The 113,076-nt window shown below is 61.9% G+C and carries 105 protein-coding genes, 2 tRNA genes and 1 other RNA gene (2 of these 108 cut by a window edge); 52 read left to right on the forward strand and 56 right to left on the reverse strand.

All coding sequences use genetic code 11. The features are described 5' to 3' along the window. From GGQ68_RS09565 to glmM, 4 genes are all read left to right on the forward strand, one after another. Window positions 1–61: the end of a cell wall hydrolase gene (locus tag GGQ68_RS09565; protein WP_183965381.1), read on the forward strand. It extends 578 nt beyond the left edge of the window; the window shows 61 of its 639 coding nt (coding positions 579–639); the start codon falls outside the window, past its left edge; its stop codon occupies window positions 59–61. Window positions 62–160: 99 nt separating this feature from the next. Then, a complete protein-coding gene (locus GGQ68_RS09570) occupies window positions 161–1,099 on the forward strand; it encodes a dihydroneopterin aldolase (protein ID WP_183965383.1) in 939 nt (312 codons plus the stop codon). 43 nt (window positions 1,100–1,142) lie between these two features. Beyond that, on the forward strand, window positions 1,143–2,153 hold the full coding sequence (folP, locus tag GGQ68_RS09575) for a dihydropteroate synthase (protein ID WP_183965385.1): 1,011 nt from the start codon (window positions 1,143–1,145) through the stop codon (window positions 2,151–2,153). Continuing rightward, window positions 2,153–3,508 carry a phosphoglucosamine mutase gene (glmM, locus tag GGQ68_RS09580; protein ID WP_183965387.1) on the forward strand — a complete coding sequence of 452 codons (1,356 nt, stop codon included), beginning with the start codon at window positions 2,153–2,155 and terminating at the stop codon, window positions 3,506–3,508. Before folP ends, glmM begins: the two co-directional genes overlap by 1 nt. 4 nt (window positions 3,509–3,512) lie before the next feature. Here the strand turns inward: glmM and GGQ68_RS09585 are convergent, their stop codons facing one another. Together GGQ68_RS09585 and proS are read right to left on the reverse strand one after the other, a co-directional pair. Then, on the reverse strand, window positions 3,513–4,028 hold the full coding sequence (locus tag GGQ68_RS09585; protein WP_183965389.1) for a DUF2937 family protein: 516 nt from the start codon (window positions 4,026–4,028) through the stop codon (window positions 3,513–3,515). Window positions 4,029–4,170: 142 nt separating this feature from the next. Beyond that, window positions 4,171–5,520: a proline--tRNA ligase gene (gene proS / locus GGQ68_RS09590; protein ID WP_183965391.1), complete on the reverse strand. Its 1,350-nt coding sequence runs from the start codon at window positions 5,518–5,520 to the stop codon at window positions 4,171–4,173. Window positions 5,521–5,710: 190 nt separating this feature from the next. On the opposite strand from proS, the gene GGQ68_RS09595 reads away from it, so the two are divergent. The 9 genes from GGQ68_RS09595 (at window position 5,711) to GGQ68_RS09635 (ending at window position 19,399) form a co-directional block, all read left to right on the forward strand. Next, complete coding sequence (locus GGQ68_RS09595) at window positions 5,711–7,504, forward strand: pentapeptide repeat-containing protein (protein WP_183965393.1); 1,794 nt, start codon at window positions 5,711–5,713, stop codon at window positions 7,502–7,504. A gap of 106 nt (window positions 7,505–7,610) precedes the next feature. Continuing rightward, window positions 7,611–8,687 (forward strand): AI-2E family transporter, encoded by a 1,077-nt coding sequence (locus tag GGQ68_RS09600; RefSeq protein WP_183965395.1) that lies wholly within the window; start codon window positions 7,611–7,613, stop codon window positions 8,685–8,687. Next, on the forward strand, window positions 8,684–9,379 hold the full coding sequence (locus GGQ68_RS09605) for an HdaA/DnaA family protein (RefSeq protein ID WP_183965397.1): 696 nt from the start codon (window positions 8,684–8,686) through the stop codon (window positions 9,377–9,379). The genes GGQ68_RS09600 and GGQ68_RS09605 overlap by 4 nt, the downstream gene beginning before the upstream one ends. Before the next feature lie 100 nt (window positions 9,380–9,479). Next, window positions 9,480–11,699, forward strand: a complete 2,220-nt coding sequence (locus GGQ68_RS09610) for an RNA degradosome polyphosphate kinase (RefSeq protein WP_183965399.1) — start codon at window positions 9,480–9,482, stop codon at window positions 11,697–11,699. A 296-nt stretch (window positions 11,700–11,995) separates the two neighbouring features. Continuing rightward, entirely contained in the window at window positions 11,996–13,237 is a 1,242-nt protein-coding gene (locus tag GGQ68_RS09615; protein WP_183965401.1) for a flagellin, read from the forward strand. Between the two features lie 235 nt (window positions 13,238–13,472). Continuing rightward, window positions 13,473–14,726, forward strand: coding sequence for a flagellin (locus tag GGQ68_RS09620; RefSeq protein ID WP_183965403.1), 1,254 nt, complete (start codon window positions 13,473–13,475; stop codon window positions 14,724–14,726). A gap of 234 nt (window positions 14,727–14,960) precedes the next feature. Continuing rightward, window positions 14,961–16,202 carry a flagellin gene (locus GGQ68_RS09625; protein WP_183965405.1) on the forward strand — a complete coding sequence of 414 codons (1,242 nt, stop codon included), beginning with the start codon at window positions 14,961–14,963 and terminating at the stop codon, window positions 16,200–16,202. A gap of 259 nt (window positions 16,203–16,461) precedes the next feature. Further along, window positions 16,462–17,763 carry a flagellin gene (locus tag GGQ68_RS09630; RefSeq protein ID WP_183965407.1) on the forward strand — a complete coding sequence of 434 codons (1,302 nt, stop codon included), beginning with the start codon at window positions 16,462–16,464 and terminating at the stop codon, window positions 17,761–17,763. A 97-nt stretch (window positions 17,764–17,860) separates the two neighbouring features. Further along, window positions 17,861–19,399 carry a Ppx/GppA family phosphatase gene (locus tag GGQ68_RS09635; RefSeq protein WP_183965409.1) on the forward strand — a complete coding sequence of 513 codons (1,539 nt, stop codon included), beginning with the start codon at window positions 17,861–17,863 and terminating at the stop codon, window positions 19,397–19,399. Between the two features lie 21 nt (window positions 19,400–19,420). On the opposite strand, the gene GGQ68_RS09640 is transcribed toward GGQ68_RS09635, so the two are convergent. The 6 genes from GGQ68_RS09640 to GGQ68_RS09660 form a co-directional block, all read right to left on the reverse strand. Beyond that, a complete protein-coding gene (locus GGQ68_RS09640; RefSeq protein WP_183965411.1) occupies window positions 19,421–19,780 on the reverse strand; it encodes a hypothetical protein in 360 nt (119 codons plus the stop codon). 158 nt (window positions 19,781–19,938) lie between these two features. Next, the gene (locus tag GGQ68_RS09645) at window positions 19,939–20,622 is read right to left on the reverse strand and encodes a molecular chaperone DjiA (protein WP_183965413.1); all 684 of its coding nucleotides are present in this window, start codon (window positions 20,620–20,622) and stop codon (window positions 19,939–19,941) included. Window positions 20,623–21,070: 448 nt separating this feature from the next. After that, window positions 21,071–21,688 carry a VOC family protein gene (locus tag GGQ68_RS09650; RefSeq protein WP_183965415.1) on the reverse strand — a complete coding sequence of 206 codons (618 nt, stop codon included), beginning with the start codon at window positions 21,686–21,688 and terminating at the stop codon, window positions 21,071–21,073. Window positions 21,689–21,944: 256 nt separating this feature from the next. Then, entirely contained in the window at window positions 21,945–22,073 is a 129-nt protein-coding gene (locus GGQ68_RS24580) for a hypothetical protein (protein WP_281374704.1), read from the reverse strand. Between the two features lie 448 nt (window positions 22,074–22,521). Next, window positions 22,522–24,651 carry a methylmalonyl-CoA mutase gene (gene scpA / locus GGQ68_RS09655; RefSeq protein WP_183965417.1) on the reverse strand — a complete coding sequence of 710 codons (2,130 nt, stop codon included), beginning with the start codon at window positions 24,649–24,651 and terminating at the stop codon, window positions 22,522–22,524. Then, complete coding sequence (locus tag GGQ68_RS09660; protein WP_183965419.1) at window positions 24,614–25,549, reverse strand: hypothetical protein; 936 nt, start codon at window positions 25,547–25,549, stop codon at window positions 24,614–24,616. Before GGQ68_RS09660 ends, scpA begins: the two co-directional genes overlap by 38 nt. A 166-nt stretch (window positions 25,550–25,715) precedes the next feature. On the opposite strand from GGQ68_RS09660, the gene GGQ68_RS09665 reads away from it, so the two are divergent. Further along, window positions 25,716–26,159, forward strand: coding sequence for a DUF4174 domain-containing protein (locus tag GGQ68_RS09665; RefSeq protein ID WP_183965421.1), 444 nt, complete (start codon window positions 25,716–25,718; stop codon window positions 26,157–26,159). A 7-nt stretch (window positions 26,160–26,166) separates the two neighbouring features. Here GGQ68_RS09665 and GGQ68_RS09670 read toward each other — a convergent pair whose 3' ends face one another. The 8 genes from GGQ68_RS09670 to GGQ68_RS09705 form a co-directional block, all read right to left on the reverse strand. After that, complete coding sequence (locus GGQ68_RS09670) at window positions 26,167–26,703, reverse strand: hypothetical protein (RefSeq protein WP_183965423.1); 537 nt, start codon at window positions 26,701–26,703, stop codon at window positions 26,167–26,169. Window positions 26,704–26,766: 63 nt separating this feature from the next. After that, on the reverse strand, window positions 26,767–27,177 hold the full coding sequence (locus tag GGQ68_RS09675) for a hypothetical protein (protein WP_183965425.1): 411 nt from the start codon (window positions 27,175–27,177) through the stop codon (window positions 26,767–26,769). Further along, entirely contained in the window at window positions 27,174–29,174 is a 2,001-nt protein-coding gene (locus tag GGQ68_RS09680; protein WP_183965427.1) for an acetyl-CoA carboxylase biotin carboxylase subunit, read from the reverse strand. Before GGQ68_RS09680 ends, GGQ68_RS09675 begins: the two co-directional genes overlap by 4 nt. Before the next feature lie 131 nt (window positions 29,175–29,305). Beyond that, a complete protein-coding gene (locus tag GGQ68_RS09685) occupies window positions 29,306–29,512 on the reverse strand; it encodes a hypothetical protein (protein WP_183965429.1) in 207 nt (68 codons plus the stop codon). Between the two features lie 700 nt (window positions 29,513–30,212). Next, complete coding sequence (locus GGQ68_RS09690) at window positions 30,213–30,581, reverse strand: hypothetical protein (RefSeq protein WP_183965431.1); 369 nt, start codon at window positions 30,579–30,581, stop codon at window positions 30,213–30,215. An 84-nt stretch (window positions 30,582–30,665) separates the two neighbouring features. Beyond that, complete coding sequence (locus GGQ68_RS09695) at window positions 30,666–30,809, reverse strand: hypothetical protein (protein WP_183965433.1); 144 nt, start codon at window positions 30,807–30,809, stop codon at window positions 30,666–30,668. Window positions 30,810–31,011: 202 nt separating this feature from the next. Next, on the reverse strand, window positions 31,012–31,491 hold the full coding sequence (locus tag GGQ68_RS09700; protein WP_183965435.1) for a DUF6497 family protein: 480 nt from the start codon (window positions 31,489–31,491) through the stop codon (window positions 31,012–31,014). Between the two features lie 381 nt (window positions 31,492–31,872). After that, a complete protein-coding gene (locus GGQ68_RS09705; protein ID WP_183965437.1) occupies window positions 31,873–33,405 on the reverse strand; it encodes an acyl-CoA carboxylase subunit beta in 1,533 nt (510 codons plus the stop codon). A gap of 179 nt (window positions 33,406–33,584) precedes the next feature. Here GGQ68_RS09705 and GGQ68_RS09710 point away from each other — a divergent pair, with 179 nt between their 5' ends. Together GGQ68_RS09710 and GGQ68_RS09715 are read left to right on the forward strand one after the other, a co-directional pair. Next, complete coding sequence (locus tag GGQ68_RS09710; protein WP_183965439.1) at window positions 33,585–34,814, forward strand: multidrug effflux MFS transporter; 1,230 nt, start codon at window positions 33,585–33,587, stop codon at window positions 34,812–34,814. A gap of 40 nt (window positions 34,815–34,854) precedes the next feature. After that, window positions 34,855–36,255 (forward strand): helix-turn-helix domain-containing protein, encoded by a 1,401-nt coding sequence (locus GGQ68_RS09715; RefSeq protein WP_183965441.1) that lies wholly within the window; start codon window positions 34,855–34,857, stop codon window positions 36,253–36,255. On the opposite strand, the gene GGQ68_RS09720 is transcribed toward GGQ68_RS09715, so the two are convergent. The 4 genes from GGQ68_RS09720 to gatC are packed head-to-tail and all read right to left on the reverse strand — an operon-like array spanning window position 36,240 to window position 39,420. Beyond that, a complete protein-coding gene (locus GGQ68_RS09720) occupies window positions 36,240–36,953 on the reverse strand; it encodes an N-acetylmuramoyl-L-alanine amidase (protein ID WP_246429320.1) in 714 nt (237 codons plus the stop codon). The genes GGQ68_RS09715 and GGQ68_RS09720 overlap by 16 nt on opposite strands. Further along, on the reverse strand, window positions 36,917–37,591 hold the full coding sequence (locus tag GGQ68_RS09725) for a hypothetical protein (protein ID WP_183965443.1): 675 nt from the start codon (window positions 37,589–37,591) through the stop codon (window positions 36,917–36,919). Before GGQ68_RS09725 ends, GGQ68_RS09720 begins: the two co-directional genes overlap by 37 nt. Before the next feature lie 54 nt (window positions 37,592–37,645). Then, window positions 37,646–39,133, reverse strand: coding sequence for an Asp-tRNA(Asn)/Glu-tRNA(Gln) amidotransferase subunit GatA (gatA, locus tag GGQ68_RS09730; RefSeq protein WP_183965444.1), 1,488 nt, complete (start codon window positions 39,131–39,133; stop codon window positions 37,646–37,648). Beyond that, complete coding sequence (gene gatC / locus GGQ68_RS09735) at window positions 39,133–39,420, reverse strand: Asp-tRNA(Asn)/Glu-tRNA(Gln) amidotransferase subunit GatC (protein ID WP_183965445.1); 288 nt, start codon at window positions 39,418–39,420, stop codon at window positions 39,133–39,135. Before gatC ends, gatA begins: the two co-directional genes overlap by 1 nt. A gap of 225 nt (window positions 39,421–39,645) precedes the next feature. Here gatC and GGQ68_RS09740 point away from each other — a divergent pair, with 225 nt between their 5' ends. The 3 genes from GGQ68_RS09740 (at window position 39,646) to GGQ68_RS09750 (ending at window position 42,757) form a co-directional block, all read left to right on the forward strand. After that, window positions 39,646–40,650: a hypothetical protein gene (locus tag GGQ68_RS09740; protein WP_183965446.1), complete on the forward strand. Its 1,005-nt coding sequence runs from the start codon at window positions 39,646–39,648 to the stop codon at window positions 40,648–40,650. Between the two features lie 169 nt (window positions 40,651–40,819). Beyond that, window positions 40,820–41,374, forward strand: coding sequence for a DUF421 domain-containing protein (locus GGQ68_RS09745; RefSeq protein WP_246429321.1), 555 nt, complete (start codon window positions 40,820–40,822; stop codon window positions 41,372–41,374). 96 nt (window positions 41,375–41,470) lie between these two features. Then, on the forward strand, window positions 41,471–42,757 hold the full coding sequence (locus GGQ68_RS09750) for an O-acetylhomoserine aminocarboxypropyltransferase/cysteine synthase family protein (RefSeq protein ID WP_183965447.1): 1,287 nt from the start codon (window positions 41,471–41,473) through the stop codon (window positions 42,755–42,757). A gap of 132 nt (window positions 42,758–42,889) precedes the next feature. Here GGQ68_RS09750 and GGQ68_RS09755 read toward each other — a convergent pair whose 3' ends face one another. Further along, the gene (locus GGQ68_RS09755; RefSeq protein WP_183965448.1) at window positions 42,890–43,627 is read right to left on the reverse strand and encodes an SIMPL domain-containing protein; all 738 of its coding nucleotides are present in this window, start codon (window positions 43,625–43,627) and stop codon (window positions 42,890–42,892) included. A 171-nt stretch (window positions 43,628–43,798) separates the two neighbouring features. On the opposite strand from GGQ68_RS09755, the gene GGQ68_RS09760 reads away from it, so the two are divergent. Together GGQ68_RS09760 and GGQ68_RS09765 are read left to right on the forward strand one after the other, a co-directional pair. Further along, window positions 43,799–47,098 carry a hypothetical protein gene (locus GGQ68_RS09760; RefSeq protein WP_183965449.1) on the forward strand — a complete coding sequence of 1,100 codons (3,300 nt, stop codon included), beginning with the start codon at window positions 43,799–43,801 and terminating at the stop codon, window positions 47,096–47,098. A gap of 246 nt (window positions 47,099–47,344) precedes the next feature. Next, complete coding sequence (locus tag GGQ68_RS09765) at window positions 47,345–47,821, forward strand: Lrp/AsnC family transcriptional regulator (RefSeq protein ID WP_183965450.1); 477 nt, start codon at window positions 47,345–47,347, stop codon at window positions 47,819–47,821. 6 nt (window positions 47,822–47,827) lie between these two features. On the opposite strand, the gene GGQ68_RS09770 is transcribed toward GGQ68_RS09765, so the two are convergent. Beyond that, the gene (locus GGQ68_RS09770; protein ID WP_183965452.1) at window positions 47,828–50,254 is read right to left on the reverse strand and encodes an ATP-dependent helicase; all 2,427 of its coding nucleotides are present in this window, start codon (window positions 50,252–50,254) and stop codon (window positions 47,828–47,830) included. A gap of 134 nt (window positions 50,255–50,388) precedes the next feature. After that, entirely contained in the window at window positions 50,389–51,651 is a 1,263-nt protein-coding gene (locus tag GGQ68_RS09775) for a hypothetical protein (protein ID WP_183965454.1), read from the reverse strand. 123 nt (window positions 51,652–51,774) lie between these two features. Here GGQ68_RS09775 and GGQ68_RS09780 point away from each other — a divergent pair, with 123 nt between their 5' ends. The 9 genes from GGQ68_RS09780 to hisH all read left to right on the forward strand — a co-directional run bounded on the left by GGQ68_RS09780 (window position 51,775) and on the right by hisH (window position 60,157). Then, window positions 51,775–52,968: an alpha-hydroxy acid oxidase gene (locus GGQ68_RS09780; protein ID WP_183965456.1), complete on the forward strand. Its 1,194-nt coding sequence runs from the start codon at window positions 51,775–51,777 to the stop codon at window positions 52,966–52,968. 410 nt (window positions 52,969–53,378) lie between these two features. Then, the gene (locus tag GGQ68_RS09785; protein ID WP_183965458.1) at window positions 53,379–56,822 is read left to right on the forward strand and encodes a pyruvate carboxylase; all 3,444 of its coding nucleotides are present in this window, start codon (window positions 53,379–53,381) and stop codon (window positions 56,820–56,822) included. Window positions 56,823–57,003: 181 nt separating this feature from the next. Continuing rightward, a complete protein-coding gene (locus tag GGQ68_RS09790) occupies window positions 57,004–57,510 on the forward strand; it encodes a DUF2314 domain-containing protein (protein ID WP_183965460.1) in 507 nt (168 codons plus the stop codon). 87 nt (window positions 57,511–57,597) lie between these two features. Further along, entirely contained in the window at window positions 57,598–57,990 is a 393-nt protein-coding gene (locus GGQ68_RS09795) for a rhodanese-like domain-containing protein (RefSeq protein ID WP_183965461.1), read from the forward strand. Continuing rightward, complete coding sequence (locus tag GGQ68_RS09800; RefSeq protein ID WP_183965463.1) at window positions 57,990–58,379, forward strand: VOC family protein; 390 nt, start codon at window positions 57,990–57,992, stop codon at window positions 58,377–58,379. The genes GGQ68_RS09795 and GGQ68_RS09800 overlap by 1 nt, the downstream gene beginning before the upstream one ends. A 106-nt stretch (window positions 58,380–58,485) precedes the next feature. Beyond that, window positions 58,486–58,560: transfer RNA gene (locus GGQ68_RS09805), tRNA-Gly, on the forward strand. A gap of 74 nt (window positions 58,561–58,634) precedes the next feature. Then, window positions 58,635–58,709: transfer RNA gene (locus GGQ68_RS09810), tRNA-Gly, on the forward strand. A 161-nt stretch (window positions 58,710–58,870) separates the two neighbouring features. After that, window positions 58,871–59,458 carry an imidazoleglycerol-phosphate dehydratase HisB gene (gene hisB, locus GGQ68_RS09815; protein ID WP_183965466.1) on the forward strand — a complete coding sequence of 196 codons (588 nt, stop codon included), beginning with the start codon at window positions 58,871–58,873 and terminating at the stop codon, window positions 59,456–59,458. Window positions 59,459–59,521: 63 nt separating this feature from the next. Next, the gene (hisH, locus tag GGQ68_RS09820) at window positions 59,522–60,157 is read left to right on the forward strand and encodes an imidazole glycerol phosphate synthase subunit HisH (protein ID WP_183965468.1); all 636 of its coding nucleotides are present in this window, start codon (window positions 59,522–59,524) and stop codon (window positions 60,155–60,157) included. A 68-nt stretch (window positions 60,158–60,225) separates the two neighbouring features. On the opposite strand, the gene GGQ68_RS09825 is transcribed toward hisH, so the two are convergent. Then, complete coding sequence (locus GGQ68_RS09825; RefSeq protein ID WP_183965470.1) at window positions 60,226–60,612, reverse strand: DUF2147 domain-containing protein; 387 nt, start codon at window positions 60,610–60,612, stop codon at window positions 60,226–60,228. 151 nt (window positions 60,613–60,763) lie between these two features. Here GGQ68_RS09825 and hisA point away from each other — a divergent pair, with 151 nt between their 5' ends. Continuing rightward, window positions 60,764–61,486 (forward strand): 1-(5-phosphoribosyl)-5-[(5-phosphoribosylamino)methylideneamino]imidazole-4-carboxamide isomerase, encoded by a 723-nt coding sequence (gene hisA / locus GGQ68_RS09830; protein WP_183965472.1) that lies wholly within the window; start codon window positions 60,764–60,766, stop codon window positions 61,484–61,486. Window positions 61,487–61,791: 305 nt separating this feature from the next. On the opposite strand, the gene GGQ68_RS09835 is transcribed toward hisA, so the two are convergent. Then, window positions 61,792–62,238, reverse strand: a complete 447-nt coding sequence (locus GGQ68_RS09835) for a DUF302 domain-containing protein (protein ID WP_183965474.1) — start codon at window positions 62,236–62,238, stop codon at window positions 61,792–61,794. Between the two features lie 267 nt (window positions 62,239–62,505). On the opposite strand from GGQ68_RS09835, the gene GGQ68_RS09840 reads away from it, so the two are divergent. From GGQ68_RS09840 to GGQ68_RS09855, 4 genes are all read left to right on the forward strand, one after another. Further along, window positions 62,506–62,943 (forward strand): DUF4168 domain-containing protein, encoded by a 438-nt coding sequence (locus tag GGQ68_RS09840; RefSeq protein WP_183965476.1) that lies wholly within the window; start codon window positions 62,506–62,508, stop codon window positions 62,941–62,943. A gap of 147 nt (window positions 62,944–63,090) precedes the next feature. Next, window positions 63,091–63,849, forward strand: coding sequence for an imidazole glycerol phosphate synthase subunit HisF (gene hisF / locus GGQ68_RS09845; RefSeq protein WP_183965478.1), 759 nt, complete (start codon window positions 63,091–63,093; stop codon window positions 63,847–63,849). Window positions 63,850–63,922: 73 nt separating this feature from the next. After that, on the forward strand, window positions 63,923–64,330 hold the full coding sequence (locus GGQ68_RS09850; protein WP_183965480.1) for a hypothetical protein: 408 nt from the start codon (window positions 63,923–63,925) through the stop codon (window positions 64,328–64,330). Window positions 64,331–64,341: 11 nt separating this feature from the next. Beyond that, a complete protein-coding gene (locus tag GGQ68_RS09855; RefSeq protein ID WP_183965482.1) occupies window positions 64,342–64,653 on the forward strand; it encodes a phosphoribosyl-ATP diphosphatase in 312 nt (103 codons plus the stop codon). 57 nt (window positions 64,654–64,710) lie between these two features. Here GGQ68_RS09855 and GGQ68_RS09860 read toward each other — a convergent pair whose 3' ends face one another. The 5 genes from GGQ68_RS09860 to GGQ68_RS09880 form a co-directional block, all read right to left on the reverse strand. Continuing rightward, a complete protein-coding gene (locus tag GGQ68_RS09860; protein WP_183965484.1) occupies window positions 64,711–65,679 on the reverse strand; it encodes a pirin family protein in 969 nt (322 codons plus the stop codon). Between the two features lie 349 nt (window positions 65,680–66,028). After that, window positions 66,029–66,496, reverse strand: coding sequence for a CoA-binding protein (locus GGQ68_RS09865; RefSeq protein ID WP_183965486.1), 468 nt, complete (start codon window positions 66,494–66,496; stop codon window positions 66,029–66,031). 194 nt (window positions 66,497–66,690) lie between these two features. Further along, window positions 66,691–67,746 carry a DUF2235 domain-containing protein gene (locus GGQ68_RS09870; protein WP_183965488.1) on the reverse strand — a complete coding sequence of 352 codons (1,056 nt, stop codon included), beginning with the start codon at window positions 67,744–67,746 and terminating at the stop codon, window positions 66,691–66,693. Then, window positions 67,724–70,018, reverse strand: coding sequence for a xanthine dehydrogenase family protein molybdopterin-binding subunit (locus GGQ68_RS09875; RefSeq protein WP_183965490.1), 2,295 nt, complete (start codon window positions 70,016–70,018; stop codon window positions 67,724–67,726). Before GGQ68_RS09875 ends, GGQ68_RS09870 begins: the two co-directional genes overlap by 23 nt. A gap of 106 nt (window positions 70,019–70,124) precedes the next feature. Next, on the reverse strand, window positions 70,125–71,243 hold the full coding sequence (locus GGQ68_RS09880; protein ID WP_183965492.1) for a type III PLP-dependent enzyme: 1,119 nt from the start codon (window positions 71,241–71,243) through the stop codon (window positions 70,125–70,127). A 109-nt stretch (window positions 71,244–71,352) separates the two neighbouring features. Here GGQ68_RS09880 and GGQ68_RS09885 point away from each other — a divergent pair, with 109 nt between their 5' ends. Continuing rightward, a complete protein-coding gene (locus tag GGQ68_RS09885) occupies window positions 71,353–71,787 on the forward strand; it encodes an Lrp/AsnC family transcriptional regulator (RefSeq protein WP_183965494.1) in 435 nt (144 codons plus the stop codon). 3 nt (window positions 71,788–71,790) lie between these two features. Here GGQ68_RS09885 and GGQ68_RS09890 read toward each other — a convergent pair whose 3' ends face one another. Together GGQ68_RS09890 and GGQ68_RS09895 are read right to left on the reverse strand one after the other, a co-directional pair. Continuing rightward, entirely contained in the window at window positions 71,791–72,408 is a 618-nt protein-coding gene (locus GGQ68_RS09890; protein ID WP_183965496.1) for an inner membrane-spanning protein YciB, read from the reverse strand. An 81-nt stretch (window positions 72,409–72,489) separates the two neighbouring features. Further along, window positions 72,490–73,392, reverse strand: a complete 903-nt coding sequence (locus tag GGQ68_RS09895; protein WP_183965498.1) for a DMT family transporter — start codon at window positions 73,390–73,392, stop codon at window positions 72,490–72,492. A gap of 69 nt (window positions 73,393–73,461) precedes the next feature. On the opposite strand from GGQ68_RS09895, the gene GGQ68_RS09900 reads away from it, so the two are divergent. Then, window positions 73,462–73,953, forward strand: a complete 492-nt coding sequence (locus GGQ68_RS09900) for an MgtC/SapB family protein (protein ID WP_183965500.1) — start codon at window positions 73,462–73,464, stop codon at window positions 73,951–73,953. 10 nt (window positions 73,954–73,963) lie between these two features. Here GGQ68_RS09900 and ftsY read toward each other — a convergent pair whose 3' ends face one another. Further along, on the reverse strand, window positions 73,964–75,079 hold the full coding sequence (gene ftsY / locus GGQ68_RS09905) for a signal recognition particle-docking protein FtsY (RefSeq protein ID WP_183965502.1): 1,116 nt from the start codon (window positions 75,077–75,079) through the stop codon (window positions 73,964–73,966). A 78-nt stretch (window positions 75,080–75,157) separates the two neighbouring features. Between ftsY and GGQ68_RS09910 the strand changes: the two genes are divergently transcribed. Continuing rightward, a complete protein-coding gene (locus GGQ68_RS09910) occupies window positions 75,158–76,063 on the forward strand; it encodes a lytic transglycosylase domain-containing protein (protein ID WP_343055911.1) in 906 nt (301 codons plus the stop codon). A gap of 86 nt (window positions 76,064–76,149) precedes the next feature. Here GGQ68_RS09910 and GGQ68_RS09915 read toward each other — a convergent pair whose 3' ends face one another. Then, complete coding sequence (locus tag GGQ68_RS09915; protein ID WP_183965504.1) at window positions 76,150–77,835, reverse strand: NAD(P)H-dependent oxidoreductase subunit E; 1,686 nt, start codon at window positions 77,833–77,835, stop codon at window positions 76,150–76,152. A 185-nt stretch (window positions 77,836–78,020) separates the two neighbouring features. On the opposite strand from GGQ68_RS09915, the gene GGQ68_RS09920 reads away from it, so the two are divergent. Continuing rightward, complete coding sequence (locus tag GGQ68_RS09920; protein ID WP_183965506.1) at window positions 78,021–79,055, forward strand: alkane 1-monooxygenase; 1,035 nt, start codon at window positions 78,021–78,023, stop codon at window positions 79,053–79,055. A gap of 53 nt (window positions 79,056–79,108) precedes the next feature. Beyond that, complete coding sequence (locus GGQ68_RS09925; protein WP_183965508.1) at window positions 79,109–79,513, forward strand: hypothetical protein; 405 nt, start codon at window positions 79,109–79,111, stop codon at window positions 79,511–79,513. Between the two features lie 4 nt (window positions 79,514–79,517). Here GGQ68_RS09925 and GGQ68_RS09930 read toward each other — a convergent pair whose 3' ends face one another. Continuing rightward, window positions 79,518–80,399 (reverse strand): LysR family transcriptional regulator, encoded by an 882-nt coding sequence (locus GGQ68_RS09930; RefSeq protein WP_183965510.1) that lies wholly within the window; start codon window positions 80,397–80,399, stop codon window positions 79,518–79,520. A gap of 184 nt (window positions 80,400–80,583) precedes the next feature. Here GGQ68_RS09930 and GGQ68_RS09935 point away from each other — a divergent pair, with 184 nt between their 5' ends. From GGQ68_RS09935 to GGQ68_RS09945, 3 genes are all read left to right on the forward strand, one after another. Further along, window positions 80,584–80,805: a DUF1127 domain-containing protein gene (locus tag GGQ68_RS09935; RefSeq protein WP_183965513.1), complete on the forward strand. Its 222-nt coding sequence runs from the start codon at window positions 80,584–80,586 to the stop codon at window positions 80,803–80,805. 141 nt (window positions 80,806–80,946) lie between these two features. After that, window positions 80,947–81,726 carry a Bax inhibitor-1/YccA family protein gene (locus tag GGQ68_RS09940; protein WP_183965515.1) on the forward strand — a complete coding sequence of 260 codons (780 nt, stop codon included), beginning with the start codon at window positions 80,947–80,949 and terminating at the stop codon, window positions 81,724–81,726. A 105-nt stretch (window positions 81,727–81,831) separates the two neighbouring features. Further along, window positions 81,832–82,293 (forward strand): cupin domain-containing protein, encoded by a 462-nt coding sequence (locus tag GGQ68_RS09945; RefSeq protein ID WP_183965517.1) that lies wholly within the window; start codon window positions 81,832–81,834, stop codon window positions 82,291–82,293. Between the two features lie 50 nt (window positions 82,294–82,343). Here GGQ68_RS09945 and GGQ68_RS09950 read toward each other — a convergent pair whose 3' ends face one another. From GGQ68_RS09950 to GGQ68_RS10000, 11 genes are all read right to left on the reverse strand, one after another. Continuing rightward, window positions 82,344–82,694, reverse strand: coding sequence for a hypothetical protein (locus GGQ68_RS09950; protein WP_183965519.1), 351 nt, complete (start codon window positions 82,692–82,694; stop codon window positions 82,344–82,346). 290 nt (window positions 82,695–82,984) lie between these two features. Next, a complete protein-coding gene (gene rpmG / locus GGQ68_RS09955; protein ID WP_183965521.1) occupies window positions 82,985–83,152 on the reverse strand; it encodes a 50S ribosomal protein L33 in 168 nt (55 codons plus the stop codon). Between the two features lie 132 nt (window positions 83,153–83,284). After that, window positions 83,285–83,705: RNase P RNA component class A (gene rnpB / locus GGQ68_RS09960), an RNA gene on the reverse strand. A gap of 76 nt (window positions 83,706–83,781) precedes the next feature. Next, a complete protein-coding gene (locus GGQ68_RS09965) occupies window positions 83,782–84,492 on the reverse strand; it encodes an alpha/beta fold hydrolase (RefSeq protein WP_183965523.1) in 711 nt (236 codons plus the stop codon). A gap of 205 nt (window positions 84,493–84,697) precedes the next feature. Further along, the gene (locus GGQ68_RS09970) at window positions 84,698–85,741 is read right to left on the reverse strand and encodes a transporter substrate-binding domain-containing protein (protein WP_183965525.1); all 1,044 of its coding nucleotides are present in this window, start codon (window positions 85,739–85,741) and stop codon (window positions 84,698–84,700) included. Window positions 85,742–85,744: 3 nt separating this feature from the next. After that, entirely contained in the window at window positions 85,745–86,848 is a 1,104-nt protein-coding gene (locus tag GGQ68_RS09975; RefSeq protein ID WP_183965527.1) for a LysM peptidoglycan-binding domain-containing protein, read from the reverse strand. 276 nt (window positions 86,849–87,124) lie between these two features. Next, window positions 87,125–88,087: a nuclear transport factor 2 family protein gene (locus tag GGQ68_RS09980; protein WP_183965529.1), complete on the reverse strand. Its 963-nt coding sequence runs from the start codon at window positions 88,085–88,087 to the stop codon at window positions 87,125–87,127. Between the two features lie 95 nt (window positions 88,088–88,182). Next, window positions 88,183–88,611, reverse strand: coding sequence for a VOC family protein (locus GGQ68_RS09985; protein WP_183965531.1), 429 nt, complete (start codon window positions 88,609–88,611; stop codon window positions 88,183–88,185). Between the two features lie 57 nt (window positions 88,612–88,668). Further along, on the reverse strand, window positions 88,669–89,634 hold the full coding sequence (locus tag GGQ68_RS09990; protein WP_183965533.1) for an alpha/beta hydrolase: 966 nt from the start codon (window positions 89,632–89,634) through the stop codon (window positions 88,669–88,671). Between the two features lie 40 nt (window positions 89,635–89,674). Then, window positions 89,675–90,418 (reverse strand): alpha/beta hydrolase, encoded by a 744-nt coding sequence (locus tag GGQ68_RS09995; protein ID WP_183965535.1) that lies wholly within the window; start codon window positions 90,416–90,418, stop codon window positions 89,675–89,677. Between the two features lie 180 nt (window positions 90,419–90,598). Further along, the gene (locus tag GGQ68_RS10000) at window positions 90,599–91,846 is read right to left on the reverse strand and encodes an MFS transporter (protein WP_183965537.1); all 1,248 of its coding nucleotides are present in this window, start codon (window positions 91,844–91,846) and stop codon (window positions 90,599–90,601) included. 126 nt (window positions 91,847–91,972) lie between these two features. On the opposite strand from GGQ68_RS10000, the gene thrS reads away from it, so the two are divergent. The 3 genes from thrS (at window position 91,973) to GGQ68_RS24835 (ending at window position 95,036) form a co-directional block, all read left to right on the forward strand. After that, window positions 91,973–93,922 (forward strand): threonine--tRNA ligase, encoded by a 1,950-nt coding sequence (gene thrS, locus GGQ68_RS10005; protein WP_183965539.1) that lies wholly within the window; start codon window positions 91,973–91,975, stop codon window positions 93,920–93,922. A 9-nt stretch (window positions 93,923–93,931) separates the two neighbouring features. Next, entirely contained in the window at window positions 93,932–94,423 is a 492-nt protein-coding gene (locus GGQ68_RS10010) for a hypothetical protein (protein WP_183965541.1), read from the forward strand. A gap of 418 nt (window positions 94,424–94,841) precedes the next feature. Continuing rightward, window positions 94,842–95,036: a hypothetical protein gene (locus GGQ68_RS24835; RefSeq protein WP_183965751.1), complete on the forward strand. Its 195-nt coding sequence runs from the start codon at window positions 94,842–94,844 to the stop codon at window positions 95,034–95,036. Window positions 95,037–95,135: 99 nt separating this feature from the next. Here the strand turns inward: GGQ68_RS24835 and GGQ68_RS10020 are convergent, their stop codons facing one another. Continuing rightward, window positions 95,136–95,447: an arsenate reductase family protein gene (locus GGQ68_RS10020; RefSeq protein WP_183965543.1), complete on the reverse strand. Its 312-nt coding sequence runs from the start codon at window positions 95,445–95,447 to the stop codon at window positions 95,136–95,138. Window positions 95,448–95,759: 312 nt separating this feature from the next. On the opposite strand from GGQ68_RS10020, the gene GGQ68_RS10025 reads away from it, so the two are divergent. Both GGQ68_RS10025 and GGQ68_RS10030 read left to right on the forward strand, forming a co-directional pair. Then, the gene (locus GGQ68_RS10025) at window positions 95,760–95,966 is read left to right on the forward strand and encodes a cold-shock protein (protein WP_183965544.1); all 207 of its coding nucleotides are present in this window, start codon (window positions 95,760–95,762) and stop codon (window positions 95,964–95,966) included. A 113-nt stretch (window positions 95,967–96,079) separates the two neighbouring features. After that, entirely contained in the window at window positions 96,080–96,448 is a 369-nt protein-coding gene (locus tag GGQ68_RS10030) for a hypothetical protein (protein WP_183965546.1), read from the forward strand. Between the two features lie 17 nt (window positions 96,449–96,465). On the opposite strand, the gene GGQ68_RS10035 is transcribed toward GGQ68_RS10030, so the two are convergent. Further along, window positions 96,466–97,371, reverse strand: a complete 906-nt coding sequence (locus tag GGQ68_RS10035; protein ID WP_183965548.1) for a LysR family transcriptional regulator — start codon at window positions 97,369–97,371, stop codon at window positions 96,466–96,468. Window positions 97,372–97,508: 137 nt separating this feature from the next. Between GGQ68_RS10035 and metF the strand changes: the two genes are divergently transcribed. Then, the gene (gene metF / locus GGQ68_RS10040) at window positions 97,509–98,375 is read left to right on the forward strand and encodes a methylenetetrahydrofolate reductase [NAD(P)H] (protein ID WP_183965550.1); all 867 of its coding nucleotides are present in this window, start codon (window positions 97,509–97,511) and stop codon (window positions 98,373–98,375) included. 551 nt (window positions 98,376–98,926) lie between these two features. Here metF and GGQ68_RS10045 read toward each other — a convergent pair. From GGQ68_RS10045 to GGQ68_RS10065, 5 genes are all read right to left on the reverse strand, one after another. After that, the gene (locus GGQ68_RS10045) at window positions 98,927–99,475 is read right to left on the reverse strand and encodes an NADPH-dependent FMN reductase (protein WP_183965552.1); all 549 of its coding nucleotides are present in this window, start codon (window positions 99,473–99,475) and stop codon (window positions 98,927–98,929) included. Window positions 99,476–99,639: 164 nt separating this feature from the next. Further along, window positions 99,640–100,485 (reverse strand): fumarylacetoacetate hydrolase family protein, encoded by an 846-nt coding sequence (locus GGQ68_RS10050; protein ID WP_183965554.1) that lies wholly within the window; start codon window positions 100,483–100,485, stop codon window positions 99,640–99,642. A gap of 2 nt (window positions 100,486–100,487) precedes the next feature. Continuing rightward, window positions 100,488–101,180, reverse strand: a complete 693-nt coding sequence (locus GGQ68_RS10055; protein WP_183965556.1) for a GntR family transcriptional regulator — start codon at window positions 101,178–101,180, stop codon at window positions 100,488–100,490. Window positions 101,181–101,313: 133 nt separating this feature from the next. Further along, a complete protein-coding gene (locus GGQ68_RS10060; RefSeq protein WP_183965558.1) occupies window positions 101,314–102,051 on the reverse strand; it encodes an SDR family oxidoreductase in 738 nt (245 codons plus the stop codon). Between the two features lie 119 nt (window positions 102,052–102,170). Beyond that, a complete protein-coding gene (locus GGQ68_RS10065) occupies window positions 102,171–103,952 on the reverse strand; it encodes an IlvD/Edd family dehydratase (RefSeq protein ID WP_183965560.1) in 1,782 nt (593 codons plus the stop codon). 357 nt (window positions 103,953–104,309) lie between these two features. Between GGQ68_RS10065 and GGQ68_RS10070 the strand changes: the two genes are divergently transcribed. Continuing rightward, window positions 104,310–105,431, forward strand: a complete 1,122-nt coding sequence (locus tag GGQ68_RS10070; protein ID WP_183965562.1) for a fumarylacetoacetate hydrolase family protein — start codon at window positions 104,310–104,312, stop codon at window positions 105,429–105,431. A 106-nt stretch (window positions 105,432–105,537) separates the two neighbouring features. Beyond that, window positions 105,538–106,293 carry an SDR family NAD(P)-dependent oxidoreductase gene (locus GGQ68_RS10075; RefSeq protein WP_183965564.1) on the forward strand — a complete coding sequence of 252 codons (756 nt, stop codon included), beginning with the start codon at window positions 105,538–105,540 and terminating at the stop codon, window positions 106,291–106,293. Between the two features lie 44 nt (window positions 106,294–106,337). Here GGQ68_RS10075 and GGQ68_RS10080 read toward each other — a convergent pair whose 3' ends face one another. After that, window positions 106,338–107,276, reverse strand: a complete 939-nt coding sequence (locus GGQ68_RS10080; protein ID WP_183965566.1) for a 2-hydroxyacid dehydrogenase — start codon at window positions 107,274–107,276, stop codon at window positions 106,338–106,340. Continuing rightward, entirely contained in the window at window positions 107,273–108,454 is a 1,182-nt protein-coding gene (locus GGQ68_RS10085; RefSeq protein WP_221235562.1) for a pyridoxal phosphate-dependent aminotransferase, read from the reverse strand. Before GGQ68_RS10085 ends, GGQ68_RS10080 begins: the two co-directional genes overlap by 4 nt. A gap of 490 nt (window positions 108,455–108,944) precedes the next feature. Between GGQ68_RS10085 and GGQ68_RS10090 the strand changes: the two genes are divergently transcribed. Further along, window positions 108,945–109,640 (forward strand): fumarylacetoacetate hydrolase family protein, encoded by a 696-nt coding sequence (locus GGQ68_RS10090; RefSeq protein ID WP_183965568.1) that lies wholly within the window; start codon window positions 108,945–108,947, stop codon window positions 109,638–109,640. 136 nt (window positions 109,641–109,776) lie between these two features. Here GGQ68_RS10090 and GGQ68_RS10095 read toward each other — a convergent pair whose 3' ends face one another. Continuing rightward, window positions 109,777–113,076: the 3' portion of a translocation/assembly module TamB domain-containing protein gene (locus tag GGQ68_RS10095; protein ID WP_183965570.1), read on the reverse strand. It continues 1,092 nt past the right edge of the window; only the last 3,300 of its 4,392 coding nucleotides appear in the window; its start codon lies off the right edge, out of view; it ends in the stop codon at window positions 109,777–109,779.

Here is a 113,076-nt window from a genome sequence, read left to right on the forward strand (position 1 = left end):
ATCGGCCTTTATCCGCACCGCAAGCATTGGCGACCATTTGTTTTACCACAACCCCCGGTAAATCGACCGTTTTTTGGTTGTGATGCGCCGTTTTGGCCCTGCCATTCCGGCGACGCATGTTTATTGTGGCGCGAACAATCCTACCGGCAAGGAGCCCGCCATGGCCTCTGAAATCCGCCTCGCCTTTGCGCATCCGTCCGAACGGGCCATCGCTACAGCTGGCGACGCCCCGCGCGACCGTATTTCGCTGCGCGACCATGTGGTCGAGGTCGAGATCGGCGCGTTTCAGGCAGAGCGCGGCACAAAGCAGCGCATTCAGTTCAATGTCGTGGTGGAGGTCGCGCCTTTTACCGGTGATCTTGATGACGACGTCGACCGCATCCTGTCCTATGACCGTGTCACAGAGGCCATTGCGCATGAGCTGGCTGCCGAACGCCTCAACCTTTTGGAAACTTTGGCAGAACGCATAGCAGAGCGGATCTTGCTGGAGCCTCAGGCGCTGCGGGCCTTTGTCCGCATTGAAAAGCTTGATCGTGGGCCTGGCGCCCTGGGCGTCGAAATCGTGCGTGCCCGCAGCGATGTGGCGGCACATCTTAATGCCTTGGCCGATGAAACCGCGTCAGAGCGTCCGCATCCCCGAGTTGTCCATCTGTCGAACGACGCCATGGATCACCCTGATCTGGGGCGCTGGGTGGACACCCTTGTGGCGCGTCGCGCTCCGGTGGTGTTGTGCTGCGGCCTGCCACCAGAGACACCGCTGAGCACGAGCCACCACATGACGCAACGCCGCGTGGATCTACTGGCCATCGAGCAAAATGGATGGCGGCTTGCGGCACGCGACCTGCGGTGCAAGGTCGTTGCCACGCGAACGGAACTCGATTGGGCGATGAAGAACGGTCAGACCTGTGTCTGGGCGCCGTCCAAGATCGTGCTCGATGCCATCGAAGGGCCGAGCGTAGAACCTCAGGATGCCACGGCGCTGAGCGCTTGGTTTGCGCAAGAGATGGAAGCCTGCGAATTGCTGATCATCGGCGAAGATCTGCCAGACAGCACGCACGTCCCTGCCCGCGCCATCGCAGTGGGCGACCCGCTTTTCTGAAACCACACTTGAAGAACCGAGGCGAATGGGTCAGGGAAACGGTATGATGACATACTACAGGCCCCTTGTCCGCTTTGACCTGCCCCGTCCCGACGATGCCCTGACGCTGGCCGGTGGGGCGGGATGGTTCACGCAGGTGGTGGCTCATGTTCGCGGTCAGACACCGCGCACATTGGGCGTAGAAGCGCTGCCAGAAGTCTGGCGGATGCGCCTGACCGGGTCCCGCCCTCCCATCGCCGGAGTGGAGATGAACCGCACCCGCGTTATGGGCATTCTGAATGTCACACCCGACAGCTTCTCGGACGGCGGGCGCTATCAATCCGCAAGCATCGCCTTACGATTGGCGCAGGACATGGTCTCCGCCGGGGCGGACATCATCGACGTGGGTGGCGAGAGCACCCGCCCCGGCGCTCATACCGTCCCCGTCGAAGCGGAGATCGCCCGCGTCGAGCCGGTGATCCGCGCCATCGCGTCAGAGCTTTCCATGCCGATCTCCATCGACACGCGCAAATCTGCCGTGGCCGAGGCCGCCGTGCAGGTTGGGGCCAGACTGGTCAACGATGTCTCCGGCTTCACCTATGATCCGATGCTTGCGGCCTACTGCGCGCGCAATGGGGTGCCTGTTTGCGTGATGCACACCCTTGGTGAGCCTGAGACGATGCAAGCCAATCCGCAATATGATGACGTGCTTCTGGACGTCTACGATTTTCTTGAACGGCAAGTGCAAGCGCTGGAGGCTGCTGGCCTGACCCGTGGCCAGATCCTCGTCGATCCGGGCATCGGATTTGGCAAACGGGTGACGCATAACCTGGCACTGCTGCGGCATGTGGCGTTGTTTCATGGCCTGGGCTGCCCAGTGCTGGTCGGTGCCTCTCGCAAAGGCTTCATCGGCAAGATCACCGGCGCCAGTCCTGCGGACGCGCGCATGCCAGGATCGGTGGCAGTGGCTCAGGCCATGGCCGCGCAAGGCGTACAAGTTGTGCGTGTCCATGATGTCGCTGAAACCGCGCAGGCACTCGCCATGGAACGGGCTATTTCAACAGGAGTATTTTGATGAACCGCAAACTATTTGGCACAGATGGGGTGCGCGGCACCGCCAATGTCCACCCGATGACAGTAGACATGGCCGTGTCGTTGGGCGCTGCGGTGGGACGCTATTTCCGCAATGAACATGGCGGCGTGCACCGCGTTGTGATCGGCAAGGACACCCGCTTGTCGGGCTACATGTTCGAAAACGCGTTGACCGCAGGTCTGACGTCGACCGGTATGAACGTGCTGCTTCTTGGACCGGTCCCGACCCCGGCGGTCGGGCTGCTGACGGCGTCGATGCGCGCGGATCTGGGTATCATGATCTCGGCGAGCCATAATCCGGCGGATGACAACGGGATCAAACTTTTCGGGCCGGACGGGTACAAGCTTTCCGATGCCGTTGAGACAGAGATCGAGACGATGGTTGCGGAAGGTGTCAAACCCGCCAAGCCACGCAACATCGGTCGTGCGAAGCGTATCGAAGACGGGCGGTTCCGCTATCAGGAGCGGGTCAAGGGCACCCTACCGGCTGGCCTGCGGCTTGACGGGATCAAGGTGGTCGTCGACTGCGCCAACGGGGCGGCCTACCGAACCGCACCGGAAGTCCTGTGGGAACTCGGTGCCGATGTGATTGCCATAGGCACGTCGCCCGATGGTCTGAACATCAACAAGGACTGTGGCTCTACACACCCAAAGATGGCTGCCGAAGCTGTCCTTGAGCACGGAGCCGACGTCGGCATCTGTCTTGATGGTGACGCCGACCGCATCCTTCTGATCGACGAAATGGGCCAAATTGCTGACGGCGACCAGATCATGGCGCTGCTGGCCGCACGCATGGCTGAACAGCAGACGCTCAAAGGCGGCGCGCTGGTGGCCACAGTGATGTCGAACCTCGGGCTTGAACGTTTCATGACCGACAAGGGATTGCGACTGGAACGCACGAAGGTGGGCGATCGCTATGTGGTCGAACACATGCGCGCTGGCGGCTTCAACCTTGGCGGGGAGCAATCGGGCCACATCGTCATGACGGATGTCGCAACCACGGGTGATGGTCTGATGGCCGGCCTGCAGTTTCTGGCAGAAATGGTGCGCTCGGGGCGTTCCGCCTCCGAGTTGACCCATGTCTTCGATCCGGTACCGCAAATGCTGAAAAACGTGCGCTACGGAGCTGGCCAGACCCCGCTGGAGGACGCCGCCGTCAAAGCCGCAATCCGCGATGCAGAAGCCAAGCTGGACGGCCATGGTCGTTTGCTGATCCGGCGCTCCGGCACCGAGCCGCTGATCCGGGTCATGGCAGAATGCGAAGACGATGAGCTGCTGGCCCAAGTGGTCGATGGCATTGTCGCAGAGGTGGAAAAGGTCGCGACCACCGCTGCCTGAGATCTCAAACTCTGCGGCGTCTGATCGGGCGTCGCAGAGTCAGTACAAGCCGCCGCAGAAAGCCGAAGATGAGCGTCAAACCCAACCATCCGGCGACAAACCCGGTCCCGGCAAAGGTCGCGCCCTCAAATGTGGCTGGAACAGCGGGCTTATAAGTTTCACGCGCCCGGGCCCAGATCTGCGCATCGCCCAAGTGGGTGGCCAGTTTGGCCCGCATGAACGGCCCCGCGCCCTGCAATGCCCCTAGATCTGCTGCCAACTGCTCATAACGGGCCATGTCTGAAATCATGTTCTGTGCCTGAGTTCGGGCGAGCGGCCCCTCTTTGGCCAGCCGATCAAGATAATCCGGTAAGGTCATGCCCACCTCTGCGGCATCGGCCGCGTAACGGGTAATCTGGCGGTCCAGTTCATCCACGGCACCGCCGAGCCGCTGCATGTATTGCTGCGAGAACTCCGGAAATTGAGACGCCCCGATAGCCCCCATCATCCCGGCCCCCACCGCCAGTGCGCGCAGGATCATGCCCTTTTCCTCTCGTGCCTCGGGTCGGCCTCTCTTGAGGCTCTGTTATAGGAGGGCAAAGGCCCTCGCCACAGTCTAGTCAAAACGAAACCGCCGCCAAGCCCAAGGCTCGACGGCGGCAAATCAACGCTGAGAGGCGGGATCACTCCTGCGCTTGCGCGACACCGTAAATCTCGGCGATACGGGCCACCGCCTGCTCTGGCGGCAGCTCTTCGCTTTCTCCCGTGCGACGAGAGGTCAGTTCCACCACGCCGTTTTTCAGCCCGCGCGGGCCGACCGTAATGCGCCAAGGCAGACCGATCAGGTCCATGGTGGCGAACTTGCCGCCTGCCCGCTCGTTGCGATCATCATAGAGTGGTTCCAGACCCAGCGCGGTGAGCGTGGCATAGAGCGCCTCGCAGGCTGCATCGGCCTCATCATCGCCCTGCTTTAGGTTGACGATACCGCAATGGAAGGGCGTGACGCCTTCGGGCCAGATGATGCCCTTGTCGTCATGCGACGCCTCGATGATCGCGCCGAGCAGACGCGACACGCCGATCCCGTGCGAGCCCATGTGCACCGGCACCTGTGCACCTGTCTGATCCTGAACCACAGCATTCAACGCCTCGGAATACTTGGTGCCGAAGTAGAATATCTGACCCACTTCGATACCACGCGCCGTGCGCTGACGGTCCGCAGGCACATCGGCCCAGACCGCCTCGTCGTGCGTTTCATCGGTGCGCGCGTAGCGAGAGGTGAACTCTTCCAGCACGGCTTGGCACTGGTCGACGTTGTCAAAATCGATCTCGCGCTCGCCAAATTTCAGATCGGTGATTTCGCTGTCATAGAAGACCTCGGATTCGCCGGTGTCCGCCAGCACAAGGAATTCATGCGTGTAGTCGCCGCCAATGGGACCACCATCCGCGCGCATGGGGATCGCCTGCAAGCCCATGCGTTCGTAGGTGCGCAGGTAGCTGACGAGGTGGCGGTTGTAAGCGTGCAGCGCGTCTTCTTTTGTCAGATCGAAGTTGTAGCCGTCCTTCATGTAAAACTCGCGGCCCCGCATCACACCAAAGCGCGGGCGGATCTCGTCGCGGAATTTCCACTGGATCTGGTACAGCGTCAGCGGCAGATCCTTGTAGGAGCGCACATAAGAGCGGAAGATGTCGGTGACCAGTTCTTCGGCCGTGGGGGTAAACAGCATGTCGCGGTCATGGCGATCGGTGATGCGCAGCATCTCTTGGCCATAAGCGTCGTAGCGTCCGGATTCACGCCACAAATCGGCAGACTGGATGGTCGGCATCTGGATCGGAATGTGACCGGCGCGGGCCTGTTCTTCGTGGATGATATCCTCGATCTTGCGCAGCACCTTGAAGCCCAGCGGCAGCCAGGAATAGATCCCGGCGCTGGCCTGTTTGATCATGCCAGCACGCAGCATGTAGCGATGAGAGACGATCTGCGCCTCGGCAGGCGTCTCCTTGAGAACGGGCAGGAAATAGCGGGACAGGCGCATATGGACCCCTCATGAATACGGTTTGAGAGGCGTTGTGGGGGATGCAGCCAAGCTTGGCAAGCCTCCTCCCCTTCCCCCGGCTGTGCAGACACGCCATGGTGGCGGCGCATACATAGAGATTCAACGTGGAACCGCGATGGCCGACCATACCGAACCCCTTCCACTTCCCTTCGGCCAGGAACCGCCAAGGGTGCCCCATATAACCGTTGGTGAAAACATCGCGCAGCTTCTTGACCTTGCCTCCGCCCCAGTCCTCCTCACCCTGCTCATAGCGGCTCTGCTCACTGGCGTATCGGTACCGCTCTACCGATCCTACCGCGACCGGGCGCAAAAGATGGCCGAACCGGAGCCGGAAACCCTCTCCGGGCTGCGCGTACTGGCATGGATACTGGCCTTGGTGGGCATACCGCTCTTTGCCTTCATCCTCACCGCCGTCATCGCCATCATAGCAACCTTCGATCCAGTATCTCTTGGCAAGGAACTGCGCTGGCACGTGCTCGCCTTCGTCGGCCTGATCACATCGCTGGGTGCCCTCATCTCCGCCCCCCTCGCCCTGATCCGCGTCTGGACCACCGAACGCCAGACCCGCATTTCCGAACAAGGCCACATGACCGACCGCATTTCCAAAGCGGTGGAGCACCTCGGGGCGGAAAAAACGGTCAAGCGCGACGGTGTCGAAGAATCCCGCCCCAACATCGAAGTCCGAATCGGCGGCCTCCTCTCTCTCGAACGCATCGCACAGGACAGCACCGCCTATGACAAAGGCCGCGACCATGTCCGCGTGATGGAGATCATCTGCGCCTACGTCCGCGAAAACGCGCCTGCACGCGACGCGCATGACTTTCCCGAACCGGATTGGAAACCACTGAAGGATGATGCGACGGAAGAGGAAAGAACTGCGCATCTTGAAGCACGCGAGATACGCTTTGGAGGAACCGTGAAAAACTTCTTCGCCAAAGCTTCGATCTGGGCCCAAACCCTCCCCAAACCTCGCGAAGATATCGCCCTCGCCGTCCACATTATTGGCCGCCGCACGCCCGTGCAAAAACGCATCGAAGCCCGCTGGGGGCCAAAAGCGGCAGCCGATGCGGAGTGCGTCTTTGATACACCGTGCCCGGAATTGCCCGAGCTAACAGAAGAAGAAGCGCCGCTCGGTAACACAGTGATCCACGCTTTCAACACCGATCTGACGACATGGAAAAAAGCCTTGGCAACCTTCAAAGGCTATCGACCGGACCTGACCAACACCAGCCTGCAACGCCTCGACCTCTCGTCTCACGACCTCTCCGGATGTCTTTTGGCACGGGCGAGGCTGGAGGGAGCGGACCTTAAGGAGACGCGGTTGCAGGGGGCAAACCTCCAAGAGGCGCTGCTGGATGCGGCGGACCTCACAGGGGCGCGATTGGAAGCGGCAGACCTAAGGCAGACGCGGTTGGAGGCCGCATATCTAGCAAAGGCGCGGATGCAGGGAGCGGACCTCGAAAAGGCACGATTGGACGGAGCGTCCCTTCTCGCGGCACTGTTGCAGGGCGCGGACTTAACGTCGGCTCGGCTGGAGGCGGCGTGCCTCGTAGGCACACGTTTGGAGGGGGCAGACCTCTCAGGGGCACGGTTGCAAGGAGCTTCCCACACAGGGGCGCGGTTAGAGGGGGCGGTCCTCAAAGAAGTAAGGTTGGAGGGCGCGTCCTTCACAGGGGCATGTTTGGAGAGGGCAGACCTCAGGGGAGCCCGGCTGGAAGGTGCCAGTTTTATAAATGTCGATAGTATCCAAGGTGCGGCGTTGAAGCAGATGTCACTTTTCAAAGGCTCGCTGTCTGAAAAGCAGGTCACCACAACATTCGGGGATGCCAGCGTGACCAACCTTCCCGGCAACATGCCTCGTCCTGCCCACTGGCCCAGCAACGAACTCGACAAGTACGATTTCTACAACGAATGGGCCAAGTGGCTGGCTGATCCCGACAACTACACGCCGCCCATGGGCTGACCCCGAAGCGGCGCACAGCGTAGCGTCGTCACTCGGACGTATCGCGTCTCCCCCCTTGCCTTACCATGCTGCACGGGCGAAAAAGGAAGCGAACAGGAGAACGCGCATGGCTCTGCCGGTACGGCAACAACTCAAGTACTGGGGGATCGCCTTTGCGATCTTCGCGGTCGTTTTGTGGTTCCTAGGCGACGTGCTGCTGCCCTTCGTGCTGGGCAGCGCCATCGCCTATGCGCTCGACCCGGTGGCTGACAGGCTGGAAAAATGGGGATTCAGCCGCGCCGCCGCGACGGCCACCATTACAATAGCCTGTATCGTGCTTTTCATCGTGGTGCTGCTGCCGGCCGCGCGTATGCTGGTGGACCAGCTGACACAGCTTTTCTCCATCGCGCCAGAGCTGTTCCTTGATCTGCGCGCCTTCCTGACAGAGAAATTCCCAACCCTGATGAGCGAAGGCGGCGCGCTGCATTCGGCGCTGGCCTCCATCGGCGACACCATCAAGCAAAAGGGCGGCACCGTGGTGGAGACCGCGCTGACCTCGGTCGGATCGTTGCTCAATATCCTGATGTTGTTTCTGATCGTCCCTGTGGTCACCGTCTACATGCTGCTCGACTGGGACAGGATGACGGCCAAGGTCGACGACCTTGTTCCGCTGGATCACAAGGAGACCATCCGTCATCTCGCCCGCGAGATAGACGGCGTGCTGGCGGGGTTCATCCGTGGAATGGGGTCGGTGATGGTCATCTTGGGCACCTATTATGCCGTGCTCTTGTGGCTTGTGGGTCTGCAATTCGGCCTGGTGGTCGGGGTCGCGGCGGGCATGCTGACTTTTATCCCATACGTCGGCGCGATCGTAGGCGGGGGACTGGCGATCGGCCTGGCGCTGTTCCAGTTCTGGGGCGAATGGTGGTGGATCGTGGCCGTATGGGCGATTTTCCAATCTGGTCAATTCCTTGAGGGCAACGTCATCACGCCGCGGCTCGTGGGCGATTCCGTTGGACTGCATCCTGTCTGGCTGCTGCTGGCCCTGTCGGTGTTTGGCGCGCTGTTCGGGTTTATCGGCCTGCTGGTGGCCGTGCCGCTGGCGGCGGCGCTGGGGGTGATCGTGCGTTTCCTCGGGCAGCAATACAAAGGCTCGAAACTCTATCTTGGATATTCCGCTGAACGGGACGGCGTAGAGAAATGAACACGCCAGAGCAATTGCCCCTGCCCCTGCCCGCCCGTGAGGCGCTGGGGCGGGAAGAATTTTTTGTGAGCGAGGCCAATGCCATGGCCGTTGCCCTGGTCGAAGGGTGGCAGGACTGGCCTACGCGAAAGATGGTGCTGTGTGGACCGTCCGGTGCAGGCAAAACGCACCTGGCTCACGTCTGGGCACGATTGGCCAAGGCGCAGATCGTGTCCGCCGGGGCGATCACCGAGGGCGTCGTGCCTGCTTTGGCGCGGTCCCCTGTTTGTGTCGAAGACATCGAAGCGGTCGCAGGACAGCGTGACGCTGAAGCAGCCCTGTTCCACTTGCACAACCTCGTTCTGGCGCAGGGGCATTCACTGCTGTTCACCGCAACCCGAGAGCCGACGCACTGGCCGCTGATCCTCCCTGATCTGAAAAGCCGCATGATGGGCGCTCAGGTGGCCCGCCTTGGCGCACCGGACGACGCGCTGCTAAGCGCCATGCTCATGAAGCTCTTCGCCGACCGCCAGCAGATGCCCGCGCCGGAGGTGTTGACCTATCTGACCCGTCACATGCCCCGCAGCCACGCCGCCGCGCGAGAGATTGTCACCGCCCTAGACGAGGCAAGCCTGGCTCATAAGCGGAAAGTGACGCGGAATATGGCATCCGAGGTGCTGACGCGTTGGTTGGCGGCCCGCAACGGTCGATGACACCTGCCCAAATCGTAGCTTTTTCCAAGCGGACGCTATATCACGGTGGGTGACATGAATTGTCATAAATGTTTTGCAAACCCATAGGCATAAGCCGCTCATGACCATCGCAGATTTCCTCAAAAGCCCGCTGTCGCCCGCCACCGAATTTCCGGATCTGAACCTGACCGGGCCGGGGCGCTTCTATAACCGTGAGCTCAGCTGGCTGGGCTTCAACTGGCGTGTGCTGGAGGAAGCCGAAAACCTCCGTGTGCCGCTCCTTGAACGGGTGCGCTTTCTGTCGATTTCTGCGGCGAACCTCGACGAGTTCTATACAGTCCGCGTGGCGGGTCTTCGGGAGCTTGCCCACAATGGCAACACCACACCGGCTGCCGATGGGCTGACCCCTGCAGAACAGCTGGTGCTGATCGACGAAGATGCACGCCGCCTGATGTCGGAACAGCAGCGCGTTCTGGGCGTGCTGAAATCACGCATGGCGGAAACAGGCATTCACGTGGTCACGCGAGACGATCTCACGGAAGCGGACCGTGCGCATCTGAACGAGGCATTCCTGAATCAGGTGTTCCCGGTTCTCTCGCCCTTGGCAATCGACCCGGCGCACCCCTTCCCCTTTATCGCGAACATGGGCTACTGCCTTGCCTTGCAGTTGGAGCGCAACCGCGACAAACGCCCGCTTCAGGCGCTGCTGCCGATCCCGGCGCAGATCGACCGCTTTATGCGGTTGCCCTCCGAGGAAGGGACACACCGTCTGATCCTGCTCGAAGACGTGGTGCTTTTGCACATCAACTCGCTGTTTCCCGGCTATAAATCCAAGGATCATTTTGGCTTTCGCGTTCTGCGCGACAGCGATTTGGAAGTCGAGGAAGAGGCCGAAGATCTCGTGCGCGAATTTGAGGTCGCCCTGAAACGTCGTCGCCGTGGCGAAGTCGTCCGTCTCACCGTCTCTGCCGGGGCGCCCAAAAGCCTTCGCGATATCGTCATGCGTGAACTTCATGTTGACGCCGACGAAGTCATCGAACTCGAAGGGATGATCGGCGCCGCGGACACCAAGGAGCTGGTGATTGACGCGCGCCCTGATTTGATGTGGCCGGTCTTTACTCCGCGTGTGCCGGAGCGCGTACAAGACCACGACGGCAACATGTTCGACGCGATCAAGCAAAAGGACATGCTGCTGCATCACCCCTACGAGACCTTTGACATGGTGGTGCGCTTCCTTAATCAGGCGGCTTTGGACCCCAACGTGGTCGCGATCAAACAGACGCTGTATCGTACGTCCAAGAACTCCCCGATTGTCGAGGCATTGTGTGAAGCCGCCGAAGAAGGCAAATCCGTCACCGCATTGGTGGAGCTGAAAGCGCGGTTTGATGAGGCAGCCAACATCCGCCAGTCACGGCGGCTGGAACGGTCCGGTGCGCATGTGGTCTACGGCTTTCTAGACTGGAAAACCCACGCCAAGATCAGTCAGGTGGTGCGCCGCGAGGGCGACAAGCTGGTGACCTACACCCATTGGGGCACCGGCAATTACCACCCGATCACGGCAAAGATCTACACCGACCTGTCCTTCTTTACATGTGATGCCGCGCTGGGGCGCGACGCGGCGAAGATCTTTAACTATCTCAGCGGCTACGCCATGCCAGAGGGGTTGGAGAACCTCTATATTTCGCCTCACTCCCTGAAGTCCGGCATGATCGAGATGATCGACAAGGAGATCGCCCACGCCAAGGCTGGCAAACCCGCGCATATCTGGATCAAGATGAATTCTCTGATCGAGCCGGACATGATCGATGCGCTGTATCGCGCCAGCCAGGGCGGCGTGAAGGTCGACTGTGTCATTCGTGGCATCTGTGGCCTGCGGCCGGGCATCAAGGGGCTTTCCGAGAACATACGCGTCAAGAGCATCATCGGCCGCTTTCTGGAACATTCGCGCATTGCCTGTTTTGGCAATGGTCACGGACTGCCGCATGGCAAGGCACGGGTCTTCATCTCCTCCGCAGACTGGATGGGGCGCAACCTGAACCGGCGCATCGAAACCGGTGTCGAAATCATGAATGCGACGGTCAAGGCCCAGATCGTCAGTCAGGTCATGGCCGCGAATCTGGCGGACACGGCACAAAGCTGGGTCATGGAACCCTCGGGCCAATTCATGCGTCACCCGGTGCCGGAGGGCGAATTCGCCTTCAACTGCCACCGTTTCTTCATGGAGAACCCGTCTTTGTCGGGGCGCGGGTCGGCAGGTGCAAAAGATGTGCCGAAACTGACCCACACAAACGAGGAAATCCCTGTACCGACAAGCCGGGAAGAGCCGCAGACACGCGGCTGATCCTTAATAAAATCACTTTATAACAAGGCGGTAACTTGAAACGTTACCGCCTTTTTCATGGTTTGGGCGCGGCTGTGGCAGCCTGCCCAATTCGTGCCGTGAAATGACCCCTTGAGGGCCGCAAAGTGTTAAACGCAGGTTAAGCGCATAAGTGCAGTTTGCATCGTGCACAGACCAGTGGCGCGGACGGGTTCGAATGGAACGCGGTCCGTAACGTCAGAAAGACGGTTCGAAAGTCGGGCGATCAGCCCGGCACACTCCGGCGCAAATGCGCCAAGAACCGAAAGGCGAAACTCATGTCGAGTATTCTTACCAACAACGGCGCAACAGCTGCGCTTCAAACGCTCAAGAACATCAACAAGTCCATGGGCAACGTCCAAGAGCAGATTTCCACCGGCAAGCGTGTGAACTCCTCCAAGGACAACGCCGCCGTATGGGCCATTTCCACCGCGATGGAATCCGACGTCGCAGGTTTCAAGAAAGTCTCCGAGTCGCTTTCTCTCGGTCAGGCCACCGTGTCCGTCGCCCGTCAGGGTGCTGAAACCGTTGCGGACCTGCTCACCCAAGTGAAGGAAAAGGTGGTCTCCGCTCAGGAAGAGAACGTTGACCGGGCCAAGATCCAGACGGACATTGCTGCTCTGCGCGATCAGATCACTGCCGTTGTTGGCGCCTCTCAGTTCAACGGCCAGTACATGCTCGAGAACACCGGCACCGCCGAAGATTCCGGTGGTATCAACGTTCTGGCCTCCCTCGACCGTTCGTTCTCCGGCGTGTCCTCCTCCGACATTCGCGTGTCCAAGGAAGATCTGAGCCAAGGCGCAGCCACTGCAGGCTCCGTCTCGGTGGACGCATCGCTGGGCAACACGGTGGTCGCGGGCGAGTCCAACGACGTGGCGACCTTCGTCGAAGACACTGCAGGCGGCCTGACAACTGGCAATACCTACCAGTTCACATCTGGCGGCAACCTGGCCCTGAGCGAGGATGTGGCCTATGTGGCACGCGAAGGTGACACTCTGGAAGACGTCACCAACGGCCTGGTAATGAAGCTGAACGAACAAGCGGCTGCCGATGGGTTGGACGTGACCTTCTCGCAAAGCGATACCGGCGTTGGTACGATCTCCATGACCAACAACACAGACGCCGACATTGCCGTGGCCGCCGGTGAATTCCAGCAAGCCGCGCTTGATGGGTCCGAAGACGACGGCGGCATTGGCGGTCGCCTCGAAGTGCTGGCATCCATGGACGTTTCGACACAGGCGGGTACAGACTCTGCTCTGGCAGTGATCGACGGTCTGATCGAAGTTGCCATCGACTCGGCAGCCGCCTTCGGCTCTTCCGAGATGCGCCTCGAAACTCAAGCCGACTTTGTGTCCGGCCTGACCGACGCTTTGAAATCCGGCATCGGCACTCTTGTCGACGCCGATATGGAAGAAACCTCCGCACGTCTGCAAGCGCTGCAGGTCCAGCAGCAGCTGGGCATTCAGGCGATGTCCATCGCCAATAGCGCGCCGCAGTCCCTGCTGGGTCTCTTCCGCTAACCCAATGAGGCGCCCCCGGGCGGCGTCTCCCTTGCGAGAAAAATTCCGCAAGATTGATGAACCCCGGGGGCGCCCCTCTGCCCCACCCGATGTGGGACGGAGGAAACGGATCCTCTCGCGAACGCGGGCGGTTCGCAGGCCGATGAAGGACCTGCACGTGTCAGAACGACGCTTTCGAAGCCGTGTATGCGGCACTCACCCGGCGTAAAAACGCCAAACTAAGAAAGCGACCAAAATGTCCAGTATTCTTACAAATCCGGGCGCAACATCTGCGCTGCAAACCTTGAAGATGGTCAATCGTGACTTGGGCAGCACCCAGAACATGATTTCGACAGGTAAAAAGGTCGACAACGCAAAGAGCAACGCCGCTGTCTGGGCGATTTCCACTGCCATGGAATCAGATGTGGCCGGTTTCAAGAAGATCTCTGAATCTCTTTCTCTCGGTCAGGCAACTATCGACGTGGCACGAAAAGGTGCAGAGACAGTCACCGACCTTCTCACCCAGGTAAAAGAAAAGGTTGTCGCGGCTCAGGAAGAGAACGTCGACCGCGCCAAGATCCAGACGGACATCGTCGCACTCCGCGATCAGGTGTCTGCCGTTGTCAACGCATCGCAGTTCAACGGCCAGTATATGCTGGACCACACCAGCTCGACAGATAACTCCGGCTCAATCAACGTACTGGCGTCCATTGACCGTGCGTCGAACGGCATCGTGACCTCCACCGACATCAACGTGTCCAAGGAAGACCTCGGAACCGGCACATCCGCTGCGGGTACAGTCTCCGTCGACCGTGGTACCGCTGGCTCCGTGGCCGCAGGCGCAACGGCAACCGTTGTGACCTTCGCAAACAACACTTCTGGGGATGACACAGGTGCAATTGGCGCTGGCCAGACGTACCAGTTCACCACAGGTGGTGCGTCCGGGCTTACGGCGGATGTTGCATACGTAGCGCGCGAAGGCGACGATCTGGGAGATATCACCGCCGGTCTGGTCATCAAGCTGAATAAACAAGCCAGCGAAGACGGTTTGACCATCAGCTTCTCGCAAGGCACGACCGCTGGTACGATCGACATGACAAACGATGGCACTGCAGCCATTGCTGTTGTCGCAGGTGACTTCCAGCAGTCCGCGCTCGACTCGACCGAGAACAACGGCACCATCGGTGGCCGCCTCGAAGAGCTCGCAAATCTCGATGTGACCACCCAATCCGGTGCGGACTCCGCGCTGGCAGTCATCGACGGTCTGATCGACATTGCAATCGACTCCGCAGCGGCATTTGGCTCATCTCAGATGCGTATCGAAAGCCAATCCGACTTTGTGTCCGGTCTGACCGACGCGCTGAAGTCAGGCATCGGTACCCTTGTGGATGCGGACATGGAAGAGACATCGGCCAAGCTGCAGGCACTTCAGGTTCAACAGCAGTTGGCGGTTCAGGCCCTGTCCATCGCGAACCAGGCGCCGCAGTCTCTGCTCTCGCTCTTCCGCTAATATTCTGAAGCAACCTTCGGACCGGGCATTACTGAATGAGGAACTCATTCGATGTGACCACGACCGAAGGCTCCTCCTCGCCTCGAATGAGGCGGGGATCCCCATCCGGCCCGTAAGGGCGGTTGGTTCGCAGGCCAATGCGCGACCTGCACGTGTCAGAACGACGCTTTCCGAAGCCGCAATTGCGGCGTGAACCCCCGGCGTAAAAACGCCAAAGCATAGAAAGCGACCAAAATGTCCAGCATTCTCACCAACACCGGCGCAATGACCGCACTCCAGTCCCTGAAAATGGTCAACCGTGACCTTGGCAGCACTCAGAACATGATCTCCACCGGAAAACGCGTGGACAATGCCAAGAGCAACGCTGCTGTCTGGGCGATTTCGACCGCCATGGAATCTGATGTCGCCGGTTTCAAGAAGATTTCTGAATCTCTGTCTCTTGGTCAGGCAACCATCGACGTGGCCCGCAAAGGGGCGGAAACGGTCACCGACCTGCTCACGCAAGTCAAAGAAAAGGTCATCGCAGCGCAGGAAGAGAACGTCGACCGCGCCAAGATCCAGACGGACATCGTCGCACTCCGTGATCAGGTGTCTGCCGTTGTCAACGCATCGCAATTCAACGGCCAGTATATGCTGGACCATCAGGACACCACAGCAGACTCTGGTTCCATCAATATTCTGGCCTCGATCGACCGCTCGTCCAACGGCATCGTGACCTCCACCGACATCAACGTATCCAAGCAGGATCTTAGCACCAAGGCCTTGACTGCCGGGTCAGTCTCTGTCGATTCAACAACAACAGGGGGCGTGGCAGATGGTGCGACGTCAACCGTCGCGGCCTTTGTCGAGGACACCGCAGGCGGCTTGACGGCAGGCAATACGTATCAGTTCACCAGCGGCGGCGGCATCGCGCTTACAGAAGACGTGGCCTACGTTGCTCGCGAAGGCGACACGCTGGAAGATGTGACTGCCGGCCTTGTTCTGAAAATGAACGCGCAAGCGGCTGAGGATGGCATCGATGTTTCCTTCGCTCAAACCAGCACAGCTGGCGAAATCCAGATGACCAACAACACCGGTGCAACGATCACTGTTGCTGCTGCCGAATTCCAACAGGCGGCCTTGGACGGATCTGAGGACGATGGTGATGTCGGTGGACGCTTGGACTACCTGAACGATATCGACGTGACTTCGCAAGCTGGTGCAGATGCCGCGCTGGCCGCCATTGATGGCCTGATCGATATCGCCATTGACTCGGCTGCCGCCTTTGGTTCCTCCCAGATGCGACTGGAAACACAGTCTGACTTCGTATCAGGCCTGACAGACGCGCTGAAATCCGGGATCGGCACACTTGTGGACGCCGATATGGAAGAAACCTCCGCCAAATTGCAGGCCCTTCAGGTCCAGCAGCAGCTTGCAGTTCAGGCACTTTCCATCGCGAACCAGGCGCCGCAGTCGCTGCTGTCGCTCTTCCGCTAACGCAGAGGGGACGCCCCTGAGGGACGTCCAGTTTATTACGCAAAACCAAAGTGGCCCGCATCCTCAGCGGGCCATTTTTAATGAGTAAGTACCTCACTTGGTTACAAACCTTAGCGTCAGGTTTACCTCTATCCTCTATCGTGACGAGGCACTTACCCGAAGTGGCGCGAGACGGCCGTCAGCCAACCCGCATAAGCAGAAGCCCCCCACGGCCAAAAGCCAGTGAGACGGGTGTCCGACAACAAGGGTTTGTGTGCATATGTCCAGCATTCTAACAAATTCCGGCGCGATGACAGCGCTGCGCACCTTGAAGGCAATCAATCGGCAGCTGTCCGACACGAGGGAGATGATCTCCACCGGGAAACGCATCAACTCTGCGAAACACAACCCTGCCGTCTGGGCAATCGCCAAGACGATGGAATCTGACGTGGCTGGGTTCGCACGTATCAGGGACAGCCTGAATCTTGGTCAGTCCACTGTTGCCGTGGCCCGGAAGGGTGCAGAGACTGTGACCGACCTTCTCACGCAAATGAAGGAGAAAATCATTGCGGCGCAGGAGGAAAATGTTGATCGCGCCAAAATCCAGACCGACATCGAGGCGCTCAAGCAGCAGCTCCGCAGTACTGTGGGCGCGTCTCAGTTCAACGGCTTAAATCTTTTAAACAATCGGGAGCGCCCCGCCGGCAGCGGAGATATCAGCATTCTCGCCTCTCTCGACCGTTCGTCGAACGGCAGGGTACGTGCATCTGACATTGATGTCTGGAAACAAGATCTGAGCATGGAGATCTCGCAGATCGGTGGGGGCCTGTCGGCAGAAGCGATCGCCACGAACGACATTGCGGGCAATGGCGACGGCACGACCTTCGCCATAGGTGGGGCGGCAACGCCAAACACCGCCACAACGGCTTTCGGCACCGGCTCAAGTGACCGGCTCGCGGCGGGAGACGCATTCGCCATACAGATTTCCGCCACATCGGGAGATGCGCCCGCAAACACCACAGCCGCGCGTGAAATTCGCTACGTCGCACGCGACGGCGACACCATGGCGGATGTAACGCGCGGTTTGGCACTGTCCTTCAACCAATATGTCGTCGGCAATATGGGGCAGACCGCCGCCGGGTCGATCCAGGCATCCTTCAGCGGAAACGAACTGACCATCACGGGAGCCACGGGCGCGGGAAATGATTTTTCCATCCAGATCGACAAATTTGCCGCTGATGCCACGACCACCATCGGTGGAGGACTGGAATATGTGGACAGTATCGACGTCACAACACAAAAGGGCGGCGATGCTGCGCTGGCCGCCATCGACGGACTGCTGAGCACTTCAATCGACGCGGCTGCGGCTTTTGGTTCCGCGGAGATGCGTCTGGAAACACAGCACGATTTCATCTCCAGCCTCAGCAGTTCCCTGAAATCGGGGATCGGCACTCTGATCGATGCAAACATGGAGGAAGCTGCGGCCCAGCTTCAGGCGCTACAGGTGCAGCAGCAGCTCTCCGTTATTTCCTTGTCGATCGCGAACCAAGCCCCGCAATACTTGCTCCGGCTGTTCCAGTAAATTCCCCGGCACGAAAGTTAACGCTTTGGTAGGGGCGGACATTTCTTGACCGCCCTGCCCCACCCACATAGGAGAGCGGTAACGGGGAGTGCGCGACATGAACAGTCACGACGACAGCCATGGTCATTGGGATGCGTTTGGGCGTCCATTGTTCGACGATCCGCAGGCGCGCGCGCTGAGCCGCGTCGGTGTGGTGGACATGGGGTCCAACTCGGTCCGCATGGTCGTCTTCGACGGCGCGGCCCGCAGTCCGGCGTATTTCTTTAACGAAAAGATCATGTGCGGCCTCGGCGAAGGGATGAACCAGACAGGGCGACTGAACCCCGAGGGACGGGAACGCGCCATGGTCGCCATGCGCCGGTTCAAACTGCTGGCCGAAGGCATGGAATTGTCGGACCTCTCGGTTGTGGCCACCGCCGCCATGCGCGACGCTGAAGATGGTCGAGAATTCCGCGCCAGTGTGGAGGCCGAGACCGGCCTGAAAATCCATGTCATCGACGGCGCCGAGGAGGCACGACTGTCGGCCCAGGGTGTGCTTTTGGGCTGGCCTGGCTCTTACGGTCTCGTCTGCGATATTGGTGGATCGTCTATGGAGCTGGCCGAGATTGGAGAAGGTCAGGTTGGCCGTCGTATGACCTCGGCGCTTGGTCCCTATAAGCTGATGGATATTTCCGGCGGGCGCAAAGCGCGCGAGAAGCACATCAAGCACGAGCTGAAAGCCCTTGCGGGGTATATGGGCACCCAGCGCGATCGACTGTTCCTTGTGGGCGGCAGTTGGCGCGCCATTGCCCGGATTGACATGCTGCGCCGGGACTACCCGCTGCATGTGCTGCATGAATATCGGATGAACGCCGAGAACGTTCGTGAGACGATCGAATTTCTCGAAAACGAAGATCACGATGCGGTGCGAAAAGCAGCAGGTGTATCCTCCACCCGGATGGCGCTGGTCCCGTTCGCAGCCGAAGTTCTGGAAGGCGTGGTAAACTGTTTCGAGCCCTCCGATATTGCAATTTCCAGCTATGGCATCCGTGAAGGGTTGCTTTATGAACAGATGCCTCAAATGCTGCGGGATCGTGATCCTCTGATCGAGGCATGCCGCTTTGCCGAAGCAAAGGATGCCCGCCTGCCGGGCTTTGGTCGCCAGCTTTATCATTTCGTTTTGCCACTGTTTCCCGATGCATCGGACGCGCGGAGACGGCTGATCCACGCAGCCTGCCGGCTGCATGATGTGTCTTGGCGCGCGCACCCGGATTACCGGGCAGAGACCTGTTTCGACAATGCCACCCGTGCCAACCTGGGCGGGCTAAAGCACTGGGAGCGCGTCTATCTTGGACTGGCACTGTTGCACCGCTACAAAAACAAGCGTGAAGGCACCCGGTTCGAGGACATGTACTCCCTGCTCGACGACGCCCATCAGCAAGAGGCGGAGGTGCTGGGAAAGGCCATGCGCTTTGGCGCAATGCTCTGGACACTGGAAGCGAGCGCCGGACATGCGCGATTGTCCTGGGACGGCACACGGCTTGCGCTGACCTTGGACCCGGACATGATGGACCTTTACGGCGAGGTCGCCAGATCCCGATTCAAGTCGTTGGCGCAGGCGCTGGGGGCCGAAGATTTTGGCGTCGAGGCAGGCTGATCCAGATATTGGCCGCCAAGCTTACAGCTCGATTTCCTCGGGCGCAGCGTCTTCGGCATCCGGCTCAAGAGGTTCTTTGCGACGGATGATGATGTCGCCATTCTCCAGCATTTCCGGTGCCTCATAGACGGCCCAATCGTCCACCTTTTCGAGGATGCCTTTGAGAGTTGGACCCATTTCCACCAGAAAATCCTGCATCTGAGGACCAACTTCGCGCATGGTGCGCTGCAACTCTTCCAACGTCGGCTCCACCTCTGTCATGAGGCCCTCAAAGAACTGACGCGCGCCTTCTTCCATCAGGTTGAATCCATCCTCCTCCTCTTGCGCCGCAACAGGCAGAGCGAGAAGTATGAGCGCTAGAAAGGCTGCGAAACGTGTCATGCTTGTAGGATATGCATGCCCTGCGTCCATGCCAAGGCGTTCTTCCAGATACTGACAAAAAGAAGCTCATCACTCCACGAAAGTGGAAGGCCAAGATAGTGCGAGACCAAAGCGCCCTCCAGCGGCCGCTGAAGTCGGCTGAGCATGTAATTGCGCTATCAGGCAGTTTCGCGGGCAGAGATTTCTTCCCACGCTTGATTGATGTCAGCCATGCGACGTTCTGCGAGCCGCACCCCTTCCTCGGGCAATCCGCGCGCCATCATCACATCTGGATGGCTATCGCGCACAAGCTGCCGCCAATGACGCCGAATCTCTGGCAAGGGCATGTCAGGCTCCACGCCGAGAACCCCATATGGATCAGGCTGCGCATCGGGAACGAAGCGCGCGCGCAAGGCGCGGAACCGCTTTTCCTCCATCCCGAATAGCTCAGAAACCCGCTCGAGAAACGCATCTTCCGCCGGATGATAATCCCCATCAGCCAAAGCGATGTGGAACAGCCCTTCCATCAGATCACACAGGGTCCCCATGTCAGAGGAAAACATCGTGCGAATGCGACGCGCATATTCTTCGAATCCAGCCACATCCTGCCGTGCGAGGTTAAAGACGCGCGCAGCGTCTTTCTCATCCTCCGGCGCGATGACAAAGACCTCGCGGAAAGCTGTAACCTCATCCCGTGTGACCAAGCCATCGGCCTTCGCCATCTTGGCGGACAACGCGATTACGGCGATGGTAAAGCCCACAGACCGCTCAGGCGGCGTGCGCATCCGTTCGAAGAGCTGATTCAGCCCTTCGCCAGAGGTCAGCGCTGACAGCGCCTGCGTTATGCGGGACCAAATCGACATCTTTCCAATATACCGCACTGCAGAAAACCTGTCAGGTAAATCGAAACGCATTCACGGTAATTTTTGCACAAACACCAGATCCGTGCAGCGCACGACCTTGCTCCCAAGTGAAGAAGCTGGATCTGTGCCAGAAACGATCCCCTCATCATGTGTACACCACCGTGAGAGTCACCACTGCGGACTACAGCGTGCGTCAACGGCTTTGCCTGACAAACTCTGGCGCGACCTGGCCCGGGCTTTCATAGTTCGGGCGCAGCTAAGAGCTCGCTGTAGGCGGAAAATTCAGCAAATGGCGATGCGCCTCTGAAACTTAAAAATTACGACACCGAAAGCAGGGTCACGAACAGACCGCCTCGACCTTCCGCTCAAAGGTTCAAATGACAGAGCCTCAGTTACCGATCGCATCCCAGATGGCGTGGTGTGTTGCACACCGCAAGAAAGCACAGGATCAGGACAGCAGAATGTCCTGTTCCGCATGTCGGATTCGCGCGACCAGACCCGCTGCGCCAGGATTGAAAGAAACCAAAGCATCGTCCAGATAAGGCGCCAAGATCGTCTGAAGTAATTCGGCCTCGGGATGCGACACCGTCAGCGACAACAGCTCGGCATCATCAGCGGTCAAGGCTTTCCCGGGCGGTACAGGCACATGCCATTGAATCAACGCAGGAAAAAGCCCATCGAAAGGAAGCAATCCGTCTTTCGGCACTGCCATGGTCCAGCTTAAACTACCCCGTGTGAGCTGAACAGGTTGACCCGCCATAGGCAGCGCCGCAACCGCCGCTTCAATATCGTCTACGGTACACACCCATTTGTCCAGGCGCGGCGCCCCCTTGAAGTGGTCCAATCCAAACCAACGCGCGTCCGGGAGAGCCGGCGCAGAGGGGGCAACTGCAATAGCTTCGATATAAAGATCGGGATTCAGCCCGATCAAATGGTTGTGGGTCCCAAAGCGTTCATGCGAACCGCCCGGCTCCATCGGTCTGGCCAAGGCAGCCTCTACATGGCCCACAGCTTCTGCCAGCGTTTCGGCAAGAACGGCAATATGATCGAGGGCAAGCTTTACCATTTTCCAACTTTCGTAGGGTCGCAAGACGTTAAGCCGCGCACCGAATACTGCAAAGGTGAAAAACCGCAGATCAGGACGAAAAAATTCATCACGTTGCAGAGACTTTCATCTGCACGTCCAGCGCATGAAATCTCAAACCCGCTGGCCAACGACCAAAGCCGAGACACTCGGTACAAAATTGTTTTGAATTGAAAAAAGCTTAGTTGGGCTATCTCGCGGGTTAACGGCCCGACCTTTTTTCATGCTCGCAAGGGTCTCAGATACTGGGTAAGTCAATTTTGCGCGCGCCGTCATCCTTCATGCTCTTTTCGAGCAAGCACAACTCCAGCGTCGATTCCGCAATGGCTTGCTGTAGAAAGCTGGCGTTGCGGCGCAGTTTCTTCATCTCTTCGACGGACGGGTATCTCCTACCAAACGGCGGCACGGCCCAGCACTTCTGCCCTCGCCTCGCACCCCACTCAAGACACTGCGGATTTTTTACTCAGTGGAAAATCGCACACCTCATGTTCTCAACGATCTTCTCGGCAGGACGCTTCGTTGTTTTTCCCACCGCCCACGGCTCAACGGGTGTAATGAGCCAGAAACACACATGTATAAAATTGGCCAATATGGACCGATGGGCTACTGACGCCGGCCCCGCAGAGACGTTCGGACAATGTGGTGCGATAATCCACTAAATTCTCTGCGCATACAGCGTCTTAGGGCATATATAGCCTTCGACAACTTCGCCACGAGCCCCTGCTTTGCCGACATGCGCTGCGCAGCACCACGCAATGCATGGTGCTGCGGCTATGATGGCCAGTGTTACTAGCCAACTATCAGGCGTCCCCCCATCAGGACCGTGCGGAGCGGATCAATTTCAGAATATCCTGGGCTGCTTCAGGGATATTCGTTCCCGGGCCAAAAATCGCCTTCACCCCTGCATTATGGAGGAACTCGTAGTCCTGATGCGGGATTACACCGCCGCAAATGACAAGGATGTCTTCCGCGCCCTGATCTTTCAGCGCTTGCACCAGTTGCGGAGCGAGCGTCTTGTGACCCGCAGCCTGGGACGAGATCCCGATGACATGCACGTCATTGTCGATCGCGTCTTGCGCCGCCTCATCCGGCGTTTGGAACAAAGGACCCACGTCCACGTCAAAACCGATGTCCGCAAAGGCGGTGGCGATCACTTTCGCCCCGCGGTCGTGACCGTCTTGACCCATCTTCACCACCAGCAAGCGCGGCCGCCGGCCCTCTTCCTCGGCGAAATCTTCGATGGATTTCTGAATTGCGGCAAAGCCTTCGTCCCCTTCGTAGGCGGCACCATAGACCCCCGCAAGCGTCTTGACCTCAGCGCGGTGACGGCCAAATTCCTTTTCCATAGCCATGCTGATCTCTCCAACCGTTGCGCGGGCGCGGGCGGCCTCGACGGCCGCTTCCAGCAAATTGCCACCCTCTTTGGACCGACGGGACAGTTCCTCCAACGCTGCGGTGCAGGCTGGTTCGTCGCGCGTGGCACGGATTTTTTCCAATCGCGCGACTTGGCTTTCGCGGACTTTGGCATTGTCGATGTCGAGGATGTCCAGGTCCTCTTCCTGCTCCAGGCGGTATTTGTTCACGCCGACGATCACATCGGTGCCACGGTCGATGTCGGCCTGACGCTTGGCGGCGGCCTCTTCGATGCGCAGCTTGGGCATACCGGACTCAACGGCCTTGGTCATGCCGCCCATCTCGTCCACTTCCTCGATCAGCTTCCACGCCTCTTCTGCCAGCTGGGCGGTAAGGCTTTCGACGTAATACGACCCCGCGAGCGGATCGACCACGTTGGTCACGCCGGTTTCCTCTTGCAGTACCAGCTGCGTGTTGCGTGCGATGCGGGCCGAGAATTCGGTCGGAAGGGCAATCGCCTCATCCAGCGCATTGGTGTGCAGCGATTGCGTGCCGCCCAGCACCGCCGACATCGCCTCGTAAGCCGTTCGGATCACGTTGTTATACGGGTCCTGCTCGGCCAGGGAGACGCCGGACGTCTGGCAGTGCGTCCGCAACATCTTGGAGCGCGGGTTCTGCGCCCCCAACTCCGTCATGATACGGTGCCACAGCAGCCGTGCGGCGCGAAGTTTGGCAATCTCCATGAAGAAGTTCTTGCCAATGGCAAAGAAGAACGACAGCCGCCCGGCGAACTTGTCGATGTCCATCCCTGCGTCCATGGCGGTCTTCACATACTCCTTACCGTCTGCCAACGTGAACGCCAGCTCCTGGACGAGGTTCGCGCCCGCTTCCTGCATGTGATAGCCGGAAATGGAAATGGAGTTGAATTTCGGCATCTCGTTCGAAGTATATTCGATGATGTCCGAAATGATCCGCATCGAGGGAGCCGGCGGATAGATGTAGGTGTTGCGGACCATGAACTCCTTCAGAATGTCGTTCTGGATGGTCCCGGACAGCACGGACTTGTCGTGGCCCTGCTCTTCACCCGTAACGATGAAGGAGGCCAGAACAGGGATCACAGCGCCGTTCATGGTCATCGAAACCGAGACCTGATCCAGGGGAATGCCGTCAAAGAGCAGCTTCATGTCCTCGACGGAGTCGATTGCCACGCCAGCCTTGCCCACATCGCCCACAACGCGGGGGTGATCGGAATCGTAGCCACGGTGCGTGGCAAGATCAAAAGCGACGGACACGCCCTGTTGACCGGCGGCGAGCGCCTTGCGATAGAAATTATTGGACTCTTCGGCAGTTGAAAAACCAGCGTATTGCCGGATCGTCCAGGGACGGCCCGCATACATGGTCGCCTTCACCCCTCGGGTGAACGGCTCTTGCCCCGGCAGGCTGCCCATGTGGTCCAGATCGTCAGTGTCGGCAGCCGTGTAAAGCGGCTTGACCGGGATGCCCTCGAGCGTGTCCCAGGTCAGATCGTCTACGGAACGTCCGCGCAGCTCTTTTTCAGCGGTCGCGCGCCAGTCTTCGGGCAGGTCGGTCATGTCGTTGTCCTCTCAGTTTCGAACCGGCTGCCGGGAATGCCCCGCAGCGTGCCGGGTCCGCGTCCGATTGCAATGTCGCCAGACCCTCTGCCCCGGATTGGAGCCAGAACAGATCGTCGGCATAAGCCTCGCGCAGCGCAGAACGCTGGCGGGCGTCGAAGGGCATATAGCGCCCCTCTCCCTCAGGTAGGCGGTCAGGATCTTCGCCCCGATCCGAAAGTGTTGCGCGCAGCTCCGACAGCTCGGGCCTGCGGTTGCGCCAGAATTCTCCGGGTTTGACCGTCGGCAGCGCCGCCAGCCCCGTGATCATGCCGAGCTGCTTGTCAGGCCGGTCGGTAAACCGTTCAAACGGAGTCACGGTGATTGCGGCCTCCGGGCAGGCGCAGGCGATGTCGATGATCACATCCCGCCATGTGCGCGTGCCAGCGGCGATGGCGGCAATCTTATCCTTCTCCGGCAGCCTTTGACCGCGCGAGATCAGATAACTGATCAACGACGACCACCACATATCCTGTGCCCTGATCTGCAACGTGATGCCACGGACATGGCCAAAGGCGCTGGCAAGACGGGCAACACGCTCTCCTGCACCCGTATAGAGCACGCCGTCGCGGAGGCAGCGACGCGGCGTGCCAAGCATGTTTTCGTCACTGACCAAAAGATGTTGGAAGCCTTTTCGTTGCGCCTGTGCCACGGCCAGTTGCACGCGTCCCGCCGCCCGCTGTGCCTTGGCATGTGTGTCGGGCCGCTCCACAACGTCGTTCAACAGCCCATTCCGCGTGCGCCATGGACCCCAAAACCCAAGACCCGCGCTGTTCAGATCGTCGCGATTGCTGCGCAAATAGGCCTGAAAGCTGGTGGAAGCGGTGCGATGGGCGCCAAGATGCAAAAAGATTTCCATAACGACACGCGCCCCGAGTGCGGCGGTCGCACCCCATGTGTCGACCCACCTATTGATCGTGGAAAATGCGCGCGGCGGCGTGACGATGTCGTTAAAGTTAAAATTTTCGTGGGCAGTGCACGTGTCGCACTGTGAAAGCGCGTCGCATCCACATATGTTCACCGGTATGAAAAGCACATATGTACTGCTCGGACTTCTCGGCGCGCTCTGGCTTGCATCGCCAGCACAGGCCGCCGACCTCGACGAGGACGGCGCGGTTGAAATCGTGCTGGATGCCGCAAACACCACGCTTGCAGATTGGCTCTGGATCAAACGCCCGGTGGTGGTCTTTGCCGACAGCCCGGCCGACCCGCGCTTCCAGGAGCAGATTTCTTTGCTCACGGGACGATACAGCGCCTTGGAAGAACGCGACGTGGTGATCATCGCGGACAGCGATCCATCGGCCCGGTCATCTGTCCGCATGGCGCTGAGACCGCGAGGTTTCATGCTGGTGGTCATGGCCAAGGATGGCACCATCGTCACGCGAAAGCCGGGGCCTTGGTCGGTGCGTGAAATCTCTCGCTCCATCGACAAGCTGCCGCTTCGCAAGGACGAATTGAAAGGTTTCTGAACCGCGCCTAAACGTTGCCCCGCATGAAGAACAGAAGTTGTCGTGGTCGGTGCAACAACATGATCGCGTTCATGGTTGGGTCGTAGATCGTCAAAGTGTCCTGCGACATCAGCGCGTAGTACGCGTCTACCTGAAACTGATCGTCCATGCAGGCGAGCGACGGTCCCACGAAGCTGGAGATCAGCCCCATCCCTGCATAAAGATTTATGGACATCATCTGTTCGGACACCATGTTGGGCGTCAGCCCCGGCACATCGAAGGCAACCGCGCGCCCCTCTTGTACCAGTTTCAGCCCGGCACGCACATTCGACACGGTTCGCACAGCCTCTGACCGCACGCCGGTTCCCGCCAGGTCGAAGATCGCCGCTGTGCAAGTCGCCTGTGATTCGAACCGCCGCGTTTGTGCGAGATAGACGAACTGCTTCAGCTCCTCTCGCAGCTCCTCCTCTGCATCCATCGTAAAACAAGACGCCAGCAGCGTGAGCCCGATCAGCCCCGCCATACTGCGCGCCCAAAGCAGGCTCAATGTTCGCCAACGTGTCATTACCGGGCACCCTGACACCGACAGGTTGAGACTTCGTTGCCGCCCTATCAAAGACAGCAAAGCTCATGTCTCGTCCGCCTCTGACGGGATGGCGCGCCGCATCATGCTCAATCCCCCTGCCAGAAACAGCAGCACGTAGCCTGCCACACTGCCCTGTCCGACGGTCAGAACATGAAGAAAGACAAGCCCAAAGACCAATCCCATGACCCCCAGAACGATCACCGGACCAAGAAGGTAGTAGGACCAGCCCAATTCGATATCCAGAAGCAAGCCCACCAGCGTCAGGTAAAGGCCGTAGCCCGCGCCCACCGCCACGATGGACACCGCGAGCGTAAGCCCGAACAACATCCACGTCGGGCCCGTCACGGGAACAATTGTCCAAAGGCCGACCGCCACGACGCCACTCAAGACCAGTCCCGCCACGTAGGCGAGACTGTGCATGAGCCAGATCATGGCGGCACGGCGAACCATCATTCGAATTCCATGATCACATCATCAACCGCAAGGCTCTCACCGGCGGCGGCGTTGATCTTGGACACGATGCCCTTCTTCTCGGCGCGCAGGATATTTTCCATCTTCATCGCCTCGACGGTGCACAGCGCCTGACCTTCCTGCACCTCGTCGCCTTCTTCGACGTCGACTTTCACGATCAGGCCGGGCATCGGGCAAAGCAGCAGTTTGGACGTATCCGGCGGCAGTTTTTCCGGCATCAGGGCAGCGAGTTCAGCCTGACGCGGCGAGCGCACGTTGACCTTCAGGTCCGCGCCTCGCGTCCGAAGACGGAAGCCCTGGGTGATCTTGTCCACCTTCAGCACCAGCGGCTGACCGTTGATATTCATGCGCGACAGGCTGTCACCGGGTGTCCAGTCCCCCTCGACGCGCAGTTTTTCACCATCGGAAAACACCACGGTGGCGCCGTCCCGGTCGGCCTCTGTCGTCACGTCAAAGGAGATGCCTTGCAAAGCCACGTTCCATTCCGTGCCCACGCGGCGTTCATGGTTGCCCACGGTCCCCGTGACGCGGGTGCGCCGGATCTCGGCCACTCGGTTCATCGCTGCCGCAGCCGCCGCCACGCGACGCAGGTGGTCGTCGTCCAGGGTCACGCCCTCGAAACCGTCGGGATATTCCTCGGCGATAAACGCCGTGGTCATCTCGCCGGAGATGAATTTCGGGTGGTCCATAACGGCGGCCACGAAGGGCAGGTTGTGGCCGATGCCCTCGACCTCAAAGCTGTCGAGCGCGTTGCGCATGACTTCGATGGCGCCCTCGCGGGTTGGCGCCCATGTGCACAGCTTTGCAATCATAGGGTCGTAGTACATGCTGATCTCGCCGCCCTCAAAGACGCCGGTGTCATTGCGCACGATGCCGTCGCCCAGCTTGCCCTCGGCAGGCGGGTTGTAGCGGGTCAGACGCCCGATGGAGGGCAGAAAGTTCCGGTAGGGATCTTCGGCATAGAGCCGGTTTTCAATCGCCCAACCGTTGATCTGCACATCGTCCTGGGTGATCGACAGCGGCTCGCCATTGGCGACCCGGATCATCTGCTCCACAAGGTCGACGCCCGTGATCAGCTCGGTCACAGGGTGTTCCACCTGCAAACGAGTGTTCATTTCGAGGAAGTAGAAGTTCTTGTCGCCGTCAACGATGAACTCCACGGTGCCCGCCGACGCGTAGCCCACAGCTTTTGCCAAAGCGACGGATTGATCTCCCATGGCTTTGCGTGTCTCGGCATCAAGGAAAGGCGACGGAGCTTCTTCGACGACCTTCTGATTGCGGCGCTGGATCGAGCATTCCCGCTCGTTGAGCCAGATGCCGTTGCCGTGTGCATCGCACAGAACCTGAATTTCGATATGGCGCGGCTGGGTGACGAACTTCTCGATAAAGATCCGGTCATCGCCAAAGCTGCTGGCCGCTTCGTTCTTGGATGACTGGAAACCTTCGCGACATTCATCGTCATTCCACGCGATGCGCATGCCTTTCCCGCCACCCCCGGCAGAGGCCTTGATCATCACCGGATACCCGATCTCGTTAGAGATTTTGACAGCTTCGTCAGCGTCTTCGATCAATCCCATGTAGCCCGGCACGGTAGAGACGTTGGCCTCCTGTGCGATCTTCTTGGAGGTGATCTTGTCCCCCATCTTCTCGATGGCACCTACCGGCGGGCCAACGAAAGCCACACCAGCGGCGGCCAGAGCCTCGGCAAACTTCGGGTTCTCGGACAGAAAGCCGTATCCCGGATGCACCGCCTGAGCGCCCGACTGTTTCACGGCATCCATGATTTTGTCGATCACAATGTAGGACTGATTGGCCTGAGGCGGACCGATATGGATCGCCTCGTCCGCCATCTCTACATGCAGCGCGTGTCTGTCCGCGTCGGAGTAGACGGCCACAGTCTTGATGCCCATCTTGCGCGCGGTCTTGATGACACGGCAGGCGATTTCTCCGCGGTTCGCGATCAGGATCTTATCAAACATTTCTGTCCCTTTGTTCCGACGTGCCCACGGACACGAAAATTTCAAACGGAAAACGCCGCCCGGACCCCTCGGTCCGGACGGCGTTCACATTACGATCAGGCGTGCGGGTTAGCTGCGCACGCGAAAACGGTTCAGCGGCAGAGTTGCGGCGTGACATCGTCGCAGATGACGCCGGCTGCGCCACCAACAGCCGCTGCGCCCGCGACGTTGCCGCCGGTCGCCGATGCTGCTGCTGCGCCAACGCCGGCACCAATGACGCCGCGCTCAAGGTCGGTGCCTTCGCAAGCTGCAAGACCAAGTGTCGAAGCCGCCACAAGGGTAAGGGCAAGAATACGCATGATATGTCCTCTCTGTTCCGAGCCGTTGCTCGCAAGTCTATTGTAATACCAAACGACCTGTTTGTCAGAAAGGTTCCACGCTTTTCACACTTCGTTACCTTTTTCTGCCGATCATGGCTCTGCGCCTGCTCAAAAACAGTATCAGCAGCGTCAGCAGCGCGACGGGTATTGGCTGCAAAAGGCCATGCTGTCGGAAGCGATATTGCCTGGCGCGCCAGACAGGGCGTCCTTTTCCAGGACAAGAGCTGACGCTCCGCCCGAGGCCATCCCGACCTCCGATTGCGAGCCAAACATGCTCCCGCAGGAAGCGAGGAAGATTGACGCCAACATGGAGAGGAATACGCGTTGCTTCTGCATGGGCTCGCCTCAGATTTGTTTTTCTTTTGCTCTGAGAGTGTAACTGAGCAACGCGACGGATCGATCAGAACCTTGTTGCATACAGGTTGATCCAAGCCAGACCGTTGCAAATCAGACATGAAACAAAAGATAGACCGGTGGGGCGATCGCTCCGGGGACTCGGTCGACCGCCCCTTCTTGGGGGAATGAACAGAGGCTGAACGAATGGCGCGATGCAGCCGCGTCCCCTGCCCTGACGTCAGGTTTGCAGACCCTCCGCGTCTTGCACAGCCTGTTTTGCGACCCGTCCACGGATCGGCAGCGGGCCGCGCATTCTCAGAAGGGATCGGCAAGTCCACGCGCATCAGTTTTCCCACGGCTCCGCTTCGTCGAAAGCCTCGGGGAAGGACGCACGCGCGGCTGTCTCGTCTATGACAAGAAGCGCCTCGTAATCGGTCGGGTCGAAGTCATCTTTGTTGTACGGCAGAACTTCGCGGCCAAACAGCCACGAGAGTCGCCCGGCATCAAGGTTGCCTCGCTCAAACGGCTGATCTCCGAAGTGGTGCCATAGCGCCGACATGAACACCCAGTCGGCCTTGCGATCAGGCGGACGGCGGTCACGGTAGCGTTCGCGTTTTATGATCTCGGTCGCACCCTTCGGGTTCGCGCGCCGGACCGTAAATTGATAATCGGTGCCCGGGAGACGTCCCGGGAAGCCGCGATGCTTCAGCATATCCGGCCCTCCTTGGTTGGGGCCAGTTCAGCCGTGCTCGATAGGAATGTCGAGGCGAGCGGACACGCCCGCCCCGATAGTTTCTTACTTGTACTTGCCGGTGTAGACGGGCTCGATCGAGATGGGCTCGGGATCGACCACGACGTACTCTTCTTCTTCCTGCTGTGCGCAAGCCGAGAGGCCGGCGACAACCGAAAGCATGGCAAGAAGCTTGATGCTCTTGGACATCTGTGACTCCTGTCAAATTGCAAGGGATCGGTCAGATCCGTCCCTCGTTCCGTTGTGTCGATTGCGGTGATGCAATCAAGAGTAAGATTAACGTGCGTCCTGTGGAAAAGATACGCACCCAAACACAGGATCTTTTTCTGTGACTCTGAAGACGCATAAAGTTGTTCCAAGCCCGCCTTGAGCGCAACATCTTGTGGAAACATCAGAACGCCTCCCAGATGCAGCGGCCATCTTCCACCGAATAACTCTCGAAAAATTGCCGCACATCGGCGGTCGCGTAACCGAACTCCACCGGTTGCGCCATCAATGTCACGATGACGCGGTCTGGTGTGGCACCGATTTCAGCCAAACGCGGCAGCGCGTCTTCTGCACACAGGCGCGCCATATCGTCGGACACCGTCATGTAATCGACATCCGCGTCCTGCAGCGCGGGTACGACGTAGCGCACGCGGTAAACCATCGGCTCGGAAATTTCGTCATGGAACGTCACCTCCAGGCCACTGGGCAAAAACGGCTGCCCCGCTGACGCAACAGGACCGGCAAGCGCCGAGCATATCAAGATGGCAATGGGTGTATCAATGAAGCAGCCCCGACACAGTCGTCCGAAGACGTCCGCTCCTCCCGTCGGGGCCGCTTTCGCAGTGGGCGCACCCTCTGCGGAATTCCGTATCATGTGGGTCATTTCCCTCTCCGGGCCCAGGTTTTCCATCGGGCGCGGCGCGCCGGATCGTCCAACAGAGCTTGAATCTGCGACTCGATTCCGTGAGGTATACGACCGTCTACACGCCCCCCAGCGGTAACAGCTAAACCACCCGTGGTAAAGAGAATTTGCACGACGGGAGAGAAGCCACGCAGGTTTTGAACGGCCCTCCAAAGGTCCTGACGCACCTGCCGCGCAAGACGCGACGCGCGCAGGTTTTCGAACTCCGATGTGGCCTGCACGTCGAACCTCGGCGGCCAGTGGCGCGCCAACACATAGCCCGCGTCGGACCGCGCCTCCAGCCAACCGCCTTTCAGACGCGTGACCCTGTCAAAGCCTTCCCCCACCATCTCTTGCGTGTCCTTACAGCGGGATATTGTCGTGTTTTTTCCAAGGGTTCGTCAGCTGCTTGTTGCGCAGCATGGCAAAGGCCTTGGACACCCGGCGACGGGTCGACTTGGGCTGGATCACTTCGTCAATAAATCCTCGCTCCGCTGCAACAAACGGGTTCGCAAAGCGATCCTCGTATTCGGCAGTGTGGGCGGCGATCTTCTCAGGGTCTTTCAGGTCAGCGCGGTGAATGATCTCCGTCGCACCCTTGGCCCCCATCACGGCGATCTCGGCCGTGGGCCAGGCGTAGTTCACATCGCCGCGCAGGTGCTTGGACGCCATCACGTCGTAGGCGCCGCCGTAAGCCTTGCGGGTGATGACCGTGACCTTCGGCACAGTGGCCTCACCGTAGGCAAAGAGCAGTTTCGCGCCGTGCTTGATGACACCGCCGTATTCCTGCGAGGTTCCGGGCAGAAAGCCCGGCACATCCACAAACGTCAGGATCGGAATCTCGAAACAGTCACAGAAGCGCACAAAGCGCGCGGCCTTCCGCGACGAGTCGATGTCCAGACAGCCCGCCAGAACCATCGGCTGGTTGGCCACGACCCCCACTGTCCGCCCTTCAAGACGGATGAAACCGGTAATGATGTTGCCCGCGAAATCTTTCTGGATCTCGTAGAAATCCCCTTCGTCCGCGACTTTCTGGATCAACTCCTTCATGTCGTAGGGCGCATTGGCATTGTCAGGAATAATGGTGTCGAGCGATGTCTCGATCCGGTCCACATCGTCGAAGAACGGACGCACGGGTGGCTTTTCGCGATTGTTGAGCGGCAAGAAGTCCACAAGGCGGCGCACTTCGGCAAGCGCTTCCACATCGTTTTCAAACGCGCCATCGGCGACGGAGGATTTGCGCGTGTGTGTGGTTGCGCCGCCAAGCTCCTCAGCGGTGACGACCTCATTGGTAACGGTTTTCACCACGTCGGGGCCAGTGACGAACATGTAAGACGAATCCTTCACCATGAAGATGAAGTCCGTCATCGCCGGCGAATAGACCGCGCCGCCAGCACAGGGGCCCATGATGACAGAGATCTGCGGAACAACCCCCGAGGCCAACACGTTGCGCTGGAATATCTCGGCATAACCCGCCAACGCGTCAACGCCCTCCTGGATGCGGGCACCGCCGGAATCATTCAGCCCGATCACGGGCGCGCCGTTCTGAACAGCCATATCCATGATCTTGCAAATCTTCTGCGCGTGCGTCGCAGAGACGGAGCCGCCAAGCACGGTGAAGTCCTGGCTGAACACATAGACCATGCGGCCGTTGATCGTGCCCCAGCCTGTTACCACGCCGTCCCCATAGGGGCGATTGTTTTCCATGCCGAAGTCGGTGCAGCGATGGGCAACGAATGTATCGTATTCCTCGAAGGATCCCTCATCCACCAGCAGCTCGATCCGCTCCCGAGCGGTCAACTTGCCTTTGCCATGCTGCGCGTCGATGCGATTTTGACCACCGCCCAGCCGGGCATTTTCCCGGCGATCGTGCAATTCCTGAATGATGTCTTTCATCGCAAAGGCCCCTTTTGGTTTGCGCGGACCATACAGCGCAGACGCAGCATAACAAGAACTTCCTCGCAAATTTGCAAACTCAGAAAACTACCTCTCTAGCAAATTGCAAACTGGCATAATTGCGTGCCTTGCACATGCAAATGATGGACAAAGCTATTTCCTCACCCTAACCCCATATCATGACCACCGTTCCCTCGAAGCGCCTCTTTGACCGCGCCACACCGCCCAACATCGTCACACTGGTGCTGCTGTCCAGCATGTCGGCGCTGACGCTCAACGTTTTCGTCCCGGCTTTGCAGCTGATGGCCGACTGGTTCGACACGGAATATCACATCATTCAGCTGGCCGTCACATTGACGCTGGCCGTGAACGCGGTGCTTCAGCTGATTATCGGACCGCTGTCGGACAAGTTCGGGCGGCGTCCCGTGATTTTGTGGGGGCTGACGGCCTTCACCGTGGGCACCGTGGGTACGCTCGTCGCAGAGGATGTGACGACCTTCCTGGTCTGCCGCATGATCCAGAGCGCGTCGGTCGTCGGCATGGTCCTCAGCCGCGCCATCGTGCGGGACCTCTATCCGCCGGATGAAGCAGCGTCCCGGATCGGATATGTCACAATGGGCATGGCCTTGGTTCCCATGCTTGCGCCGATCTTCGGCGGCGTGCTGGCCGAAACCTTTGGATGGCAGTCGAACTTCTGGCTCCTTCTTGTGTGCGGCCTGGCCATGGTCTGGCTGTGCTGGGCCGACGTGGGAGAGACCGCGACCAAATCCGGCCTGACGCTCACCCAACAGTTCCAGCAATACCCGGAGCTGTTCCGCGCACCGCGTTTCTGGGGATACGCGCTGGCCTGCGCCCTGTCGTCGGGTGCATTCTTCTCCTACGTTGGCGGCGCGTCTTTCGTCGGCATGCAGGTGTTCGAACTCTCGGCACGCACCTTGGGGTTCTTCTTTGGCGCGCCCGCGGTGGGCTACGCGTTAGGCAACTTCGCCTCGGGCCGCTACTCCGCCCGGATCGGCATCAACAAAATGGTGCTCTGGGGCGGGTTGATCGTGTCTGGCGGTATGGCAGCGTCGCTGATTTGTTTCGCCTTGGGTCTGGACACGCAATGGACCTTCTTCGGCTTCATGACCCTCGTGGGTCTCGGCAACGGGCTGACCATTCCCAACGCCACGGCAGGTGCCCTGTCAGTACGCCCTCACCTCGCAGGTACGGCGTCCGGGCTTGCCGGCGCCATCATGCTCGGCGGCGGCGCGATCCTGTCTCAGGCCGCCGGCACCCTGCTCACCATCGAAACCGGCGCATGGCCCCTGCTCTGGATGATGTTCGGCTCTGGCGTTGCATCGGTCTTCGCCATTCTTCTGGTGATCTGGCGCGAGCGTCGCGTCGGGGGGCTGGACCTGGCGCGCTGAATTTGCAAAACATTTGCCAGAAATTGGCAAAGGTGCAAACATGGCGACGCAGAAACTCTACGCCGGGGCAAAGCTGCGCGACATCCGCGGCCGCCTTGGCCTGACGCAAAAGGACTTTGCCGCAAAGCTCGGCATATCCCTGCCCTATCTGAACCAGATGGAGAACAACAACCGTCCCGTCAGCACCACCGTGGTGCTGGCGCTGGCGCAGGAGTTCGGCTTCGACGTTACCGAGCTTGGACAAGGGGATGCCGAGCGGCTTGTCACCGACATGCGAGAAGCCTTGGCAGACCCGGTCTTTGGCGAAACCACACCGCAACTGGCAGATTTGCGGCTCACGGCCTCCAATGCTCCGGTGCTGGCGCGCGCCTTTCTTGCTCTGCACCGCGCCTATCGCCAGACCCACGAGCGCCTCGCCTCTCTGGACGAGGCACTGGGCCGCGAAGGATCGCAACTCCAGCCGTCCCCATGGGAGGAGGTGCGCGACTTCTTCCACTACTGCGACAACTATATCGACGCCGTGGACCGCGCTGCAGAACGCTTTGCTGGTCAACTGACGGCCCAGGGGGATCTGCGCTCCGGTGCGCTCGCCCGCCTCGAAGCTGATGGCTACACCGTGAATTTCGCCCAAAGCACACCGATGCGGACCTTCGATCCTGTGCGAAGAACCCTGACCCTCTCTTCTCTGCTCCCACTCGAAACGCAGACGTTCCAGCTGCTTGTCCAACTCGCGCTGTTGCGACAAAACCAACTGCTCGATGCCACGCTTGACCTTGCGCGTTTCCAGTCCGAGGAAGCCCGCGCCATCGCAAAACTTGGTCTTGCCAACTATTTTGCCGGGGCGGCCTTGATGCCCTACGGGGCTTTCCTGAGCGCCGCGCAGGACACACGGCACGATCTGGAACTGCTGGCTGCAAAATTCGGTGCCTCCATCGAACAGGTGGCCCACCGTTTGTCCACCCTGCAGCGCCCTGGCGCAAAAGGCGTGCCGTTCTTCTTTGTCCGGGTCGATCAGGCTGGCACCATCACCAAACGGCACTCTGCCACCCGGCTGCAATTTGCGCGTTTCGGTGGTGCCTGCCCGCTTTGGAACGTGCACCGCGCCTTTGAAACCCCGGGACGTTTCTTGCGGCAGCTGGCCGAAACCCCGGACGGCGTGCGCTATATCTCTCTGGCAAGCGATGTGTCGAAATCCGGCGGGCATTTCGGGGCCCCGGTGCGCCGCTATGCGATTTCACTGGGCTGCGAAGTGCGCCACGCCTCCGCCCTCGTCTATGCTGACGGGCTGGACGTGACGCGCGCCTCTGCGTTTGAGCCGATAGGCATTTCCTGTCGCATCTGCGAGCGGACGAATTGCCACCAACGCTCTGTCCCGCCACTGGAAAAGCGGCTGACAACCACGCCGAACATACGCGACGTGCTGCCCTACAGGCTTGAGTGACGCATGTGGGGCCACCGCTGGGCCAAATCCGCCATCAGCCCCCGATCCATATCGTCCAGCGGACCATGAGCCCACGGCCGAAATCGCAACCGAAATGCGGCCAAGACGTCGGCGGCCTCCCCCCGATACCCAAACCGCAGCGCGTCGAGATCAAAATCACCCGGCGCAACACACTGGGGCCAAACGCCAAAGCCTTGCATCGCCAGCCTTTGCCAGTCGAACTTTGGACCGGGATCAATCTTGCGCGCCACAGCACTGTCGGAATGACCCAGCACGCGCTCCGCTGCGATACCCCACCGCGCAACAACGCCACGCAAAAGATGCTCCAACGCCGCCATCTGAGGCTCTGGAAACGGATGGGTCGCCGGATTGGCCAGCTCAATACCGATGCTGTGAGAGTTCAGATCTTCGCACGCGCCCCAGGCTCCGCGCCCTGCGTGCCACGCCCGATCTGCCTCGCGCACCATCTGCCAAACCCGCCCATCCTCTGCGATCAGGTAGTGCGCGGACACCTCGTAGTCAGGATCGCACAGCCGGGCCAAAGCGGCTTCCGCAGTTTGCATCGCCGTGTAGTGCAGCAAAACGCAATCCGGCGCGGAACACCCGCGCCGGTCGCCGAAATTCGGGGAAGGATGCCAGACGGCCTCAGCCACCTCGGAAATCAGCCCTTGGCCGCCCGGAATGGGGCCGGGTTCCAACCGCAGGCATAGCCATCGCCATCCGGGTCCATGCCTTTGCGGTCCTTTTCGGGCCCGCCCTGCGCGAGGAATTCCTCCTGCGCCAGATCCGCCGAGGGGAAGCTGCCACAGGATTGCGCATACTTGGTCTCTGCCCGGAAGGATGACCGCTTGTACAGCGCGGTGCCAACCGGGTTCGTCGATTGCAGTGCAAAGGCCACAATGTTCGGACGGCTGGAGCCGGGGCGCGCCGGCACATCCGTCGGCTGGATCACCTCATACTGGGCGCGGTTCTGAGCAATCATCGCCGCGTCCGCGCTGATGTCACGCTGAGCAGACACCGCGTTGAAATCGTTCTCACCCGAAATCCCGCGCGCGTTTTCAACGATCGCAGGCGCAGGGTTCGAGGGAGACGCATTGACCGGGGCCTCGCCTGAGTTCAGCGCAGCCGCCGCCTGGCGCGCGATGGCGTCGGAATTGTCCTGGACGCCGGATGCACCACCGGTCAGCTGGGTTTCGCGTTCATCGCGATAATCATCATAGTTGCCAAAGCCCACGCCCTGCCCGGAATCCGTGACCCCAGCGGCGCTGTCCGGCACCGACGTCGTACATCCGGCCAAAGCCGCTGCCGCCATCACACCACAAAGAATATACCGCATCGTCCGCCCCACATGTCGATGCGGGGGCCATCGTGCCCCCGCGTTGGTCGCGCCTTACCACCATTTCCCGGGCTTGGAAACAAAGCCAGCGGCCCGTTCCAGCGCATAGGCGGTATTCAGCAAATCACCCTCTTCCCAAGGGCGCCCAATCAGTTGCAGCCCCAGCGGCAGCCCTTGCGCATCCACGCCTGTCGGCACGGCAACGCCCGGAAGCCCGGCAAGGTTCACCGTCACAGTGAACACATCGTTGAGGTACATCTTCACCGGATCGGCGTCTTTCATTTCGCCCAGACCAAAGGCCGCAGAGGGCGTTGTCGGCGTCAGGATCGCATCCACGCCCTGCGCGAACACATCCTCGAAGTCCTTCTTGATCAGCGTCCGGACCTTGCGCGCCTTGTTGTAATAGGCGTCGTAAAAGCCAGCAGACAGCACGTAAGTGCCGACCATCACACGGCGCTTGACCTCTTCGCCGAAGCCCTCGGCACGGGTCTTTTCGTACATCTCGGTGATGCCGTCGCCCTGCCCCAGCTGTGCGCGGTGGCCGTAGCGAACACCGTCATACCGCGCGAGGTTCGACGATGCTTCGGCCGGTGCAATGACGTAGTACGTCGGCAACGCGTATTTGGTGTGCGGCAGAGAGATATCGACGATCTCCGCGCCCGCGTCCTTCAGCATCGCGCGGCCCTCAGCCCAAAGCGCCTCTATCTCGGCGGGCATGCCATCCATGTGATATTCCTTGGGAATACCGATTTTCTTGCCCTTGATATCGCCTGTCAGCGCCGCTTCGAAATCCGGCACGGCGAGGTCGGCAGAGGTGCTGTCCTTCGCATCGTGACCACACATCGCCTGCAGCATGATCGCCGCGTCGCGCACGTCCTTCGTCATCGGGCCCGCCTGATCCAGCGAGGAGGCAAACGCCACCACACCCCAGCGCGAGCAGCGCCCGTAGGTCGGTTTGATACCCGTGATGCCGGTGAAGGCGGCAGGCTGGCGGATAGAGCCACCGGTGTCGGTGCCCGTCGCGCCAAGGCAAAGGTCCGCAGCCACAGCCGCAGCAGACCCGCCAGACGAGCCACCCGGCGTCAGCTGGGCCTCGTCATTGCCACGTCGCCACGGATTGACGGCATTGCCATAAACAGATGTTTCGTTCGACGAACCCATGGCGAATTCGTCCATGTTGAGCTTGCCCAACATGACTGCGCCCGCGTCGAACAACTGGCTGGTGATGGTGCTCTCATACTCGGGCTTGAAGCCCTGAAGGATGCGCGAGGCCGCCTGACTGTCCACACCCTTGGTGCAAAACAGATCCTTGATCCCAAGTGGAATACCACACATCGCAGGCGCATCGCCCGACTTGATACGTGCATCGGCGGCGGCAGCCTGTTCACGCGCGATTTCGGGCGTTTTGTGCACAAACGCGTTCAACGCACCGGCGCCTTCGATAGCGGTCAGGCAGGCCTCGGTCAGCTCGGCAGAGGTCACATCCCCCTTGCGAAGCGCATCACGGGCTTCGGCGATCTTCAGTTTTGTCAGTTCGCTCATTATTCGACCACCTTCGGCACGGCAAAGAAGCCCTCGCGCGCATCAGGCGCGTTTTTCAGGACCTTGTCCTGCATCCCGCCATCGGTCACGCCGTCCTGACGGCGTTTCAGACGCATGGGCGTCACGGAAACCATCGGCTCCACCCCGTCCACATCCACCTCGTTCAACTGTTCGATGAAGCCAAGGATATCGTTAAAGGCGTGGGCCAGATCCGGCAGCTCGTCCTCTTCCACCTTGATCCGCGCGAGCTTGGCGACGCGGGCGGCAGTCTCGATGTCGATCGACATGGGGGCCTCATTTGCGAAAATATCTTGGGCCGCTTTACCCGCCCAAGTCGCGGGTCGCAAGTCCGCCGGACGCGGCGCGCGCGATGATCTTGGGTCGCGCTTGATGGTGCCGCGGGTCGAGCCGCATCCGGGGCGATCTACCTGCGCACCAGAACAGTGCTTTCGGCTCCGCCAGCGGCTGCCTATAGTCACGTGAAAACAGACCTCGGGACGAGCAGAAAAACCATGGCCACGCCCCCGCCCAACACGCAGCCCGTCAACATTCTGATTATCGGTCAGAATGGTCGCCTCGCCTACGAGGCACTGCTTTTTGCGGCCTCTCGCGCGTCTCGCTCGGCCAACGACGGCTTTCGATTGTATGTCGCCGAACCCGCGCCCGGCCCGCTCTGGCCCAATGATCCCACGATCCGCGACCCCGATCTGCGCGCCGCGCTCGAAGGCTTCGGCGCCGAAATCATCCGCTTCGACAGCCAGCATTTCGGCCACGTCTATCCCTATGGCAACAAGATCGAGGCCCTCTTCGCCCTGCCCAAGGGCGAGCCGTTCATCTTCTTCGACACCGATACGCTTGTCCTGGACGACCTTGCCTCCGTCCCGTTCGACTTTGACCGCCCCACCGCGTCGATGAATCGCGAAGGCACATGGCCCAAGCTGGAACTCTACGGTCCCGGCTACACCGAAATCTGGGGATCGCTTTACGAGCGCTTCGGCCTGGACTTTGACAGCAGCCTCGACCGCTCTCAACCCGACGAATACTGGAAGCGCTACCTGTATTTCAACGCGGGCTTTTTCTTTTATCGCTGCCCGCATGAGTTCGGCACGCTGTTCCGCGATTACGCGCTGGAGATCCGCGACAATCCACCCCGCGCCCTGATCTGCCAAAGCTTTGATCCATGGCTCGATCAGATCGCTCTGCCGCTTGTGATCCATGCGCTTGGCGGTGGGCGGGACACGCTTCCGGCAGGTCTGCTGGATGGAACGGTCACCTGCCATTATCGCACGCTGCCGCTGCTCTATGCGCGCGAAGCAGATGATGTGGTGACCCTCCTCGAAGACATCTCCGCCCCCAACGAGGTCAAGAAGCTGCTCAAGCAATATGATCCGTTCAAGCGCATGATTTACCAGAACCGTGGCCAAAAGGTGCGCAGCCTTTTCGACCAAAACGACCTGCCACGGCGTGAACAGGCGATCCGCAACACCATCAAACGCGAAGGGTTCTGGATGCGTTGACGCCCGCCGATGCGTCAACGGTTGCCCCCGCAGAGGCACGGCCTCAGACGGGTCTACTTTGCCCCCATACAATGAACGCGACCAGCAAGGCGGGCCGGGCCAACGGCCTCCGGTCCGTCGTTGACAGACACGTCCCGGAACTGCCCCGCGCTACCGGCGTTGTGATCACATGGACATACTCTCCCTGATCTCCGATATGCTGTACCAAGGTTGGCAGGACATCTTTCGCACGGTGTTCGTCGGCGTGCTCGGCTACGCGGCACTGATCACGATGCTGCGCATTTCCGGAAAGCGCACACTGGCCAAGCTCAACGCCTTTGATCTCGTGGTCACGGTCGCCATCGGCTCTGTCCTTGCGACGATACTGCTGTCCGAGGACGTGGCCCTGGCCGAGGGAATCGCCGCCTTGTTCACCTTGATTGGCCTGCAATGGGCGCTGGCCCGCGCCTCCATGGCGTCAGACACATTGGCACGGGTGGTGCGCTCGGAGCCGCGCTTGCTGATGCACAAAGGCGAGATATTGCACCAAGCCCTGCACGACGAACGTATCCTCAAGAATGAACTGATGACGGTCATCCGCAGCGCCGCCCCTGCTGACCCGGACAAAGTCACTGCAGTGATCCTCGAAACCGACGGCAGCTTCAGCGTGATCGGACACGGAGCAGACGGCGAGCCGGTGAACTTTGCCCGCGCCGGGCTGAACGTTGCCCAAACCGGCCGATAAGACCGCTGCCTTGAGGCGGGGCCCGCTGCGCCGCTTGCCGCTGTCGTGCGGCTGTCATACGGTCCCCCCGAACAACTTTCAGGGAGAGACACCCCCATGACCGATGAACCCAACTACGGCTTTGACACGCTGCAAATTCACGCAGGCGCGCGGCCCGATCCGGCAACAGGCGCACGTCAGACGCCGATCTACCAGACAACGGCATATGTATTCCGCGATGCTGAACACGCGGCGGCGCTTTTCAACCTCCAAGAGGTCGGCTACATCTACTCGCGCCTGACCAACCCCACGGTTGCCGCGCTGCAGGAACGCATGGCCACGCTCGAAGGCGGCGCAGGCGCGGTCTGCTGCTCCTCGGGCCACGCAGCCCAGATCATGGCGCTCTTCCCGCTGATGGGACCGGGCAAGAACATCGTGGCCTCCTCGCGCCTTTATGGCGGGACGATCACCCAGTTCTCCCAGACCATCAAGCGTTTCGGCTGGTCCGCGACCTTCGTGGATTTCGACGACCTCGACGCTGTGAAAGCGGCCATCGACGACGACACCCGTGCGGTCTTCTGCGAGAGCATCGCAAACCCCGGCGGCTACATCACCGACCTCGACGCGATTTCCGCCATCTCTGACGCGGCCGGCATCCCGCTGATCGTCGACAACACCTCGGCCACGCCCTACCTCTGCCGCCCGATCGAGCACGGCGCGACGTTGGTGGTGCATTCGATGACCAAATACCTGACCGGCAACGGCACGGTCACCGGCGGCTGCGTGGTGGATTCGGGCAAATTCGACTGGTCCGCCTCGGACAAGTTCCCCTCGCTCTCCGCCCCGGAACCTGCCTACCACGGGTTGAAGTTCCACGAGACCTTTGGCCCGCTGGCCTTCACCTTCCACGGCATCGCCATCGGTCTGCGCGACCTCGGCATGACGCTGAACCCGCAGGCGGCGCATTACACCCTGATGGGCATCGAAACCCTGTCCTTGCGTATGGAAAAGCACGTCAAAAATGCGCTCGAAGTGGCCGGCTGGCTCGAAGGGCATGACGCTGTCGAGGCGGTGACCTATGCCGGGCTGGAGAGCTCGCCCTATCATCACCGGATCAAGAGCATCTGCCCCAAGGGGGCTGGCGGCCTGTTCACCGTGGCGCTCAAAGGCGGCTACGAGTCCTGCATCAAGTTCGTCGATTCGCTGGAGATCTTCTCTCACGTGGCCAACCTTGGCGACACGCGCAGCCTGGTGATTCACTCCGCCTCCACCACGCACCGCCAGCTGAACGAAGAGCAACAGATCGCCGCGGGGGCCGCTCCGAACGTGGTGCGTATTTCCATCGGGACAGAGGACGCGAAGGATCTGATTGCCGATCTGGATCAGGCTCTGTCCAAAGCGTAAGCACATAATCCATAGGCCGGGGATCACCCCGGCCTATGTTGAAAACCACGCTATTCAGGCGAAGCGCATCCGGTCGGTCAAAACCCTTGGCCCAGAGACACGCATCAAACCCGCTCGAAAACGGTCACGCCGTTACTGAGCGATCTCGAAGACCATTGTCACCTCAGCGCGCACCGTGACCTCTCCGACGGCCACCGGAACGGCCTTAGCCTGCCCGTCTTCCATCATCATGGGTTCTGCCATACGCATACGCGGTCCTTCGACCAACGGCTCCGCGGTGTCGTCGATGGAGAGCACACGCCCAACCTCGACCCCGGCCGCTTCCGCGAACAGGCGTGCCTTCTCCATCGCATCCGTAACGGCCTCGCGGCGCGCCTCTGCCCGCAATGGCGCATCGTCCTGCATCTCGAAGCTGATGCCGCCCAAACGGTTCGCACCCTCGCCCAGGACCTGCCCCAGAACGTCACTCAACAGGTCCATGTCGCGGACCCGCACCTCGACCATGTTGCGCGCCAGATAGCCGATAAAGATCTGTTCGTCGCGTTCCTGGTTCCAGCGCGTCTCCTCGTTCACCGAAAGATCCCGCGTCTGGATGTCCTTCTCTTCGATTCCCAGCTCGGTGAGCCGTGCAATGATACCGTCCAACGCCTGCGAGGTGGCGTCCATCGCCTCCACCGCCGTCTTGCCACGGCCCTCGGCCCCCAAGGATACCGATGCCAGATCCGGCGTCGCCGTCACGCGCGCCTCACCGGAAACCGTCATCCGGGCCACCTGTGGCGCCTGAGCCTGAGCTTCCTGCGCTTGCACCGCAGGCACGCAGACCGGCCCCGCCATCAGAATCGCCGTGAAAATCGCCTTGTGGAGTTGCATGCTCAACCTCTGAGTTTTGCTTAAAAAATCTTTAATAACTTCGTCTTTGCCGAGGGCGCAGGCAATCCCTCGCACCACGTCTTTCTTTTCCTCGGCAAAGAGTTGCCATATACTGTTCGCAAAAGGGATTAACCCTCCCCCGAGCATAGCAGGACTGGTAAGACCCGACACATGGTACCGAATTTTGCGCTCGCCCTGTCATTCGAAGGCATCGCCCTTCTGCGTCGTCTCGGCCCCTCGTGGGCGGTGATCGACGAAGTTGCCATCGACCACCCCGACCTTGATGTCGCGGTGATCGCCATGCGCGACCGCGCAGAGGTGCTCGATCCAAAGGGGGCTGACGTCGCCCTGATCATCCCCAATGAACAGATACGCTACGCGGACCTGCCCGATCCTGGGGGCGATCCGGCCAGCTGGGACACCGCCATCCGGTCGACGCTTGACGGCGCGACCCCCTACGCGCTGGATGATCTGGTCTGGGACGCGACACAGGCTGGCGGACGTTTGCAAATCGCCGCGGTCGCCCGGGATACGCTGACAGAAGCCGAAATTTTTGCCCGCGATCACGGTTTCACGCCGATCTGCCATCTGGCCCACGCAGAGACCGCGCAATTCGAGGGGGCGGTGTTTTTTGGCAAAGCTGACGGTTGGCCCACGTCTGTAGATCGGCCCGCGCGACCGCTGCACATCGTTCCGGCAAGCCCGGAGGCTCTGACCCCTGTTACATCTCCGGACGTCGAAACCGCCCGTCCGCCGGAACAAGCGGCTGAGACAGAGCCGGTCCCTGAGACACCTCAAGACCCGGAAGATCTGCCATCAGAGCAGATCACCGCCCCTCACGATGCAAGTTCCGGCACACAGGCAGAGCACCTGCTGGATGAGGCACCTGCCCCGACCGAACCCGAGCCGAAAGAGCCCGTTGAACCAACCGAAACTGTCACTGCGGACACCTCCGCACCTGAAGATCTGAAGTCAACGCTGGCGCAGTCTGAAGTTGAAACCTCCGACGTCAACGGTCTCCCGGAACACACGGAACTGGAGACTGGTGAGGATAAAGATATCCTTTCGACGCCTCCCGCATTCCCCGCCGCGCCCGCAGAACAGGACGCGCTGCCCGTCTCTTTCGCGTCCAGCCGCGGGCCGCGGTCTGAAACCGATATGTCCCCCGCAGCCAGCATGGCTTTGGGGGCAGGCTTTGCAACGCCGCCCAAGACGACCGAAGCGATTAAGCCGCGCTTCACGCCGTTCTTTCCCGAGAGCAGCGCGCCCAGCCCGAAGACAGCAGAGGCCGCGCCGCGCGCAGAAGGTGCTCCGCTGCCGAAAGCCGACGACGTGTCACCGGCCCCTGCCGCCAGCCCCGCAGAAGATACGTCGAGCACGGAACGCGCCGCATCTGAACCGTCCGCGGCGCCCGAAACGTCAGAGCTGCCGGCCGACACCAAAGCACCGTCAGTGGTTGCGCCAGTGACAAACCCTCTGGGACCAGTCGCGCCCTCCGTTCAAGCAAAATCGCTCACGGCGGACACCCCAGACGCCGCCAGCCCGGCACCAAGCCTCGGGCCAGCCGCGCGTCCGGACACCGCGTCCAGCCCCAGCCTCGGCGCAGTACAAACCGATGTTGCCGCAACCTCCGCCGTCAAAGCTCCGGTGCCGACGCGCAACAAAACCGCCAAGCCCGGAAAGCCCGCCAAACGCCCCAGTCGTCTGGGCCTGCGCCGGGCATCCAAATCCCCTGACGCGTCTGAGCCGCCGGCGCCCATCATGCCGACCACCGGCAGCGCCGCGCCGCAACACGACAGCATGCCTGAACGCCCGCGCTCAGCCGGGCCTACACCCCTCGCGCGTCTCGCCGCGCTACGCAGCCCCGGCATCACCGGCCCTGCGCTGGCCAAGGCACGCCCCACGCCTCCGGCCCCAAGTGCCGAGGCGTTGACACCTCTTGCGCTGAAACTTCAGCCGGAGCGTGAGCAAGCTGAAGCGCCAATGATCGCTCCCGAGCCAAAGCCGACCCCGGCAGACACGGATGATCTTTCAACGGCAGCGCCCGCCAAAGACATTCCCGACGACCTGCCGGAAAACGGTCCGGCCACTTCAGCTCCCAAATCCGCCAAGGCGAAGCCTGCCAAGGACACCCGCTCCGCCGCACAAAAAGAGCGCGAGCAAATGACCGTCTTTGGCGCGCGCAACCGCGCACCAGAGCGCCAGACGCCCCGCGCAACGGGCCTCGTGCTTACCGCAGCTTTGGTGCTCCTCCTGCTTGGGATCGGTGCGTGGTCCTCGGTGTTTATGAACGATGGGGTGTCCTCCCTGTTCGGCGGTGATGATGAACCCGCAGTGGCCACGAGCCCGCAAGAGGCCGCGCCCGACGACATCGTCCTGCTGCCCGAAGAAACCGCTCCAGAGGTTGCCCCGGCAGAGGAAACCGTCGCCACCCTGCAACCTTCTCAACCCGTTGTGGAGCCGGACCTCCCCACCCCATCCAGCGATCTGCTGACCCGTGACGAAGCGGCTGCCACCTACGCGGCCACCGGCATATGGCAGCGCGCCCCTGCGCCGCCAAACACCCCGCCAACCGACGGTGTGGAAAATGTCTACGTTGCATCCATCGACCCTACGATCCCGATTTTCGACGCCATTGCACTGCCCAAAGCACCAAACGTGCTTGGCGCGCCGGTTCCGACCGACCCCGGCCTGCCGCCGCCCGCTGGCATGACATTCGACATCGACGAACGAGGTGTCGTGCGGGCCACGCCCGAGGGCGCTCTGACGCCGGACGGATTGCGGGTCTATACCGGGCCGCCGCCCGTGGTGCCCCCGCTACGCAATGCGGTGGCCACCCCTGCGGCTCTTCCAGGGCCTGCGCCAGATCCCGCGCCCGACGCCGCCCCGGCCCCTGCACCCATAACGAATCCGCTTGGTCAGAAGCGCCCAGAAGCACGCCCCGATGACGTGGTGGAACAGCAGGAGCGCGCCACGCTGGGCGGTATTTCCCTCGATGAACTGGAAGGGTTCAGGCCGGCGGCACGCCCGCTGACCGTGCAGGAACAAGCCGTCGTCGATGAGCCGGAGGCCCGCGCCACGGCACAGGCCGTGCGCGCCTCCTTGCAACCCGTGACGCGGCCACGCAACATGTCCGCAATCGTCGAACGCGCGGAAAAAGAGCGCCCGACCGAAGCCGTGCAGACCGCAGCGGTTGCGCCCCGGACAGTCCAACCCTCCGCACCGTCCAGCGCCTCCGTTGCGTCCTCCGCGACCGTGCGCAACGCGATCCGGCTGAACCGCATCAATCTGATCGGCGTTTATGGCACGCCAGCAAATCGCCGTGCGCTGGTTCGCCTGCCGTCCGGCAAATATCAGAAGGTTCAAGTGGGGGATCGCCTCGACGGTGGACGCGTCGCCGCCATAGGCGAATCAGAACTGCGCTATTCAAAAGGCGGCCGGAACCTCACCCTGCAAATGCCGCGCGGCTAACTGCGCGGGACGGTGGGCGGGGCGCCTTTGCCGCAAGGCAAACAGCGCCGATCACCGGATGTTGCAACTCGAAAATACCGAACCTTCTGCGCTGGAAAAGGTGTAGTCAAGCGCTGAGCGTTAGGCGCAAACGTACCCACTGCGCGCACCCAACAGTAAAAATACGCAAAGCTCGGCTTTACCTACGCGCTTATTGCGCGCATCTTCGGGATTTCCCCGTCCAATCCGGCCCCGAGAGACGCATTCATGCAAGATCCCCGCACACCCCTCGACCCCACAGACATCGCCCTGCTGGACAGATTGCAACGGCGCGGCAATGCCACAGCGCAGGAGTTGGGAGACACCCTGAACCTCTCCGCCAGCCAGGCCGGGCGGCGCAGGCAGCGATTGGAAGACAACGGCACAATCCAAGGCTACCGTGCCCGTCTCGACCCCATTCGCCTCGGACTACATGTTCAAGCCTTTGTTCAGGTGCAAATGGCGCGTCACGGCACGGAGCAAAGTGCTGATTTCAGCCGCCTTCTGCGCACGCGTCAGGAAATTACATCAGCCTGGACCATGACAGGCGAGGCCGACTACCTGCTTCGGGTCTGGTGTCCGGACCTGCCAGCGCTGAACAAATTGATTCACGACGTTCTGCTCGCCCACCCCACGGTGGCGCGCGTGCATTCGCAAATCGTCATGGACCAGCCCAAGGACGATTCGCCCCTACCTGTGGCCTGAGACATATCAAAACGGCACGTCGTCCGCCGCCACGAGAAAGCGCGCCACAACCTTCTTCGTGCCAGCCTTCTCAAAGGTGATTTCCAACTTGTCACCTTCAATCCCTGCGACGGTGCCGTAGCCGAATTTCTGGTGGAACACGCGCTCCCCTATGCTGAAGGCCGACACGGCGGTCATGTCGATGACCTGCGACTTGCTTTCGCGCGGCTGGCTGAGGGGGCGATCATTGGCGCGCGACTGCAATCGCCGCCACCCCGGTGAATTGTAGACATTCGCCTCGGCCGCAGCCGTTTCCAGACCTGAGTTGCCGTAGCCGGCCGAAGCAGAGCCAAATCCGCCGCCGCCGCCGTACAGCCCCGGCGGCGTCAGCACCTCTACATGTTCCTCGGGCAATTCATCCACAAACCGAGACGGCATTTGCGACTGCCACTGTCCAAACACGCGCCGGTTGCCCGCAAAGGAAATGGTGCAGACCTCTTCGGCCCGCGTGATGCCGACATAAGCCAGCCGCCGCTCCTCTTCGAGACCCTTGACCCCGCTCTCGTCCATCGACCGCTGCGAAGGGAACAGCCCGTCTTCCCAGCCGGGCAAAAACACCGCCGGAAACTCCAGACCCTTTGCCCCGTGCAGTGTCATGATCGACACTTTCGCCCCGCCGTCATCGGTTTCATTGTCCATCACAAGGCTGACGTGCTCAAGAAACCCTTGCAGGTTCTCGAAGTTTTCCAAAGCCTTGACCAGTTCCTTGAGGTTCTCCAGACGCCCCGGCGCCTCAGGCGTCTTGTCGTTCTGCCACATCTCGGTGTAGCCGGATTCGTCCAGGATGATCTGCGCCAACTCCACGTGGCTGACCTCTGGCGTCGATGGCATCGGCTGCGCCATGTCCTCCAAAACGTCATCATCGCTTTCAACTGTCACAGTTGCCCGCGTCATGCGCCCCCAGCGCGCCAGATCCGTGACCAATTGGCCCAGCGCCTTTGCGCCCTTGCCCTTGATCGCCCCTTGTTCGATGGCCAAAGCCGCACCGTCCACCAGTGCAACACCGTTTTCACGGGCGATGCGTTGAATGGTCTGCTGTGCCTTATCGCCAAGCCCGCGCTTCGGCGTGTTCACAATCCGCTCGAACGCCAGATCGTCCGCAGGCGACACGACCACGCGGAAATAGGCCATGGCATCGCGGATCTCCATCCGTTCATAGAATCGCGGTCCGCCGATGACCCGATACGGCAGGCCGATGGTCAGGAACCGATCCTCAAACGCACGCATCTGATGCGAGGCGCGCACCAGAATCGCCATGTCGTCCAAACTGAAGGCCCGCATCCCGCGCGTGCCATTTTGCATCGATTCGATCTCTTCTCCGACCCAACGCGCCTCTTCCTCGCCGTCCCAATGGCCAATCAGACGGACCCGCTCCCCCTCCTGAGCGTCGGTCCACAACTCCTTGCCCAAACGGTTGGAGTTGCCACGAATGACGCCAGAGGCTGCTGCCAGAATATGCGGGGTCGAGCGGTAGTTCTGTTCCAGCCGCACCACGTGGGCGCCGGGAAAGTCCTTTTCAAACCGCAGGATATTGCCCACCTCGGCCCCACGCCAGCCGTAGATGGACTGGTCGTCGTCGCCCACGCAGCAAATGTTCTTGTGTGCGCTCGCCAGCAGGCGCAGCCACAGATACTGCGCGACGTTCGTATCCTGATACTCGTCGACAAGGATGTAGCGGAACCAACGCTGGTATTGCTCCAGAACGTCGCCGTGTTGCTGGAAAATCGTGACCACATGCAGCAGCAAATCGCCGAAATCGCAGGCGTTCAGCTCTTTCAGCCGCGCTTGGTACTCCGCATAAAGCCTTGGACCCATGTGGTTGTATGCATCGGCATCGCCTGACGGCACCTTGTCTGGCGTCAGCGCCCGGTTTTTCCAGTCGTCGATGATATTGGCCAGCATCCGCGCGGGCCAGCGCTTGTCATCAATACCATGCGCCTGAATAAGCTGCTTGAGCAGGCGCAGCTGATCGTCGGTGTCCAGAATGGTGAAATTCGATTTCAGCCCGACCAGTTCCGCATGGCGGCGCAACAGCTTCACGCAGATCGAGTGAAACGTGCCCATCCAGGGCATGCCCTCCACCACCTGCCCCAACATATTGCCGACGCGGAACTTCATTTCCTTCGCGGCCTTGTTGGTGAAGGTCACCGACAGGATCTCGTTCGGACGCGCGCGCCCTGTGTTCAGCAGATGGACCACACGCGCTGTCAGCGCCTTGGTCTTGCCAGTTCCGGCCCCCGCCAGCATCAGGACTGGCCCGTCGAGGTGTTCCACGGCCTCCCGCTGCGCCGGGTTCAGCTGATCCAGATAGGGCGCGTGCGTTGACCGCGCGGCCATGGCGCGCGCGGACAGCGAAGACTGCTCAAAGGCGTCGAATTCGTCGAAACTGCTCATGGACGCAATTTAGCGTCTCGGGACGGAAAGGGAAAGGACCGTTCTCCATTCGTTCCAAAGCTTCCTGTATCGCAGGAACGGGCGTGGCAGAAACCTGTCCGCCCGTTCGTTTGTGCTGCGCTTTGCCTGCAAGATCAGGCCGACATCAGCGCGCCTGTGGTGACCCCGACCAGTCGACGGCGGGAGCTTTGAAAGATCGGGTGGCTGTCCGCAGGTTTCGCCGCCTGACGCAGCGGCACCGGATCGTTGGATGATGCCGCCGTCCCTGCCGAATGCGCTGCCGGTATAGCAGGGTTCTTTTCGGGCGCAGGCGGCGTGGTGGCGCGTCCCGCCACGGCGGAATGAGGCACGTCATGCGCCCGGCTCAGCGGCGCGACCGAGGGCGCTTGCCCCCTGCCCGGTGCACCACGCTCGGGCGCGGCGGTGCCTTCCACCCGAGATGGCGCAATCCGCTCCGCCTTCAGCGGCTTTTTCGGCATGGGGTGATGCTCCATTGGGGGCGCTTCAGGCTTGCGTGGCGTCTGCGCGGCGCGGGTTGCCGCCGCGTAGTCCAGCGCCCGCTGTCGCGCAATCGCCCGTGCCTGCACCAGGCGCTCCTCATGTGCCGCCTGAATGCGGGCCTGTTCCGCCTCACGGCTTTCGGGCGTTGGCGTCGCCCGGGCAAGCTGCTCCGCCCGCGCCTGACGCTGCTCAAGAACCTGACGGGCTGCCTCCATCCGCTGCTCTTCCGGCGTCGGGCCGGTGGGCTGGGCCTGCGGTTTGGCATGGATCACCGCCGGTTGCGCTTTCTGCTCGGGGTGCTCTGCCAACGCCGCGCGCTCCGCTTCCGCGGCGCGCTGTGCGGCCAGCGCAGGATGCACCTTCAGCGCCGGATAACCGTCGCCCACCGTGCGCGCCGCCTTTGGCGCAGGTTGAGCGGCCTGTGGCTTCGGCATCGGCTTTTGCGCGTGTTGATGCGCCTTTGCCCGCAAGGCCTCGCCATCAGCCGCAGCCCCCTTAGCCGCCTGCGGCGCTGGCCCGGCGGCCTTTGCCCCGCCGCGCCCACCAAGCGCCGCACGTGCCATGCGCGCCACCTTTCCAGGGTCACTGTCGTGCTCCATGACGCCGTGCAGCGACTTGATCCGATCGGCACAGGCATCCGCCATCGCGTCAGGATCCCCTGCCAGCATCAGGGTCACCACCTTTAGGTTGCGTCGCTCCGCCATGGCCGCGATGTCGCCAGCATAGCCCCCGGCGGCGGTTTCATCCATGAGCAGCACATCCACCATCGCGCGCCTCAGACAACACTCCGCCACGGCAAGATTGCCCGACCCGGTCACGTGAATGCCAGCCTCCAGAAACGCGATCTGAAGACGGTCGAGGCGGTCAGGGCGGCTGTCCAGTAGCAAGGCGTGCATAGCGCTCTCCGTTCTATAAAGCTGCCCTGAGATTTGCGCGAAGTCGCTTAAAATATGTTGAACAATTGAAGCGAATGCTCAGATACCTCTGGCACAAAAGGAACAATTGTCGGCAAATAGCCTATGGATCCGCACAGCCGATATTTGACCATCGCCGACCTGCGCGCCCGTGCCCGCCGCCGCACACCACATTTTGCATGGGCCTACCTGGACACCGCCACAGGCACAGAGGCGACGCTGCGCCGCAACCGCGCGGCCCTGGATGCGGTGGGGTTCGTGCCCTCCATACTGCATGGGGAAATTGTCCCCGACCTGTCGACCACGCTCCTCGGCCAGCACCACGCCTTGCCTTTTGGCGTGGCCCCTGTGGGTCAATCCGGGCTGCTCTGGCCTCGCGCGGAACAGACACTGGCCCACAGCGCCACCGATCTCGGCGTGCCTTACGCGTTATCCACTGTCGCCAACGCCACACCAGAACAGGTCGGGCCGCACACCGCTGGTCAGGGCTGGTTTCAGCTTTACCCGCCCCGCGATGTGGGCATCCGCCGCGACATGTTGGACCGGGCCCGGTCGAGTGGCTTTCGCGTGCTTGTTCTGACGCTTGATGTGCCGGTCGCCTCGCGGCGTGAACGCCAGGTCAAGGGCGGTTTGGTGCAGCCGCCGCGCCTGACGCCGCGCATCCTCGCGCAGTGTCTGCGGACCCCGGCCTGGTCACTTGCCCGGCTGCGCGCGATGCGCACGGATGGCATGCCGCGGATGAAAACACTGGACCGCTACAGCACCGACGCCGAGACCCGCGATCCCACCGCCCACGTCGGCTATCTGCTGCGCACCGCGCCGGACTGGGACTATCTTGACTGGATACGGGCGCACTGGGAGGGGCCGCTGGTGGTCAAAGGCGTTCTGCGGCCCGAGGATGCGCTGCGCCTTGAACAGCATGGCGTCGATGCGATCTGGGTGTCGAACCACGCCGGACGCCAGTTCGATGCCGCCCCCGCCAGCATCGAAGCCTTGCCCGCCATCCGCGCGGCCACGCAGCTGCCTTTGATCTTCGACAGCGGGATCGAGTCCGGTCTCGACATCCTGAGGGCCGTCGCGCTCGGCGCTGATTTCTGCATGATGGGCCGGGCATGGCACTATGCGCTGTGCGCCCTGGGGGAAGCAGGCCCCGCCCACTTGGCAGAGATCCTGCGCCGTGACATCATCGCAAACCTTGGCCAGCTTGGCGTCGCCCGCGCCACCGACCTGCGCGGACGCGCGATCCCGTTGCAGCGCCCAGCGCCAAGCGCCACCCCGTCCCCAAACCTCCCGGCCTAAGGCATGGCGCTGTTGCAAAGCGCCTGAAAATTCAGCACCCAAAGCCCCGGCGCCCAATTCCGGCACCGCTTACACGGCATACACCACCCCAAACATTCTCTCCGCTGGATCTGTGCACGCCATGCTGAAAGACTGGTGCGAAATCTCGGCCAACGGGTGATTTGTGGTCAAACTGCATCCAACCACGCGGCTGTTTCGGAGGCGGACAGGGGCGGTGCCGCACAGCCCTTCCGCCACCGATCATTTTAGTTTCGGCAACCTGTCGAAACCGCCTCGCTTTTAAGCAGTTTGCAAACCACCCCAATTTTTACAATTAATTTGCAAACCCCCTTGCGCCGCAACGCAGCGTAGGCTCACAGTAATAATGTTGCGCAACCAAGCAATAATAATGCGTCGGAGGACCAGCGCTCATGGCTGAATTCGAAAAAATTCTCGTGGCCAATCGTGGTGAAATCGCGATCCGTATCATGCGGGCAGCAAACGAGATGGGGAAGAAGACCGTTGCGGTCTATGCCGAGGAGGACAAGCTGGGCCTTCATCGGTTCAAGGCTGACGAAGCCTACCGGATTGGCGAGGGGCTCGGCCCGGTACAAGCCTACCTGTCGATCGAAGAGATCATTCGCGTGGCCAAGGCCTGCGGTGCTGACGCCATCCATCCGGGCTACGGCCTGCTGTCGGAAAACCCCGACTTCGTGGATGCCTGCGTGGACAATGGCATCACCTTTATCGGGCCACGCGCCGAAACCATGCGCGCGCTCGGTGACAAGGCCAGCGCGCGTCGTGTGGCGATCGAGGCCGGCGTTCCGGTCATCCCTGCCACCGACGTGCTGGGCGAGGATTTCGATGCCATCACCAAGGAAGCCGACGAGGTTGGCTACCCCCTGATGCTGAAGGCCTCCTGGGGCGGCGGCGGTCGCGGCATGCGCCCGATCGAGAACGCCAAGGAGCTGAAGGAAAAGGTGCTCGAAGGCCGCCGCGAAGCGCAGGCTGCCTTTGGCAACGACGAAGGTTATCTCGAAAAGATGATCATCCGCGCCCGCCACGTCGAGGTGCAGATCCTGGGCGACAAGCAGGGCCATATCTATCACCTCTACGAGCGCGATTGTTCCGTCCAGCGTCGCAACCAGAAGGTCGTGGAACGCGCCCCCGCGCCCTACCTGTCCGAGGCCCAGCGCGAGGAAATCTGTGAACTGGGGCGCAAGATCTGCGCCCATGTGAACTACGAATGCGCCGGCACCGTCGAATTCCTGATGGATATGGACACGGGCAAATTCTACTTCATCGAGGTGAACCCCCGCGTTCAGGTGGAACACACCGTTACCGAAGAAGTCACCGGCATCGACATCGTGCAGGCGCAGATCCTGATCGCCGAGGGCAAATCGCTCTCCGAGGCGACCGGCAAAGCCTCGCAGTATGACATCCGCCTGACCGGCCATGCGCTGCAAACCCGGATCACCACCGAGGACCCGACCAACAACTTCATTCCAGATTACGGCCGCATCACCGCCTATCGCTCTGCCACCGGCATGGGCATCCGTCTCGACGGCGGCACGGCCTACGCGGGCGGCGTCATCACGCGCTACTACGATTCCCTGCTGGTGAAGGTCACGGCCAAGGCCCCCACCCCGGAACAGGCCATCCGCCGCATGGACCGCGCCCTGCGCGAGTTCCGCATCCGGGGCGTGACCACCAACATCGACTTCGTCATCAACCTGTTGAAGCACCCCGTCTTCCTGAACAATCAGTACACGACCAAGTTCATCGACACGACGCCCGCCCTGTTTGACTTCAAACAGCGCCGCAACCGCGGCACCAAGGTGCTGACCTACATCGCGGACATCACCGTCAATGGCCATCCGGAGGTCCAGGGCCGCGCCAGACCGCACCCCGATCTCAAACCGGCCAAAGCCCCGGCGAACCGTGCCGATGCCCCCGCCTTTGGCACCCGCAACCTGCTCGAAGCCAAAGGCCCCAAAGCCGTCGCCGACTGGATGCTGGAGCAAAAGCAACTGCTGATCACCGACACCACCATGCGGGACGGCCACCAGTCGCTGCTGGCCACGCGGATGCGGTCGATCGACATGATCGGCGCGGCCCCGGCCTATGCGCATAACCTGCCGCAGCTCTTCTCCATGGAATGCTGGGGCGGCGCGACGTTCGACGTGGCCTATCGCTTCTTGCAGGAATGCCCGTGGCAGCGCCTGCGCGACCTGCGCGAACGGATGCCCAACCTGATGACACAGATGCTGCTGCGCGGCGCCAACGGCGTGGGTTACACCAACTACCCCGACAACGTGGTGCAGGCCTTCGTCAAGCAGGCGGCAGAGACCGGCGTCGATGTCTTCCGCGTCTTCGACAGCCTCAACTGGGTCGAAAACATGCGCGTCGCGATGGACGCCGTGCTGGAGAACAACAAGGTTCTCGAAGGCACCGTCTGCTACACCGGCGACATGCTTGACCCGGATCGGTCCAAGTATGACCTGAAATACTATGTCAGCATGGCAAAGGACCTGCGCGACGCAGGCGCCCACGTCATCGGCCTCAAGGACATGGCTGGCCTGCTCAAGGCAAACGCCGCTTTTGCGCTGGTCAAGGCGCTCAAGGAAGAGGTGGGCCTGCCCGTCCACTTCCACACGCACGACACCTCTGGTGCGGCCATCGCCACCATCATGGAAGCCTCCCGTGCGGGCGTCGACTGTGTGGACGCGGCGATGGATGCGCTCTCGGGCAACACCTCGCAGCCGACCCTCGGGTCGGTGGTGGAGGCGTTGCGCTTCACCGAGCGGGACACCGGCCTCGACATGGATGCGATCCGCGAAATGTCCAACTACTGGGAAGCGGTGCGCGGCCAATACGCCGCCTTCGAATCCGGCATGCAGGCCCCCGCCTCCGAGGTCTACCTGCACGAGATGCCCGGCGGCCAGTTCACCAACCTCAAGGCACAGGCGCGCAGCCTCGGGCTGGAGGAACGCTGGCACGAAGTGGCCCAGACCTATGCCGACGTGAACCAGATGTTCGGCGACATCGTAAAGGTCACGCCATCGTCCAAAGTTGTCGGTGACATGGCGTTGATGATGGTGTCGCAGGGCCTCACCCGTGCGCAGGTCGAGGACCCCAAGACCGATCTCAGCTTCCCCGACTCGGTCATCGACATGATGAAGGGCAACCTCGGCCAACCTCCCGGCGGCTGGCCGAAGAAGATCCAGAAGAAGATCCTCAAGGACGAAAAGGCGTTCACCGAGCGTCCCGGCCTCAAGGCCGCGCCCGTCGACATCGAGGAAAAGCGCAAGGAGCTGCAAGCCGCCTTTGACGGCGTCGAGTTCGACAACGAGGATCTGAACGGCTACCTGATGTATCCCAAGGTCTTCACCGACTACGCCGCCCGCCACGAGGCTTACGGCCCTGTGCGTGTGCTGCCGACGCGGACCTTCTTCTACGGTATGGAGCCCGGCGAAGAGATCACCGCCGAAATCGACCCCGGCAAGAAGATGGAGATCCGCCTCCAAGCCGTGGGCGAGACGCAGGACGACGGCGAAGTGCGCGTCTTCTTCGAACTCAACGGCCAGCCCCGTACCATCCGCGTGCCGGACCGCAAGGCCAAGGCGTCCAGCGCCGCACGCCCCAAGGCCGAAGTCGGCAACCCCAACCACATCGGCGCGCCGATGCCGGGCGTTGTGTCCTCTGTCGCCGTCAAAGTGGGTGACAAGGTCAAGGAAGGCGATCTGCTGCTCACCATCGAAGCCATGAAGATGGAAACCGGGATGCACGCCGAACGCGACGGTGTGGTCGCCGCGGTACATGTCTCCGCCGGGGGCCAGATCGACGCCAAGGATCTTCTCGTCGTTCTGGAATAATCCGCCCGGACCGCCTTAGTCGGAGGCCCGCCCTGCTCGGCGGGCCTCCTCGTATCTCCGGACAACCATGCGCTAAGCCCCGCCGATCCTTGCATCCGTCGGGCTGATGGCTTCCCTGTCGACACGGCAGCGTGCTAGTCGGGAAACACCACCCCCAACCATTCACGGGAGAACGCGACCCTTGACCATCTCGTGTCGCCTGACCGCCCTGCTCACCTGCCTCGCCACCGCCACCCTGGCACAGGAAAGCACCATCCCCTTCGCGCAGAGCGACCCGGACATGAATGCCGCCATCACCGAGGCGCGCTCGCATCTCGATGCGGTACTCTCCCGCCTCATCGGCGCGGACGGACAGGTTCACCCGGCTCTCAACCTCAAGGCCAGTCTGCCGGTCACCCATTTCGAGGTGGAGAACGAAATTATCTGGATCGACAGTCTCGCAGTGACCGAGGATGGCGGCTTTACCGGGCATCTTGCCAATGTCCCCTCTTATATGCCGGGCCACAATCTTGGCGACACGATCACATTCGACACCTCACAAATCGTGGATTGGTCCGTGCTGGCCGACGATGGACGCATGTTCGGCCACTATACGACGCGCGTCATGATGGGCCAGATGACCGCCGCCGAGGCACAGCAGATCGGCGACCTGATTTCTGCCGATCCCATGCCCGACGCGTGGCGCTAGTCCCGCGCGTAGGCAAAGACTGGACGCCGCACCGCCCCTGCCCCTAGGCTGATCTTGCTCAATCAGCCAAACAGCAAGGGGAACCACATGCCAGAGCTCAAGGTCACAGCCGCGGAAATGGTCACCGCCGCCCGCGCGCGCATTCCAGAGATCGAGACAGCCGACGGCATCGCTCTGCTCGACGATCCGGACACCGTAATCGTCGACATTCGTGATATCCGGGAACGCCAGAAACAGGGCTACATCCCCGGCTCGGTGCATGCCCCGCGCGGCATGATCGAATTCTGGGTCGACCCCGCCAGCCCCTATCACAAGCCCGTTTTCGCGGAGCAAAAACGCTTTGTCTTTCACTGCGCCTCCGGCTGGCGCTCGGCCCTCACGGTCGCAACGCTACAGGACATGGGCTTCGATGCCGCCCATCTGAAGGACGGCTTCTCCGACTGGGTCAAACAGGGCGGCCCGGTGGACAAGGACACCTGATGGGCCTGCGCCTCGCGCTCTGCGCCGTGCTGGTCCCGGACTATGACCCCGCCATCTGCTTCTTTACCGAAACGCTGGGCCTCGACCTGCTTGAGGACAACGATCTCGATGGCGGCAAACGCTGGGTCCGTGTCGGGCACAAGACCGGCGGAACGGAGTTTCTCATCGCACGTGCCGTGGGCGATCAACGCGCAGCCATCGGCCAACAGGGCGGAGGCCGCGTCTGGCTTTTTCTGCACACCGATGATTTCGCCCGCGACCACGCGCATTTCATCGCGCAAGGCATCGAATTCGAGGAATCGCCTCGACACGAACCTTATGGCACCGTCGCCGTGTTCCGCGATCCTTGGGGCAACCGATGGGATCTGATCGAACCAACGCGCCAATGAAAAAAGGGGCTTTGCCGCCTCCGCGAAAAAAATCCCGCCCGCGCGTTTTTTTGTGCTTGCAGCCCCCGCCCACCAGCCTTATACGCCGCTCCACACCATCTGGTACGCGGGCGTAGCTCAGGGGTAGAGCATAACCTTGCCAAGGTTAGGGTCGGGCGTTCGAATCGCCTCGCCCGCTCCAAATGGTTGGCTGACCGGTTACCCACCGGACAGCGCTGAACGGGAAACCGCGAAGCAATGATGACAGACTGGTATGCGGGCGTAGCTCAGGGGTAGAGCATAACCTTGCCAAGGTTAGGGTCGGGCGTTCGAATCGCCTCGCCCGCTCCAGTCGTCAACCTCCCTCCACGATAGCATTACAATTTCCGACCGGCCTGCACCGGTCCCGGCTGCGTGTACGTGGCATCAACCCTCCGCAATTCCGCAGTCGCCCCCTTTCCGCGCCGCGCCGCGCCGCCTATAAGGCGCGCGACCCGCCAAAGGAGACCGCCATGCGCCGCGCCACCGTCACCCGCAAGACATCCGAGACCGCGATCTCCGTCGAGATCAATCTTGACGGCACGGGCACCTACGACAACCAGACCGGTGTCGGCTTCTTCGACCACATGCTCGACCAGCTGTCGCGGCATTCACTGATCGACATGACCGTGCGCGCCGACGGCGACCTGCACATCGACGACCACCACACGGTGGAGGACACGGGCATCGCGCTCGGTCAGGCCCTCGTGCAGGCGCTTGGCGACAAGAAGGGCATCCGCCGCTACGGTTCCTGCCTGCTGGCGATGGACGACAGCCTTGTACGCTGCGCGCTCGACCTCTCCGCCCGGCCCTTTCTGGTGTGGAACCTCGACATGCCCTCAGCCAAGATCGGCACCTTCGACACCGAACTTGTGCGCGAGTTTTTCCAGGCGCTCAGCACGCACGGCGGCATCACCCTGCACGTCGACCGTCTGCACGGGCTGAACAGCCACCACATCGCCGAAGCGGCCTTCAAATCCGTGGCACGCGCCCTGCGGGAGGCGGTCGAACCCGACCCGCGCATGACCGACGCGCTTCCCTCGACCAAGGGCGCGCTCTGACACCCTCAAGGTCGGGACCAGATCCCGACCGCCCCACCGCTGCAACCGATCAAGAGGCCACCCATGCTCACTGCCATCATCGACTACGACAGCGGCAACCTGCACTCCGCCGAAAAGGCCTTTCAGAAGATGGCCGAAGAAACCGGCGCAGGCTCCGTAGTGGTCACATCCGACCCCGAAACCGTGGCCGTGGCAGATCACATCGTCCTGCCCGGTGACGGCGCCTTCCCCGCCTGTGCCGCCGCGCTCCGCGCCTCTGGCTGCTTCGAGGCGATGGTCGAGGCGGTCGAGACCCGTGGCCGCCCGTTTCTGGGGATCTGTGTCGGCATGCAACTGATGGCCCGCGAAGGGCACGAATACGAAACCGTCCCCGGCCTGAACTGGATCGACGGCGCGGTGCAGGCCATCACGCCGAATGACCCGGCGCTGAAGGTTCCGCACATGGGGTGGAACGATCTGGTTCTGGACAACCCGCACCCGCTTCTGGACGGCATCGAGACAGGCGAACACGCCTACTTCGTCCACTCCTACCAGATGCAGATGGACGACCCGAGCCAGCGCATCGCCCATGTGGACTACGGCGGCGACGTCACCGCCATCGTGGCACGCGATACCCGCATCGGCTTGCAATTCCACCCGGAGAAAAGCGCCGACGCCGGTCTGCGCATGATTGCAAACTTTCTGGCGTGGCGGCCCTGACCCGCGCCAGTTGTCCCCACAAAAAAGGCCGGGCACCATGGCCCGGCCTTCTCATACGTTAAATCGGCTTACTGAACCCGTGCCCAGGTCTGCTTTTTGCAGATCAAGCCGCCGGCGACACAGCCCGCCAATTGCAGACGGTCCCCGTTCAGCGTCATTTTCCCCATAAAGATGCGGTCCTTGGACGGTTGCCAGACCTTGCCCTCGTACTTGCCGCTCCCTTGCGGCACCATGTCGATCACCAACTGCTTGCCGATGTTGGGCGACTGGTACTCCCCTGCATCGTTGAACGTTCGCGCGATCACACCACAGACCTTCGGCCCGCCACACGGGGCCATTTTCACATAGGCAAAGCTGCCGTCATCGACCTGCGTCTGCCAGACCCCCTCCACCGGATCTGCCAAAGCCGCGCCCGCGCTCAGCGCAACAGCGGCCACAATTGCCAGAAATTTCATCTTGTTGTCCTCCCTTTGACTGTTTGACATCTTGACGCCCCGCCCCCCATGCGTTCAAGCGTTCCCCAAGGTTCAAAGGCAGATGTCACGCCACGTCACAGCCCTCGTGACTGCATCCTGCCAAGACTAGACGTTCGGAAAGGCCATGCTCATGATCCTCTACCCTGCAATCGACCTCAAGGATGGCAAGGCCGTGCGCCTGCTGCGCGGCGACATGGACAAGGCCACCGTCTTCAACGACGATCCCGCCGCACAGGCGATGGAATTCGTGGCGCAGGGCTGCGAATGGCTGCATCTGGTTGACCTCAACGGCGCCTTCGCAGGCGAGCCGGTGAACGCGGCCGCGGTAGAGTCCATCCTGGCGCAGACCAAGACGCCCGCCCAGCTTGGCGGCGGCATCCGCGACATGAAAACCATCGAAACCTGGATCTCCAAGGGTCTGGCGCGCGTGATCCTCGGCACCGTTGCCGTGGAAAATCCCGCGCTGGTCCGCGAAGCCGCCAAGGCCTTCCCCGGCAAGATCGCCGTGGGCATCGACGCGCGCGACGGCAAGGTCGCCACCAAGGGCTGGGCCGAAACCACCGACGTCGACGCCACCGATCTGGCGCGCAGCTTCGAAGACGACGGCGTCTGCGCCATCATCTACACAGACATCAACCGCGACGGCGCGATGCAAGGGCCGAACGTCGAGGCCACGGAAGCGCTCGGCAATGCCGTGTCGATCCCGGTGATCGCCTCGGGCGGCGTCTCCTCGCTTGCAGACCTGAACGCCCTGCGCGACTGCGGCGCACCGCTCAATGGCGCGATCTCTGGCCGCGCGCTTTATGACGGGGCGCTTGACCTGAAAGAGGCACTTGCCGCGTTGAAAGGCTGACGCGCCTCTATATTCACGTCGCGAGCGCGCGCCTTCAACTCTCTGCTCATCATCACCGCAATGGCCCCTTTGGTCATGTACCGCGTGAAATGGACCAGCGATCTGGCTGCGCAACACGGGTGCCGCCTCGATGGAGCTGACATCTCCTCCTGCGCCGTGACCGGCGAAGGTATTGAACCGAGCTGTCCAATGCCTTTATCGGCGACTGGTAAGCCGTCGTGACGGCGCCACCGTCCCTGGCCTGCGCCGTCATCTTGATCGTGATGCCCGTCAAACCTCTGAGGGCGCGAGACCGCGCATGACGGTCAGTTCGCGTCTGCCGCTTTCTCGGTCAGTGATTTCAATGCCTCGTGCATCTTGTCGATTTCCTCGACTCCGGAATCGCCGTTCACCGAGATCAGCATCTGGTGCGGCTCCTGGTAGACAAACCATGTCTTGTCCTGATCCCAGACGGCCAGCACCCGCAACGGCAGCACCAATCCTGCGCGAAAGTTCTCCTGCATGACCGGCGTGCCCAGCTTCGGGTTGCCAAAGATCAGCAGTTGCGAGTTCGGCAGCGACATGTCCACGTCCTTCGCCCCCTGACCGTGGTCTATGCGGGCAAAGACCGTGGCCCCGGCCTCCTCGACTGCCGCCTCCAGCCGGTCCATCGCCTCCTGCACGGTGCCCTCGGCTTCGACCCAGTCGAGCTTCTCGTCAGCCTGTACGACGGTTGCTGCCATGATGGCGGTGGCTGCCAATAGATATTTCATTCTTGATGCTCCCTGTTCGAGGATCCGACCCAAGGTTTCACCCGTCGTCCTCGCAAAGCCCAACACTCCATGTGGCCTGCGGTTCCGCGTTCAAGGGGGCCGCGAGACGCTTCGCAATTCCCCGCCGTCGCCGCAGGCTGATTTCGGCAGGGCGCCGCTCGCGCGAAACCACCCCCTTGAGACCCGGGCCCCACGGCCACAAGTCTTGGGCAAGGCAGCGCGGCACCCTCACGCCGCGCCGCCACACACTAACAGACGGAGACGACCATGACCTTCCGCAAGACCCTCGTAGGCAGCGCCACCATCGCAGCACTTCTCGCAGCACCTCTGGCGCCAGCCTTTGCACAGACCGCCGAAGGCACCACCAACGGTAAGCCCGAGATCAAGCAGGAGATGCAGCAGACGGAGACCCAGAACTTCACTGATGCGCAACTGCAAGGCTTCGTAGATGCCGCCATGGCGATCAGCGAAATCCGTCAGGACTACCTGCCACAGCTGCAACAGGCGAGCGACGAAGACGCCGCAACCGAACTGCAGATGCAAGCCATGGAAGAGATGCAGACCGCTGTCGAGGACACCGAGAACATGAACCTCGATCTCTACAACCAGATCGGCGCAGCCATGCAGGCAGACCCGGAGGTCGGCGAACGCGTTGCCGCCCTGGTCAAGGAAGCCGAAGAAGCGAACACCCAAGGCGAAGGCTGATATCCCCCACAGCCCAAGCCGACGCGCCGCTCCCCTCTCCGGGGGGCGGCGTTTTTCGTGTTACATTCCTGTCACCCCTGCCCCGGACAAATCGCGCAATCGCGCGGCAATCTTTCCACGATCACAGAATCGGGATAACCGGGCGACATGTTGAAAACGCGCATCATTCCCTGTCTCGACGTCGCCGATGGCCGCGTGGTCAAAGGCGTCAACTTCGTCGATCTGATCGACGCCGGGGACCCTGTCCAATCCGCCAAGGCTTATGACGCCGCAGGCGCGGACGAGATCTGCTTTCTCGACATCCATGCCACGCATGAAAACCGGGGCACAATGTTCGACGTCGTCACACGGACGGCCGAACAGTGCTTCATTCCACTCACCGTAGGCGGCGGCGTCCGCACGGTCGGTGATGTCCGCGCCCTCCTGCTCGCGGGCGCGGACAAGGTCAGCTTCAACTCCGCAGCCGTGGCCAACCCCGACGTCGTGGCCGAGGCCGCCGATCAGTTCGGCAGCCAGTGCATCGTCTGCGCCATCGACGCCAAGACGGTCGCCCCCGGCAAATGGGAGCTGTTCACCCACGGAGGGCGCAAACCCACCGGGATCGACGCTGTTGAATTTGCGAAATTGATCGCAGCCAAGGGCGCGGGGGAGATCCTGCTCACCTCCATGGACCGCGACGGCACCAAATCCGGCTTCAACCTTCCCATGACCCGCGCCATCGCGGACGCTGTGGACATTCCGGTGATCGCCTCGGGCGGTGTCGGCACGCTCGACCACCTCGTCGAGGGCGTCACCGAAGGCCACGCGTCCGCCGTTCTCGCCGCTTCGATCTTTCACTTCGGCACGTTTACCGTGGCCGAAGCCAAGGCACATATGGCTGCCGCAGGAATTCCTGTCCGTCTCTGACCGCTGATGACCGCTCGTTAACCCTCGCAGGGTATTGAACACGGCAGGCAAATGCTCGAACGGAACGAGGTCCATGTTTTCAGACGGCACCGATGTCACTGTCCGCGAGGGCGAGGTAGAACACACCTCCTGTAATTGTTGCGGCAAGCTGACCACGGTCGTCTCTGGCTATCTTGACGTCGGTGACAAATCCGCAGGCTGGTACACGGTCGGCGTCACGTTGGACGCGCCCAATCACCTGCCGCTCTGCCGCGTCTACATCGGCGACTGGTCGCAGGAGGCGGGTCCTGATGAACGCTGGGGCATCCGCATCGGCATTGCCCCCGACGGCCCGCAATTGCTCGATTGGTCCACGGACGAGGCGGCAGAGGCAAAGCCGGTGTTTACCCCCTTGAATCGTCTGCAAGTGCTTGGCACACCACTGGAACCACAACTTTGGAAGCTGATGGACAAAATCATCGGCTCAGACAGCCGCCTGTAGCAAGGACCGCCATGACCCTCGAAGACCTCGAACAGATCGTCGCCACCCGCGCTCAGGCCTCCCCCGATGAAAGCTGGACCGCCAAGCTGCTCGCAAAAGGCCCTGAAAAATGCGCTGAGAAATTTGGTGAAGAAGCCATTGAGGCCATCATCGAAGCCGTGAAAAACGACCCCGACAAGCTCGCTTCCGAGGCCGCGGACGTCCTGTTTCACCTCTTGGTCATGTTGCGCAGCCGTGGCGTCTCCGTCGCGCAGGTCATGGACGTGCTGTCAGCGCGCCAATCGCAATCGGGCCTCAGCGAAAAGGCCAGCCGCACAAGCTGACCCTGACGGGACGGTGGGCGGGGCGCCTTCGCGACAGCGAACAGCGCCGGTCCAGTCCTATCCCTTCGGCTCTTTCGGCTTCATGCGTTCCAGCTCTGGCGTGATCGGGATGTGCTCCTGATCGTCCCCCACCGGGAGCGAGAACAGCCCCTCCCCCCATTGCGCTGCCTTCCAGTCTTCCTTGGCTTTCTCGATGCGATCTTTCGAGGAAGATACGAAGTTCCACCACAGATACCGGTGCCCCTCCATCGTTGCGCCTCCCAGCGACAACAGGCGCGCGCCGCGCGGCCCGGCCTTGACGCTGATCTGGTCACCGGGCCGGAAAATCAGCATCCGGCCTTCCTCGTAAACCTCCCCCGCCACCTCGATCGCCCCCTGCGCCACAAAGATCCCGCGATCCTCGTGATTGTCCGGCAGCGGATAAGACGCCCCGGCCTGCAAAGCCACGTCGATATAGAATGTCTCGCTCTGCATCGTCACCGGGCTGGTCTGTCCATGCGCCGAGCCAAGGATCAGCCGCGCGCGAATGCCCTCCGCCTCCAGCAGTGGCAGCGCGGCTTCCTTGTGGTGTTCAAAGGCTGGCGCAACCTCTTCACGATCTTCGGGCAAGGCCAGCCAGGTCTGCACACCAAACAGGCTGTGCGGTGTCTTGCGCACATCCGGCTGCGTCCGTTCGGAATGCGTCACGCCTCTGCCCGCCAGCATCCAGTTGACCTCGCCCGGCAGGATTGCCTGCTGCGCCCCGGTGCTGTCGCGGTGCTCGAATTCACCTTGGAAAAGATAGGTCACCGTCCCCAGACCGATGTGCGGGTGCGGACGCACGTCGATGCCGCCTTCGGTGATGAACTCCGCAGGCCCCATCTGATCAAAGAAGATAAACGGCCCCACCATCTGCCGCTGCATCGACGGCAACGCGCGGCGCACTTCGAAGCCGCCCAGATCGCGCGCACGCGGCAGGATCACGGTCTCGATGGCATCGGGATCCACATGCGCGGCCAGTGGGGCGTGGGCAGGGTTCCAACTCATGTCGTGTCTCCTCAAGGTGAATGCCAGAGAGTGTGCGCCAAACGGCGGACCAATCAATTCCCTGATGACGACATGCCTATGTGCACTTTCGCACAATAACGCACCGAAGTAAAATATCTCAGCGCCCCTGCACGATTAACCATTTTTGACGCAACGTCATCCTCTCAGGGATTTCAACAGTTAACATCGGACCGCTTTTTGCCGCCAAACCGGTCGGTTCGCGCATTAACGCAGGTTAACCTCGCTAAAGATCGTCTGAATCTGTCCTGTACCATTTCTCACAGCCCGCCAGATCTGGTGTCCGTCCGATGCCTTAACCACAGCGCACGCCGCAGTAATCGGGCGGGTTTTACAGTTTCGAAGACAGAATCCCGGTGTTGAACCCGCCCATGCGCAGCTCGCCGAACAGGCGCTGATACTCGATCTTCGGGCAGCGGTGCATGATAACGTCTTTGCCGTGCTCCTGCGCCAAGGCTTCTGCCTCGTGGTTCACCACGCCGATCTGCATCCACACGGTGCGCAGATCGGGCAGAACCTCCAACGCCTCCTCCACAATCGGTAAAACATGTTCAGAGCGGCGGAAAATATCCACCATATCAACGTCTTTCGGGCAATCTGCGAGCGATGCGCGCACTTCCTCACCGAACAGTATCTTGCCGGCATGGCCCGGATTGACCGGGATCACGCGATAGCCCTTGAGGCTCAGATAACGTGCCACATAGTAGCTGGGCCGCACCGGGTTCATCGATACGCCCACCACCGCCACCACTTTGGTTCGGGTTAGCACATCTTTGAGAAAAGCATCTTCGTATGTCATGCCAGTACCCTACGCGGACTTCGGACAAGAAAAAAGCGTCCGGAACATTTTCCGGACGCCAGTTACGGAACGAGGGACAGTGAAGGTTTCGCGGGGGTTCCGTCCCCACGACCTGATCAAGAGATAGGCGCAAATGCCACAGATTAAAGGGCTGTCAATAAAATGTGAAATTTTTAATTGACGTCCCGAAACCCCTATTCGCCCGGCTGCATTGCGCCGCTCTGCGGGCAGGCCGTTTCAATGCTGTCATGCATTCTCTCTGACGGATCGTCACCCATAACCCTCTGACGGCGAAGCAAAAACGCCTTCCCAAAACCCTGCCATGTTCCGACCGATGGGGCCGTAATATCGCAAGGAAACCGCTGCCGCCAGCCAGTCGGGAGCGACAGTGCGCAGGCTTCCAGACGTTCCAACATCCAGACCAGCGGTATATTGGCCAGCGGTCGCGCTTGTTGAAAACTGCCCAGCATACCGCCCACATCACCATGGGTCCCGCGAAACCACACTTGCTCCATCACGCCGTGCCACCCGTCAGGACGGGTCCAGAGCACAGGTGAAAACGTATCGCGCGTTTCATCCATCGCCAAAGCGTGAAACCCATGTCGCACCGAATGGCCCAAAGCGTGATTATGGAAAGCGTGACGCGGTTCCGACAACCGCCACAACAAAGGCCAGCGAAATCCCAATGCCTTGACCGTGTCCCACACGCCAACCATTTCGATCAAAGTGACGTCGTGGCAATATCGGTGGGCAAAGACTTCCGCACTCTCTCCATCGGGGGCGTATTCATAGAGGCGATAAACCTGACGGATGTTTCGCTCCGTCGCGTGTTCGGGGCGCAGCAAACCCACCCGATCTATGATCCCGGCCAAGGACCGCACGGCATAAGCACCGCGAGAAAATCCGAGAAAGAAGATCCTGTCCCCAACGCGATAGCGCGAAGCGAGGTGACCATAAGCGCGCCGGATCTGGCCGTTTATGCCGCGTCCTACGATGACATCGCCCGTGGTGCGCCAGTCGGACCACTGGATGCCCGCCTCGTAGTAGAGCGATAAGTCGCCCTGTTCTTTCAGCAACTTATAGGTCAGCCCCGCGTTGGTTTCCCGCCCATCGCGTAGGGTCGATGCAGTCCCATCCAAGATGATGACATGATCACGCGGGCCACGACGCGGCTCGTACACCGTCTGTCCGGAGGCGCGCGGCCTCCGAAACAGTCTGGCAATTGCTTTATTCAGCCGCGATACGATCATCCCTCAACATCGTCCACACTCGGGCAGGCGTGAAAGGCATGTCAGCCTGCCGGATTCCAACATCCCACAGCGCGTCTTGCACTGCGTTCGACACTGCCGCGAGCGCACCGACGGTGCCCGCCTCGCCGCAGCCCTTCATGCCCATGGGGTTCGCGGTTGACGGCACCGGCTCTGTCTCGAAACCGATCATCGGGACATCCTGCGCGCGTGGCATGGCGTAATCCATGAAGCTCGCCGTCAGCAGTTGCCCCTGATCGTCATAGCCCACCTGCTCGCACAGCGCCTGCCCCAACCCCTGCACCACCCCGCCATGCACCTGCCCTTCGGCAAGCATGGGGTTGATGAGGTTGCCGAAATCATCAACCACGGTGTAGCGGTCGCAGACCGTTTCGCCAGTGTCCCGGTCAATCTCCACCTCAGCCACATGGCAGCCGTTGGGAAAGGATCGTCCCGGCAGCTTGGCAGTGGTTTGCCAGACCAACAGGTCGTCGCGCCCGGCCTCTCGCGCCATCTGAGCAGCCTCCAGCATGGTTGGGCTGACATTCGATCCCTCCGCACGGAACCGGTCGTCGTCAAAGGACACGTCCCCTGCATCAACGCCCATTTCCCCGGCCAGAAAATCGGCGAAGCCGTCAACCATCGTCGCCACAGCGGCCAAGGTCGCGTTCGCCTGCACCGTGACAGACCGGGACCCACCCGTTCCACCGCCGGACGGGATCAGATCGCTGTCCCCTTGGATCACCTGGATTTGCGCCGCCGGGATGCCGGTCTGATCGGACAGGAATTGGCGGAACACCGTCTCGTGCCCCTGCCCGTTCGACTGAGTCCCGACGTAGATCAGCGCGCCGTCTTCCACGAATTCCACTTTTACATCCTCATGCGGTTGGCCAAGGATACTCTCGATGTAATAACAAATCCCCAATCCGCGCAGCTTGCCCGACTGTGCGCTACCGGCTTTTCTTGCCGCAAATCCGGCAAGGTCCGCCGTCTGGGCCGCGTGCGCTTGAACGCGCGCGAACTCCCCCACATCGTAGGTTTCGCCGGCCGCCGTGGTGTAGGGGAACGCGTCGGGCTTGATGAAGTTGATGCCCCGTAGCTCCATCGGGTCGACCCCAAGCTCGCGCGCTGCACGGTCCATAACACGTTCCAGCACATAAATCGCTTCGGGGCGGCCTGCGCCGCGATAGGCATCCACCTGGGTCGTATTGGTGTAAAACCCCTCCGCGCGCTGGAATACCGTTTGGATATCGTAGACCCCGGTCAACACGCGACTGAACAGAAACGACTGGATCATCTGACCGAACTGCGAGTTATAGGCCCCGAGGTTCGACCGCGTATGCGTGCGGTAGGCAAGGATGCGGTTATCCGCGTCAAAGGCAAGCTCGGCCGTCGTCGTCAAATCGCGGCCAGCATTGTCGGACAGCATCGCCTCTGTCCGGTCGGACATCCAGCGCACGGGACGTCCCGCCTGCTGCGCCGCATAGGGCAGCACGAAATATTCCGGGTAGGCCATGCCTTTCATGCCAAAGCCGCCCCCCACATCGGGGTTGGTGCAGCGGACCTTGTCGGCGTCCACGCCATAGCAACGGGCCAGTTCGATTTTCATGCCCCAGACGCCCTGCCCGCCAAAGGCAAGGTGCATCCGATCGCCATCCCATTCGGCAAAAGCGCCGCGTGGCTCCATTGAATTGACGATGATGCGGTTGTCGCCAACCTCGAGTTTGACCACACGCGCGGCACTGGCAAAGGCAGCCTCGGTCGCGTTCTCATCCCCCATGCCGTAGTCATAGGCCCGGTTGTCCGGCGCCTCCGCATGGATCGTCTCGCCTCCCGCCTCAAGCGCCATGGACACCGGAAGATCCTCGTAGTCGATTTCGATCAACTCGGCGGCATCCTTGGCCTCTGCCAAGGTTTCGGCCACGACAACCACCACAGCCTCCCCAACAAAGCGCAGCTTGTCCGTCGCCAGCAAGGGACGTCTTGGCGCTGCGCCCTTCGATCCGTCTCGTTGCGGGGCGCAGGTGAACGTCATCTGCGCGTCCAGGCCGGCAGCCTCCAGATCGGTCTGTGTCAGCACCATCGAAACCCCGGCGGCGGCCTTAGCCGCCTCGGTGTCGATGCCTTTCAGCACCGCATGTGCCACAGGAGACCGCAGGACATAGGCGTGCAACGCCCCCTCTGGCGCGATGTCATCGACGTAGCGGCCCTGCCCGGTCAGGAACCGCGTGTCCTCGACCCGTGTGACCGATTGGCTCTTGCCGAACTTGTCCATGCTGTCCTCCCTGGCGTTTCTGCGCGGGAGACTAGCGACATGGCCAGCACTGTCCAGAGCCGCCAGCACCGCTGCCCCAACTGCGCCGGGATCGTTTGGCGGACGCTCAGGCGATCAGCGTCACGATGCGGCGTGCACCATAGCCATTAAACCGGGTGGACAGCGCCGTGCTGTAGGCGCCGCAGGCGTGAAACAGCACAAAATCGCCTTCTTCCAGCGACATGGGCATGGCCACGCGATCCGACAGGCGGTCAAGACTGTCACAGGTGGGGCCGAAAACTTCGCGCTCCCGAAGTGCTCCGCCGCGCAACGAGCCATCTGACGCATAGACCGTCAGCCGCTGCGACGCCTGCAAGTCGCGCCATTCACTCAAACCACCGTAGATACCGTCATTGAGAAACACCGCCGTGCCAGAGATCGCCTTGACCCGAAGCGCCAGTTCAAACGCGCTCGCCACCAAGGCTCGGCCCGGCTCACAGACCAATTTGGGCAGATCAGGTCCAAAGGCCTGCGCCACCGTTTCCGCTATGCGGTCAAAAATCGCCTGAAGGTCCGGGTCCGGATCCTCACGATGCGCCGGAAATCCGCCGCCCACGTTCAGCCGGTGCAAGGTGACGCCAGCCTCCTGGGCGCATCTGGCCGCCGCCTCGATATAGGCCACCCAAGCCTCAGCCGCACGGCATTGCGTGCCCGGATGAAAGGTCAACGATGGAACGCCGCCCCGCGCCGCCACGCTTCGCAGCAGGTCCACAGTCTGCGCCTCGGATGCGCCGAACTTCGCTCCAAAATCATAGACGGCACCCGCCACGGGCAGCTTCAGGCGCACCGCGATTTCGACCCCGACGATATCGCCCAGCTTATCCAGTTCGCTTTCGCGATCCACCGACCAGGATGTGATGCCGTAACTGCGGGCCGTGGCGACCTCTGCCTTTGATCGGACCGGATTGTGGTAATGCAGCCGCGCCGAAGGGGCGACATCGCGCACCAACGCCATTTCTTCGGGTGAGGCCACGTCAAACGCCGTCATCCCGCCACGCGCCAACGCCTCGATCACCAGCGGATCGGGGTTGGCTTTGACCGCGTAGGTCACCTCGCCGGGAAAGCCTTCGTGGAACCGGCGCGCCTGTGCCTCCAGTTTAATTGGGTTGTAGAAAAACACCGGCTCATCGGGGGCTTCTCGCGCCAGCCATCGCGCGGGATCGCTGCGGTAGGTCTCTGTGTACATCGCCTGAACTCCTGCTCGCTCAGGCAAAGTTTGCGTGCACGTCTCGTCGAAAGGAATCGGCAAAGCGGGCGATATGTGGCAATCTGCCCTGCAAAACGACGAGAGCACCATGCAACTTGACGAAACTGACCACGCACTGATCGCGGCACTCTCTGACAACGCCCGCACGCCAGTGGCGGACCTGGCGCGCAAGCTGGGCTTGGCCCGCACCACGGTTCAGGCGCGGCTTGACCGTCTGGAACGTCGTGGCGCGATTGCAGGATACACATTGCGACGCGGTGAGGCGCTGAAACCGATGTTGCGCGCCACCGTGCTGATCGCCGTTGCCCCGCATGAATCGCCCACTGTGTTGACCCGACTGCGGGCCATCCCGGAGGTGGAAACCGTCCACACCACCTCTGGCAGGTTCGATTTGCTGGTGACCTTGACCGCCGACAGCACGGCGGCGCTGGACGCCACCCTGGACAGGATCGGAGAGGCGAAGGGCGTCCGCAGCTCCGAAAGCCTCATCCACCTGAGCACGAAAATAGACCGCTCCGGTTAGGGCCTATTCCGCCTTGTCGTCCTCGGAGCTGTGCTCCTTGAACAGGTTGCTTTGCGTGGCGAAGAACACGAAAATCGCCGCGGTCAGGCCGAACGTCTTGAAGTAGACCCATGTCTGGGTCTCCATCGAGCGCCAGATGATCTCGTTCAACACCGCCAGACCAAAGAAGAAGTACATCATCCGCCGGGTCAGGATCATCCATCCCTCATGCGTCAGCGGCATCGCCCCATCGAGCACCGATTGCAGCCAGCTTTCGCCACGCATCAAACCGATGGCGAGCGCCCCACCAAACAGCAGATAGATCAGTGTCGGCTTCATCTTGAAGAACCGGTCGTCATTCAGCCAGACCGTCAGCCCGCCGAACACCACCACCAGCACCGCCGTCACCACCTGCATCTTGCTCAGGTGTCCGGTCAGCCACCACAGCGCCGCCATGGACGCCAGCAGCACGGGCACAAACCCCGCTGTCACCAGGATAAAGCCCTCGTACTCGGTGCCGCCGATGGTAAAGACGCGATCCTTGAGCCAGAGATAGGCCACGAAAAACGCCAGCACCGGGCCGAATTCCAGCCCCATCTTCAGCGTTGGATTGATCGGGCGTGGCCCGGCTTGCTCGGTCATGAAAGGCTCCCTTTTGGGATCAGATAAAGTGTTCCGGCCCGTGACTCAATGTGTGCCCGCTCAAAGCTGTGTCACCAGGCGTTACCCACCAATTTCCACGATCACGGCGCCGATGGCGATCAGCGCCATCAAGGCCACGCGCCGCGGGCCGACGGTTTCCTTCAGCACCAGCCATCCGATGACGGCGGCAAACACGGTGGAGGTCTCGCGCAGCACGGCGGCCTCCCCCACTTTGTCCAGACGGGTTGCCAACATGATCGACCCGAAGCTCAAAAACGCCACCAGCCCGCCGACAAATCCGCGCGCCATCAATGGCGGCAGCGCGGGCGGAACCGGCATGGCCCGATAGCGCACCAGCGCAACAATCGGCATCAGCCACCCGTCGATAAAGAAGAACCACGCCAAAAAGGTGAACGGATCCGCTGTCGCACGGATGCCATAAGCGTCATAGGTGGTGTAAAGCGCCACGAACAGGCCCGTGGCCACGGCAAAGGTCAGCGCGGCAGGCAGCGTCTCCCGCGCAACTTGCAGATACATCAGGTTGTAGACCGCAAGGCCAAAGATCCCGGACAGCAGCACCCCGACGCCCAGCCATTGGACCGCGCCGAAATGCTCTCCGAACACCAGCGAGGCCCCGATGACGGCGAACAGCGGCCCCGTGCCCCGCACCACCGGGTAGACCACCGTGTAGGCACCCCGTGTGTAGGCATAGCCCTGCAAGATCTTGTAGACGGTGTGGATTCCGAATGCGCCCGCGAAGATGATCCACATATGCGGCTCCGGCCAGGGCACCACGAACAGCGCGAAAGGCGCAGCCATCAGGCAATAGAAACCGTCAATTGCACCGCGCGAGAGCCAAGGATCATGCCGCCCCTTTTGCAGCGCGCCAAACACCGCGTGCAGGAATGCCGCCGCCAAGGCCAGCAGCAAAGCCAGCTGATGGCCCGCTGCGGTGCCTTCCAGTGAAATCAGCCAGTCGCTCATCCGTCTCTCTCAGGGAACCTGTTGCGCCCCCGCCTTGTTTGTTCTGAAGCAACGAATTGGAGGGAACACATGTGGAGTCAGATTGCCGATGAACTCGGCGCCAGTTTCTCGGTGGTTCCCGCGTCGCTTGCCTTCACCCGCCTACTGGTGGCGGTCTTTCTCTGTGCCATTGTCGGACTGGAGCGCGAGTTGCAAGGCAAACCAGCCGGATTGCGCACCCACATACTCGTTGGCATAGCGGCCTGCCTGTTCGTCCTTGTGGGTCAGGAACTCTCCGCAATCAGCTTCGGCGACACCGGCGAACAGCGCCACGATCCGCTGAGGATGATCGAAGCGGTCACCGCCGGGGTCGCGTTTCTCGCCGCCGGGGTTATTTTCACCTCCGGCGGACAAGTCCAGAACCTGACCACCGGGGCGTCCCTGTGGCTGTGCGGCGCGATTGGCCTTGGCTGCGGCGCGGGCAGCATTGCCGTGTCAGCCATGGCGACCGCGATCGTCGTCACGGTTCTGTTTGTACTGGGTCAGATCGAACGAAAATTCGACACGGGCAACAGAGGGTAACCCGTCGGCGTCACGTCTCCAGTCCCGTAAGGGCCGCGGCAAATTCTTCGGGGTCAAAAGGCGCGAGATCGTCGATTTGCTCCCCCACCCCGATTGCGTGGATCGGCAACCCGAACTTGTCCGCCAGGGCCACCAGAACACCGCCCTTGGCCGTGCCGTCCAGCTTTGTCATCACAAGCCCGGACACATCCGCCAACTGGCGGAAGGCCTCTGTCTGCACCAGCGCGTTTTGCCCTGTCGTCGCGTCCAGCACCAACAACGTGTTGTGCGGGGCGTCGGGGTCTTTCTTGCGGATCACGCGCACGATCTTGGCCAGCTCTTCCATAAGATCCGCACGGTTTTGCAGGCGACCGGCGGTGTCGATCATCAACAGATCCGCGCCCTCCGCCTGCGCTTTCGTCATGGCATCATAAGCAAGGCTCGCGGGGTCGGAGCCCTCCGGCGCGGTCAGCACCGGCACGCCAGCGCGGTCCCCCCAGACCTGAAGCTGCTCGACAGCCGCGGCACGGAACGTGTCGCCCGCCGCAATCACGACCGACTTCCCGGCGGCCTTGAATTGGCTGGCAAGTTTTCCGATGGTCGTGGTCTTGCCAGAGCCATTGACCCCGACGACCAACACCACCTGCGGCTTTTGCGGGTAAAGCGGCAGCGGACGCGCCACCGGCTCCATCACGCGGGCGATTTCCTGCGCCAGAAGCTCCTTGATTTCCCGCGCGGAAACGCGGCGTCCCATACGGCCTTCGGCGATGTTCGACGTGACGCGCAAAGCGGTATCCACCCCCATGTCAGAGGCAATCAACAGCTCTTCGAGGCTTTCAAGCATGTCGTCGTCCAGCACACGCCGGGGCGCATCATCATCGGTCTGTCCACCGCCGATCAAGCGGCCCAGCAGACCGGGACGCGCGGTGCCCTGAGGCTCCGTTTCTTCCGGCAGGGGCATCGGGTCCATCACCGCCATCGGGGCCTGCGGCGCAGGAACGTTGGGGGTCGGGCTCTCGTTTGCGACAGGCTCGGACGCGTCGGGCGCCGCGCCGTCAGCGCCCTCCTCGACGATGGCGTCCAGCCCCTCATCCAGCTTGGAGGACGACTTGAACAGCTTGTTTTTCAGATTGCCGAAAAAGGACATAGAGGACGCCTCCCAACTTGCGTTCCCTTCACCTAATACGCCGCGCCCTTTAATGAAAGTGTGAGTTGACCCCGGTTCGTGTCGCGCTCTTATTACGTCATGCGGGTGTTGTGGCGTGTTCTTTTGCTCTTGTGTCTCTCCGGGCAGGCCCTGGCCGAGCCCGGCACATTGTGTTCCACAGGCCAACATGCGCAAACCCAGTGCATCCGCCCGTCGCATTTCGTGCACGACACCTGTCAGGCGATCGAACAATTCGCCATAGCCAACGACCTCGATCCCGGTTTCTTTGCGCGGCTCATCTGGCAGGAAAGCCGGTTTGATCCCAATGCCCTCAGCCACGCCAATGCCATGGGAATCGCGCAGTTCATCGCCTCCACCGCTGCCCTGCGCGGTCTGAAAGACCCCTACAATCCCGCCGAAGCGCTGGAATTCTCCGCAGAATATCTGGGGGAGATGACCCGCAAATACGGCAACCCCGGCTTGGCCGCCGTCGGGTACAATGGCGGCGAGCGCCGCGCCGAAGGGCTGATCGCAAAGACCGGGGGACTGGCCCGTGAAACCATAAACTACGTGAAGATCATCACCGGGCTCACCGCAGAAACATGGCGCGACAGCCCGCCCGAGGACCATGACTTTCGTCTTGATGGCGACACGCCGTTTCAGCCCGCCTGCCACGCGCTCGCCCGCCACCGTCGCTTGACCGCCTACCCGGAACCAGAGCCTGTCTTACCGCCGTGGGGCGTCCAGGTGGCCTTCGGACTCTCCGAAAGCGCCGCGTTGAGCAAGTATCGCGCAACGACCCGCAGCTGTCGCCGCACGATCGGCGGGGAGGAGCCGTTCCTGATCTGGTCGAAAAGCCGGGCAAGCCCGAAGGGCGGCTACTACATGGTGCGTCTGGGGCGCAACAGCCGTGACGCTGCGTGGAAGCTTTGCGCGGCGCTCAAACGAAACGGCTGCATTTGCGCGGTTTACGCCACGGATTGAACCAGCACATTCGCCACATTCAAGAACGAAAATGGGCGGCCTGACCGCCCATTCCGTCACTATTTCCACTTATTTGAAATCTCGGGTCAGATTTCTTCGGAGAAGTGCTTCATCACCAGACGGATCGGGTTCGGCGCGGCCTGCCCCAGCCCACAAATCGACGCATCGCCCATCGCCTGGCACAACTCTTCAAGCAGTGGCTGGTCCCAAGTGTCGGCGCTCATCAATTTGACGGCCTTTTCGCACCCGACACGACAGGGCGTGCACTGACCGCAGCTTTCATCCTCGAAGAAGCGCAGCATGTTGAGCGCCGCATCGCGCGCCGAATCCTGATCCGACAGAACCACGACCGCCGCCGAGCCAATAAAGGTGCCGAGCGGCTGCAACGTGTCGAAATCCAACGGCACATCCGCCATGGATGCGGGCAGCAGGCCAGAGGATGGACCACCCGGCTGATAGGCTTTGAAAACGTGTCCGTCTCGCATTCCGCCCGCAGCATCGATAACATCGTTGATGGTCGACCCGGCGGGCAAAAGATACACGCCCGGCTTCTGCACCCGCCCCGATACGGAGTAGGACCGCAGCCCTTTGCGTCCGTTTTTCTCAACCGAGGACAAAGCCTCAGGCCCTTCGCGGCACACTTTGCAGACCCAATGCAGCGTCTCGACGTTGTGCACCAGAGTTGGCCGGTTAAAGATCCCGACCTGCGCCACATAGGGCGGGCGGTGGCGTGGGATGCCGCGTTTGCCTTCGATCGACTCGATCATGGCGCTCTCTTCGCCACAGATATAGGCTCCGGCACCACGACGCAGGTCGATGTAGCCGTGATCCACAACACCTGCGTCTTCCAGTGCCTTGATTTCGCGACGCAAAATCGCCAACACTGCCGGATATTCGTCGCGCATGTAGATGAAGGCGCGCTCTGCCTCCACCGCCCAGGCCGCGATCAGCATTCCTTCAAGGAAAACATGGGGTTGCCGCTCGAGGTAAAAGCGGTCCTTGAAGGTTCCCGGCTCTCCCTCGTCGCCATTTACCGCAAGGTAGCGCGGACCTTCGGCCCCGCGCACGAACCCCCATTTGCGGCCCGACGGAAAGCCTGCACCGCCCAGACCGCGCAGGCCGGATGACAGCACCGTTTCCTGCACCTGCTCCCAATCGCCGCCGTCCCGCAGCTCCGCCAGCTTGCTGTAGCCCCCCTGCGCCACGTAGGCCTCGTAGCCCTCGTACTCGGGCAGATGGGCATGCGTGTCCTGCGCGGCGATGGCCGCTTCGACCTTCTCAACCGTGGCGTGGTCGATGTGGTTGTGCCCGATCTCCAAAACCGGAGCCGTGTCGCAGCGGCCCATGCAAGGCGCCCGAAGCACACGCACCTGCGAGGGGTCCATCCCGTCCTCCAGGGCGGCCTGAAGCTGTTCGGCCCCGGCCATCTCGCACGACAGGGAATCGCACACCCGAATCGTCAACGCGGGCGGCGGTGTCTCGCCTTCCTTGACCACATCGAAATGGGCATAAAACGTCGCGACTTCGTAAACCTCGGCCATGGAAAGCCGCATTTCCTCTCCCAGCGCGCGCAGATGCGCTGCGGACAGATGGCCGTATTTGTCCTGAATCAGATGGAGGAATTCGATCAAAAGGTCCCGACGCCGGTCCTGGTCACCCAACAGCGCGCGCACGTCGGCCCATGCCTGATCCTCGACCTGACGGCCTTTCGGGGTGCTGCGCCCCTTGCCACGCGCATTTTTCCACACGCCCTTGCGCTCGTCGAGTGCCATGGCCTTACTCCCTCTTGTACTTGCTGCGCAGTTTATCCGCCGAGTAAGCTTTTGCGCAGGTAAAAAACGACGCCTTGCGGTGGGACAACGCCCACAAAAGCCCCGGGTTTTGTCTGATGCGTGACGGAAAGTTCCGATAGAGGTAAGACATCCAATGGTATCGGGCGGGTTAAAATGGGGATGAGATGACACGATTCACCTTGGCGACCTTGGGGATGGTCGTGGCACTGACACTCGCCATGACACTTGGCGCGCCCTTCGCGTTGATCGCGCTCCTCTACATCACCGTTTTCACCTACGGCATGGACAAGCTGACCGCCCTGGCCGCGCCGGATCATCCTGACGCAGAATTCCCGGCGGGCGATGCGCTGTCTGTCACATTGGGACTGCTGCACTTCCCGCTGCTTTACGGCGGCGTCTGGGTGCTGGCGGAGGGCGACCTGGCACTCTCGGACCGGCTGGCGCTGTTCCTTGCGCTGGCCCTGTTCCTTGGGCAGGTGAGCAACTCAAACGCGCATGAGCTGATCCACCGCGCGCCACGCTGGATGCGACGTTTGGGCGTGGCGGTCTACAGCTCGGTCTTGTTCGGATTTCATGCCTCGGCGCACCCTCGCGTCCATCACATCCATGCCGCGACGCCGAAGGACCCCAATTCCGCGCGCATGGGCGAAGGCTTCTGGCACTTTGCCGGGCGGGCCTGGCGTGGCGCGCTGGTGCAAGGCTACCGCGCGGAACGGCGGCTGCGCCCCAGCGGCCTGACGCCCTACACCGCCTACGGGCTGCTCGCGCTGATCTCCATGGGCATTTCACTGGCGCTGGCCGGCTGGGCGGGCGTGCTGGCGCTGGTGCTGCTTGCGGCCTACGCGCAGCTTCAACTGCTGCTGTCTGATTACGTCCAGCACTACGGGCTGCAACGGCAGCAGATCGCAGCCGACAAGTTTGAGCCCGTCGGTGCCCGTCACAGCTGGAACGCGCCGCAGGGGTTCTCCTCTGCCCTGATGCTGAACGCACCGCGCCATTCCGATCACCATGCGCATCCCGCGCGGCACTATCCCGGCCTCGATCTGGACCGCGACCAGATGCCGATCCTGCCGCATTCCCTGCCCGTGATGGCCGTGATCGCCCTTGTCCCACCGCTGTGGCGGCACATCATGGACCCGCGCGCCCGCGCATGGCAGCCGACCACAAGCGGACCCTCGCCCGAAGAGCGCCACGCTTAACCAATTCTAAAACTGTCCCTTGCCGCGCTGCGGAAATCTGGCAGAATTGTGGCATGAAACATATCCTCGCCGCCGCCCTCACCGCGTTGACCGCTCTTCCAGCGTTTGCCGCCGAACCACTGACCGCCCGCGACTTCGAATCCTACGTGGACGGCAAGACGCTCTATTACGGGCTTGGTGGCGACTCCTACGGGGTGGAGGAGTACCTCCCCGACCGCCGCGTGCGCTGGTCCTTCATGGATGGCGAATGCAAGGAGGGGTACTGGTACGAGGCAGAGACCGGCAACATCTGCTTTGTCTACGAGGACGCTCCGAACGCACCGCAATGCTGGAGCTTCTTTCAAGACGGCAGCAAGCTGCGCGCCGTGTTTGAAAACGACGCCTCCACCACGGTTCTGTACGAAGCGCAGCAAGACGATAAGCCGATGCTGTGCTACGGACCAAAGATCGGCGTCTGAGGCGTCAGGCCGCGTCGCGCGGTCGGCGCGCGCTGTCCGCGCCCACCTGCATCATGCCCTGGCGGATGTAATCGCACAGAATATCGGTGATCGCCTTGCGACCGTTTCCAGCGTAAAGGTTGATGCGCTGCGTCCCAAGCTGCGGCAACGCATCGTCCTCGATATACTCGACAAAGGCCGGTGCGTGCCCCTGCAACCGGGCCGAGATCGCGAGGTCGGCGCTCACCGTGGCATCCACCGTCATGTCACTGTCCGAATCCACCGCCAGTTCCCATTGCAGGTCCGCTGAATCCAGCGCGCCCAGTGCATGTTCGCGAAATCCGCAGGACCGGCAGAAAGCCACGCGCAACGGCCGCGCCCTGCGGGCTTGTCCCTCCGGTGCGCCGACCCAAAGCATCGGCACCTCCAGCAGCGTTTCCCCACCACTGTCCACCCCGGCCTCTGTCGTCAGGATCACATCCACCTCACCCCGCGCGAACTGCCGTTTCAGCGACCGCGTGAACGAGCTGAGCAACTGTATTTTCACCCGAGGATGGGTGCGCGCCATGCGTCGCAGCACCTGCGGGATCACCGGGTAGACGATGTCCACGGGCACCCCCAGCACGATCTCCCCCTCCCATTCCTGACAGGTCAGGCGTGTGTAGATCTCGTCGTTCAGCTCCACCATCCGCTGGGCATAGCCCAAAAGCTGCGCCCCCGCCGGCGTCAAGGTCACACCCCGGCCTGACCGGTCGAGCAGCTTCATGTCCAGCATCTCTTCGAGCCGCTTCAGCTGCATGGACACCGCAGACTGAGTAAGGTTCAGAAAGCCAGCCGCCCGCGTGACGCCGCCCGCCTCAGCCACAGCCACAAAGGACCGCAGGACGGTGATATCCAGATTTCGCATTCATCAAGCTCCGTGATGCTGACCGTCAAAACCATTCGTTTCAAAGATACAGCACGTCACCCTATATATCAATCATCCCGATGGGATTCGTAAAAACCTAACAAACTGTGATGAACGCTTTGCGCTGCGCCCCTGCAGTGCCTCCGCCCCTGCGCGCATCACGCCAAGACAAAGGATTCGTGACATGATGTCGCTCCACCTCTCTCCCGCTTTGCGCGCGACCTCCCCCCGTGCGCCACGCTCTCTTCGCGCCCGCCTGGCCGCCTGGACCGAAACCGCCCGCCAGCGGCACGCCCTTCGCCAGTTGGACCGCGACACCCTGCGCGACATCGGCATCAGCGTCCAAGCCGCCAAAAATGAAGCCGACCGCCCGTTTTGGGACTGCCCAGATCATTGGCGTATGTGAAACAGACCTTTTCTAACGATCCAAAGCCCGGTTCCGCTTGAAAACCTGTGCCAGACTGCCAATATCTGACGCAGGGTCCGCGTTGGCACGCGGGGTCCACGCTTGCGCGTGGAGTTCAACAGGTACCAATCGGAGGCTTTCATGGCTGAATTTAATACGATCCGTGCGACAAGCGCCACAGGCGCACGCTCGGCTCAGATTGACGAAGGGCTGCGCGCCCATATGAACAAGGTGTACGGCACCATGTCCATCGGCATGGTGCTTACTGCACTGGCCGCATGGGCAATTTCCGGGCTGGCCGTCACCTCCACACCGAACGAATATCAGATTGGCGCCGACCGCTATCTGACTGACATCGGCTACATGCTGTATGTCTCACCGCTCAAATGGGTGCTGATGTTCGCACCACTGGCTTTCCTGTTCTTTGGCTGGGGCGCATTGATGCGTCGCGGGTCTTCCGCAGCGGTTCAGCTGGGCTTCTTTGCCTTTGCCACCGTGATCGGCATCTCGATGGGCACGATCTTCATGATCTACACGCCCTACTCCATCGCGCAGACGTTCCTTGTAACGGCCATTGCCTTTGCCGGTCTGTCGCTCTGGGGCTACACCACCAAGAAGGACCTGTCCGGCATGGGCACCTTCCTGATGATGGGTGTGATCGGTTTGCTGGTGGCCATGCTGGTCAACCTGTTCCTGCAATCCAGCGTGATGATGATGGCCATCTCCGCCATCGGCGTTCTGATCTTTGCCGGTCTGACCGCCTTCCACACGCAGGAGATCAAGAACACCTATGTGGCGCACGCCTCCCACGGGGATCAGGAATGGCTGAACAAGGCCGCCTTTGACGGCGCGCTGAGCCTCTACATCTCCTTCCTGAACATGTTCCAGTTCCTGCTCATGTTCATGGGTCAGAACGAATAACGCCTCTGACATCGCACGAAGACGGGCCGGTCCATGTGACCGGCCCTTTTCTTTTGACCTCTCGGATAAGAATCACGCTAAGCTTCGGGAAAACGGGAGGGATTTATGACAGTGATCACCGAAGACGATGTGCAGCGCGATTCCGGTGACGGTCCCTTGGGCGCATTCGAGGCCCTGCTGTTCAGCGACACCGGCGGATTGACCCAGTTCGGCGCCTTTGTAGAAATCCTCCAACCCGGCGCAGCCAGCGCGCATCCGCATTGGCACGAGGAAGAGGACGAGATGGTCTATATGCTCGAAGGCGAGGCCACACTGATCGAGGGCGACACCACAGCGCCCTTCCTCCCCGGCATGGCCGCCACCTTCGCCTCTGGCACGCCCACCGGTCATCGGGTGGAGAACCGCTCTGACACGCCCGTGCGCTATCTGGTGATCGGCACGCGAAAGCCACGGGACCGGGTACATTACCCCACGCAGGGCGACCGGGTGCTGCATTTTGACCGCAGCACGGGGGACGCCCGCTGGGCATGGGCCAATGGCGCCCCCGCCGATCCGATCCCGAAATAAAAAAGCCGCCCGGAAACCCGAGCGGCTTTTCTGATAAAGGTGTGACCCGATCAGTTCATTGCGACCAGCGCCGGTGCGGAGGCGTCGGCCACAACATTCACGGCGTCGCCCTGGCGAGCGAAAGTGAACATCTGGCCGACATGGCCCGGAAGACCAAAGCTGACGGAGTCGCCATCTGTCAGCGCCATCACAAGACGGCCGGTGTCTTCGGCATCGGTGCGCGAGGCGTAAATTGCTGTCAGCTCATAGGCGTCGCCCTTGGCGGTCCAGTAGACCGACATATCGACAGTCGCGCTGTGCACGGTTGCGCCAGACATGTCGGATGCAAGGGTAACGGTCTCGGCGGATGCAGCGACAGGCAGGGCAAGCAAAGCAACGGCGGCAAGGGTACGAAGGGTCATAGGATATCTCCACGCTCGGGTGAGAGGTCCGCACCAAACGCGCAGCCTCATTTTCTGCGTTGCAGCATCGCATATAAAGCACCAGCGAGCTACGCACGTCAGCGCATAGCCGACATGACATGATATCAATGGGTTAACAGCATACTACGGTAGACCAAACCGGGCAACCTCTTTCTGCACTTGCATAATACCCTGCGCGGCAGCGGATCACCTCGAAACGCGATCCGCCAAAAGCAACAAGGCCGCGTGGTTTCCCACACGGCCTTGCAGAATTCCAAAAGGGATCAAGATTACTTGATCTTGCCTTCCTTGTACTCGACGTGCTTGCGCGCGACCGGGTCGTACTTGCGTACGGTCATCTTCTCGGTCATCGTCTTGCCGTTTTTCTTGGTCACGTAAAAGTGGCCAGTGCCTGCGGTCGAGTTCAGGCGGATCTTGATGGTTGCTGGTTTCGCCATAGTAAGTCTCCCGGGGTTGTCCCTAGCAACGCCGGGGGGCGCCCCGCGCGTGAAATAGATATGAAGCCTGCCTTTTACCGGTCGAGGCTGCGGAGTCAACTGCCGTCACCCTTATTGTGACGGGAAAAGTAAGTGCGCGGAGGGCCTGTAAGCCGGATTCTGTTATACGACGGGTTGCCCCGCCCTCAGACGACCATTCCTCTGGGCCACATGTTGCCACGTGGCTCTAGCTGCCAACCCGGATCTCTCGGGCCAAAGCCGCCCTGCCCCGATATGCCGCAAGCGGCATCAGACGGGCGCGAGATCCCTATTAGGCATTGCTCCCGGTGGGGCTTGCCATGCGGGCGATGTTGCCATCCCCCCGGTGGGCTCTTACCCCACCGTTTCACCCTTACCGCACCGATCCCCCGGACAGGTCCGGGCGGCACGGCGGTTTGTTTTCTGTGGCGCTGTCCGTCAGGTTGCCCTGCCCGGGCGTTACCCGGCACCGGCGCCTTGGTGAGTCCGGACTTTCCTCTCGGGGTTACCCCCAAGCGGCCGTCCGCCCCTCCGCGCGCTGTCCACATAGAAACACTGTGCCCCCGGCGCAATCCCAATGTTGATGCAATCGCGCTGAAGGCGCGGCTGCGTCAGCGCAGCACCAGGGGCATTGCCAGCCAATCAGACAGTGCATCGGCCACGGCATCGGGCTGTTCGAGCATGGAAAAATGCGCCGCGTCTTCGATCACGCGCAGGTGCGCGCCGGGGATCAGCTCCGCCATGAATTCATGCCGTTTGACCGGAAGCTGCCGGTTCTCCGCACCACAGACCACCAGTGTCGGCATGTTGATGCGCCGCAGCGTGCCCTGCTGGTCCTTGCGGCGCTGCCATGCGCGGGTCTGGCGCACCAGAACCTCCGGTCCCAGCCCCAGGGCCATGTCGCGGATCAGCGCCGCGACCTCACCCCGCCACGGGCTGGCCACCAGATCACCCAGATGCAGGGCCTCGTCGATGACGCTTTCGAACTTCCCCGCGCGGGCACGGATCAACAGCGGATCGCGTGCGGCGGCTTGCTGCGGGGTGTCCTGCAACGGAGAGCTGTCCATCAGGCACAGGCGTGTCAGCCGATCCGGCGCGCGTCTCACGATCTCCAGCGCCACCGCCCCGCCCATGCCACACCCAACGATGGCAGAGCGTTTCGGCAATTGATCCAGAAGGTTGGAGGCGATTTCCTCGATCCGCTCGCCGCCGGTGATCGGCGCGGCCATCACGGCACGACGCCCGGACAGCGCCGCCAATTGCGGCCCGAACAGACGCGCATCGCACAGCATATCCGGCAAAAAGACGATGGGTTCAGGCATCCCCCGTCCCCTCGCGTACCTGCGCTGCTGTCACGCTCGTCACCATTATCCTCTTCAAGACATCTGCAAACGGTCGGGTTGCCCAACGATCAACCGTGGGGCAACCTAACAGATGCCCCGTCAGGTGAAAGGGGCAGAAAACACCACTGCGCAAAACCGCCCAGCGCCGCCCGCCCGACGAAGACCGAGGCTCATCCGCCGCGAATCACGGGCTCTTTATCTCGTCCCAGAACACGCCAAGATGCCTGGACACGATCTGGCCATAGCGGTCGCTGTCCTTCAGCGCCGCCAGTCCCGCGTTGAACCGATACAGGAACGTGGTTCCGCGCCAGTGGGTCTTGGAGATCACCACATGCAGCCCCTCCACCGACAGCGGCTTGTCCAGCGGAACCACCTGCCCGCGCAGCCCCATCTCTTCGATGGTTTGCGCGCCAAGGAACACATTCACCGTGACCGCATCCACCTGCCCGTCTTGCAGCAGAGTGAAACAGGCCTCTGGCGTGTCCGGCTGGATCAGCTTGATCGCGCCACTGCTCAGCCATTCGCGGCCGGGCCGGTCAAGATCATGGGTGAAATACCCTTTCGGACGGCACAGCGTATGCCCCACCATGTCGGCGTCGCTTTGGTAATCAATGCCGGAACCGGCCCGCACGAACAGCAGCACAAGGATCTCGGCCAGCGGCTCCGAGAAATGAAAATTGACGCAGCGCTCATTGTCCGGCGTGGCCGCGCAATCGGGCTTGTACCAAGGAAACCCCATGTCGAATTGCTTCCCCGCCAGCGCGGGGAACAGATGCTGCGACCAGTCATCCTCCCATGTGATGGAATAGGTCACCGGCGCGGGCGTCGCCTCCATCGCGGCATTGACGATTTCGGTGATCATGCCCTGTCCGGGCCAATCCGGGTCGGTGAAGGGCGCGAAATTGCCGCCGGTCAGCAGCTTCAGCTCGGCATCGTCCTGACGCAAGGGCGTCGCGTCCTCGACCACCTCCGTGCCCGGCGCACAGGGAAGCCTCAGGCTGTCGCCCGGCGTTACCTGAAACACGGAGGCCTGAAGCGCGGCCTCATTGGCGTAGTAGATCAGCGTCCATTTCTCCGGGTCGCCATATTTTCCCGCCGCGATGGTGAACACCGTGTCGCCGGGCTGAACGGTGTAGGTCTCAGGCGTGCATGTCTGTGCCCATGCGGCGCCAACGCCCAGCATCATGCTGGCAGCCAGCGCGCCCGCCGCGCTCTGTCGCAGTGTCATGGCTCAAAGCCCCGCCCAGATCGACGACATATGCGTGTCGATGACCTTCAGATACGCGCCATTGTCGCGCAGCGTCGCCAGCCCATCATCGAACGCCGCGATCAGATCCTCGGCGCGCGGGTTGTTGCGATGGGCCACGGCGTGCAGGCTTTCGATCGCCAGAGGCCGGGACAGCTGAAGCTCCACCGCATCCTTCAACCCCATCTCCTTGAGCACGACGCGCCCGGTGAATTCATTCATCGCCACACCGTCCGCCTGACCGGAGACAAGCCGCATGAAGCAGTCCTCGGCGCTGGCGGGCTGCTGCAACCGCGCGCCTGCCTGGGCCAGGTACCCGGCGCTGCCCCCCTGTCGCGTGGCTGTGGTGTGCCCCAGCGGCGAACATATGCGCAGCCCGTCCAGATCGCCTTCGGATGTGTAGCGCACGCCGGACCCCTTGGCGGTAAACAGCACCACGAGCATTTCGAACATCGGTTCGGAATACACGAAATCGGTGCAAAGCGTGCTATCGGGATGCGCAGCGCAATCCGGTTTCCGCCATGGAAAGGCCAGATCCACCATGCCTTCGGACAGCATCGGATCTAGGTGCACGGACCGATCGTTGATCCAGTAGAACTTGTGCTGGCCGGTGTCGTCATTGGCAACAAAGGCGCGGTTCACAAGGTCCGTAATCATGCCGGACGACATCTGAAGCCGATTGGTAAAGGGTTTGAAATCGTCCCCCGCCAGCAGCCTGACATCCACGCCCTGACGGCGCTCTGCCTCGGCACGGGCGCGTTGCGCCTGCACCTGCGTCGGGGCGGTTCGCTGCGGTGCGGTGACCTCAGCCAGGGGTGTGCCACCTTCCAGCCCCGTCGGCAGACCATTGATGCAGGGCATCCGGTACGTCTGGCCAACGCGGATCGCGTCCGGGCTGGGAATGACCTCAAGGTTGGTGCGGTAAATCGCGCTCCACTGCCCCACGTCCTTGTAAAGCCGGTCCGCGATCATCGACAGAGAATCCCCTGACTTCACACGATACAGTCCGCCGCAGGTTTCCTCGGCCGAAACCCCGACTGTTCCAACACCGAAACAGGCCGCCGCCGCAAAGATGGCACGCTTGATCATACTCATTCCCCCAACTGAACTTGTGTAAAGGTGCGCCCATGTTGTGGGTTTGGTCAACAATTCACCTAGGGAATGTGTGCTTAACCATATCTATCAAAGGGTTCCGAAGGGGCAAACCACGTAAAGGTGACGCCCTTCAGGACCGAACGCGACACCGACACCACCTTATCCACAGAATCAATGGCGTGATGCGCGAGGGCTACCGGGCGAACTGATATGCAACAGATCAATCTGAGAGTGCTACGCGGTCCAGACGCCGCATGTGAGATACGACGCTCAGCCCACCTCTGCTAGGATCTGCATCCAGACCGCCACCGCATCATACAGCGTCCATTCCCGCCTCAGCCCGTCTGGACCGAACTCGGCATGGCTGATGCCCATCACATGGACCCTGGCATTGGTGGGCCGTCCGAACGCGCCCCACCCGGAATGACGCCCCGTCAACGACCAGCGCAGTGCGGCGCGGGGCGGCAACATGGCCTCTTCGATCCCGATGCGATGGTGCACGACGAACTGCGCATCCGGCAGCGCCGCGCGCAATTCGAGCCAGAAATGCTCTGCCGCCGCAAGCCCATGCCGCTCTGCACCGCCGGGATGGACCAACTGGCAGGCACGGTCGTAATGACTGCGGATCGCTTGCCATTCCCCGGCCATCAACTCGGTCAGCACCTGCTCAAAGGCAAGCCCCCAATTCACCTCATTCCCACGTCCGGTGTAGGGGCCGGGCACGTCAACCTCCGGGCAAAAGACCGGCTCATCACCGTCGTACTGCTCCAGCCGCGCGCGGGCAAACTCCTGCAACTCCACATCCATCTGCCTCAAGACAGCTGCGGTATCCGTCACCTGCCATTCGTCGCTGATGCGGTTCTGCTTGGCAAAGCGATCGGCCATCACGCGAAAGCGCAAGCGCCGCCCGGTTGCAGGCCCCCAGGGCCCCTCGACCGTGTGCCGCCCCGCAACCGTCAACCGGTGCGAGCCAAGGAACCCGCGCCTGTCATTGCCGGTCCAGATCACATCCTCGCCCAGCACCTGCCGGTCAGGAAAGGCCGCAAGCCCCGGCATCTGCGCGGCCAGCAAATCGTCGACCCCTTGGGCAATGCCGCGCGCGTCACGATGGATGATCGCCGGGTGATACAGGCGGTGCAATGCCTGCCCCGGCGCGCGCCCTTCCCAGACCTCGCGCGCCCCGGTCAGGATGTAGTCCGGAAAGTCCCTGAAACGTGGTTCGAATCCCTGCATGACGTCCTCCGGCCAACGCGCATCGTGGTAAAGGAATGCCCGCAAATGGTGGACAATCCGTATACGCGGCCGGGGCGTTCATGCCGAAAGACGGGTCAGTCGTAGCCGTTCCATCGAAATGCGCCATCCGGCCCAAGGCGGGAAAACGGGTTATGCGCCACCTCCCAAATGTGGCCTTCCGGGTCCGCGAAATAGCCGATGTGGCCGCCCCAGAACACGTCATGCGCCTCGCGCAGCACCTCGCCCCCGGCTGCGCGCGCGGCGTCAAGCACCTCTGCGACCTCATTCTTATCGCGCACGTTGCAGGCGTAAGTGGCAGCGCCATGGCCGAGCCGCTCCGCCGGGACCCCCATGTCGCGGGCCAGATCCTCCAGCCCATACAGGCCTAGCGTCTGCCCCAGCAGATCGAACACGACGATGCCCTCTTCGCTTGGCACACGCGTCCAGCCCATCGCCTCGTAAAACGCTGCGGTTGCTGGAATATCGCGGCAGGCAAGTGTGATCAGGCTGATACGTTGATCCATGGTCGTCATCCTTTCGGGGGCAAGAGAGGGCAGTCCGATATCTGGCATGCCCTCCTGTCAGAAAACATCAAGAGCCCGCGCCCAGCCAAGCACCCGCTCTGCCACCGGCTGCGTCTGGCGCGGCGACAGGATATCGCCCGCGATGATGTGATGGCCGGGGTCATCGCCCGGGCCGGTCTCGACCCGCATGACCTCCGCAGGGCCGCCCCATCGAGCGGCTATCTCGACTGTGCGCGTGTGGTCCACCAACCCGTCGTTTTCGTCGAAGACAAAGAGCGCTGGCACCCGCACCGCCGCCGGATCTCGCTTGGCCACCGCGCGCACAGCCGCGGCCATGGGCAGCACGGCAACCGACGGGTAGCGCGCGGTCCACGCCCGCCCGTGCGCCTCTGTCAGCGGGGTAAACCCCCGATCCCGACCGATCAGCCATGGCAGAAACCAGCGCGCGCCGGGCCACGTGAGGACAGAAGCCTTGGCATCGCGGAGCTTGTAGTTCGGAGAGACCATGACAGCGCCCGCCACGTCGTGGCCCATCCCGGCCTGCATCGCAAGGGTTAACAAAGTACAGCCGGTGGAGCAGCCCATCACAAGCACGCGGTCCCCGATGGTGCGCCCAATGGCCAGCGCCTCCGCCACGTCCTGCATCCAGTCGTCGACACCCGCCTCGGCCATGGCAGCACCATCGCAGCCATGCCCCTTCAGGCGCGCAAACATCAGGTTCGCGCCCAAACCCTGCGCCACGAGGTCGGGCAGCGGACGCAGCTCTTCGGAGCTGGCGGAAAAGCCGTGCACATAGACCACGGCCCACGGCGTAGGAGCCTCCGGCGTGCCATGCCAGACCACGCGCTTTTCGACGCCGGGCCGCAGATGTGGCACCCCGCGCTCCGCCTCCGCCAGATAGTCGGATACGCCGCGCGCAAGGCGCGTCTCGTCGAACCCCACATCAAGTGACACCGGTTCGCGCGGCAACAGGGTCCAGACCACGACCAGGGCGGCCACGATAGCCAACACCATCCAGATCATCGGGCGCGCCCTCCGTCCGTTGCGCCGGAGCGCGGCAGGCCTATCCGCCGACGCGCATGATCACATGCTCTATCCGCGCAAGGCAGGCCGGCGTCGAAAAGCGGTGATCCACATCGCGGACAAAGGTCAGCGACACATCCGGCCCTTCGAGGTGATCGAGCAACCGCAACGCCGTTTCGCGGCTGACCGCTTCGTCACGGGTGCCCTGCAACAGCCGCACCGGCCATGGCATCCGCAGTGCCGCGCGCAGCACAAGGTTCTTGCGACCATCCTCGATCAGCTTGCGGGTCACCACATACGGATCTTCGAAGGCGGAGGGCACGATCATCTGCCCTTCTTCCATGATGGTGCGGCGCTGTTCGGTGCTGAACCCGGACCAAAAGCTGTCCTCGGTGAAATCCGGCGCAGCGGCAATCCCGACGAAGCCAGTCACCCGTTTCAACTTGCGCGCCAGGATGCAGCCGATCCAGCCCCCCATCGAAGACCCGACAAGAACCACAGGCCCGTCGCCTGCCACATGACGCACGACGGCCTCCGCATCCGCGGCCCAGTCCCCGATGCAGCCATCCTCGAACGCGCCGCCCGATTGCCCGTGCCCGGAGTAGTCAAACCGCAGAAACGCCTTGCCGCGTTTGGCCGCCCAGGCTTCGAGGTGGACCGCCTTCGTCCCTTCCATGTCAGAGCGATAGCCAGAGAGGAATACGATACAAGGCCCCTCCCCCGGCGTATACGCATAGGCCAGCTTGTTACCGCGCGGACCATTCATGAAAGTTACTTCAGACATGTAGTTCTCCCCCTTTTCACGCGACCTTACCTAAGTTCACGACGACGCCAAGACCCGAAATGCGCCAGACACCCTTGCGCTGGCTGCAAAGCACGAGGGACCGCCCCGAGGCGACAGATGGCGCGAAATTGTCAGCTGACAATTTTCCGCGTCTCCAGGGGTCGGTCGCTTTGGCGGGTGTCACTCGGTCTCGACCTCGTCGAGGCCCAGCGCCAGGACACCGCCCAGCAGCGACAGCACCGCAAAGCCCGCCAATGCCGCCTGCGGCCCGACAAAGGCCAGCGCGCCGCCGACCGCGCCCACGATCAAGAGCAAGGAGCCGATCAACGTGTTTGCCAAGGCTGCGTAAGACGATCTGGCGTCCTCTGGCGCCATGTCCACCAGATAGGTTGAACGGCCCTGCCGCACCCCCTGGTAGGCGACCATCAGGCCGAACAGCACCAGTGGCACAACCCAGACGGGGCCAACCAACCCCATGAGGTCAAGCGCCACGGCCAGAGCCATGAACGCCGCCGCGACAAAGCCGGACAGCGCCAACACCCAGCGCGACGACTGATCCGCGAGCCGCCCCCAGATGTAGGAGCTGACGAAAGACGCCGCAGCCGAGGCCAGCAGAAGCGCCCCAAGTCCTTGCAAGGCGCTTTGCCCGTCGCCGAGCATCACGAAGTACGGCGGCGCCAGAGCTGTCACTGTCAGCGCTCCGCGGGTATAGATGAAACGGCGGAATTTCTTGTCCTGCTTCAAGGGGGTCAGATCAATGGCCGGGCTGTTGTCTTCGACCCGCGAGGGTTTCTCGTTCAGGGTGGAAAACACTGTCGCCGCGCCGATCCAGAGCGCCGCCGCGACAAAGATCGCAATGACCACCGGCCCCTTTTCCTGTCCGATGCCAAAGATCAACAGAGCGGCAAAGGCGAGCACCGCCAGCGAGGCCGAAGATCCGGCAACGCCCGTGACCGCCCCGCGCCGTTGCTTCGGGATCGTCTTGCCGAGGATGTCCTTGTAGCTGACCGAACACAGCGCCCGGCTGAGCGCCAGAACCGCCAAGGCCCCCGCGATGGCAAGGCCCGCGGCCCAGCCTGTCAGGAACAGCGCCGACACGGCGATCAGCGCCGACATCAGCCCCTGCCCCGCCGACCCGATGACCCAGGCCCATTTGCGGTGTGTCATGGCTTCGACCCGCCCAGCCAGGATGATCTGTGGCAGCAGCGCGCCCGCCTCCCGGATCGGCACGAACAGCCCCGTGATCGCGGCCGGCACGCCAAGGTTGCCCGCCAGCCAGCTCAGCACCAGCTTGGGATCGATCAGCCCGTCAGCGATCTTGGTCATGGAGAGGCTGAGCATGTGACGCAGGCCATTGCGGGCTTCGGTTTCAGAAGCGTGGTCCGCCCCGGTCAATTCATCGTAGACATCCGTCTCGGTCTTGGTCATGTCGTCGTGCCTCTTGGGTACGTCTCTGGTGTTGACACACCGCGCCCCCGAGGTCATTCAGGCGCCGCACAACATAACCCGCAACCGGGCGTTCCGTGGGCGCCAAACCGACGAGGAGACACTCAGATGTCCCAGATTTCCCTGACTTTCCCAGATGGCTCTAAACGTGATTTCGACAAGGGGGTGACCCCTGCGGAAGTTGCTGCGTCGATTTCCAAGTCGCTGGGCAAGAAGGCCATCAGCGCACAGGTCGACGGCCAGCATCACGATCTGCAATGGCCGCTCGAGGCCGATGCGGCCATCGCCATCAACACCCTTGCCGACGAGGCCCCCGCGCTGGAGCTGATCCGCCACGACCTGGCGCACATCATGGCGCGCGCGGTTCAGGAGCTGTGGCCCGACGTGAAGGTCACCATCGGCCCGGTCATCAACAACGGCTGGTATTACGATTTCGACCGTGCGGAGCCCTTCACCCCCGAAGATCTCGGCGCCATCGAAAAGAAGATGAAAGAGATCATCAACAAGCGCGACGAGATCCGGACCGAGGTCTGGTCCCGTGCCGATGCCATTGCGCACTACGAAAACTCCGGCGAGAACTACAAGGTGGAGCTGGTCAACGCGATCCCCGACGACGGTCAGCCCATTCGCATGTACTGGCACGGCGACTGGCAGGACCTATGCCGCGGCCCGCACCTGCAGCACACCGGCCAGGTGCCGGGCGATGCGTTCAAACTGATGTCAGTCGCGGGCGCCTACTGGCGCGGCAACTCTGACAACGCGATGCTGCAGCGCATCTACGGCGTGGCCTTCAAGAACAAGGAAGACCTGCGCAAGTATCTGAACATGCTGGAAGAAGCGGCCAAACGCGACCACCGCAAGCTGGGTCGCGAAATGGACCTGTTCCACATGCAGGAAGAAGCGCCGGGCCAGATCTTCTGGCATCCCAACGGGTGGAAGATCTACACCACCCTGCAGGATTACATGCGCCGCAAGCAGGAGCGCGACGGCTATGTGGAGGTCAACACTCCGCAGGTCGTGGACCGCAAGCTGTGGGAAAAATCCGGCCACTGGGACAACTACCAGGACCATATGTTCATCGTCGAAGTGGACGAGGAACACGCCCGCGAAAAGGCGATCAACGCGCTGAAGCCGATGAACTGCCCCTGCCACGTGCAGGTGTTCAACCAAGGCCTGAAATCCTACCGGGATTTGCCGCTGCGCATGGCTGAATTCGGCTCCTGCAGCCGGTATGAGCCCTCGGGCGCGCTGCATGGCATCATGCGGGTGCGTGGCTTTACCCAGGACGATGCGCATATCTTCTGCACCGACGATCAGATCGAGTATGAGACCGCCAAGTTCATCAAGTTCCTGGCTGGCATCTACGACGATCTGGGCTTTCACAACTGGACGATCAAACTGTCGACCCGCCCGGAAAAGCGCATCGGGTCCGAGGAAAGCTGGGACCGCGTCGAACAGGCGCTGGGCGATGCCTGCAAGGCAGCGGGCTACGACTTCGAGATCCTTGAGGGCGAAGGTGCGTTCTACGGGCCCAAGCTGGAGTTCACCCTGACCGACGCCATCGGCCGGGAATGGCAGTGCGGCACGCTGCAAGTGGACCCGAACCTGCCCGAACGGCTGGACGCGACCTACATCGGTCAGGACGGCGCAAAGCACCGCCCCGTCATGCTGCACCGCGCGGTTCTGGGGTCGTTCGAGCGCTTCATCGGCATCCTGATCGAGGAACACGCAGGCAAGCTGCCCTTCTGGCTGGCCCCGCGTCAGGTGGTCGTGGCCTCCATCACTTCGGAAGCAGATGACTATGTGCATGAAGTGGTTGAACAGCTGGTGAACGCAGGCGTCCGCGCCGAGGCCGACATCCGCAACGAAAAGATCAACTACAAGGTCCGCGAACATTCGCTGGGCAAAGTGCCGGTCATCCTTGCCGTCGGTCATCGCGAAGTCGAAGAGCGCACCGTGTCTGTCCGCCGTCTTGGTGAAAAGCAGACCTCCGTGCAGCCGCTCGACGAGATCGTGCCGAGCCTCGCGTCTGACGCCACCGCGCCGGACAAGCGGTAACGCATTCTCGTGACCGAAGAAATCGACGCGACCGAAGTTCTCAAGGCTGAGCGGAACCTGCTCTTCCATGAACTTCGGTCGGGTCCCTCGCGGGATGCGGTGACGCTTTGGGTCGACGGGGCAGAGGTGGCGGAACAGCCGATCCCCGATGCTGTACGGCGCGACAATTTTGCCGCCATCCCCGGCCCCATCCACACCATCGACAGTGAACCCGGCTGTCTGCGCTACCGCCTGATGTTCACCCGCTGCGTGGCCTATCAGTGGCGCGATGAAGCCTATGCCGAGCCGGAACCGAGCGACGACACCGAGGACAGCCCGCTACGGCTTTATCCACAGTCCCGCTATCGTGCGCAGGTCGAAGCGGCGAGCTTTGCCCATCAGGTCTACCAGGACCCGTTCCACCACTTCGCCGTTCTGACGCTGGACGCGATCCTTGACGTCATCTGCCGGCAGCCCCCCCGCGTCACCGCGCGCGTTCTGACGGAGGCTGACCTGCGCTGAAACGCTGGACGCTATGGTACCAGGCTTGACGGATGTCCTGATCGCCAGCTGCGCGCCGTCGGTTTGCATCGAAATCCTGTAACAGTCGCCCTGCCTGTCGCGGTAGAAACTGCGCGGTTGTTTCAGTATGGCGCTCTGCCTCGTTGCATTTCATTCATCCCCCTGCACCCGCGGCATCTCACCCGGCACCGAGGTGCACTGGCGTCGCCGTCAGTGGTGGGCAGGCATCGCAGAGGCCAGCGTAAAGGCACCGCTCGGGCCGCACAGCTTGGACGGTGCATATTTCACGAAGAAACACCAAGACTGCATGCATCAAGACCACTGCCACCGGCGCACAGGTCATGGAGCAAGAGAAATGCTAAGGCCATGCACTGGCTGGCGACAACGGCTGCGCTGCAGGCGCTGGCAGTTTGTAGCCATGTTAATCAGGTCCAAGCGCCCGATACTGCTGGAAAACCCGTCGTCCTACCTTGCCTTCGCCGAGAGCTGCCGGACCGAACCGGAGCTTCTGGCGGAGATCACGCCCCGCACCGGCGTCGTCCAGACGGCCACCCACATTCCTTACTACGGCGCGGCGGCTGTGGCGCGCTGGTCGACGCGCGCTACGCACTGATCGACGCTCGCATGTTTTGGGTCGTGATTCTGGCGGTGCTGGTGGTGCGCGGCGGCGGGCGTTTTTCTTCTTGGACGCCGCGACCCTTCGATGGTGATGTCAGGCCCCCAAGGCCGCTTGTGTGGCCTTGTCCCAGCCAAGATACATCTGATCGCCATCCACAATCAGCGGACGTTTCATCAGCGTCGGGTGGGCCGCGATCAAATCCAGCGGCGCGCCCTGACGCGCGGCTTCGTCCATCTCGCGCCAAGTGGTCGACCGCGTGTTCAACAGCCGATCGCCAAAGTGTGCCTGTGCTTCCGCGAGCACCTCTTGTGGCACCCCATCCGCACGCACATCGACGAAGTCCGCATTCAAGGCCTTCAGCGCCTTGCGGCAGGTGTCACAGGTTTTCAGCCCATACAGAACCATCTTAGTCCCCTCTCTATCCTCGCCCCGCGCTGTTTGGAAACCGCGCATCAGACGGACAAGGCGGCACGTCTCGCCCGCCTTCTGCGCAAAGCGCGTTAAGAAAATTCACATAAAAGGCGCGGCATTGAAACACGAGGCAAAATTTCTTGCATTTGCATTTATGTGGCTGTCCAGAATAGGACGCGATGCTCGAAAAACACCCGGATACGCTGAGTGCAAGCGCCGGATGTCCGCAAAGAAGGCTCGGGGGTCGCGGGGTGGCTTCCTCCCGATGTGGAAGTGGACGAAGACTTCAGAAGGAGCACGGGAACCATGCCAAGCGGCACCGTGAAGTGGTTTAACACGACCAAAGGATACGGCTTTATCGCGCCAGATGAGGGCGGCAAGGACGTTTTCGTACATATCTCGGCGGTTGAGCGTTCCGGATTGACCGGACTCGCCGACAACCAGCCTGTCAGCTACGAGTTGCGCGAAGGCCGTGATGGCCGCGCCATGGCCTCCGACCTCAAGGTCCGCTGATCCCGGCCCTTCGGAGCGCGGTTCTGCCGCGCCCCGAAACAGGATTTTAACGTTTTGGCCCGACTCTAAGGCTGCTCGGGGCGCAGTTTCCTTGCGCCTGAAAGGAGCCTGTCATGCCTGTCGTTGGAACCAATGCCATTGCCATCGTCGCCGGTCTGCTTTTCACCGGCGCGCTTGTGGTCGGCGTGCAATTCATGCCGCCCCTGACGCAAGCAGACCCCGAAGGGTTTCCCGCGTTTCAGAAATATCGGCCGCTGGGCGGGGACGGACAGGGCCTGATTGAAGCCAGCAACGGGCGCGGCGGCGGCGCCATCATAGATCCGGGGCAATACTGTCGAGAGACGCTTCCCGACGTGAACTGCGGATGCTTCCGCGAAAAAGCCGTGCAGGTTCTCAGCGCCAGGCGCCCCCGCGCCGCGGGCTGGCACTATGCCAACGATTGGGACCTGGCCACGTCTCAGGCCGCTGCGGATTGTCGATAGATGTTCGTCTCGCGATCTCATGCCGATTGCAGGCGCTTTGCTTCCTGCCCTGCCAGTTGGATCAGCTCCTTCATGTATGGCTTTTCCAGATCCTCGGTGCGCACCGCTGCATAAAGCCGGCGGGTCAGCCCCTCTTTCGTCAAGGGACGCGTGACATAGTCCGACGAATATTTCACCTCCCGCACCACCCAATCGGGCAGCACCGACACCCCCCGGTTGGAGGCCACCAGCAGCAGGATCACCGCCGTCAGTTCCACCTGACGGATGGCGGCAGGCTCGACCTTTGCAGGGGTGAGCAACTGGCTGAAAATGTCCAGGCGCGCGCGATCCACCGGGTAGGTGATCAGCGTCTGTCCACGAAAGTCCTCCGGCTCGATATACGCCTTTGCCGCCAGTGGATGATTGGCGGAGGCCACGAACACCGGCGCGTAGTCGAACAATGGAACGAAAGAGACCCCGGCCAATTCCTCCGGGTCCGAGGAGATGACCACATCCACCTCTTCCTTCATCAACGCGGGCAACGCGTCGAAGGCCAGACCGGGACGGATATCGACGTCCACATCGGCGAAAGTCTTGCGAAATGCCTCCAGCACAGGAAACAGCCACTCGAAACAGGCATGGCATTCGATCGCGATGTGCAGGCGCCCGTTGCTGCCGGCGCGCAGCCCCATGAATTCGTCCTGTAACGCTTCCACCTGCGGCAACACTTGCTCTGCCAACCGGAGCAAGCGCATCCCGGCGGGCGACAGTTTCATCGGTTTGGAGCGCCGGATGAACAATTCCACCCCGGCCTGATCCTCCAAACCCTTGATTTGATGGCTCAACGCACTCTGTGTGATGTTGAGTGTGTCCGCCGCCTTGGCCACGCCGCCGAAGTCGTGGATCGCCTTGATCGTCCGCAGGTGACGGAATTCGATATGCATACGCGCCTCATGTTATTGATGAGATTTATGAGTTTGTCTCACCATGGGGCATGTGCCATATAGTGTTCAAGACGCAAACGCATCGGAGAGCGTCGCAATTGCGACCCCCGAGATCCCGAGCCGAGAGAGACAGTGACATGACAAAACCCGAGATCAGCCTCGAATTCTTCCCTCCGAAAAACATCGAAGGCACGTTCCGGCTCTGGGATTCGGTGCAGGTTCTGGCTCCGCTGGCACCGCGCTTTGTCTCCGTCACCTATGGGGCGGGCGGCACGACACGGGATCTGACGCGCGACGTCGTGGCGACCATCCACAAGCATTCCGGCCTGCGCACCGCCGCCCACCTGACCTGCGTCGACGCCACCCGGGACGAGACTTTGCAAGTGGCGCGGGACTTCGCCAAGGTCGGCGTCACCGACATCGTGGCGCTGCGTGGCGACCCGCCGAAAGGGTCCGCTGGGTTCACCCCGCACCCCGAGGGCTTCAACAACTCGGTCGAGCTGATCGAAGCGCTGTCTGACACCGGCGATTTCACCATCCGGGTCGGCGCATACCCTGACATCCATCCGGAAGCTGCAAGCGCGCAGGCGGACATCGACTGGCTGAAGCGCAAGCTGGACGCCGGCGCGACCGAGGCGCTGACCCAGTTCTTCTTTGAGTCGGAAACCTTCTTCCGCTACCGCGATGCATGTGCAAAGGCGGGCATCGACCAGTATATCACGCCGGGCATTCTGCCGATCGAGAACTGGAAAGGCGCCCGTCGCTTTGCCGAGGGCTGCGGCACGAAGATTCCGCAGTGGGTGATCGAAGCCTTTGAAACCGCAGAGCGCGATGGTCGGACAGATCTGCTGGCCACCGCAATTTGCACTGAGCTGTGTGATGAACTGCTTCAAGGCGGCGTGGACAAGCTGCACTTCTACACGCTGAACCGCCCCGAATTGACCCGCGACGTGTGCTTTGCACTGGGCGTCACACCGGAAGCCAAGCTGCAAAACGTCGCCTGAAACGGCCCTGCATCAGAACCCATGCTGATGCGCCGTATCGGGATTTAGACATGACCACCGGGGAGCAATTCGCTGTCCGGTGGTTTTCCTTTGTGATGAGCATATCGGGATTTGCAGTGCCCCTTCGCCAAGGATGACACGCGGTCTATCATGGTTTCGGTGTGAAACACCGCGCCGCGCCTTGGCCTTGGCACAGGGCGCGCAGCTGATATCTGCCGGCGTTGTTTGATAGCTTTTTTATTGAGGGAACACGCGACCACGGGGCTTTCGGCGTCAACCTGTCAATGGGATCTGTAGATCTGCATGGACCGTCGGCGGGTTTGACCGACGACGAAATCCCGGAGCGGTTTTTCATCTGTCTTGCGGTGAGCCAGAACTGCCGCGGCTCGTGCAAATGACCCTGAAAATAGACGTTTGGAATAAAACGGCTACCGAGATGTCTCGGTAGCCGCTGAGTGTATTTTCCGTGAGACGCTAGACGCCGCCATATTGACCGGGTTGACCGGACCAACAAGCAAGCCGCCAAGCGTCCGTGCCAGCGGGCAAATGCCTCAACCTTTGAAGGTCTCGACCCATTTCGCGTATTGCGACATGAAGCCCGCCAGGAAGTCGCGGCTGCTGTCGACGACGCCGTCATCGGTCAGGATATCCTGCACCTTGCCGATGTAGGCCTCGGGTTGCTGCAACGTCGGCATGTCGAGGAAGACCAGCGCCTGACGCAGGTGGTGGTTGGCGCCAAAGCCGCCCGTCGCACCCATGGACGCGGTCACGACCCCGGCAGGTTTGCCGGCCCAGATGCTGTCACCATAAGGCCGCGAGCCAACATCCAATGCGTTCTTGATCGCCGCTGGCAGAGAGCGGTTGTATTCGGGCGTGGCAAAAAGCACGCCGTCCACATCCTTCATCTCATCGCGGAACCTCGTCCAGGGTGCTGGCGGTGTGTCGGTCTCCAAATCTTCATTGTAGAACGGCAGGTCCGCGATCTCGATGAACTTGAAGCTCAGCGTATCGGGCGCCAGCTTTGTCATCTCGGTGATGAGTTTGCGGTTCAGCGACGCTTCGCGCAGCGACCCGACGAGCACGGCGATGGTGTATGCCATGAGTGTTCTCCTTTGTCTCCTTTGGACCTGTCGGCCCTTCTGAAAGGTAACGTAGGACCCGTTGCGCAAACGTCATCTGCACAGGGTCGAACACGCGCGGTGCCTCAACGCGCACGACAGGGGCCGGAATGTGCTGCGCCCCGGCCTCTCTGTTTCCGCCAAGGTTACTCTGCGGCGACGGTTTCCTGGCGCTGGGTGCCCAGTCCGTCGATGGTCAATTCCATCACGTCGCCGGGTTTCAAAAAGCGTTGCGGCTTCATGCCCATGCCAACGCCGGACGGCGTGCCCGTGGCAATGATATCCCCCGGCACCAGCTTCATGAACTGGCTCATATGAGAGATGATCTGCGCCACGGTAAAGATCATGTCGTCGGTGGTTTCATCCTGCACGGTCTCGCCGTTCAGCATGAGAGAAACGCGCAGGTTTTGCGGGTCCAGCACCTCATCGGCGGTGACCAGCCACGGGCCGGTGGGGCCGAAAGTCGGGGCTGATTTGCCCTTCACCCATTGTCCGCCACGCTCGATCTGAAACGACCGTTCCGACATGTCGTTGATGACGCAGTAGCCCGCAACATGGTCCAGCGCGTCCGCCTCGGAGACATAAAGCGCCTCCTTGCCGATCACCACGCCCAGCTCGACCTCCCAATCGGCCTTCTCGGCGCCGCGCGGAATGATCACCGGATCGTTCGGGCCGGACAACGCAGAGGTCGCCTTGTTGAACACGATCGGCTCCGCCGGTTCCGCCATGCCCGTCTCGGCGGCGTGCTTCGCGTAGTTCAACCCGATGCAATAGAAGTTCGGCACCGAGGCAAGGCACGCCCCGATCCGCCCCGGCTCTGCCACCAGCGGAAGCTGCGACAGATCCAAGGCGCGCAGAGTATTCAATGCCTCGAGGGACACCCCGTCACCTGCGAAATCGCGGACGTGATCGGACAGATCGCGCACCTGACCTTGCTCGTCCAGAACGCCCGGCTTTTCCTGGCCTGCTGGCCCATACCGCAACAGCTTCATAGTCAACTCCCTGATTTATCGGTATTGTCTCTTCCTTTCGCGGAAAGGTCCCCCGCGTTGGAAAAGAAGTCTTTTACATTGAGCATCAAATGCACCAGATGCGCGCGCACGTTTTCCGTCACCTTGTTCGCGTCGCGGGCGCGCAGCCCGGCGACGATGCCCTCGTGCTGTCGCAGCACACGCTCGCGCGCGCTTTTGCGTGTCGCTGACAGGTATCGCGCGCGCCATAGGCGGGCCACGAGCGCCTGATGCATCTCTGCCAAAACGGGGTTTTTCGCCGCGTCCGTGATGGCGCGGTGAAACGCCATATCCAGCTCGAACAGGTCCAGCTTGTCCATGGTGTCGTAGCTCTCAGCCATACGGTCGGCGAGCGCGGCGATCTGCTCGATCTCCGTGTCCGAGGCCCGGTCACAGGCCAGCCGCGCCGACAGCAATTCCAGCGCGGTCATGACCTCGACGTTTTGAGCGACGCTCTCGTAGGACGGCTCCGCCACGATGGGAGAGCGCGCAGGCCGCAGCAGAAGCAACCCTTCCTTGGCAAGAATGCGGATCGCTTCGCGCATCGGGGTCCGGCTGACGCCCATCGCGCTGGCGTGATCGCGCTCCTTCACCTGTGTGCCGGGTTCGAGCTCGCCGCGCAGAATGTCGCGGCGCAGCCTGTTGGCGATCTGCTCTGGCAATGTCTGCTCTGACATGAAACCGCCTCTCCTGGGCTGTGGTGGTCTTGATGCAGCGTGACTGCGGGTGCTTTGGGACCGCGGGCGACCTTTCCCAGGCAGTCAGACCTCTGCCATTGGTGCGCGGTTTACTCGGCGGTGTGACCCGCCATCACCCGCGCCCGATGAATGGCATGTTGGTCGCCATCACTGTCATGAACTGCACGTTGGCGTCCAAGGGCAGCTCGGCCATGTGCAGCACGGATGACGCAACATGTGCCACATCCATCACAGGTTCCACCGCGATGGAGCCATCCGCCTGAGGCACCCCCTCGGTCATCTTTTGCGCCATGTCCGTCAGCGCGTTGCCAATGTCGATCTGTCCACAGGCGATACTGTAGGGCCGCCCGTCCAGCGAAATCGAGCGCGTCAGCCCGGTGATCGCATGTTTCGACGCGGTGTAAGGCGCAGAGCCCCAGCGCGGTGCCTCGGACGACACGGAACCGTTGTTGATGATCCGCCCGCCCTGCGGCGACTGCGCCCGCATCTGCCGAAAGGCCGCCTGAGCGCAGAGGAAAGATCCCGTCACGTTGATGTCCATGCAGCGCTGCCAGTCATCGACCGCGATCTCGTCTATGCTGCCGCCCATCACCGACACGCCCGCGTTGTTGAACAGGGCGTCGATCCGGCCCCACGCGGCCACGGCACGGCTGAACACCTCTGCCACCTGCGCTTCATCGGTCACGTCTCCGGGCAGAACGAGCGCGCCCGCATGACCGGCGGCAACCTCTTTCAACGGGTCCGGCCGCCGCCCCACCAGACCGACCTGCCAGCCCGCCTCGAGGAACGCCAGCGCGCAGGCCTTGCCGATGCCCTGCCCTGCGCCGGTTATGATGATCGTCTTGCTCATCTGAGCACTCCTTTTCTGGCCCACGCCACTTCTGGCCTACAGTCTGGCCCGAACGACAGTCGAGCGGCGTCTCGCAGGCCGAGGGTCACGCCCCCCGTCCTGCGAGACCCGCTTGTACCCTAGTGGTTGTCGCGCGGCAGCGTTTCTCGGACCTTCTGATAGGCTGTGGCCAGCTCAAGGCATCCGCCTTGCGCCAACTGCCCGACATGGGTGCGGTAGATTTCCTGCCACGGGGTCTGATGCACCAGTTCCGGGGCCTCCCACGCGTCGATGCGCGCCTGCCATTCGGCCTCGTCCACCAGCGCATCCATGCGTGAAGCGTTCAGGTCCAGACGGACCCTGTCGCCGGTCCGCAGATGCGCCAAACCGCCACCAACGACCGATTCCGGCGAGGCGTTGAGGATCGACGGGCTTTCAGATGTGCCCGACTGCCGACCGTCCCCGACTGTGGGCAAATGGTTCACCCCGGCGCGGATCAGCGCATCCGGCGGCTGCATGTTCACCACCTCCGCCGAGCCGGGGTAGCCCACGCAACCAACGCCGCGGATGAACAGAATGGTGTTCTCGTCGATCTCAAGCGCGGTGTCGTTGATCCGGTCGTGGTAATCTTCGGGGCCTTCAAACACCACGGCGCGGGCCTCGTGAATGCCCTCCTGCCCCGGATGCGACAGGAACCGCCGCTGGAAGTCGGCGGAGATCACCGATGTCTTCATCAGCGCAGAGTCAAACAGGTTGCCCGACAGTACCTTGAAGCCCGCATTGGTCCGCATCGGCGCGTCATAGGTCTTGATCACGTCGAGGTCGGCGCTTTCCCAGCCGGTCAGGTTTGCGCCCATGGTCTGCCCCGTGGCGGTCATCGCGCCCTCGTGCAGCCGTCCGGCCTTGCGCAGTTCCCCCATGACCGCAGGCACCCCGCCCGCGCGGAAAAAGGACTCGCCCAAGTATTCCCCGGCGGGCTGCATGTTGACCATCAAGGGCACGTCGAAACCGACAGTCTCCCAATCCTTCACGTCCAGCGCCACACCCACATGACGCGCAATGGCCTGAAGATGCGGTGGCGCGTTGGTCGACCCGCCGATGGCCGAGTTCACCACGATCGCGTTCTCGAAGGCCTCCCGCGTCAGGATGTCCGAGGGTTTCAGATCCTCCATCACCATGCCGACGATGCGTTTGCCGGTCTCGTAGGCCATGGCCATCCGTTCGCGGAACGGTGCGGGAATGGCGGAGTTGCCGGTGAGCGTCATGCCCAAAGCCTCTGCCATGGCGTTCATGGTCGAGGCCGTGCCCATGGTGTTGCAATGTCCAAGGCTGGGCGCCGAAGAACAGACCCGCGACATGAATTCGTCGTAGTCGATCTTGCCCTCGGCCAGCAGCCGTCGGCCTTCCCAGATGATCGCGCCAGAGCCCGCGCGCTTGCCCTTCCACCAGCCATCCAGCATCGGCCCGCCGTTCAGCGCAATGGCCGGAATGTCCATTGTCGCCGCGCCCATCAGCATGGCGGGCGTGGTCTTGTCACAGCCCGTGGTCAGCACCACCCCATCGAGCGGATAGCCGTGCAGCACCTCCACCAGACCGAGATAAGCCAGGTTCCGGTCCAGCGCCGCCGTGGGACGTTTGGCGGTTTCCTGGATCGGGTGCACAGGGAATTCCATCGGAATGCCGCCCGCCTCGCGGATGCCTGCCTTGATCCGGTCCATCAAGAAGACGTGGATCTTGTTGCAGGGCGCGATATCGCTGCCGGTCTGGGCGATGCCGATCACCGGACGCTCGGACATCAGCTCCTCTCGGCTGTAGGTGCTGTTCTGGTAGCGTTCCACGTAGAGCGCGGTCATCCCCGGGTTGTTGGGATTGTCGAACCACTCCTGGCTGCGGAACCGCTTGTTGGCACGGGTGTCTGACATGTGTTCTCCCTGCCCCGTAGTCGGGGCTGTCTGCTATGGCGTGACGGGTCTTACCCGCAGCGCGGTCATCTCATTGTATCGGCACGCCTGGGTCAAAGCGGCATCCACGGAGCGCCGCGTCGTGCCAGAGGAGCCGTTGCCGCGCCGTTCCCATCTGGTTGACATGGGCCGTGCAGCGCGCTTACCTCAAAATGGTATACCATCTGCGCGCCGATGCAAGCGCCAGCCGAAATATGCGGGAGACGACAATCAGGACCAGACGCTGGCATCTGTGCCGCTTTGGTTTTTTGCGCCTCCTGTTGAACCTGATCCAAAGGGGTCCGTCGAAGACCCAAGCCTAGCCCGGAAAGACCTGCAATGACCCTGTCCATGCCCGATCCAAACGGCACTTTCCTCGTTCGCCTCTGGCACGAAGGCCACGGGCCGATCATCGCGGTGCTGCGTGACAACCGGCTGTTTGACATCACAAGTCGCGCCACCCCGACCATGTCCTCCCTGCTGGAACGCGACGATCTGCTGACGTTCATTGCGGAGCGGAAAGGCACCGATCTCGGCCCGCTGGATCCTCTGCCCGACGATCTGACCCTGCTCGCGCCCTGTGATCTGCAGGTCATCAAAGCCTCCGGTGTGACCTTTGCCCAAAGCATGGTCGAACGTGTGATCGAGGAGCAGGCCGCAGGTGATCCCGACCGGGCCGAAGCCATCCGGAAGAAAGTCACCGCCGTCATTGGCGACAGCCTTGCGGGGGTCACGCCCGGATCCGACAAAGCGTTGCAGGTGAAGGACGTGTTGCAGGCCGAAGGGCTCTGGTCCCCTTACCTTGAGGTGGGCATCGGCCCCGATGCTGAGGTCTTTACCAAGTGCCCCACACTCGCGGCCGTGGGTCATGGGGCGGATGTCGGCCTGCACCCGATCTCTCGCTGGAACAACCCGGAGCCGGAAATCGTGCTTGCCGTCACCTCCACCGGCAGGATCGTCGGCGCGACATTGGGCAATGACGTGAACCTGCGCGATGTGGAGGGCCGCTCCGCCCTGTTGCTGGGCAAGGCCAAGGACAACAACGCCTCCGCCGCCATTGGGCCGTTTTTGCGCCTGTTCGACGACAGCTATACAATGGACGACATGCAGCAGGCGGAGTTGACGCTGACCGTCACCGGACAGGATGGCTTCACGCTCAATGGCCGCTCCTCCATGTCGCAGATCAGTCGCACGCCTGCCTCCATCGTGGCGCAGACCATTGGCGCGCATCATCAATATCCCGACGGCTTCATGCTGTATCTTGGCACACTCTTTGCCCCGACCCAGGACCGCGACGCGCCCGGACAGGGGTTCACGCACAAGGTCGGCGATGTGGTGTCCATCTCGGAACCCTCTTTGGGAACACTCACCAACACGGTTCGGCTGTCGACCGACTGCCCGCCCTGGCAGCTCGGGATCACGGCGCTGATGGCCAACCTCGCCGGGCGCGGCCTGCTGTGAGGCACATCCTCGCCCTCCGCAAGATGCCCCCACGGTCCAGCCCCGGCCACGATCGCAGTAACTTACACGGCCCCAAGGGCCGACCGCCCCTTTGAAAGGACACCTCATGCCGAATTTTGCCACGTACCCCAGCCTGAAGGACAAATCGGTGCTGATCACCGGCGGCGCCTCCGGCATCGGGGCCGACATGGTGCGCTGCTTTGCCGAACAGGGCGCCAAGGTCGGCTTTGTGGATTTTGACCGCGAGACCTCGGAAAAGCTGGTCCAAGACACGCCCGGCACTGTCACCTACGCGTTCTGCGACCTGCGTGACATCGCGGAGATGCGCGCGGCCTTCGAGCGGATCGCAGAGCAGAATGGCGCACCGACGGTTCTGGTGAACAACGCCGCCCGCGACGACCGACACGGTTGGCAGGACATCACACCCGAGTACTGGGACGAACGCTTTGCCACCAACTTCCGGCATATGTTCTTTGCAATTCAGGCAGTTGTACCCGGAATGATCGAGGCCGGCGGCGGCTCCATCATCAACATGGGGTCGAACTCCTGGTGGCAGAAATCGCCGGGCATGCCGGCCTACACCGCCGCGAAATCCGCCGTTCACGGGCTGACGCGGTCATCGGCCATGGAGTTTGGCAAGCACCGCATCCGCGTGAACGCCGTTGTCCCCGGCTGGATCATGACGGAGCGGCAAAAGGAGTTGTGGGCCACGCCCGAGGCGCTTGACGAACACCTCAAGGGCCAGTGTCTGCCGGACCTGATCGACCCGATCTACGTGGCGCGCATGGTGCTGTTTCTGGCGTCCGACGATGCGGCCATGTGCTCGGCCAACAACTACATGGTGGAGGCAGGCTCTATCTGAGCCCGCCGACCACCCGGGCGGGGCTATGCCCCGTCCCCTGCCTGTCAGTTGACCGGCGTTTCCAGATCCCGCCCATCGAGAAAGGCGGTGACGTTTGCCAGCTGCAAATCCGCCATGGCGGTGCGGGTCTGCACGGTGGCGGAGGCCTGATGCGGCTGCAGGTGCGTGTTGGGCAAACGCCGGAACCGCGGGTTGATGGATGGCTCGTTGAGGAAGACGTCCAAAGCCGCCCCGCCCAGCTTGCGGCTTTCCAGCATGTCCAGCATCGCCTCCTCGTCCACCGTGGTGCCGCGCGAAATGTTCACCAGGATGCCTTGCGGTCCCAGCGCTTCGAGCACGGCGCGGCTCACGTGGCCTTCGGTTTCAGGCCCGCCTTTCAGCGCAACCACCAGCCAGTCCACGGCCCCTGCCATCTCCGCCAGATCCGTGTGATAGGTCCATCCGGGTGTCTCTTTTTCGGACCGGGAGGTGTAATGCACCTCCATCTTGAAGGCGGCCAGACGGTCAGCGATCTCGCGCCCGATGCGCCCAAGCCCGACGATGCCAACCTTGGCGCCGCTCATCTTGCGGTTCAGCGGCAAAGTCTGCTCGCCCCATTTGCCTGAGGCCACCAGCAGGTGCCCGCGCACCATATCGCGCGCCAGCCCCAGCATCATGCCGACACAAAGGTCCGCCACATCGTCGTTGAGAACGTCGGGCGTGTTCGTCACCTTCACCCCTCGGGCGGTCGCGGCGTCGACGTCGATATTGTCGTATCCGACACCGAAATTTGCGATCAGCCCAAGGTTCGGCAGCGCGGCCATCGCGGCATCGTCGAAAAGCTCATTGCCCTTGTAGGCCACCGCGCGGACCTCGGTGCGCAGGGTCATGTCCATGGTCGCAATATCCTGCGGCGTGGCAACGAAGCCGGCCGCATGGGCGCCGGACAGTCGACCACGTTCCTCATCAGTAAATGCGGACCCGACGATCATCAAATTTGTCATATACGTGCCTCCAGCAGCGTTGCGATGCGCGACAGCGCCTCGCGAATGTTCTGTGTTGAATTGGCGTAGGAAAAGCGGACGAAGCCCTCTCCCGATGCGCCAAAGCTCGTTCCTGCCACGGTCGCCACACCGCCCTCTTCGAGGAACAGCGTCTGCGCCTGAGCAGCGGTCAATCCCGTGCCTGCGACGTTGGGAAAGGCGTAAAACGCTCCAGCCGCATCGGCGCAGCGCACCCCCGGCAATGCGTTCAGCCCTTCTACGATCACCTGACGTCTTTCGTCAAAGGCGGCGTTCATGGCCTCCACCGCTGTCTGCGGCCCCTCCAACGCGGCAATTCCGGCATGTTGGGTTGCGGCGTTGACACAGGAATGGTCGTTCACGCAAAGCCGCGTAACATGCTCCACCAGGTCCTTTGGCCAAACCGCGTAGCCCAGCCGCCAGCCCGTCATGGCATACCGTTTCGACCAGCCGTCCAGAACGATCAAACGATCACGGATCTGCGGGTAGTGCAACAACGAGACATGCTCGCGGCCGTCATAAAGCATGGTCGAATAGATCTCATCCGACAGGATCGCCACCTGTGGATGGGCCTCCAGCCCCGCCACCAGCGCGTCGATCTCGGCCTTGGGCGTGACGCCGCCGGTGGGGTTCGCAGGCGAGTTGAGGATGATGAGCCGCGTGGCTGGCGTGATCTGTGCCAGCACCTCCTGGGCGGAAAAGGCAAAGCCATCCTCCTCCCGCAGGGTCATCGGCACCGGGGTCGCGCCCGTGTAGCGGATCACCGACTCATAGATCGGGAAACCCGGATTGGGGTAGATGATCTCTGCCCCCGCCTCGCCAAACATACTGATGGCAAAGAACATCGTCGGCTTGCCGCCCGGGACCACCACGACGCAATCGGGGTCCACCTCGGCGTGGTGCCGTCGGTAGAGATCCTTGGCCACGGCCTCGCGCAGCGCGGGCAAACCGTTGGCGGGCGTGTAGCCATGCGCACCGTCGCGCAGCGCCTTCACCGCGGCCTCTACAATATGGTCAGGCGTCGCGAAATCCGGCTGCCCGATGCCCAGATTGATGATGTCGCGCCCCTGCTGCGCCAGCTCTGCCGCGCGCGCCAGAACCACAAAGGCGGACTCCGTGCCCAGCCGGGACATGCGTGTTGCGAGTTTCAGGTTGGTCATGGTCGCCTCCGCGTCTGGCCCAGCACAGGGCTGTTTTCGTTTTGGTATACCAAGGAGCGGGGCATTAAAAGCGCACCGCCGCCCGCGCCTGGTGATTGATGCCGACAGAGCGACGAATGCAGTGCGTTCACTTGCAGCAATCGTCGTCGCGTTTGAGGTGCGCGCAAAAGGAAGGATCGCGACCTGCCCCGACGAAGGCGTCCCGTGGCCGCAAAACTGCGTCTTCAGTCGCGGGCAGGAAGCTGCCATGCCCGGATCAGGGATTGAAGTCAGTCTCTCGCTTTGCAGGTCGACCAACAGGATGCGACACGCCCGGCCCGCAGATGAGGGCGCCGCCGCCTGTCCGCCCCAGTTGTGATGGGTCTCGTCCCGACCGGCGCGGTGCAGTTGACCTCCCCATCACAGGCCACATACATCAGCCACGTTGCATGGGCGCGGCAGAGCGAGTTGCCAACCATGCGCGCCATGCGAAAGAAGAGAAAGGTGACATATGGGATATGTGGTGGAGCCTCAGGCGCAGCCCTCCGTGGCCGTGGCAGAAACCGAGGACCGGTTTCCAGTGCGGCGGATCTTTTGCGTCGGGCGCAATTATGCCGCGCACGCCCGCGAAATGGGGCGCGACCCGGACCGCGAAGCGCCGTTTTTCTTTACCAAGCCCGCCGACGCGGTCGTGATGGACAAAAGCACCATCCCCTACCCGCCCGAGACTGAGAACCTGCATTACGAAGCCGAACTGGTGGTCGCCATCGGCACCGGCGGCACGACGATCTCCGAGGACACGGCGCTCGATCATGTCTGGGGATACGCTGCGGGCAACGACCTGACCCGGCGTGACCTGCAAGCGGTGGCCAAGGAAATGGGCCGTCCCTGGGATTGGGCCAAGGGTTTCGACAACTCTGCCGTCATCGGCCCTGTGCATCCTGTCTCCTCGGTCGGCCATCTGTCTGAAGGTGCGATCACCCTGGCGGTGAACGGTACACTCAAACAGGAGGGGGATCTGGCCGAGATGATCTGGTCCGTCCCCGAGGTGATCGCCATCCTCTCACGGACCCTGACGCTCAGACCCGGCGACCTGATCATGACCGGGACACCTGCGGGTGTTGGCGCGCTGGTGCCGGGAGACACTTGCGTGGTCTCCATTGCCGGGCTGCCAGATCTGACCACCACCATCGGCGAACGCGGCTGACGGTTCAGAAGGCGCGGCCTTTACCCGGCCCCGCTGCGGTCTCGTCCCAGCCTGTCGGCAGGCAAAACGAGGCCGTAAAAAAGCGCGCGACGGGCGATCCCGACGCGCGCTTCAAGATGCTCAAGGCAAAACAGCCTCAATAATCCTTTTCGTAATACACCCCCACGCCGCTGGTCCCGTCAGAGGACACACGCCCACGCACCGTCACCTCTGGCGTCACAGTCAGGTTCAGGTTGATCTCGCTCGTGCCGTCCGCGCCGACGGTCACATCGGTATAGATGTTGTCAGAGATATATTTGCCGACGCTGGCCTCCACCGTGCCGTCATCCGTGGTTCCGACATCGAAATCATCGACTCCCAGACCAGAGCGGATGTTCTCCTGAATACCCAGACCACCCTGCCCCGACAGCGTGCGCACGGCTTGCGCCAGTTGCACCGCTTGTAGGGGCGACAGATCTGTCACCGAGCGGCCAAACAGGAAGAAGGCCAGCGCCTCATCCTGCGGCAGTTCCGGCGAGGAGTTCACTGTCAGTTCCGGTTCGCTGACCGGCCCTTCGAGCAAGATGGTGATGGTGGTCTCTTCGACTTCGGTAGATGCTTCGAACAGCACATAGGGCGTGAAACTGCCGCGCATGGACACCTGGCCCTGCGTCAGATCGAGGCGCCGACCCAGCAGGTCCAGACGACCCCGTACCAAGTCAAACTGGCCAATCGGGATCACGTTTGCCGAGGTGCCCGTCAGGCGCAACGACCCACCCAGTTCCGCATCCAGACCGCGCCCTCGGACAAAGATCCGGTTCGGCGCGCTCACGAGGATATCCAGCGGATAAGGCGGCAATTTCGTCTTTTCCGTCTCCCCCGATGCGCTGGGGCCGAGATTGGCGAACATCAGCGTGCGTCGCACATCGGCGGGCAGGTTCTCGTGCCGCAGACCGTCCAGCGCCGAATAGCTTGGTCCGATGGTGGGCACGCGGACTTCGACTTCGCCAAGGTCGATGCGTCCGGCAACGCGTGCGCCGCCGGTCAGCGGACCTTCGATCGTGATGCGCCCGTTCGCGGTTGTGTCAAACAAATCCGCCTGTTGCAGCCCCGCATTGCGCAGCTCCACCACCAGATTTGCACCGTAGGGCGCGCTCAACAAAATCGGTCCGGAGGCCGAGACCGTGCCCCCGGACGACAGGCTGCCCGTCAGATCCATTTGTGCACGCCCGCCTTGCAAGGACACGCCGCCGCTCAGATCATCAAGCGAGATGTCGAAGGCCGTCGCGGAGAAACGCGCACCGCTGGTCGACACCCGGCCGCTCACGTTTTCAAGTCGAGGTGCACCGCGCACGGCCACGTCGAGGTCAAGGACACCGCTTATCGTATTGGGGGCAATGCGACTGTTGGCCAGCGCCAGCGGCGCAGAGCCACTCACGTCGATGTTCACCGTGGCGAAATTCTGCGCCACCGTGCCATTCACCCGCGCGCCGATCCCGCCGGGACCTGTGCCATCGAGGTTCACGCGCCAATCCCCACCGGAATGCCGCGCCGTGCCTGACACCCGCAAGGAGCCGGGCAACTCCGGCACCAGCCGTTCGATCCCGGCCACGGTGACCTGCAGGTCAAGGTTCGCATCAGACGGTGACAGCCGACCGGTGACAGAGCCGTCAATCGACGCCCCATCCACCGTCAGCCGCTCGATGCGCAGCGCACCACCCGCATCGCGCTGCACATTCAGCGCCACATTGGTGGTGCCGCGCAGGAACGGATCTACAGATGCATTCCCGATCCCGAGGTTCTGCGCCACCAGTGTCCCATTCGCGGACACGGGACCGTTGGGCTGTGCCAGTGCGACATCTGCATCGAAGCGCAGCGATCCCGACAACTGCTGCCCCGTCAGTCCGTTGAGGGCCGACAGGCTCGGCACCTGACCACTGGCCTGACCGTCCACTTTCAGCTGCTCTTCACCAATGCCGGAAACCGTGCCGGTGAACTGCGCCGTCGCGGGGCCGTCCAGATCCAGTCGCTGCACATTGATGACGCCCTGCGCATCGCGCGTGGCCTCCACCGCCAGCCGTACGTCGCCTGCCAAAAGCGGATCAACAGCCGGAATCGACAGGGAAATGCCAGAGCCGGAGAGCATACCGGACAACTCCAGCGGCCCGTCCAGAACGCCACCGGATGCAGTCACATCCGCCCGCAGCGCACCACGCACCGCGCGCCCCGCCAGACCGGACAAAGGCGACAGCCGCGGCAGATCGGCCACCAGCCGACCATCCACGCTCAGGTCATCGACCGAGGCCCCTTCGAGCGTACCATCCAACCGGATCGTGCCAAGCCCGTCATAGGTCAGCCCATCCAGAACGAAGCGCTTATCATCGCCGCGCCGGGCCTTGAAGGACAGCTGGGAAGTGCCCTCCAGCAGCGGGTCCACCGTCGGCAAGTCCAGTTTAAGGTTCACCGTACGCGCATCGACCTCGACGTCGAACGTCTGCGCTGCGACCCGGCCTTCGCCAGTCACCGTCAGGTTCGCCGCCCCGGACAAGGCCCGCCCCGCAACGCGCGAGAAAGGAGACATCCGTCCGACCTGCGCGTTCAGGACACCGGACACGTCCGGCCCATTCTGTACCGAAGGATCGATCAGACCGCTGTATTGAACGGTCGCGACATCCGGAATCTCTCCGTCCAGATCGACCTTCCAACCGTTCGGTTGCTGCACGGCCGTCAGGGTCAGATCGGTCTGCCCTTCGACACCCGGCAAGACCAGCGATGTGTCGCGCAAAGTGACATCCAGATCCGCTTTGCCCGTGCCGCTGGTCAGTTCTGCCGTCCCTTCGATACGCGCCGCCTGCGTGGCGATCCGCAACAGGTCGGCATATAGCCCTGTCTCGTCGCGGCGCGCCTCCAGCCGAAGGGAACCGACGCCGTCAATCAGCGGATCGAGCGCCTCGATCCCGGTGCCAAGCCCGCGCGTTGTTCCGTCGAGCGCCACGTCGAAGGCACCGGTCAAGGGCTGCGCCTCCCCGGTGATCGACACATCCGCCGCGCCTGTCAACGCAAGGCCGGAGATCTCGGCAAAGCGCCCAAGGTCATCGGCCTTCAGCACCAGATCAGGCGTGACGACAATCTCAAGGTTTTCCAGGCCCTCGACGGTGACGGCCCCCGTCAGACCATAATCCGCTCCGGCAATATCCAGTTCCCGCAGCTGCAATGGGGCGCCTTTTTGCCAGTCAAAGCCCACCTGCCCGCGCAGGTCTGATCCAACGGTCCGCGCAAGCACCTCGTCTTCCAGGGTCAAACCCTGCGCCTGCATGTCCAGCACACCGCTGACCGCCTGCGTCTCGCGCGCAATCTCGCCCGCACCTGTGAAATCAAGGCGATCCAGTTCGAGCACGCCGTCACGGTCGAGGCCGACCACTTGCGCTTGCAGCTGCCAGCCATTGCCGTTCTCTGC

It is taken from the genome of Sagittula marina (assembly GCF_014196795.1).
GTDB lineage: Bacteria > Pseudomonadota > Alphaproteobacteria > Rhodobacterales > Rhodobacteraceae > Sagittula > Sagittula marina.

Excerpts from the sequence above, each read along its gene's own strand:
- GGQ68_RS09675 (WP_183965425.1), bottom strand. The coding sequence starts at position 27,177 with ATGATGGTTCGCCGTGCCGCCATGATCTGGCTCATGCACAGTCTCGCC.
- glmM (WP_183965387.1), top strand. The coding sequence starts at position 2,153 with ATGAACCGCAAACTATTTGGCACAGATGGGGTGCGCGGCACCGCCAAT.
- GGQ68_RS10065 (WP_183965560.1), bottom strand. The coding sequence starts at position 103,952 with ATGTCAGACACCCGTGCCAACAAGCGGTTCCGCAGCCAGGAGTGGTTC.
- GGQ68_RS09725 (WP_183965443.1), bottom strand. The coding sequence starts at position 37,591 with ATGCGGTATATTCTTTGTGGTGTGATGGCGGCAGCGGCTTTGGCCGGA.
- GGQ68_RS09705 (WP_183965437.1), bottom strand. The coding sequence starts at position 33,405 with ATGAAAGACATCATTCAGGAATTGCACGATCGCCGGGAAAATGCCCGG.
- hisB (WP_183965466.1), top strand. The coding sequence starts at position 58,871 with ATGCGCCGCGCCACCGTCACCCGCAAGACATCCGAGACCGCGATCTCC.
- GGQ68_RS09895 (WP_183965498.1), bottom strand. The coding sequence starts at position 73,392 with ATGAGCGACTGGCTGATTTCACTGGAAGGCACCGCAGCGGGCCATCAG.
- GGQ68_RS09710 (WP_183965439.1), top strand. The coding sequence starts at position 33,585 with ATGACCACCGTTCCCTCGAAGCGCCTCTTTGACCGCGCCACACCGCCC.
- GGQ68_RS09900 (WP_183965500.1), top strand. The coding sequence starts at position 73,462 with ATGTGGAGTCAGATTGCCGATGAACTCGGCGCCAGTTTCTCGGTGGTT.
- GGQ68_RS09680 (WP_183965427.1), bottom strand. The coding sequence starts at position 29,174 with ATGTTTGATAAGATCCTGATCGCGAACCGCGGAGAAATCGCCTGCCGT.
- GGQ68_RS09975 (WP_183965527.1), bottom strand. The coding sequence starts at position 86,848 with ATGATCAAGCGTGCCATCTTTGCGGCGGCGGCCTGTTTCGGTGTTGGA.
- GGQ68_RS09930 (WP_183965510.1), bottom strand. The coding sequence starts at position 80,399 with ATGCGAAATCTGGATATCACCGTCCTGCGGTCCTTTGTGGCTGTGGCT.
- GGQ68_RS09605 (WP_183965397.1), top strand. The coding sequence starts at position 8,684 with ATGAACACGCCAGAGCAATTGCCCCTGCCCCTGCCCGCCCGTGAGGCG.
- GGQ68_RS09935 (WP_183965513.1), top strand. The coding sequence starts at position 80,584 with ATGATGTCGCTCCACCTCTCTCCCGCTTTGCGCGCGACCTCCCCCCGT.
- GGQ68_RS09800 (WP_183965463.1), top strand. The coding sequence starts at position 57,990 with ATGGGCCTGCGCCTCGCGCTCTGCGCCGTGCTGGTCCCGGACTATGAC.
- GGQ68_RS09940 (WP_183965515.1), top strand. The coding sequence starts at position 80,947 with ATGGCTGAATTTAATACGATCCGTGCGACAAGCGCCACAGGCGCACGC.
- GGQ68_RS09915 (WP_183965504.1), bottom strand. The coding sequence starts at position 77,835 with ATGGCACTCGACGAGCGCAAGGGCGTGTGGAAAAATGCGCGTGGCAAG.
- GGQ68_RS09695 (WP_183965433.1), bottom strand. The coding sequence starts at position 30,809 with ATGTCCAAGAGCATCAAGCTTCTTGCCATGCTTTCGGTTGTCGCCGGC.
- GGQ68_RS09890 (WP_183965496.1), bottom strand. The coding sequence starts at position 72,408 with ATGACCGAGCAAGCCGGGCCACGCCCGATCAATCCAACGCTGAAGATG.
- GGQ68_RS09965 (WP_183965523.1), bottom strand. The coding sequence starts at position 84,492 with ATGCCTGAACCCATCGTCTTTTTGCCGGATATGCTGTGCGATGCGCGT.
- GGQ68_RS09755 (WP_183965448.1), bottom strand. The coding sequence starts at position 43,627 with ATGCAACTCCACAAGGCGATTTTCACGGCGATTCTGATGGCGGGGCCG.
- GGQ68_RS10000 (WP_183965537.1), bottom strand. The coding sequence starts at position 91,846 with ATGACCAAGACCGAGACGGATGTCTACGATGAATTGACCGGGGCGGAC.
- folP (WP_183965385.1), top strand. The coding sequence starts at position 1,143 with ATGATGACATACTACAGGCCCCTTGTCCGCTTTGACCTGCCCCGTCCC.
- GGQ68_RS09715 (WP_183965441.1), top strand. The coding sequence starts at position 34,855 with ATGGCGACGCAGAAACTCTACGCCGGGGCAAAGCTGCGCGACATCCGC.
- GGQ68_RS09780 (WP_183965456.1), top strand. The coding sequence starts at position 51,775 with ATGGATCCGCACAGCCGATATTTGACCATCGCCGACCTGCGCGCCCGT.
- GGQ68_RS09660 (WP_183965419.1), bottom strand. The coding sequence starts at position 25,549 with ATGGAAATCTTTTTGCATCTTGGCGCCCATCGCACCGCTTCCACCAGC.
- GGQ68_RS10070 (WP_183965562.1), top strand. The coding sequence starts at position 104,310 with ATGACCCTGTCCATGCCCGATCCAAACGGCACTTTCCTCGTTCGCCTC.
- GGQ68_RS09840 (WP_183965476.1), top strand. The coding sequence starts at position 62,506 with ATGACCTTCCGCAAGACCCTCGTAGGCAGCGCCACCATCGCAGCACTT.
- GGQ68_RS09610 (WP_183965399.1), top strand. The coding sequence starts at position 9,480 with ATGACCATCGCAGATTTCCTCAAAAGCCCGCTGTCGCCCGCCACCGAA.
- GGQ68_RS09980 (WP_183965529.1), bottom strand. The coding sequence starts at position 88,087 with ATGCAGGGATTCGAACCACGTTTCAGGGACTTTCCGGACTACATCCTG.
- proS (WP_183965391.1), bottom strand. The coding sequence starts at position 5,520 with ATGCGCCTGTCCCGCTATTTCCTGCCCGTTCTCAAGGAGACGCCTGCC.
- GGQ68_RS09785 (WP_183965458.1), top strand. The coding sequence starts at position 53,379 with ATGGCTGAATTCGAAAAAATTCTCGTGGCCAATCGTGGTGAAATCGCG.
- GGQ68_RS09875 (WP_183965490.1), bottom strand. The coding sequence starts at position 70,018 with ATGGACAAGTTCGGCAAGAGCCAATCGGTCACACGGGTCGAGGACACG.
- GGQ68_RS09970 (WP_183965525.1), bottom strand. The coding sequence starts at position 85,741 with ATGACACTGCGACAGAGCGCGGCGGGCGCGCTGGCTGCCAGCATGATG.
- GGQ68_RS09865 (WP_183965486.1), bottom strand. The coding sequence starts at position 66,496 with ATGACATACGAAGATGCTTTTCTCAAAGATGTGCTAACCCGAACCAAA.
- GGQ68_RS10030 (WP_183965546.1), top strand. The coding sequence starts at position 96,080 with ATGCCTGTCGTTGGAACCAATGCCATTGCCATCGTCGCCGGTCTGCTT.
- GGQ68_RS09745 (WP_246429321.1), top strand. The coding sequence starts at position 40,820 with ATGGACATACTCTCCCTGATCTCCGATATGCTGTACCAAGGTTGGCAG.
- GGQ68_RS09630 (WP_183965407.1), top strand. The coding sequence starts at position 16,462 with ATGTCCAGCATTCTAACAAATTCCGGCGCGATGACAGCGCTGCGCACC.
- GGQ68_RS09945 (WP_183965517.1), top strand. The coding sequence starts at position 81,832 with ATGACAGTGATCACCGAAGACGATGTGCAGCGCGATTCCGGTGACGGT.
- GGQ68_RS09855 (WP_183965482.1), top strand. The coding sequence starts at position 64,342 with ATGACCCTCGAAGACCTCGAACAGATCGTCGCCACCCGCGCTCAGGCC.
- GGQ68_RS09640 (WP_183965411.1), bottom strand. The coding sequence starts at position 19,780 with ATGACACGTTTCGCAGCCTTTCTAGCGCTCATACTTCTCGCTCTGCCT.
- GGQ68_RS09880 (WP_183965492.1), bottom strand. The coding sequence starts at position 71,243 with ATGTACACAGAGACCTACCGCAGCGATCCCGCGCGATGGCTGGCGCGA.
- GGQ68_RS09775 (WP_183965454.1), bottom strand. The coding sequence starts at position 51,651 with ATGCACGCCTTGCTACTGGACAGCCGCCCTGACCGCCTCGACCGTCTT.
- GGQ68_RS09645 (WP_183965413.1), bottom strand. The coding sequence starts at position 20,622 with ATGTCGATTTGGTCCCGCATAACGCAGGCGCTGTCAGCGCTGACCTCT.
- GGQ68_RS09920 (WP_183965506.1), top strand. The coding sequence starts at position 78,021 with ATGACACGATTCACCTTGGCGACCTTGGGGATGGTCGTGGCACTGACA.
- GGQ68_RS09990 (WP_183965533.1), bottom strand. The coding sequence starts at position 89,634 with ATGATCTGGATGGTGTTGGCTATCGTGGCCGCCCTGGTCGTGGTCTGG.
- GGQ68_RS10090 (WP_183965568.1), top strand. The coding sequence starts at position 108,945 with ATGGGATATGTGGTGGAGCCTCAGGCGCAGCCCTCCGTGGCCGTGGCA.
- GGQ68_RS09690 (WP_183965431.1), bottom strand. The coding sequence starts at position 30,581 with ATGCTGAAGCATCGCGGCTTCCCGGGACGTCTCCCGGGCACCGATTAT.
- GGQ68_RS09750 (WP_183965447.1), top strand. The coding sequence starts at position 41,471 with ATGACCGATGAACCCAACTACGGCTTTGACACGCTGCAAATTCACGCA.
- hisH (WP_183965468.1), top strand. The coding sequence starts at position 59,522 with ATGCTCACTGCCATCATCGACTACGACAGCGGCAACCTGCACTCCGCC.
- GGQ68_RS09795 (WP_183965461.1), top strand. The coding sequence starts at position 57,598 with ATGCCAGAGCTCAAGGTCACAGCCGCGGAAATGGTCACCGCCGCCCGC.
- hisA (WP_183965472.1), top strand. The coding sequence starts at position 60,764 with ATGATCCTCTACCCTGCAATCGACCTCAAGGATGGCAAGGCCGTGCGC.
- GGQ68_RS09685 (WP_183965429.1), bottom strand. The coding sequence starts at position 29,512 with ATGCGTATTCTTGCCCTTACCCTTGTGGCGGCTTCGACACTTGGTCTT.
- GGQ68_RS10055 (WP_183965556.1), bottom strand. The coding sequence starts at position 101,180 with ATGTCAGAGCAGACATTGCCAGAGCAGATCGCCAACAGGCTGCGCCGC.
- gatC (WP_183965445.1), bottom strand. The coding sequence starts at position 39,420 with ATGTCGATCGACATCGAGACTGCCGCCCGCGTCGCCAAGCTCGCGCGG.
- GGQ68_RS09925 (WP_183965508.1), top strand. The coding sequence starts at position 79,109 with ATGAAACATATCCTCGCCGCCGCCCTCACCGCGTTGACCGCTCTTCCA.
- GGQ68_RS09740 (WP_183965446.1), top strand. The coding sequence starts at position 39,646 with ATGGCCACGCCCCCGCCCAACACGCAGCCCGTCAACATTCTGATTATC.
- rpmG (WP_183965521.1), bottom strand. The coding sequence starts at position 83,152 with ATGGCGAAACCAGCAACCATCAAGATCCGCCTGAACTCGACCGCAGGC.
- GGQ68_RS09770 (WP_183965452.1), bottom strand. The coding sequence starts at position 50,254 with ATGAGCAGTTTCGACGAATTCGACGCCTTTGAGCAGTCTTCGCTGTCC.
- GGQ68_RS09585 (WP_183965389.1), bottom strand. The coding sequence starts at position 4,028 with ATGATCCTGCGCGCACTGGCGGTGGGGGCCGGGATGATGGGGGCTATC.
- GGQ68_RS09765 (WP_183965450.1), top strand. The coding sequence starts at position 47,345 with ATGCAAGATCCCCGCACACCCCTCGACCCCACAGACATCGCCCTGCTG.
- gatA (WP_183965444.1), bottom strand. The coding sequence starts at position 39,133 with ATGAGCGAACTGACAAAACTGAAGATCGCCGAAGCCCGTGATGCGCTT.
- scpA (WP_183965417.1), bottom strand. The coding sequence starts at position 24,651 with ATGACCGACCTGCCCGAAGACTGGCGCGCGACCGCTGAAAAAGAGCTG.
- GGQ68_RS09665 (WP_183965421.1), top strand. The coding sequence starts at position 25,716 with ATGAAAAGCACATATGTACTGCTCGGACTTCTCGGCGCGCTCTGGCTT.
- thrS (WP_183965539.1), top strand. The coding sequence starts at position 91,973 with ATGTCCCAGATTTCCCTGACTTTCCCAGATGGCTCTAAACGTGATTTC.
- GGQ68_RS09860 (WP_183965484.1), bottom strand. The coding sequence starts at position 65,679 with ATGAGTTGGAACCCTGCCCACGCCCCACTGGCCGCGCATGTGGATCCC.
- hisF (WP_183965478.1), top strand. The coding sequence starts at position 63,091 with ATGTTGAAAACGCGCATCATTCCCTGTCTCGACGTCGCCGATGGCCGC.
- GGQ68_RS10080 (WP_183965566.1), bottom strand. The coding sequence starts at position 107,276 with ATGACAAATTTGATGATCGTCGGGTCCGCATTTACTGATGAGGAACGT.
- GGQ68_RS09700 (WP_183965435.1), bottom strand. The coding sequence starts at position 31,491 with ATGACCCACATGATACGGAATTCCGCAGAGGGTGCGCCCACTGCGAAA.
- GGQ68_RS10085 (WP_221235562.1), bottom strand. The coding sequence starts at position 108,454 with ATGACCAACCTGAAACTCGCAACACGCATGTCCCGGCTGGGCACGGAG.
- GGQ68_RS10020 (WP_183965543.1), bottom strand. The coding sequence starts at position 95,447 with ATGGTTCTGTATGGGCTGAAAACCTGTGACACCTGCCGCAAGGCGCTG.
- GGQ68_RS10060 (WP_183965558.1), bottom strand. The coding sequence starts at position 102,051 with ATGAGCAAGACGATCATCATAACCGGCGCAGGGCAGGGCATCGGCAAG.
- GGQ68_RS09995 (WP_183965535.1), bottom strand. The coding sequence starts at position 90,418 with ATGTCTGAAGTAACTTTCATGAATGGTCCGCGCGGTAACAAGCTGGCC.
- GGQ68_RS09570 (WP_183965383.1), top strand. The coding sequence starts at position 161 with ATGGCCTCTGAAATCCGCCTCGCCTTTGCGCATCCGTCCGAACGGGCC.
- GGQ68_RS10075 (WP_183965564.1), top strand. The coding sequence starts at position 105,538 with ATGCCGAATTTTGCCACGTACCCCAGCCTGAAGGACAAATCGGTGCTG.
- GGQ68_RS09670 (WP_183965423.1), bottom strand. The coding sequence starts at position 26,703 with ATGACACGTTGGCGAACATTGAGCCTGCTTTGGGCGCGCAGTATGGCG.
- GGQ68_RS09760 (WP_183965449.1), top strand. The coding sequence starts at position 43,799 with ATGGTACCGAATTTTGCGCTCGCCCTGTCATTCGAAGGCATCGCCCTT.
- GGQ68_RS09850 (WP_183965480.1), top strand. The coding sequence starts at position 63,923 with ATGTTTTCAGACGGCACCGATGTCACTGTCCGCGAGGGCGAGGTAGAA.
- GGQ68_RS10035 (WP_183965548.1), bottom strand. The coding sequence starts at position 97,371 with ATGCATATCGAATTCCGTCACCTGCGGACGATCAAGGCGATCCACGAC.
- GGQ68_RS09650 (WP_183965415.1), bottom strand. The coding sequence starts at position 21,688 with ATGGTAAAGCTTGCCCTCGATCATATTGCCGTTCTTGCCGAAACGCTG.
- ftsY (WP_183965502.1), bottom strand. The coding sequence starts at position 75,079 with ATGTCCTTTTTCGGCAATCTGAAAAACAAGCTGTTCAAGTCGTCCTCC.
- GGQ68_RS09635 (WP_183965409.1), top strand. The coding sequence starts at position 17,861 with ATGAACAGTCACGACGACAGCCATGGTCATTGGGATGCGTTTGGGCGT.
- GGQ68_RS09600 (WP_183965395.1), top strand. The coding sequence starts at position 7,611 with ATGGCTCTGCCGGTACGGCAACAACTCAAGTACTGGGGGATCGCCTTT.
- GGQ68_RS09625 (WP_183965405.1), top strand. The coding sequence starts at position 14,961 with ATGTCCAGCATTCTCACCAACACCGGCGCAATGACCGCACTCCAGTCC.
- GGQ68_RS09870 (WP_183965488.1), bottom strand. The coding sequence starts at position 67,746 with ATGATCGTATCGCGGCTGAATAAAGCAATTGCCAGACTGTTTCGGAGG.
- GGQ68_RS09985 (WP_183965531.1), bottom strand. The coding sequence starts at position 88,611 with ATGGATCAACGTATCAGCCTGATCACACTTGCCTGCCGCGATATTCCA.
- GGQ68_RS09835 (WP_183965474.1), bottom strand. The coding sequence starts at position 62,238 with ATGAAATATCTATTGGCAGCCACCGCCATCATGGCAGCAACCGTCGTA.
- GGQ68_RS10025 (WP_183965544.1), top strand. The coding sequence starts at position 95,760 with ATGCCAAGCGGCACCGTGAAGTGGTTTAACACGACCAAAGGATACGGC.
- GGQ68_RS10050 (WP_183965554.1), bottom strand. The coding sequence starts at position 100,485 with ATGAAGCTGTTGCGGTATGGGCCAGCAGGCCAGGAAAAGCCGGGCGTT.
- GGQ68_RS09885 (WP_183965494.1), top strand. The coding sequence starts at position 71,353 with ATGCAACTTGACGAAACTGACCACGCACTGATCGCGGCACTCTCTGAC.
- GGQ68_RS10045 (WP_183965552.1), bottom strand. The coding sequence starts at position 99,475 with ATGGCATACACCATCGCCGTGCTCGTCGGGTCGCTGCGCGAAGCGTCG.
- metF (WP_183965550.1), top strand. The coding sequence starts at position 97,509 with ATGACAAAACCCGAGATCAGCCTCGAATTCTTCCCTCCGAAAAACATC.
- GGQ68_RS09950 (WP_183965519.1), bottom strand. The coding sequence starts at position 82,694 with ATGACCCTTCGTACCCTTGCCGCCGTTGCTTTGCTTGCCCTGCCTGTC.
- GGQ68_RS09615 (WP_183965401.1), top strand. The coding sequence starts at position 11,996 with ATGTCGAGTATTCTTACCAACAACGGCGCAACAGCTGCGCTTCAAACG.
- GGQ68_RS24835 (WP_183965751.1), top strand. The coding sequence starts at position 94,842 with ATGTTAATCAGGTCCAAGCGCCCGATACTGCTGGAAAACCCGTCGTCC.
- GGQ68_RS09825 (WP_183965470.1), bottom strand. The coding sequence starts at position 60,612 with ATGAAATTTCTGGCAATTGTGGCCGCTGTTGCGCTGAGCGCGGGCGCG.
- GGQ68_RS09620 (WP_183965403.1), top strand. The coding sequence starts at position 13,473 with ATGTCCAGTATTCTTACAAATCCGGGCGCAACATCTGCGCTGCAAACC.
- GGQ68_RS24580 (WP_281374704.1), bottom strand. The coding sequence starts at position 22,073 with ATGAAGAAACTGCGCCGCAACGCCAGCTTTCTACAGCAAGCCATTGCG.